Genomic DNA, 111,522 nt, shown 5'->3' on the forward strand with positions numbered 1-111,522 from the left:
TGATCGACCGGCGCTACCGGCAAGCGGTCACCGCGGCGGCCAGCGGCTGCGCGGCCGCCCTCGACGCGCTGCACTGGCTCACCCAATCACGGTCTCCGACGGCCGTGCGGCCCACTTCACCCACATCTCTTGGTGAGTGACACCGGTTGTACACGAGGGCCGTTCAGCCCAGTGCGGCAAGAAGCTCGCGACACGCTTCCTCGCAGCGCCGGCAGACAGCGGCGCAGATGCGGCAGTGCTCGTGATGCGCTGAGTGCAGTTCGCATTCGTCGCCGCAAGCCTTACATGTGACCGCGCATGCCTCCAGCACCGCGCGGGTGATGTTCGCATCGTATTCGGTATGACGGGACAGCACGCGGCTGGTCGTCGCGCACATGTCGGCACAGTCGAGGTTTGTGCGAACGCATTTCGTGAGGTGCGCGACCCGTTCTTCGCTGAGGTCGGAATCCGCGCACGCCGTGCATGCCTGAGCGCACTCGATACAGGTTTCGATGCACCGGATCAGTTTGGCCTTATCGACACGACCGAGCTCCCTGGGATAGGTATCCAGCATGCTGCTTACGGTGTCCATTGACCCGTTCTCCAATCTGTCTGAAACTGAAAGCTTGTGTGGCAAAAGCTAATGTGGTCTAGCGGGGTACTGAATCCGGTCCAGGTCGATCCTCCTCAATCCGGCTGACATACGCTTGATCCGGTCTTGGCCCCTAGTCGTCGACCACCTCGAGGCAGGTGCTTCCGTTTCACGGGTAAGTCATCGACTTCGGCGGCCTGATACCGACGTCTACTTGCTGCCGGGTCCGACGATGGCGACGACCTCGATCTCGACATGCTGGTTGAGTAGTGCGAGCGCCTCGACGCCTACGCGGTCCACACCGGCGGATTTTCGCCGAACAGCTTGCGGAACTGGTCCACCATCACCGACATGTGTTCATCACCAATGGCTTCGTCGGCGGTGGGGACGTGGTAGGAGTGGACGCTCACGACGTCGCTCTAGCCGGCGCCCGCCTCGGCTAGGGTCTTTTCGACGTTGTCGAACGCCTTGACGATCTCCTTTTCCAGGGACGTGGCCGACAAGGAGAAGTCCGCCTCCCAGCCGCCTTGGCCCGAGATCTCGATGCGATCGCCGACGCGCAACGCTTGTCTGTAGTGGTTACGGGTGCGGGCGATCTCGCCGTATCCGGGTGTGTCGAAAAATTCGGGCTTGGTCATCGGGTCTTCCTCTCGTCATAGATTCCTGAGCCGCGGAGTTGCTGCGCCAGATGTGCTGTCCGAGAAGGGCGGTTGGTCTCGGCGTTGGAGGTCGCTGACTCAGACCAACGACCACTATCGGTGCGGATGGGGCGAGATGTCGTCATCCGGCTGCGTAATTCACCCGGGTGAGCGGCCGCCGATGAATCGGGTCTGCGGTGCGTATTCTCGACCAGGGCGCACTCGAGCAAGCCGCCCCGCGGTCGATGTCCCCAATTCTTCCCGCACCGACCCCTCAGTTCTCGTTGCCTGCCGGTGTGGTTGAGGTTTCGTTTCTGATCGTGGCGATGGCTGCAGCGTCCTGCACCGCGACTTGGTTGGCGGCGCGTAGTACGGCGCGCACATCGCCGGCGGGTATGACGGCGGCGCCCGAGGAGTCGGCAAAGACGTAGTCTCCGGGACGGACCGCCACCCCGGCGACCACGACGGGGCGGTTCGCCTCGTAGGGGGTGACGGAATCGCCGCCCCACCGCGTTGTTTCGCCTCGGCAATAGATGGCGAGGTTGAAGCGTTGGAGCTCGGCGAAGTCGCGCAGCCGCCCGTCCGCGAGAATGCCGGCGAGCCGATGGTTGCTGACCCGAGATAGCTTAGTCCCACCGCCCAGTGACGCGTCCGTGTAGCCGTTGCTGGCCAGGACCAGCACGCGCCCGTCGGCGCCGCCTTTGATGGCGTCGTAGAACAACCTCTTGAAGTTGTAGCGCTCGGGCGGGAGAGCGGCCCGGCACGCCGGGAAGTAGGAGATGGTCACGGCGGGACCGAAGAGCTGGCGACCGGGAGTGGGGCTCACCAGGTCGAGGAGATGACACCGATGGCGGTGCAGACGCCCCATGGCGTCCACGATGTCGGCGGTGCGCACCCGGCCGGCGAGTGCGTCGAGGGACTCCATCAGTCCGCCGGGATCGGGACACGCCAGGACTCGGCGCCGCGGAAGTCCAGCCACACATCGGTGGGCGTTCGCACAAGCCGGGCCAGGATGTTTTCGCAGCACGGGCACCGCACCACGACGCCGGGCCCGCGGTGATAGACGTGACTTTCAGCGAAGGGCCCACTGCGACAGCATTTCCCGCAGGTCAATGTCAAAGCGGTGGCGTCGAGTCCGAGCACTTCTGCGACGGCGCCCGCGACCGCGTTACCGTCTACGTGCATTGGTTCGGTCATCACTCCTCGTTTCTTCGATCAACTGCTCGGCCCGAACCGCTCGGTCCGGATGGCGGACGGCTGATGCCCCTGTTCGATCAGCTTCGCGGTCACCGACTCCACAAATCCCGTTGGGCCGCATATGTAGACGCGCGCGACGTCGTCGCCGGGCACCCATTCCGTCGACACGAGGTCGGCGGCGCGGACCCGGCCGGGCGGCCGGGTGGTCTGCGGCGCGGCCACCCTGGTGTAGACCAATGCGATCTGCAGCCAGTCACAGTCGCGCTCGAGCCGGCGCAGCTCTTGGGCGTAATACACGTCGTCGGGACTGCGCACCGAATAAACCAACCGAAAGTCGGCGCTCCCGACCGTTACCCGCTGTCGCAGCATGGCCATCAACGGCACGATTCCCGATCCGCCACCGACGAGCAGAACCCGAGCCTCATGGTCGGGCCGCCAGACGAACCAGCCGCCGATGGGTCCTCGGAGTTCGATCTCGTCGCCGGCGACGAGCCCGTTGAGATAGGGCGAGACTTCCCCGTCTGGAATCTGCTGCACAGTGAGCTCGATGCGCTCGCCGTCGGCCGGTCTGCTCAGTGAGTAGCTGCGTTGCGCGCTGTACCCGTCCTCGGCGGTCAGCTTGATATCGATGTGCTGGCCGGCCAAGTGGCCGCTCCAGCCCGGCACGGTCAGTCCGATCGTTTGCGCAGACTCGGTCTCGGATTCAGAGTGGACCACGCGCGCGACCCGCCACTGCAACTTCCCATTGATGCGGACGTCCACAGCCGTCGTCAATCCCCGGCGTAGCGTTGTTCTCGCCACGGATCGCCGTAGTTGTGATAGCCCAGCCCCTCCCAGAACCCCGGCGTGTCGCTGTCGCGCAGCTCAATGGATCTCACCCATTTCGCGGACTTCCAGAAATACAGGTGCGGTACCAGTAGTCGTGCCGGGCCGCCGTGCACCGGGCCGAGCGGCGCGCCCTGGTACGCGTAGACAATCCAGGCCTTACCACCGAGAAGGTCGCCCAGCGGAAGGTTGGTGGTGTAGCCACCGTAGGAACCGACCAATGCGAATCCGGCAGCCGTGTCGATCGATTCGAAAAGTGTGTCCAGAGAGACGCCTTCCCACTTCGTATTCAGCTTGGACCACGTGGTGACGCAGTGGATGTCCACGTTGAGCCGCTCGCTGGGCAGGAGCTTGAGCTGGGCCCAGGTCCACGAATGTTCGGCGCCGAGCTCGTTGCGGATGGTGAATCGCCAGTCATCGAGATCGATCCGCGGAGTCGGTCCTGCTTGCAGGACAGGAAAGTCCCCGGTCAAATGCTGGCCGGGCGGCAGTTCGGGGCCCGATTCAGCACGGCGTCCACGAAATCCTTTGTTGACGAAAGTCATTGGTGCTCCGTCTCGCTGTGGTGATCAACCCGAACAAAGCGGAAATAGGGGTGCTGCTGGGATACGACCTCGGCGAATCACCTGCGGCGCCGGGGGAAAGGCAAAAACAACCGTGGTGGCGTCGAATTTCATTCTGCCCCTGCCGCCTGCGGTAGCCGGACCACTCCGCCGGCAGCGAATCCGGCGTCGACACCGGAAGCGAATCCCATCGACAACACGGTGCGGGCAAAGAAGACGTCGGTGAGATATGCGAGTGCGACCGCCCAGCGGTTGACTAACCGGGGAAGCGCGTAGAGGTGGTAGGCGCGGGTGATGAGCTTCGCGGGATAGCCCGACAGGTGCACGCCCAACGGATTGGCGACGGCGTAGCGCGGACCCAAGTCGACCACCATGCCCTTGTCGCTGTGGCGATAGTCCTTTCGCTGGCCGTAGCCGAGACTTGCTGCGACGTTGCGGGCCAACGTCTTCCCTTGTCGGGTCGCGTGCTGGGCGGTCGGCGGGGCGATCTTGCCAGGCCGGGTTAGGTCCGAAACGGCGGCGGCGTCGCCCGCGGCAAACACGTCGGGATGACCGGTTACCTGCAAATCGGTCCGCACCTTGAGCCGGCCCCGCTCGGTTTCCAATCCCAGCGTGGCGATCAGCGGTGAGGGGGTCACGCCGGCCACCCACGCAACCGTGTACGTGTCGATGCGCGAACCGTCGATGAGCACGACATGATCGGCGTGAACCTCCCTGAGGGTGGTGCCTAACCGCACGTCGATTCCGCGCGAGCGCAACACGCGCATCGCGGCGTCGCCGAGCCTCTGCCCCAGCTCGGGCATGACCCGGTTGGCCAAGTCCAGCAGCACAAACCGCACCGAGGCCCGATCGAAATGCATCTGCTTCGCCGCGGCGTCGGCGAGCGCACGCAGCTGCGCCGTCAATTCGGAGCCGGAATACGACGCACCGACAACGACAATCGTGCGTCGCGCGGCCGCGCGCTTCTCATTCTCGTCCACGCAAGCCAGTTCCAACTGCTCGATCACGCGATCACGCAGATACAGCGCCTCGGCCGTCGACTTCAGCCCGTGCGCGTATTCGGCCAAGCCGGGTATATCGAACAGCCGGGTCACCGAGCCCGGCGTCAAGACCAGCCGATCCCAGGACGGCGTCCCTACTTGGCCCTCCGGATCGGTGAACGACAGCAGATGCCGGTCGAAGTCAACGCTATCGACGTGGCCACGCACCGCCCGCACGCCCTTGAGCGTTCCGGCCAGCGGAACACAGACAAACCTCGGGTCGACGAGCCCTCCGGCGACATCCGCGAGCAATGGCGTGTACTGCAGGTAGTCGACCGGTGAAACTATGGTCACCCTCACATCGGAGGCACCCGCCCTGGCTAGCCGTCGGACCAGTCGGCGCGCGCACTCGAAACCGGCGAACCCGCTGCCGACGATCACAACCGAGGTGGTCGGTGCCGCCTTCCGCGGTCGACGGTGAACTGGGACCGCCTCCATATCTCTTCTCCTGTTTGATCTTCGGGTATCCACCGAGTGTCGGGGATCGATCGCGTGAGGTCGTGCTGTTCCTTGGCCGGCCACGGGGTCCTCGACGGCGGCGTGGCAGCCGGCTGTGGAGATCTCCAGCACGAGCATTCCCCGCCGCCGGGCCCTCTGTCATCACTCCTCAGCACGATTCACCCGGGTGATAACGGCGCAAGCCGCGGGTGAGGAATGATGTGCGACTCGAAGGTTGCGGCGACCCCTTGCAAGGGCGGAGGGAATCATCGGATCCGGGGTGTAATTGCGCCGCGCCGAAGGGGACTCTGAAGCGCTCGCACCACAGGATTACACTCCTGAGCGTGTCGGTATCGGCCCCATTGGGCACGACGTAATCGGCGTTCCCCCGGTTGGCGCGTAGGCGACCGAGGTCTATGTGAGTGCCGTGTGCAAACTTTCGCCATGGGAACCGTGCATGGTCTACGGGTGCGTCGCTGAGCCACACGCGCAGTCCTGGTCCGAAGGTGGTGTGCAGGTTCTCCAGCCGCAGAATTTGTGCCCCGTCAGCCAGGGTTACGAGGCGCGCGACACCACTGGTTCGATGGATGTGACCGGTGAATTCTCCACGGCGGGTGGTCCGCGCTCCCGGCGGCAGCCTTTCATCGGCGGTGGTCCTGACCAACAATTTCCACGGTTGCAGCCACCACAGCGCCACTGGCAGTCCGGCGATGGCGATCGCTGGTCGAGCGAGGCGATGCGGGATGAACCATGCCCGGGACCGCATGGCAGTCGGCCGATTTGGTTCGCGCATCAGTTCAGATCGTCGCGGGCTATGAGCCGGCGAGCCGCCTCGGTGATCGAGCCGGACAGCGACGGATAGATCGCCAGCGTCTGCGCCAAATCGTCGACGGTGATCCGGTTTTGAACAGCCATCGCGATCGGCAGTATCAGTTCCGAAGCGATCGGCGCGACCACCACGCCGCCGATGATCACGCCGCTGTCCTGCCGGCAGAATAGCTTGACGAAGCCCTGGCTCAGTTCCGACATTTTGGCCCGCGCATTGGTTTTCAACGGCAGCGTGATGCTGCGGGCCTGAATCGAGCCGCGGTCGATCGCGGTCTGCGAGACACCCACCGTCGCGACCTCCGGATGGGTGAACACCGTCGCCGCGACGGTGCCCAACCGGAGCGGCCCTACGGCCTCACCGAGCGCGTGATACATCGCGATTCGGCCCTGCATCGCGGCAACCGAGGCTAACGGCAGAACGCCGGTGCAGTCCCCCGCGGCGTAAATGCCCACGGCCGATGTCCGTGACACCCGGTCGACGGCGATGTGGCCGCTGGGCCCGGGTTCGATGCCCACGCGTTGTAAACCCAGCCGGCGGGTGTTGGGCACGGAACCGAGTGTCATCAACGCGTGGCTGCCCTCAACGGTGCGGCCGTCGGTCATTGTCACGACCACCTGCTCGCCGATGCGCCGCACGGATTGCGCCCGCGCGTGTTTGATCACTTTGACCCCGCGTTGGGCGAACGATTCCTCGAGCACCCGCGCGGCGTCGGCGTCCTCGTACGGCAACACCCGGTCGCGACTGGCTACCAGCGTTACACTCACGCCCAATTCGTTGTAGGCGTTGGCGAATTCGGTCCCGGTCACCCCGCATCCCACCACGATCAGGTGGTCGGGCAACGAGTCCAGGCCGTAGAGCTGGCGCCAGGTCAGGATGCGCTCGCCGTCCGGGCGCGCCGACGGCAGGACCCGGGGGCTCGCGCCGGTGGCGATCAAAACCACATCGGCATCGCGGATCGTGGTGCTGCCGTCGCGCGCGCTCACCTTGACGCGGTGACGCGCCAGACCGGGAGCCGTATCGACCAGCTCGCCGCGGCCCGCGATCAACTCGACACCCATGCTCAGCAGCTGGGCGGTGATATCCACCGATTGCTCGGCAGCGAGCATCTTGATCCGCTGGTGGATGTCCGCCAAACAGACCTTGGCGTCGTCAATGTGGATGTCGAAACCCAGGCGGGTCGCCCGTCGCAGTTCGGTGCGTAGCCCGGTGGAGGCGATAAAGGTCTTCGATGGCACGCAGTCGCACAGCACCGCAGCGCCGCCGACCCCGTCGGAATCGACGACGGTGACGCGGGCTACGGCGGGATCTCGTGCAGCCGCGACCAATGCCGCCTCGTAGCCGGCCGGGCCGCCGCCGAGGATCACGATGCGGATCATTGCGGCTCGAATCTCACCCACTACCCGAACGAGAGGTCGTCAAAGACGCCTCCCTCACCGGCGCCGGTGTCTTCGTCGACAACGATGTGCATGGCGGCTTCCTCGGCCGAGGCGGCGCCGCCGTCAATGCCGACGTCGTGGGCGAGGTAATCCGTCCCGGGGTCCGTAGGGTCGACATCGAAGGCGACAAGCCGACCTGCGCGCATGTCGCCGACCTGGTCGTCGATAGGCTCCCCGTCGCTGTCGGCGCTATCACCGATTCCGTCGCCATCCCACTGATCGGTCACGTCGGGTACCTCACGGGCCAGTCGGCGCGCCAGACTTTCATGGGTCCGCGCTTCCCTCGCGGTGAGACCCCAGGCCCGAAGTTCACGGGGCCGTTCCGGGGGTGAGTAGCCCTCGTCGAGGTCGACGCCCGTTTGTTCCGAGTCCAGGCTTTCTTCTGGTTCGAGCAGATGGGCTTGCACATCATCGAATTCAGAAATCCCCATCTGTGCCGTCTCCATTCCATATCCGCGAGGTCTTGGTTGTGCTGGCGGATGCGCTGCTGTTGAGACAACGGCACGCAGTGCGCAGCTGTAGACGTTTTGAATCATGACGTGCAGAGGGGTGAACTGTCGTCGCCCACCTTCGCCACTCACCCGGGTGATAGACGGCAAACGAACCGCCGTGAGCGCCGTCCACGAATTCGGCGATCTGTGCGCATCGACCTCAACAGTTTCGTCATCGAAGTCGCCATGAAAGTTTGCGCGGCCCCGACGATTGGGCCGATCGCGCAGGTCGAAGGCGAAGGGCCGGCCTGCGCGGTCACCCGGATGATTTGCCCCGGCGGGTGATGACCACTCACCCCGTCGCGCTAGATCCTGGCACCGGAACGACAACCGGAGGTCTTGTGGAGGCGAGAAAGGGCCGTACCCGCGGCCGGGCTGCGTGGTTCGGGATCGGCAACGGAACAAACGCAACCGACCGCCGGCGCGACGAAGTTGCCCCCGATCGGTCCGCGAACTCAGGTCGGGTTTTTCAACGGCGAATTGGCCGCGTGTGTTTGGTGGCCGAAAGAAGGTGATGCAATGACCGCTGGGTTCAGACGTTCGCGCATACGGTCCTCGTTCTCCCGTGGGGCATGGACCACAGCGCAGGGCAGGACCGTTCTCCCGCACCGCTCCCCTGCGGCCCGGTCCTGTCCGGCTCGGGCACGCGATGGCGCGCCGCCCTGCATGCCAATGCTTTTCGCGATGGCGGGGACGTAACGTGAGCCGCGGGCACGCTGATTGCACAAAGGCGCAAGACGTCACCCTGACCGCTGAATTCGAAAGCGCAGTCATCCCGCTTCTCGAGCGGCTGCATCGGCAAGCTCTTCGGATGACGTCCAATCGAGTGGATGCCGAGGATCTGGTTCAAGAAACGATGCTCAACGCGTATGCCGGATTCCGGGCATTCCAGCGGGGAACAAACGTCGAGGCGTGGCTGCGACGGATCATGACCAACACCAACATAAACAGCTACCGGAGGCAAAAGCGCCGTCCCGCGGAACATCCGAGTGGGGAGGTCTCCGATCGACAGCTGGCCGCCAGCGCCCCACGCACGCCCGGGGGCCTACGATCTGCCGAAGACCGGGCGCTCGAACTGCTGCCGAATCCCAACCTCAAGGCGGCAATGATGCGCCTGCCCGAGCAGTTCCGCACGGTCGTGTATTTCGCCGATATTGCGGGCTACTCCTACAAGGAGATCGCCGCCATGACGGACACCCAGCAAGGAACCGTGAGTTCGAGGCTGAACCGCGGTCGAAAACAATTGCGCGAATTGCTCTGCGCCGCGGCAACCCAGGACGTGCCCATAACGATCGAAGGCCTCGATTGGAGGACCCGGCAGCGGCGAATTGTCAACGACGCCAAGCCCGGATGGGCCCAGCCGGCAAGCGCTGATCGCTGAAGGTCTGGAACAGGAGGTCAACTGATTTGATCAATAAAGCGAGAGCTCGGTGCGGGCGCGTGGTTACCCCGTCGTCGCCGTGGAACATCGGCCTGATGCTGCCCGGACCGGAGCATCTGGCTTTCTATGCCGGCGTTGGCGCGATGGCCCTGTTCGGGATCATGGAATGGCCCGTCGTCACCGCGTTGGTGGTGGGTCATACGCTGGTCAACGCGCAACACAACAAGGCTCTTCAATCGCTTGGCGAGGCGTTGGAAGACGCCTAGCGGCAGTCGATTACGAGCCGGCGGCAACAATTGGCGACCGCCAGATCTCATGGTCGCAGGATCAGGACAGCGACCACACTGGTGATCAATCCGAATAGCAGGTGCAGCCCGAGCGCGATCGGTACGGGATTGACCCTCGCCACCCCCCGTGCGCCAGAATCAATCGCGCCGACGCCAACATAGTTGATGAGCCAGAGCGCCACGCCCGCCACCAGACCAGTTGAGAGGTACGCGTGCGTGAAATCCTGCGAGACAAGAACGATGACGACGCCGAACACCGCCGAGAGCGTGACGTGCAGGGCCCCGCCGACCAGGGTGGCCACACCAAACGCCCTGGTGTGTGTCCGTCTTGGGCCCAAGATGAGCCCGCCGATACTGTTGGGTAGCGTCCACAATCCCCGCCCACTCACCGCGCCGTAGGCCATGCCTAGCGCGGCTATTGCGAGTCCGCCGACAATGCCACCGATAACGCCTGCGACGTAGCCGCTCACAATTCCTCCTCATTGTTCTTCGGACCCGGACGCCTGGCGTGACGGGTGAAACCCGCAGAGCGCAAGGTATTTAGCGGTGAAGTGCCCGCGACCAGGACGCCGCGAACCTGGCCACCCCGTCGTGTTCGAGTACAGCGAATACGTCCGGCAGATCGACACCGACTGCGGTCAGTTGGTCGAACATCTCCTGCGCCTTTACCGCCTGGCCCGCCATGGTCTCACCGGCGATGACGCCGTGGTCGGCCACCGCCTCCAGCGTCGCCTCAGGGATGGTGCTGACCGTGTTTGGTGCCACAAGTTCCGTGACGTACCTCGTGTCAGGGTAAGCGGGGTTCTTTACACCGGTGGAAGCCCACAACGGCCGCTGCACGCGAGCACCCGCGGCGCGGAGCTCGGCGTAGCGTGGCTCGGCTTCGAAGGCCTGCTGGTAGGCCGCGTAGGCCAGTCGGGCGTTGGCGATGCCCGCCTGTCCTCGCAGTCTGCGCGCCTCATCGGTGCCGATCGCCTCGAGTCGCTTGTCGACTTCGGCGTCCACTCGCGACACGAACAGTGATGCCACGGAGTGGATTTGGGAGATATCAGCGTCCGCCTGCCTGGCGGCCTCGATGCCGGCCAGATAGGCGTCCATCACCGCTCGATGCCGTTGGACAGAAAAGATCAGCGTGACGTTGACCGAGACACCTTTGGCCAGCGTCGCGGTGATCGCGGGCAGCCCCGCTGTGGTCGCCGGTATCTTGATGAACACGTTGGGCCGGTCGACCACCTTGGTCAGCTCGACGGCCTGCGTGACCGTTGCCTCGGTGTCGTGCGCCAGCGAGGGATCGACCTCAATGGAGACTCTCCCGTCGACCCCGTCAGAGGCCTCCCACTGCGGTCGGAGTACATCGCACGCCGCCCGGACGTCGTCCGTGATCGCCGTGCGGACCGCGGTGTCGATGTCGGTACCTCGGCCCGTCAGCTCGGCGATCTGGCCATCGTAGGCGCGGCCGTTTGTCAGCGCACGCTCAAAGGTGGACGGGTTAGTAGTCACGCCGACAACGCTTCTCGTGTCGATCAGCTGCCGCAGCTTGCCGGACTGCAGCAGGTCGCGCGACAAGTCGTCCAACCAGACCGATACCCCTGCCGCCGATAGTGCAGCAAGATTCGGGTTCTGAGTCATCCCGTCACCGCCGCTCGCCGGTCGCCAAGCCGCGACGAAACCACTGCAGATACAGCCCGATAGAGCACCAGCGGCGCGTACGCACTCAGCAGCACCTGCCAATCGGGCGAAGCAGCCGGGCCGACGTCGTTATTGACTGGGCTCGGCATGTTCCGCCCCGACTGGCCCCCCGCCGCCGGCACCATTACCGCAATTGGGCAACGTCCACTCGGGGCGGACGTAGTGGCAGGTGTAGCCGGATGGATACCGCTGCAGATAGTTCTGGTGCTCGGGTTCGGCTTCCCAAAACTCGCCGGCCGGGCTCACTTCGGTGACGACGGGGCCGGGCCAGCGACCTGATTCTTCGACGTCGGCAATGGTCTGCACCGCGATCTGCTTTTGCTCGTCGTCGAGATAGAAGATCGCTGATCGGTAACTGGTTCCGACATCGTTGCCTTGACGGTTCTTGGTGGTCGGGTCGTGGATCTTAAAGAAGAATTCCAGCAATGCCCGGTAATCGGTCTCGCGGGGGTCGTAGGTGATTTCGATGGCCTCCGCGTGGCCGGGGTGATTGCGGTAGGTGGGATGGGTGTTACTGCCGCCGGTGTAGCCGACCCGGGTGGACACCACACCGGGACGCTCGCGAAACAGGTCCTCCATACCCCAAAAGCAGCCACCGGCAAGGACGGCGATCTTGTGGTCAGTCATGATTTCTCCTCGCCGACGCTTTGGTGCCGCTCCGATTCATCTTTGGTGAACAACCGCAGATACTGCCCATAACCCTGGGCTTCCAGCTCGTCGCGGTGGATGAATCGCAGGGACGCCGAGTTGATGCAGTAGCGCAAGCCGCCCGCTTGTGCGGGGCCGTCAGGGAATACGTGCCCCAGATGGCTGTCGGCGTGGGCGGATCGCACCTCGACCCGCTCCATGAAGTGGCTGCGGTCGCGCTTCTCGACAAGGCTGTCCGCGCCGATGGGCCGGGTGAAGCTGGGCCAACCGCTTCCGCTGTCGAATTTGTCCACCGAGGCGAAAAGCGGTTCACCAGAGACAACGTCGACGTAGATGCCGGGTTCATGGTTGTCGCAGTACTCGCCCGTGAACGGAAGCTCCGTGCCGCTCTGCTGAGTGACGCGGTACTGCTCGGGGGTTAGCGCGGCAACCGCGGCAGGGTTCTTGCTGTAGTTGTGTGACACTTGATCTCCTTCGTTCGCACAGCCCGGAAGCGCCGGCGTGCCGGATTAGTTGCGGCCCGCCATGATGCCGCCATCGACGTTGAGAATCGCGCCGGTGACCCAACTGGCCTCATCGGAGAGGAGGTACGTAACGGCGTTGGCGACGTCGGCCGGGGTGCCGACGCGCCCCAGGGGGTGAAGCGGCGCGAAAGTGGCGAGTGTGGCGTCGATCTCGCCCGTCGGGATGAAACCCTCGTAGAGCGGTGTCTTGACGACGGCGGGTGCCACAGCGTTGACGCGGATCTGATGTTCGGCGAGTTCGATCGCGAGGTTATGGGTCAGCGCATGAAGTCCGGCCTTTTGCATGGAGTACGCCGACGACGGGGTCAGACCGATCGCCTGATGCGCCCACATGCTGCCGATGTTGACGATGGAGCCACCCTCCCCGCGGGCGATCATGCCCTCGACGACGGTCTGCGTCAGGAAGAACAAGGCGTAGTTGAGCTCCATGTACGAGTCGTAGGTCAGCGCGTCGTGCTCGAGAAACGGTTTGGGAACAAAGAATCCAGCTGCGTTGACCAACAGTGTCGCGTCGCCGTGATTCTCGATGACGGCGCGCTGGACGTCGCCCACCGCGCTACGATCGGTCAACTCGGCGGTGACCCCCCAGGCTTGACCGCCCGCGCCGGTCAGTTCGGCGACCGTGTCATCAACACGGTCCTTTGACCGGCCAACGATCACCGCGCTGCCGCCGTGGCGCACGATGTCAACGGCGACCTGCCGGCCCATACCGGCGCTGCCTCCGACGACGATTACCTTCTTGGAATCGAAGTGCATGGTGAACCTTTCTGCTGCTGAATTCTCGGCGACTTCTGCTGGGCCCTTTGCCCAACAACAAGAGTTGTAGCCCTGGTGATTACGCCCGGCTTCGTGTCGACTCGAACTGCTATCAATCTGCTGTTCGGCGGGGTGATCTGTCATCACCCGCCCGTTGTTTCACCCGGGTGAGTTCTGCCGGGGCGCCCAGATCAACTGCTGACACCGCAATGCCGTGACGGTGTTCGCTCTCGATCACCGCGTGAGGGGCGAAGCTCCGCGACATCAGCCCGGGCAATCAGGGGACAAGAGCTTCGCGCTTCGGTGAGGAGCCAGCGCACAGTTGAGAACCGGTGCAGCCGGAGTCGTCTGCCGCCGATTTGACGTCGGCACTTTGCAGGCAGCCGGTGCTGGCGAGTCATGACTGGATTGACGGAAGCCGGTTGTAATCCCCAGAACAAAAGTCCGGGAAGTAAAGTGGCCGCGAGATACGTTTACCCGGCGGCAGGCGACGTCAGAACGTATGCCTAAGGCAACCACCGATGTGACGACGTGTACACGAAATGACGTCGGCCGCAGATTAATTACTCAGTGCCGTATCTATTCACAGCCTTGCGGCGGCGATGAAGGAGTGTCAACCATGTACGGCTCAGATGAAGAAGTGGTCCTGATCACTGAGGCCACGGCCTTGCCAGGCAGAGAAGACGAATTGCGGATTGCGCTTTCTGAGCTAATCCCGCAGTCGCTGGCCGAAGGAGACGTGAGCACCTTCCGGCTCCACGAAGACCGAGATCAGCCAGGACATTTCACACTTTATCAGCGATTCCGAAACCAGCACGGTGTCGATCTCCACGTCCAAACCGAACACTTCGCGCTCAGCGTGCGAGCGTTGGCCCAGTTCGCTGAGAACGGCGAGGCGCAGGTCACCTTCTACCATGTATTAAGTCGCTAAGCCCCTGAGCCTCCCGCGCTCCGGGTCATACCGCCCGTCGGAAGCGGGCCCTCCGGTCTATGGTCCAGGGTGACCCCGCGGCGACAGCTAATGGCCGGGCCTTATCCAGATTGGTCAGCGCCGGGACACGCAAGAGGCCGCACCACTGTGGCATTCGGGACTAGTGCGATCCCGGCGCCGGTGCGCAGGCCGGCTCTGGCAAATCCAAATCGGCTTTGCTCAGTCGGTAGATTTCAAGGGACAAGTTGTAGTACTTGTCGGTCTCACCGACCCATTCCATGCCCACCCGCCGCGCCGTGGCCACCCCGCGATGATTGCCTGGCCGCACGACTGCGAAGACCTCACTGACACCAACATTTGTGAATGCTTGATGAGCCACCGCATGACCGGCTTCCGCGCCATAGCCGCGACCCCACAGCGCCGGTGCGACCTGCCATCCGATCTCAAGATCGCTGCGGCCAGGTGGAAGTGGAAGCAGTGCCACTCCCCCGATCAGGTCGCCAGAGTCTCTATCGGTAATCGCCCATCGGCCCAGGGGCAGGCCGGTCGCGTCGCTTTCGGCGATCCACGCGCCCAAGAGTTGACGCATGTGCACGTCGTCGGTGATCACGGGCAGCGCCGGACACAGCCAACGCGAAACCTCCGCGGCCCCATATATCCCACAGGCGGCGGCGTCGTCGTCGAGCTGCCAAGGGCGCAACAAGAGCCGGGCCGTCAGTATGCGGCGCGTGCCAGGGTCCCATTCGACGTGACGATGCTCAGTCATTTCGCCTCCTGGGTTTGTCATACACACTTACTACGGCAAGTCACCCAATTTTAATCCCCGCCAAGAGCGAAAACTCGTGGCCGGCAACCCGCGGCGTTCCAACGTTCCCAGCCCGAAATCCTCGATGAGCACGTGCGCCTCGCGCGATGAGCTCGCGGGCCGCCGTCAGATCGCCCGGCTCGGCCAGATCGAGCGTAGCGCCGCGCTTTCCGGCGTTGAGTACTCGAACGTCCGGAGCGCTGCGGGTCGCCGACTCCGCCCGGGAACGGACCCCACCGGCGCAACGGATCTCCGGCTGGCTCAATTTTGGGTGACCTCGGCGCCGAGGTCGACGAAAAGCTCTGCGGTGTAGGAACTTCAGATCTCACTGGCGAGTGCGACGGTGTGGAGCCCGGCGCGGTGTCCCGTCACGCCGGAACTCCGATGGCCTTCACCTCCATGTACTGATGCAAGCCGCTGATCCCCCCGCTCTCCCGGCCGAACCCGCTCAGCTTGTAACCGCCGAACGGCGCGTCGCCCGGCCCGATGCCGTTGACCGCGACCTGGCCCGTGCGCATCCGCCGGGCGACCGCGAGCGCCCGGTCCACGTCGGCGCCCCACACCGCACCGGAGAGCCCGTAGCACGAGTTGTTCGCGATCGCGACGGCGTCGTCGTCGTCGCGGTAGCGCAGCACCGAGAGCACGGGGCCGAACACTTCCTCCTGCGCGATCGTCGAATCCGGTTGCACGCCGGTGAGAATCGTCGGTTCGAAGTAGTAGCCGACGTCCAGTCCGACAGGGCGACCGCCGCCGGTGGCCAGCGTCGCGCCGTCGTGGACCGCGCCGTCGACGTGCGCCTGCACCCGGTCGCGTTGCGCCGCGCTGATCAGCGGCCCCATCTGTACCGCCGGGTCGGTGGGGTCGCCTACCTTGACGTCGCGGGCCAGCGCGACGAGCCGATCGACGACTTCGTCGTGCAGCGAATCGGGAAGCAGCAGCCGGCTGTGCAGGATGCAGGCCTGCCCGGCATGCAACGAGCAGCAGTCGAACAGCATCTGCCGCAGCATGTCGTCGGTCACCTGCGTGTCGTCGAGGATGATGCTGGCCGACTTCCCGCCGCACTCCAGCAACAGCCGCTTCATGGCGTCGCCCGCCGACCGCATGACTTCGCAACCAACGGCGGAACTGCCGGTGAAGCTGATCATGTCGATGCGCGGATCCGTCGTGAGCAGCTTGGCGGCCTCGAGGCCCGACGGCGTGACGACATTGACCACACCGGGCGGGATGTCGGTCTCCTCGTCGATGATGCGCGCGAGCGCGAGCCCGGCCAGCGGCGTCAGCGGCGAGGGCTTGAGCACGACGGTGTTGCCCGCGGCCAGCGCGTTGTTCACCTTCATGACGTTGAGGCAGTGCGGGAAGTTCCACGGCGTCAGGATCGAGACGACGCCGAGCGGCTCGTGGCGCAGCAACGTCGTTCCGGCGCCGATCCCGGTGACCGGCTGGTCGATCAGCCTGGTGGCGAGTTGGGCGGCATGCATGGACATGTAGCCGGCGCCGTCGATCTGCATCATCCGCTCGTTGCTGACGCAGCCCCATTCGACCTGGGACAGCGCGAAGATCTCGTCGGCGTGCTTGAGCAGGGCCTCACCCAGCTGGTTCAGGCAGCCGGCCCGCTCGTCGGGGCCCGTCCGGCCCCAGGGCCCGGTGTCGAAGGCCGCACGCGCGGCGCCGATCGCCGCGCCGACCTGAGTGACACTCGCGTCGGGGGCGGTGCCGATGGATTCTTCGGTGGCCGGGTTGATGTCGTCGTAGCGGCCGTCCTCCGGCTCGACCCATCTGCCGTCGATGTAGAGCTGATAGGTGTCGACAAGAGATCCCGGAGTTTGCAGCTTGGTCATGCGGTTCCTCACCCCAACGTCGGTCATCTAACCACTTGGTGTACACCCGCGGTGCCGTGCGGTCAATCATCGACCACGCGAATTGCACACCGTTTCCGCGCTTCGTATCGGTGTTGACAGGGACGGCGCGCCGGGGTAAACACAAGGCCGCAAGACACATCACCCTAATATGTCGGAATGGTTATTCCGGGAGGCCGCCGTGCGGACCGCTTTTCCACCGCGATTCCTTCCCTTCCCGACGCGCAATCCTTCCCAGGTGTCGCGGGAGCCGCGACGGGCGCCGGTCTACTTGGATGACGTCATCTGAACTTTCGTTCTCGTGGCCTTCGCGCCAAAGGAAAACTAGGAGGACAGCCACAAGTGACCGACTCAGAAACCGTCAGCGCCAAGGTCAAGGCCCTGGTCGGTCAACCGACCGGCGGCACCGGAAAGCCCTCGCTGGCCCCAGATCCGGTCAACCAGCCGATGATCCGGCACTGGGCGTACGCGATGGCCGACATGAATCCCGTCTACCTCGACCCGGAGTTCGCCGAGAGATCGCGGTTCGGAGGCATCGTGTCGCCGCCGGTGATGCTGCAGACCTGGACCATGCCGTCACCGCTCCTGGAGGGCATCGGCGAGCGCGGTGGCGCTCCCGTCGAAATCAAAGGCAACCCAACGGCGTTCCTGGACGAGGCCGGTTACACCAGCACCGTGGCGACCAACTCGGAGTTCGAGATCGAGCGTTACCCGCGCCTGGGCGACATCATCAGCGCGACGACGGTGTACGAATCGGTCTCCGAGGAGAAGAAGACGGCGCTGGGCACCGGCTTCTTTTTGACCTGGCTGACGACCTACACCGACCAGAACGGAGAAGTTCTGGGAAGGCAGCGATTCCGGGTGCTGCGATTCAGGCCGGAGCGCTGATGGCGACCCGACTTGCGCCGGCCATCACCAAGGACACCGAGTTCTTCTGGAACGGGTTGCGGGACAACAAGCTGCTGATCCAGCGCTGCGGCGGATGCGGACAGCTGCGCCACCCGCCCCGCCCGATGTGCCCCCACTGCCGTTCCCTGGACTGGGACACCGTCGAGTCGTCGGGGCGCGGCACCGTCTACAGCTACGTGATGCCGCACGAACCGAAGTTCCCGTTCTTCGACTATCCCTACGTCGTCGTGCTGGTGGAACTCGAAGAGGGCGTGCGGCTGGTATCCAACCTGACCGGCATCGACCCGGCCGACGTGAGAACGGGGATGCCGGTCGAGGTGTGTTACCAAAGTTTCGACGGTCCTGGCTCCGAAGACTTGGTGCTGCACCAGTTCCGGCCGGTTGGGTAGGCGGGGGCATGGACTTCACCTTCACCGAAGAGCCTGAGACCGAATCCTGGGCCGCGGAGGCCGGCGCGCGCGTCGCCGCGACCGCTCGGCACGTCCACGGCGGCATCGGCGCGACGTATTCGGAAGGACTTTCATGACGACCACCGCGAGCCGCACCACCACCCTGCGCTGGGCGGACATCTCCATCGGCGACGAGGTCACCCCGCTCGAAGTCCCGATCACCACAACGATGATCGTCGCCGGGGCGATCGCGACCCGCGACTTCATGCCCGTGCACCACGACCGCGACTACGCCAACAAGCAGGGTTCGCCCAACCTGTTCATGAACATCCTGACCACCAACGGCTACTGCGTCCGGTTCCTCACCGACTGGGCCGGACCCGAAACGATGGTCAAGAAGCTGTCGATACGCCTTGGCGTGCCGTGCTTTCCGGACGACCCGCTGCGCTTCACCGGCAGTGTCACCGGGAAGACCGAGGGCACCGGTGGTGAGAACTTCGTCGAGGTGACGTTCAAGGGTTCGAACAGCCTGGGTGACCACGTCTCGGGCACCGCGGTCCTCAGCCTGCTCGACGAGGCGGGCGCATGAGCGGCTCGCTGCCGGGCGCCGCCGCCATCGTCGGGATCGGCCAGACCGAATTCTCCAAGGAGTCCGGCCGCAGCGAACTGCAATTGGCTTGCGAGGCGGTGAGCGCCGCACTCGACGACGCCGGACTGGCACCCAGCGACGTCGACGGCATGGTCACCTTCACCATGGATTCCAGCGATGAGATCGAGATCGCGCGCAACGTCGGCATCGGTGACCTGAGCTTCTTCTCCCGCGTGCACCACGGCGGCGGGGCCGCGGCCGGTACCGTCGTGCACGCCGCGATGGCCGTCGCGACGGGCGTCGCCGACGTGGTGGTGTGCTGGCGCGCCTTCAACGAACGCTCCGGCATGCGGTTCGGCGGCAGCGGGCGCACCGACCTCGGAACCCCTTTGTTCATGGCGCATTACGCGCCCTTTGGCTTGCTCACCCCCGCCGCGTGGGTCGCGATGCACGCCCAGCGTTACATGTCGACCTACGGCGTCACGAACGAGCTCTTCGGCCGCATCGCGGTCGTGGACCGCACACACGCGGCCCGCAATCCCGACGCCTGGTTCTACCAGCGCCCGATCACACTGGAAGACCACCAGAATTCGCGTTGGATCGTCGAACCCGTGCTGCGGCTGCTGGATTGCTGCCAGGAGAGCGACGGCGGGGTCGCGCTCGTGGTCACCAGCGCCGAACGCGCGCGCGACCTCCGGCAGCCGCCGGCAATCATCACCGCGGCCGCCCAGGGGGCGGCCGCCAACGGCGAGATGATGACCAGTTACTACCGCGACGACATCACCGGCCTGCCCGAAATGGGTGTGGTCGCCCAGCGGCTGTGGCGCGACTCGGGCCTCAAGCCGCAGGACATCCAAACCGCCTTCATCTACGACCATTTCACGCCGTTCGTGTTCACCCAGCTGGAGGAACTCGGATTCTGCGGGCGCGGCGAGGCGAAGGACTTCGCCACCGTCGAGCGGCTCTCGCTGGGCGGAGAGTTCCCGATCAACACCAACGGCGGACTGCTCGGCGAGGCCTACATCCACGGCATGAACGGCATCACCGAGGGGGTGCGCCAGGTGCGCGGCACGTCCTACAACCAGGTCGACAACGTCGAGCACGTCCTGGTCACGTCGGGCACCGGGGTGCCCACCAGCGGTTTGATCCTCGCGCCCTCGGATTAGAGGATGTCGTGATGACGGAAGCGGCACAGGCCATCGAAACCCGCGAGCTGATCGTGGAATCCGCGTACGCCTGTTTCGGCAAACAGGGACTGCAGAAGGCGACGATAGTAGACATCGCCAGGACGGCAGGCGTTTCCCGCAGCACCATCTACGAGTACTTCAGCGACAAGGCCGCGATCATCGAGGCGTGCGCCGAACACGCCTCCGAGCGGTTCTATCGGGAGATGTCAAAGGCCATGGACCGGGGCGGTTCACTCGAGGAAAAGCTCAGCCAGGCAGCGGTTTTCGTAACCCAGGCGCGGCGGTCCATCGCGTCCGAGAAGTACTTCGACGAGGACGCGGTCAGCCTGTTGCTGACCAAGGACGCGGCCGTGCTGCTGCGTGAGTGCGTCGACTTCTTCGCGCCCTACCTGTCGGCCGCGCGGCTCACCGGCGAGGTGCGCAAGGACCTCGACGTCGAGGCCGCCGCGGAATGGTTTGCGCGCATCCTCTTCTCGCTCTTCAGCACGCCGTCCTCGATGCGCGACATGGACGATCCCGAGGTGGCGGCCGAGTTCGTGCGCGCGCACGTGGTGCGTGGCTTCGCGGGCGACCGGCCGCGGCCGCGCCGCGGCTAGCGGCTCCCCAGCTTTGAGCTGTGCGTCCGGGGCGGTGACTGTCGGCGTTTCGCCACCCTGGCGACATCAACGACGCTGTTGCGGCCACACGGTTTCCGCGGCATGAACCGGTCGCCCATGGCCGGGCAAGAGATGCGCAACCGGCAACTCTTCCAAGCGCTTTCGCGTGGCGGCGGCGCTGACCGCGTCGACGATTTCCGGCGTGTGCCAAACCTTGCCGCGCACGGTCAGCACAGCGTCACCCGAGAGCAGCGTGCGCGTCGTCGGGTTCCACAGCGCGATGCTGTCGTCGGTGTGACCGCCCGCGTTGATGACGGTCCACTCTGGCGCGCCGGGCAGCGACTGGCCGTCGGTCAGTCCGCCGCGGGGCGATGCTCCCGTCCAGCGCATGCCGGCCGGGGTGCCGTACCCCGCCAGCCGGGCGCCGCCCAGGAACCCGCTGAAGCCGACGCGATCGAGCGGCTGATCGATCAGGGTGGGCCAGATGCTCGCGGCCCGGCCGAGAGTCGGCGTGCGCGGCTTCGCCCCGTCGAGATAGGTAAGCGTGCGGGCGGGCAACCAGATGGGGGCGGGATAGCGGGCGGCCAGTTCGGCGGCGCCGGCGACGTGGTCGCTGTGTCCATGCGTCGCCACCACGGCGTGCACCGTGCCGCCGAGCCGGTTCAGCATCCCCGCCAGATCGCCGGCGACCCGGGGCAATCCGGCGTCGACCACCACCGCGCCGTCGCCGCCGTGCAGGACGTAGCAGTTGAAGACCCAGCGCGAGACCCGGGTGATACCGAGATCGGGCATCTCCTCGATGACCAGGCTCATGGCCGAAAGGCTACGCCCGTTGGTGCGCTGCGGGCTTTTACCGTGCGGTCAGGGCGGCGACCGTCGGCGTGTCGTCACCCGGCCGACACGGTCGAAACCCTCGACGCGCACTCAGTGCCCGCGCTGCGCCAGAGCCCGCAGAAAGAACGTCAGGTTGGCGGGCCGCTCGGCCAGCCGGCGCATGAAGTAGCCGTACCACTGGGTGCCGAACGGCACGTACACGCGGACCTGGTTTCCCGCTTCCGAAAGGCGGCGCTGCTCGAGATCACGGATGCCGTACAGCATCTGATGCTCGAAATCGGCTGCGGAGCGGCCCGCTTCGCGCGCCAGCGCGGGCACCGCCTCGATGATGGCCGGGTCGTGGCTGGCCACCATCGGGTAGCCCGAGCCGGCCATCAACACCCGCAGGCAGCGCAGGTAGGCCTCCATCACGGCGGCGGAGTCGCGATGGGCGACCGCCGCCGGTTCGTCGTAGGCGCCCTTGCACAACCGAATCCGGGCTCCCGTCGCCGCAAATTCGGCACAGTCGGCGAGGGTGCGCCGCAGGTAGGCCTGCAAAGCCAGGCCCAGCCAGGGAAAGTCGAGCCGCAGATCGCGCACGATCGACAGCGTCGAATCCGTCGTGGTGTGGTCTTCGGCGTCCACCGTGACCCACACGCCGGCCCGCCGCGCCGCCTCGCAAATCGCGTAGGCGTTCTCCCGGGCGACCTTCTCACCGTCGCGCCCCAGCGCCTGCCCCAGCGCCGACAACTTCAGCGACACCTCGAGCGGCCGAACGGGTCCGCCGTCGTGTAACCGGGCCAGGTGGTCGATCAGATCGAGGTAGACCCGCACCGCCGCGTCGGCGTCGGCCGCGTCGGTGACGTCTTCACCCAGATAGTCGATGCTGACCAAGCGGCCCGAAGCGCGAAGCGCCGCAACGCTGTCCAGTGCGCTCCCGATCGTCTCGCCGGGCACGAAGCGATGCACCACGCGGCGGGTCACCGGCAGCCCTTCGGCGGCGCGCCGCAATCCCGATCGCCGGCTGGCGGCCATGATCGCCGGCCGCAGCGTGCTGGCGAACAGCCCCGGCATCAGTCGGCCGCCATGTGCGGATACGTGTGCTGGGTCGCCGGGACGAACGTCTCCTTGAGGGTGCGGGCCGAGGTCCACCGCAGCAGGTTCAGCACCGACCCGGCCTTGTCGTTGGTGCCCGAACCGCGCGAGCCGCCGAACGGCTGGCGCCCGACGACCGCGCCCGTGGGCTTGTCGTTGACGTAGAAGTTTCCGGCGGCGAAGCGCAGGCGCTCCTGCGCGGTCAGCACGGCGTCGCGGTCGTCGGCGATGACCGCACCGGTCAGCGCGTACCGCGAGCCGGTGTCGATGACATCGAGGATTCGTTCGTAGTCGTCGTCGGGGTATACGTGCAGCGACAGCAGCGGACCGAAGTACTCGGTGGCGAACGACTCGTCGGTGGGGTCGTCGGAGAGCAGCACCGTGGGGCGCACGAAATAGCCGACGCTGTCGTCGTATTCGCCGCCCACCGCGATGGTGACGTGGGCGGCGCTCTTCGCCCGCTCGATGGCGTCGACGTTCTTGCTGAACGCCCGCCGGTCGATCAGTGCGCCGCCGTAGTTGGTCAGGTCGGTGATGTCGCCGTAGCGCAGCGCGGCCGACTCGCCCAGGAATTCGTCGCCCATCCGCCGCCAGACCGAATGCGGGACGAACGCCCGCGACGCCGCCGAGCATTTCTGCCCCTGGTAGTCGAACGCACCGCGAATCAGCGCGGTGCGCAACACATCCGGCCGCGCCGAGGGGTGCGCCACCACGAAATCCTTGCCGCCGGTCTCGCCCACCAGTCGCGGATAGCTGTGGTAGCGGCCGATGTTGGCGCCCACTTGCTGCCACAGGTGCTGGAAGGTGGCCGTCGAACCGGTGAAGTGGATGCCGGCCAGCCGCGGGTCGGCCAGCGCGACCTCGGAGACCGCGAAGCCGTCACCGGCGACGAGGTTGATCACGCCGGGCGGCAACCCGGCCGCCTCGAGCAGCCGCATGGTCAGATAGGCCGACAGCGTCTGGGTGATCGACGGCTTCCACACCACCGTGTTGCCCATCAGCGCCGGCGCGGTCGGCAGGTTGCCGGCGATCGAGGTGAAATTGAACGGCGTGATGGCATAGACGAAGCCGTCCAGCGGGCGATAGTCGCTGCGGTTCCATTCCCCGGGTCCGCTGATCGGCTGCTGCGCCAGGATCCGGCGCGCGAAGGCCACGTTGAAGCGCCAGAAGTCGATCTGCTCGCAGGGCGAGTCGATTTCGGCCTGGTAGGCGGATTTCGACTGGCCGAGCATCGTCGCCGCGGCGATCTTCTCCCGCCACGGCCCGGCCAGCAGATCGGCGGCCCGCAAGAACACGGCCGCGCGCTCGTCGAAAGGCATTGCCGCCCAAGTGTGCTTGGCGGCGGTGGCGGCGTCGATCGCCGCTACCGCCTCGGCGTGGCCGGCGTTCGTCAGGGTGCCCAACCTGGCGGAATGACGATGTGGCGCAACGACGTCGACGCGGTCACCGTCGCCCATCCGGTGTCTGCCGCCGATGACGTGCGGGAGGTCGATGGGCTGGTCGGCGAGCGCGGCCAATTCGCCGCGCAACCGGCCGCGTTCGGGCGAGTTCGGCGCATAGTCATGGACCGGCTCGTTGGCCGGCAACGGCACCTCGGTGATCGCGTCCATGTTGCCAGGATCCTCGCCGTGCCGACTCCCCGAGTTAGCCGATCGGACAAGATAGTGCCGTTGCGGTAGTACGATCGGACAATGGCGGGTGTGGGTCTGGGGCAGCTGCTGCTGGCGCTGGACGCGACCCTGGTCAGCCTGGTGGAGGCGCCGCGGGGCTTGGACCTTGCGGTCGGCTCGGCGGCGCTGATCGACAGCGACGACGTGCGGCTGGGGTTGGCGGCGGCCGCGGGCTCGGCCGACGTGTTCTTCCTGCTGGGGGTCGCCGACGACGAGGCGCTGCGGTGGATCGCCAAGCAGGCGCGCGAGCGCGTTCCGGCGGCGATCTTCGCGAAGGAGCCGTCGACCGCGTTGGTGAGCGCGGCGGTCGGGGCGGGGGCGGCGGTGGTGGCCGTCGAGCCGCGGGCGCGCTGGGAGCGGCTCTATCAGTTGGTCAATCACGTGCTGGCGCACCACGGCGACCGCGCGGACGCGGCGGAGGACTCGGGCACCGACCTGTTCGGCTTGGCGCAGTCGCTGGCCGACCGCATCCACGGCATGGTCAGCATCGAGAATGCCCAGTCGCACGTGTTGGCGTATTCGGCCTCCAACGACGAAGCCGACGAGCTGCGCCGGCTGTCCATCCTGGGCAGGGCGGGGCCGCCCGAGCATCTCGAATGGATCGGCCAGTGGGGCATTTTCGACGCGCTGCGAGCCGGCGACGGGGTGGTCCGAGTGGCCGAGCGCCCGGAGTTGGGTCTGCGCCCCCGGCTTGCCGTCGGGATCTACCAACCCGACGCGCGGCGGCCGCCGGAGTTCGCCGGCACCATCTGGGTGCAGCAGGGCAGCCAACCCCTGGCCGACGACGCCGAGGAGATCTTGCGGGGCGCGGCGGTGCTGGCCGCGCGCATCATGGCGCGGTTGGCCGCCCGGCCGTCCACCCACGCGCGGCGGGTGCAGCAGCTGTTGGGCCTGGTCGACGGCGAACCCGACGTGGATGCGGTCGCCCGCGAACTCGGCCTCGCCGCCGACGACACCGCGGCGCTGATCGGCTGGGACGCCGGGGACGACATACCGCGGCAGGTCCGGCTCGCCGACGTGATGGCGCTGAGCGCCAGCGCTTTTCGCCAGGACGCCCAGGTGGCCTCTCGCGGGTCGCGCATCTACGTCCTGCTGCCCCAGACACAGGCCCGCGCCGTGTCCTCGTGGGTGCGCGGCACCGTCGCGGCAATGCGCACGGAGCTCGGGGTGCAGCTGCGGGCCGCCATCGCCGCACCGGTCGCCGGCCTCGCCGGAATCGCCGGCGCGCGCGCCGAGCTGGACCGCGTGCTGGACAGCGCTGCGCGCCATCCTATTTCGATTCCGCAGGTGACGTCGCTGGCCGAGGCGCGCACCACCGTCCTGCTCGACGAGATCGTCACCCTGATCGGTCGCGAGCGGCGCCTGACCGACCCGCGGATCGTCGGCCTGCGGGCCGACGATCCCGTCCTGGCCGAGACGCTGCGCGTGTATCTGGACGGTTTCGGCGATATCGCGTCCGCCGCGCGGGAGTTGCGGGTGCACCCCAACACGGTTCGCTATCGCATCCGGCGTATCGAGAAGTTGTTGGACACATCGCTGGCCGATCCCGAGGCGCGGCTGCTGTTTTCGCTGGCACTGCGAGTAGCCGAAGGCGGCTGACGTGGTTTCGCCGAGGACTTTGCCGGGGTTTGCCAACCTGCGGTCGCGACCCATGCGACAATGTCACCCGTAAGGTGATGACGATGCAGGAAGCCGGTGCGAATCCGGCGCGGTCCCGCCACTGTCATCGGGGAGCGACCCTCAAGAGCCACGGCTGAAAAGCTGGAAGGCGAGGCGAGCGGCGATCCGAGAGCCAGGACACTCGCGTCATCGCGTCCTGCGACCCGGGGCGGTGCACCCCGAGAGAGCTGTCACTCACCATGTCCCGTCTCCAGGCATGGGGTGGCCGTCGACGCCACCACCGATTCGGCGCCCCAGCGCCACGCTCACACCCGACCCGCCCGCATGATCTGCGCGGCAACGGCTTTGACCACTCCCCAAGGCGGCGGCCGATGACCGCCCCGATCTGGATGGCCTCCCCTCCCGAGGTGCACTCCGCGCTACTCAGCGGCGGACCCGGGCCGGGCCCGCTGCTGGCCGCCGCGGCGACCTGGAGCTCGCTGAGCGCCGAGTACGGCCAGGCCGCCGCCGAGCTGACCGCGCTACTGGGCGCGGTGCAGGCCGGGGCTTGGGACGGGCCGACCGCGGATGCCTACCTGGCCGCGCACACGCCGTATCTCGCGTGGCTGGCGCGCGCCGGCGCCGACGGCGCGGCCATGGCCGCCCAGCACCAAGCGGTGGCCGCCGCCTATTGCGCGGCGCTGGCCGCCATGCCGAGCCTGCCCGAGCTGGCCGCCAACCATGCCACCCACGCCGTGCTGGTGGCGACGAATTTCTTCGGCCTGAACACCGTCCCGATCGCGCTCAATGAGGCCGACTACGCCCGGATGTGGACACAGGCCGCCACCGTGATGAGCGTCTACGAGGGCACCGCCGCCGCTGCGGTAGCCGCCGCCCCGGAAACGACGCCGGCCCCCCAAGTCATGGCCGCCGACACGCCGGCGGCCGCTTCCTCCGTGTCGCCGCTGCCACCCGACCGGCAGAACGAGGTGCTCGACTGGCTGGAGCGGATCGGCTTCATCGACTTCTACAACAGGTTCATCCAGCCGTTCATCGATCTGCTGATGAACAACCCGTTCTTCAAAACGCTGTTCTCGGGGTTCGACCCGTGGCTGCCCGTCCTCGGCAATCCGCTGAGCTTCCTCAACCCGTTCAACATCGCGTTCGCCCTCGGCTATCCGATGGATTTCGGCTCGTACTTCGCCTATCTGGCGCAGACCTTCTCGTTCATCGCGGCCGACCTCGCCGCGGCGTTCGCTTCGGGCAATCCCGCGACCATCGCCTGGACCTTGTTGTTCACCGCCATCGAAGCCATCGGCACGATCATCACCGACACCATCGCGCTGATCAAGACGTTGCTCGAGCAGATGATCGTGCTGATCCCGGTCATCGTGCCGCTGCTGACCGCGTCGGTGATTCCGTTGGTGGTTCCCGCCCTGGCCGGTGGTCTCGCCGGCCTGACGGGTTTGGCTGGGCTGCATGCCATCCCGGTGCCTCCGGTCCTACCCACCCCGTCGTTCGTCCCGGCGGCGCTGGCACCGACCCCGCCGCCCGCGCCCAGCCCGGCTCCGGCGCCGGCGGCCGCGCCGGCCCCGGCGCCCGCCGCGGCACCCGCGCCGCCCACGCCCGGCCCCCCGCCACCGACGCCGTCGGCGCCGCCCGGGACGACGATGCCGGCCCTGGCGTACCTGGTCGGCCAGTTGACGGCCGATGCCCGTGGTTCGGTGAGCGCCAGGGCGCGCGCGAAGCGGGCGGCGCGGTCGGGTCTCGTCGAGGTCCCCGTGGCGGCCGAGGCCCCGAACCAGGTTTCGCAGGCGCGGCGCCGCCGGGCGGCGGTCACGCAACTCGGCCGCCGATACGAGTACCTGGACGCGGAACCGTCGTCGAGCGCCTCGGATCGGGGCGCGGAAACCCTGGGCTTCACCGGAACCGCGCCCGCCAAGGGGGCCGGCATGCCGGCAGGACTGACCGCGCTGCGCGACGATGCCTTCGACGGCGCCGCGCGCACACCGATGTTGCCGCACACCTGGGACCACGGCCCGGATGCACCTTGAACGAGGCTGGGCCACAACGGTATTCGTTGGCGCGGGACGGCCCGGCGCAGTCGGGCGCACGCGGCGGCCCGCGGCCGGGACCGTAGCGCCGGCGGGCGGAACCGGGGCCTGGCGCGACCTTCGTCCGCAAGCGGAAGAAGAGCGGTAGCCTAACCCGCATGCAGAACGCGTCGGTGGTCTCCCTGCTGCGTGAACGCGCGGGTCTGCAGCCCGACGAAATCGCGTTCCGCTATACCGACTACGAGCACGATTGGGCGGGCGTCACCGAGACGTTGACGTGGGCGCAGCTGTACCAGCGGACCCTGAACGTCGCGCACGAGGTCGAGCGGCACGGCGCCGTCGGGGACCGGGCCGTGATCCTGGCTCCGCAGGGCCTGCCCTATATCGTGGCCTTCCTGGGCGCGATGCAGGCCGGGCTGATCGCGGTGCCGCTGCCCGTCCCGGCGGTGGGCTCACACGACGAACGCGTGAGCGCCGTCCTGGCCGACACCACACCCACCGTCGTGCTCACCACGTCGGCGGTCGCCGGCACCATCACCGAGTACCTCGGGCAGCCGGGCCCGACGACCACCCCGGCGGTCGTCGAGGTCGATGCGCTCGATTTGGACGACCCCTCCGCGCCGGGCATCCGGCTCAACGGCGCCCCCGACACGGCCTACCTGCAGTACACGTCCGGCTCGACGCGACTGCCGGCCGGCGTCATGATCTCGCACCGCAACCTGCGCGTGAACTTCCAGCAGCTGATGGCCGCCTATTTCGCCGAGTTCAACGGCGTCCCGCCACGCGAAACGGCCGCCGTCTCCTGGCTGCCCTTCTACCACGACATGGGGTTGGTGCTCGGCGTCATCGCGCCGATCATGGGCGGTTATCGCGGTGACCTGACAAGCCCGGTCGCCTTCCTGCAACGACCGGCACGGTGGATCCACGCGATGTCGATCGGCACCCCGGTGATGTCGGCGGCGCCGAACTTCGCCTTCGAGCTGGCCGTCCGCAAGACGAAGGACGCAGACCTGGACGGCGTCGACCTGGGCAACGTCCTGGGCGTCGTCAGCGGCGCCGAACGCATCCACCCCGCCACGCTGGACCGGTTCGCTAAACGCTTCGCGCCGTACAACTTTGACGACCGCGCGATGCGCCCGTCCTACGGATTGGCCGAGGCCACGGTGTACGTCACCAGCCGCACCACCCGCGGGGCCCCGCGGGTGGTGCACTTCGAATCAGAGAAGTTGTCCGAGGGGTCCGCGGAACGCTGCCCGGCGGAGAGTGGCTCGCCGCTGCTGAGCTACGGCATGCCGACATCGCCGGCGGTGCGGATCGTCGACCCCGACGCCCGCCGGGAATGCCCGCCGGGAAAGGTCGGCGAGATCTGGGTCCATGGCGAAAACGTTGCCGGCGGCTACTGGCAGAAGCCCGAGGAGACCGCACGCACCTTCGCCGGCGTCCTGGTCGACCCGTCGCCGGGCACGCCGGAGGGACCGTGGCTGCGCACCGGCGACCTCGGGTTCGTCTCCGAGGGCGAGATGTTCATCGTGGGCCGGACCAAAGATCTCCTGATCGTCTACGGGCGCAACCACTATCCCGAGGACATCGAGTCGACGGTGCAGGGGATCACCGGGGGCCGCGTCGCGGCGATCTCGGTGCCGGTGGACGAGACCGAGAAGCTGGTGACCATCATCGAGATGAAGAAGCGCGGCGACTCCGACGAGGAGGTGTCGCGCCGGTTCGCCGTCGTCAAAAACGATGTCACCGCGGCGATTTCGAATTCGCACGGTCTCAAGGTCGCCGATCTCGTGCTGGTGTCGCCCGGGTCGATTCCCACCACGACGAGCGGCAAGATCCGGCGCGCGGCCTGCGTCGAGCAGTACCGCCGTCAGGAGTTCACCCGACTGGACGCCTGAGCGCCGCGCCTACGGCTGCGATTCGGCGAGGAAGCGGTCCACCACGTCGGGGCCCGTGGAGTGCAGGGCGATGGACAGCTCCAGCAGCCGGTCCTTGACCTTCTTGGGCAGCAACTCGATGGACTTCGTGGTGGCGGAGTCGTACTTTGACCCCGGAAAGCGTTGCAGCACAACGTCCTTCTGCTCTTCGGTGGTATAAATCTCCAAGAGCTTCATCCCCGCGAAGGCTTCCTTCGCCGAGTCGGCCATCCCGGCTTTAGCCAGCGCCTCGAGCCGCTCCTCGTTGATCCAGACGTTGACCTTGATCTTCTTGACGTCGCCGCTCATGATCGGGCCCCCTCCAGCGGGTTCAGCGTGAACACGGGCAGCCGGTCCGCCAGGTACTCCTCGGTGACGAACGGCGAGCCCTGGCCGTACTTGGCGGCCGCCTCGAGAACCACCTCGAACACCTCGTGCCGCATCACCTGCTGGGTGGGCTTCACCTCGTCGGTCAGGATGCTTCTGATCAGGCTTCCGCTGAAACTCTGCGCCTTGGAGTCGTGCCCGCACAGCGCCGAATTGGTCACTTCCCGGCAATCGGGGCAATACCAGTTCTCGCGCAGGAACACCGGTTTGATGCCCAGCTCCGAACGGTGTTCCTGAAGGAGGTTCTGCGAGTCGTACGGGTGGTAGAAGTCGCCGACGCCGGCGTGGTCGCGGCCGAACATGTGGTGCGTGCACCCGAGGTTGGTGCGCAGGATCGCGTGGAAGATGGCCTCCCGCGGACCCGCGTATCGCATGTCCCACAGCGTGAAGGTCACCTTGTGGACGTCCTCCCGGAAGTACCCGCTCTTCCTGAGCTCGTCCTGCGTGAGCAGGATCGCCTCGTCGATGTAGTCGCCCACCCGTTTCTGCCCGATGATCGCGTTGACCAGCACGCCCGTGCTCAGGTCGTCGACCGGCTGGTCTTCGTTGGCGGCCAACCACGCCTGCTTCATCAGCGCCTCGTGTCCGGTGTGCGGGACGTTGCGGGTCTGATGCGCGACGACGTGGGTCCAGTTCTTTTCCGCGAGCGCGTCCTGGTGCTGCCTGGGCGTGAGCCAGAAGCTCTTGAAGGGCTCGTTGAACACCGGCTCGTTGATGAGCGTGACGTCGCCGGCGACGAACCGGTTTGCGTACGCCAGCGTCTTCTTCACTCCCGGATGCCGGGGATCCGTTGTGCCGTAAGTCTTCTCAGCCAGTCGCTGCAGGTCGTACTCGTAGATCTCGGTGACGTCCAGGATCGCGATGGGAGCGTCTGAGTACTCCAGCACGACGCTGGCGCCCTCTTGGACGCCCAGCGTGTCGATGTCGTCGGAGGACAGGTCGAGCACGATCGGGATGCTCCACAGCGTCCCGTCCGGCAAGGCCAACTTGTCCAGCGTGGTGTCGACCTCCTGCCGGCCCATGAACCCGGTCAGCGGCGTGAAGAACCCGTAGGACAGGCTGATGACCTCGTGCGCCGTCGCCTTCGAGATGGGCACCCGCGCCAGGCCCTGGATCCGGCCGGCCGCGTTTTCGGTGGCCACCCGCTCCACGATCGGCTTGCCGTTGTGACCCGTATAGCTCATTCGATGCCCCTCGCTTCGCAGTGCAACACTTTCCTGGCAAACGTCTTCGGTGCCCTGCCGATTCCTAAACCCCGCCCGTCGGCTCCTGGCTGCGCGCGAGGGCGGGGATGACGCCGACCTTCTCGAGGTGCGCAATCACCTCCTCGGCCAGCGTGTCCGCGTCCTTCGCGCCGCCCTCGAGTCGCAGTTCCGGTTCCACCGGAGCCTCGTACGGGTCGTCGATGCCGGTGAATCCCTTGATCTCGCCGGCCCGGGCCTTCTTGTACAGCCCCTTGGGGTCGCGCTTTTCGCAGATCTCGATGGGGGTGTCGACGAAGATCTCCTGGAAGTCGCCCTCGAGCAGCGTTTCGCGCACCGCATCGCGGTCCCGCCGGTAGGGACTGATGAAGGCCGTCAGCGCGATGACGCCGGCCTCGCAGAACAACTTCGAGACCGCGCCGATGCGCCGGATGTTCTCCTCGCGGTCTTCGGCGGAGAAGCCCAGGCCGAACCTCTTGGCGAACGTCACGCCGTGGCGAGGCTCCAGGGTGTCGGGCCCGGCGTTGAGCCCGTAGCGGACGTTGTCCCCGTCGAGGAGATAGCTCCGGATGCCCCGCTCGTACAGCCTCTGCTCGACGGTGTTCGCCACCGTGCTCTTCCCGCTGCCGCTGAGCCCGGTGAACCAGAGGACGCAGCCTCGGTGCCCGTTGAGCTTCTCCCGGCTGTCGCGACTGATGTGGTGTTCGTGCCAGGTGATGTTGTTCGACATTTTCGGCTCCTCGACACAGATCCCGTGCAAGTCCTCCCACGACCTTCACCAGATCGCTCACCAATCAAACCGGGTTGTGGCCGGTCGGTTACTTAAGATGGCCAATTTACAGGAGATTTCCGTCTTCCCGCCACCGTGCCGCGGCGGCCGCGCCCGCCGGTCAGGACGGCGACGCCGCGGTTTCCGCGGCGGCCAACTCGTCGCACAGGTGCTCGGCCAGATCGCGAACCGTGGTGATCTTGGTGGGGCTGATGCGGATCCCGGTTTCGGTCTCGATGCGCGTTCGCAGCTCCAGGTTTCCCAGCGAATCCAGTCCGTAGTCGGAGAGTGGACGATCGGGATCGATTGTGCGGCGCAGCAACAGACTGATCTGGCCGGACACCAGCCGGCGGATGGCGGTCGGCCATTCCTCGCGGGGCAGCGCCTTGAGTTCGGCCAGGAATTTGCCGGTGTCGGGGTTGCCGGATCCCATCGACTGGAAAGCTTCGGCGAACCGGCTGCGTTGCGCGAACGAGGTCAACCAGGGCGTTCCCATGATCGGCGCGTAGCCGGTGTAGGCGCGGTCGTAGCGCAGCAGGGATTCGAAGGCGTGGTAACCCTCCGCCGGCTTGATCGCGACGCCGGCGTCTTCCGCGAGCGCCGTGGCGCGGCCGACCTCCGACCATGCGCCCCAGGCGATCGCGCTGCCCGGCAACCCCTGGCTGCGCCGCCAATGGGCGAAGGCGTCCAGCCAGCTGTTGGCCGCGGCATAGGCGCCCTGGCCCGGCGATCCGACCAGCGCGGCGGCCGAGGAGAACGAACAGAACCAGTCCAGCGGCTGGTCCGCCGTCGCGTGATGCAAGTTCCAGGCTCCGTAAACCTTTGGCGCCCAGCATCGGTCGATGAGTTCGTCGGTCACGTTGGCCAGCGTGGCGTCCTGGACCACCGCGGCCGCGTGCAGCACGCCGCGCACCGGCAGTCCGGTCTCGGTCGCGGACGCCACCAGCCGCTCGGCCGTGCCCGGCTCGGCGATGTCGCCACACTCCACCGCGATGTCGGCCCCGTCGGCGCGGAGACGCTCGATGTCTTGGCGGGCTTGCTCGTTGGGCGCCGAGCGGGAATTCAGCACGATCCGTGCGGCGCCGCGCGCCGCCATCTGACCGGCCAGGAACAAGCCCAGCCCGCCGATGCCGCCGGTGACGATGTAGGCGCCATCGGTGCGGAACGGTCGCACGTTTTCCGGCGGGACGGCGGCCACACTGCGTCCCGTGCGCGGCACGTCGAGCACCACCTTGCCGGTGTGGCCGGCGCCCGCCACCAGGCGGACCGCGGCGGCCGCGTCGTGGATCGGGAAGTGCGTGGTCCGCGGCAACGGCAGCCCGCCGTCGGCCGTGCGGCGGTACACGGTGGCCAGCAGGCGTCGGACGGTGTCGGGATGGCTGAACGTCAGCAACGCCAGGTCGACCGCGAACAGCGACAGGTTGCGGCGGAACGGGAACAGCCCGAGGTGGGTGTCGCGGTAGATGTCACGCTTGCCCAGCTCGACGAATCGGCCGCCGAACGCCAGCAACTCGACTCCCGCACGCTGCGCGGCGCCGGACAGCGAGTTGAGCACCACGTCGACGCCGTATCCGCCGGTGTCACGGCGGATCTCGTCGGCGAACGCCGCGCTGCGCGAGTCGTAGACGTGCTCGATTCCCATGTCGCGCAACAATTGCCGGCGCTGGGGGCTGCCCGCGGTCGCGAAGATTTCGCAGCCCGCGGCCCGGGCGATCGCGATGGCCGCCTGTCCCACGCCGCCGGTGCCGGAGTGGATCAGCACCTTGTCGGTCGGCGCGATGCGGGCCAGGTCATGCAGGCCGTACCAGGCGGTCGCCGAGGCGGTGGCCACGGCGGCGGCGTCTTCGGAAGCGAGGTCGGGCGGCAGGGTGACCGCGTGCCTGGCGTCGGCGATGACGAAGGTGCCCCAGCAGCCGTTGCGGGACATGCCGCCGACGCGGTCGCCCACCCGATGCTCGGTGACGTCGGGGCCGACGGCGGTGACCACGCCGGCGAAGTCCCCGCCCAATTGCTGTTGGTAGCCCTCGAAGGTGGGATAGCGGCCGAAGGCCACCAGCACGTCGGCGAAGTTGATGGTGGACGCGGCGATCGCGACCTCGATCTCCCCCGGCCCGGGCGGGACGCGGTCGAACGCGGTGAACTCCAGCGATTCGAGGTCACCGGGGGTGCGGATCTGCAGGCGCATGCCGTCCCGCTCGTGATCGACGACCGCGGTCTGCCGTTCGGCCGGGCGCAGCGGACCGGGCCGCAGCCGCGCGGTGTACCACTCCCCCTGGCGCCAGGCGGTCTCGTCCTCTCCCGAGCCGCTCTTGAGTTGCGCCGCAACGTGTTCCGGCCCGGTCGTCGCGTCGACGTCGATCTGGGTGGCGCTCAGGTGCGGGTGCTCGGAGTCGATCACCCGCAGCAGTCCACGCAGCCCGGCCTGTTCCAGGTTGGCCACATCGCCGGCGGCCACGCTGGCGGCGTTCCTGGTGACCACGAAGAGCCGGGGCGACTCGCCGGGCAGCTCGGAGAGCTCACGCGCGACGGCCACCAGGTGCGACACGTAGTCGCGGGCGCGCCGCGCCTGGTCGGGGCCGCCGCCCGGTGGCGCGGTCACCACGACGACACCCGTCGGGCCCTTGAGCGGGCCGTGCCCGTTCGAGGCGGCCGGGCCGTTGCCGGACAGCAGCGCGCGCAGCCCGGCGGTTTCCACCGGCCCGACCGGCAACGAGAGCGTGGTGCAGTGGGCGCCATCGGAATCGAGCGCCTCGCCCAGCTGGGTCGCGAGCGGATCCGTCGCCTCGCACGCGGTGAGCAGCAGCCACGATCCCGGCTCGGCCCGCGCGGCGTCCGGGAGTTCCCGCGGCTCCCATTCGATGGCCAACAACCGCTCGTTGAGCAGCCGCTCGGCTCGTTCGCGTTCGGAGACCCCACCGGCCAGCCGCAGCCCCTCGACGGTCAGGAGCACGGCGCCGGACTGGTCCAGCACGTCGATGTCCGCCTCGCACTCGCCGGGGCCCGACGACGTCACCCGGGCCAGGCAGTATTGCGCATTGCGCGCCGGGGCATGGCTGCGCAGCCGGCGCACACCGACCGGCAGCAGCAGGCCACCCGCGCCGGCCTGCTGGACCACCGGGTGAACGACCACCGACTGAAAGCATGCGTCCAGCAGGGCCGGGTGGATCGCGTAGCCCGACTGCTGCGAGCGGATGGCTCCGGGCAGCGCCACCTCGGCGAGCACCGTGGGTGTGTCCACGTCGCCGAGGAGCGCGGCGGCCAGGCCCGAGAAGGCGGGACCGTATTGAATCCCGATGGCGTCGAACGCCTTTCGCAACTCGGCGCCGTCCATGCCGGACGGACGATTGGCGATCAGCGTGGCCATGTCGTGGGTGGGCGGCTGCTGCGGCCCGTCCTCGTCCGCCCCTTCCTGCGCGCGCAGGACCGCGCGCGCCCGGCGCACGCGTTCGCCGTCCTCGTGGGTGTCCACGGTGAACTCGAGAACGCCGGGCGCGGTGACCGTCGCCGCCGACGACGCCCGCGTCCCGCCGTCCAGCAGCAGGGTCTGCTCGAACGTGATGTCGGTGACCTCGGACCGTTCGCCGAGGACCGCCCTCGCGGCGGTCAGCGCCATCTCGCAGTACGCGGCGCCGGGAAGCGCTGCCACGTGGTGGATTTGGTGATCGCCGAGCCACGGGTGCGCCTCGGTGCCGACATCGCCCTGCCAGACGTGTCGCTCCGGTTCCTCGTACAGGTGCACGTGCGCACCGAGTAGCGGATGGACGGCCTGGACCGAGGCGCCGTGCGCCTGCTCCTTCGCCTCGCGGCTGAGCATGAGCCTGCGATGGGTCCACGTCGGGATGGGCGCGTCCACCAGGCGGCCGCTCGGGTATTGGACCGAGAAGTCGACCACGGCGCCGGCGCTGTGCACGTCGGCGACGAACGCCCGCAACCCGGCCGGCAGCTCTTGTTCGCGGCGCACGGCCGCCAGCGCCGCGATGGGCATGTCCAGGCTGGCGGCATTCTGCTCGACGGCGTGCGTGAGCAGGGGGTGCGGCGAGAGTTCGCCGAACACCCGGAAACCGTCCTTGAGGGCGGCCTGCACGGCCGCCGCGAATCGCACTGTGTACCTTAGATTTTCGCCCCAGTAGTCGGCGGTGAACGACGGCCGTTCGCGGGGGTTCCACAGCGTCGCCGAGTAGTAGGGAACCTCCGGCTCCCGGGGCTCGAGGCCGGCGAGGGCCTCGACCAGTTCGTCGAGGATCGGCTCGACCTGGGGCGAGTGCGAGGCCACGTCCACCGCCACCTCGCGCGCCACCACGTCCTGCTCCTGCCAGACCGCGACCAGGTCCCGGATCGACTGCGTGTCGCCGCCGACGACCGTCGACGTGGGCGACGCGACCACCGAGAGGACCACGTCGGAGATCCCGCGAATGGACAGTTCCGACAACACCTGTTGGCCCGGCAGTTCCACCGACGCCATGGCGCCACTCCCGGCGAGCCGCGCCATCAGCCTCGAGCGCCGGCAGATGACGCGCACGCCGTCTTGCAGCGACAGGCCACCGGCGACGACCGCCGCGGCGGATTCACCGAGCGAATGGCCGATGACCGCGCCGGGACGGGCCCCGTAGGACTTCATCGTCTCGGCCAGCGCGACCTGCATCGCGAAGATCGTCGGCTGCACCCGATCGATGCCGGTCACCACCTCGGGCGCCGACATGGCCTCGGTCACCGAGAACCCCGATTCCGCGGCGATCAGCGGTTCCATCGCCGCGATCGTCGCGGCGAACACCGGTTCGGAGGCCAGCAGCCCGGCGCCCATCTGCGACCACTGCGAGCCTTGGCCGGAGAACACCCAGACCGGTCCCCGGTCGTCCTGCCCCACGGCGGGTAGATGCGGGATGTCGCCGCCGGCGACCTCGCGCAGGGCCGCGCTCAGCTGACCGAGGTCGCCGGCGGACACCACCGTGCGCACCGGCCGGTGTGCGCGGCGGCGCGCGAGTGTGTAGCCGACGTCCGACAGGCCGGCGGTGCCGGCACCGCCGGCGTCGATCCAATCCGCCAGCCGGGCGGCCGTGACGCGCAATTGTTCGGCGGACGTCGCCGACACCGGGAACAACAACGCCCCGTTGGCATTCGGGGCGGCCGGCGGCGCTTGTTCCGGCGGCGCCTCCTCCAAGACGGCATGCACGTTGGTGCCGGACATCCCGTAAGACGACACCGCGGCGCGGCGCGGGCGCCGGTCGCCGGGCCACGGCGTGTTGGCCTGCGGCACGAACAGTTCCGTCTTGATCGCGGCCATCTCGTCGGGCAGCCGGGTGAAGTGGAGGTTCTGCGGCACCGTGCCGTGCTGTAGCGCGAGGATGGCCTTCATCAGCCCCAGCGGTCCGGAGGTCGACTGCAGGTGGCCGAAATTGGTTTTGACCGAGCCCAGCGCGCAGGGCCCGCCGGTCCCGTACACGGCGGCCAGGCTCGCGTATTCGATCGGATCCCCGACCGGGGTGCCGGTCCCATGCGCCTCGACGAAGCCGACCGTGGCGGCGTCGACGCCGGCGGTCTCCAGGGCCTTGCGGTAGACGGCCACCTGGGCGGTTTCCGACGGCGCCGCGATGTTGACGGTGCGGCCGTCCTGGTTGGCCGCCGTGCCGCGCAGGACGGCCAGGATGCGGTCGGAGTCGCGTTGCGCGTCGTCGAGCCGCTTGAGCAGCAGCACGACGCAGCCCTCACCGGAGACGAAGCCGTCCGCGTTGACGTCGAAGGCGTGGCAGCGGCCGGTCGGCGACAGCATGCCCTGCAGCGACCCCGAGACGGACTTGCGCGGTTCGAGGGTCACGGCGACACCGCCGGCCAGGGCCAAATCGCTCTCGCCGCTGTTGAGGCTGCCGCAGGCCTGGTGCACGGCCATCAACCCCGACGAGCACGCGGTGTCAACGGTGACGGCCGGGCCGTGCAGCCCCAGCGTGTAGGCGACCCGCCCGGACGCGAAGCTGTTGCTGGTGCCGGTGAAGCCGTACGGGCCCTCGGCGGCGCCGCAGTCGGCGGAGAGCAGTTCGTAGTCGCCGTGCGTCAGCCCGACGAAGACGCCGGTCTGCGAGTGGGACAACCGCGCGGGATCGAGGCCCGCGTGCTCGATGGCGTCCCAGGACGTCTCCAGCAGCAAACGGTGTTGGGGGTCGATCGCGGTGGCTTCGCGCTCGGTCATGCCGAAGAAATCGCAGTCGAAGCCGCCGACGTCGTCCAGGAAGGCCCCCCACCGCGTCACCGACCGGCCGGGCACGCCGGGTTCGGGGTCGTAGTACAGGTCCGCGTCCCACCGGTCGGCGGGTATCTCGCCGACGAAATCGGCGCCGCGCAGCAACGCCTCCCACAGCCGTTGCGGGGAATCGATTCCACCGGGAAGCCGGCAGGCCATACCGATGACAGCAACGGGTGTGGCGGTTGCGGCACGCAATGTGCAGTCCTCTGTTCTCCCCCAACGGCGTTGGCCAGTCGCGCGGGTGTCAGCTTACCGACCTGAACTCCGTCAGCTTAACCGCTTGGAGAATACGGCCGGCCCGCGAATTTGCCAGGGACGGATCGCCGTGAAACCTCTGTCGCGACTGTGGCTTCCGCGGTTTCCCCGGCAGCGCAACGGCGATGGTGAACACCGACGAAGAGCGCCCGCCGGACGGGGCCGCGTGCGCGAAACGCTGTGAAGCCACAGCGTTTGGGGGCAATCCGGTAGGCGCTACGCTTTGCCGGCGTCCCCCGACTCGCTGGAATCGACCTCCTCCGCGGGGTCCTCGATCACCTGATACGTCGGGTCGACCATCGAGATGGGCCGGTTGCCCGTCTGGCGGGCCTTCCCGGTTATCCGCAACAGCTGGCCTGGCTGGATGTCGGCGCCGCCGTGGCCGGGACGGAAGGTGATGGTGATCTCCCCGCTGTTGTCCCCGACGACGACCTCGCGCAGGGTGCGGCCGCGGTCGTTGACGTCCTCGACCTCGCTGACCCGCCCCTCGACGGTGGCCCGTTGCCCGGAGATCAGGCCGGCCACCAGGATGACCGACCCCGGCCGCTCCGGGTGCTCGTAGGCGTCCACCTTCTCGTCCTCGCCCCTGGACACCCACGCCTCGAGCTTGTCGATCTCGTCGGCGATCCGTTGCTCGAACGTGTCGGGGTAGGCCTCCCGAATGCGCGATTCCACGTCGTACGGCACGATCGTCGCCGCCGCGTCGGGGATCAGGCTCACCGCGCTGGAGATCTTGTCCGCGGTGCGGTCGTGCAGCAGCCGGCCCAGCAGCCGCCCGAATGTCCGGCGCGGCAGCAGCACCGTCACGTTGGTGCGCGCTTGTTCGTCGCGGGCCTTGGCGACGAACAGCTGCGCGGCCCGGATGATCCGCCGGTCCGGGCAGTCGACGACCCGCAGCGGGGTGTCCAGATCGAAGTGGTCCCAACGCTTCCGCAGTATGGCGGCGTGGGCCGGGTCCACCATGAAGTGCACGGCGGTCAACTCGTCGGCACGCAATCCCCTGCCGTAGCGCAACGCTTCGATCACCGCCAGGTCGACGGAGTCGACGAACACGAACACCCGGTGCCGCGCGTACTTCACCAACTCCGGGCGGTCGGTGCGGAACATCTCGAGAATGGCTGCCTCGGCGCGGTATTCGCGGTTGAGCCGCGTCAGTATGAACACCAGCAGCGGGAAGACGATGACCACCAGCCACGCGCCTTCGGTGAACTTCGCCACCGCGAAGATGCCCACCACGATCGTGGACAGGACGGCCGCGGAGAGGTTGATGGCCAGGCGGCGTCGCCATCCCGGTTCGCGGTGCCTCAGATGGTGTTTGGTCATCCCGTAGCCGGCCATCGAGAACCCCGTGAACACGCCGATCGCGTAGAAGGGAACCAGCGCGTTGACCGAGCCGCCCGTCACCACCAACAGCAGCACGGACAGCGCCGTGAGCGTGATGATGCCGTTCGAGAAGACCAGGCGGTGACCGCGTTTGGTGAGTTGGCGCGGCAGGAAGCGGTCCTCGGCGACGAAGCTGGCCAGCGCCGGGAACCCGTTGAAGCTGGTGTTCGCGCCGGTGTACAGGATGGCGGCGGTGGCGGCCTGGACCAGCGTATAGAAGACGTTGCCGAGCAGGCCGTTGCCGAATACGGCGCGACCGATCTGCGACAGCACCGACGGGTACTCGGTGAGATACGGGGTGGCGTGGGTGACGTGCGCCAGATAGGCGACCCCGGCCAGCAACACGCCAAGGATGGTGGCCATGGCCGTGAGCACTCGGCGGGCGTTGCGGCCCTGCGGCTTTCGGAAGTGGTCGACCGTGTTGGAGATGGCCTCCACCCCCGTCAGGGACGAGCCTCCGTTGGCGAAGGCTCGCAGCAACACCAAGATCGTCGCCCCCAGCACCAGCCCGTTGCCCTGGTGGACGGGCACGGTTCCCGCCATGTGCGTGGGATCGTAGACCGGCAGGTTCCCCATGGCCGCGCGGATGACGCCGACCACGATGGTCAGGCCGACCATGCCGATGAAGGCATAGGTGGCCAGCGCGAACGGCAGGCCCGCTTCCTTCAAGCCGCGCAGGTTTGCGTAGCAGATGGCAAGCACCACACCGACCGTGATTTCCAGGCTGTAGGGGCCCAGCGCGGGGACGGCCGACACCACCGCGACCGTCCCGGCCGCCGACTGCACCGCAACGGTGACCACGTAGTCGATCAGCAACGCGGCGGCGGCTATCTGCGCCACCCGGGGCCCGAAATTCTCGCGGGCGACGATGTAGGAGCCGCCCGCCCGGGTGTAGGCCATGACCACCTGCCGATACGAGGCGGCCACCAGCACGAGGATGAGCAGGATGACACCGGTGATCGGAAGCAACAACAGGAAGGCGGCCAACCCCGCGTGCGGCAACAGCTCGATCAGGATCTGCTCGGGACCATAGGCGACCGATGACACGGCGTCCGGTGAAAGAGCGCCAAGCGCAACCGGATTCGACAACTTCTCGGAGGCGATGTCCTCGGTGACCAACGGCTTGCCCAGGAACACCCGCTTGGCGATGTCCCCGACCGAAAGGGGGATCCGTAGCTTGCCGGCCGAAGCGGTCACGACCACCGTCCTTACCGTGAGCGGGCGAAACACCTGCGATGCATTGTGCACGTTCGCCGCCGCCACGGTGGCAGTTGGGCGGCGCCGGTCAGGCGAGTCGCTGCACCGCGGCGGCGATCCGCTCGTCGGTGGCCGTCAACGCGACGCGCACGTGTTGCGCGCCGCGCGGGCCGTAGAAGTGGCCGGGCGCCACCAGGATGCCGCGCCCCGCCAGCCAGTCGACGGTGTCCGCGCATGGCTCGCCGCGGGTGGCCCACAGATACAGGCCGGCTTCGGAGTGGTCGACGGTGAATCCGGCCGCCCGCAGCACCGGCAGCAACGCCGCGCGCCGCCGTTCGTACCGCTCCCGCTGCGCCCGCTCGTGGGCGTCGTCGTCCAGCGCCGCGACCATGGCCGCCTGCACCGGCGTGGGCACCATCATCCCGGCGTGCTTGCGCACCGCCAGCAGCTCGGCCACCAGGTCGGGGTCACCGGCGACGAACCCGGCCCGGTAACCGGCCAACGACGAACTCTTGGACAGCGAGTGGATCGCCAGCAGCCCGCTGTGGTCGCCGTCGCACACGGACGGATGCAGGATCGACAGCGGTTGGGCGTCCCAGCCCAGGCCCAGGTAACACTCGTCGGAGGCCACCACGCTGCCCCGCTCGCGCGCCCAGCCGACCACTTTGCGCAGGTGGTCGACGCCCAGCACGCGGCCGGTCGGGTTGCTCGGGGAATTCAGGTAGACCAGCGCAGGCGATTGCGGGCCCAACTGGGTCAGCGAGTCCGCGCGCAGCACCGGCGCTCCGGCCAGCCGGGCCCCGACGTCATAGGTGGGATACGCCAGCTCGGGCACCACGATCACGTCCGCGGGTCCGAGCCCCAGCAGCGTCGGCAACCAGGCGATGAGCTCCTTGCTGCCGATCACCGGCAGGACGGCGGCCTCGCTGACCCCCGTGACGCCGAAGCGGCGGGCCAGCGCGGCGACCGCCGCTTCCCGCAGTCGCGGAGTGCCGGCGGTGGCGGGGTACCCGGACGCGGATCCGGCGGCGGCGAGCGCCTCTTGGATCACCGGCGCGACGGGGTCGACCGGTGTCCCGACGGACAGGTCGACGATCCCGTCGGGGTGGGAGCCGGCCAGCGCTTTCGCGTCGGCCAGCGTGTCCCACGGGAATTCCGGCAGGGACGCCGACACTCGCCCGCGTGCGGCGCGCGGCCTCACACCGGGCTGATCCAGCACCGGCCGGCTCAGTCGCCCTCGCCCTGCGGCGGCAGGTCTTTGACCGACTGCGGGTCGTTCTCGGTCATGCCGACCTTGGCGGCGCCGCCCGGCGATCCCAGTTCGGTGAAGAAGTCGGCGTTGATCTGGGTGTACTGGCTCCACTGCTCGGGCACGTCGTCTTCGTAGTAGATCGCTTCGACGGGGCAGACCGGCTCGCACGCCCCGCAGTCGACGCACTCGTCGGGATGGATGTACAGCATCCGCGCGCCCTCGTAGATGCAATCGACCGGGCACTCCTCGATACATGCCTTGTCTTTGATGTCGACACAGGGCTCGGCGATCGTGTAGGTCACAGACGTCTCCTCTATGTACTACTTCGGTGTGGGCTGCTCTTCGGCTCGCGCCCGGTGCTGCCGGCCGCTCCAGACAAAGCTTTCGGTTACTGATACTAGACGTTGCACATACACGTCAACCACTTGGCGCGCCCGTTAAACAGACGATTTAAGACCGCCGGTCTCGGAGGCCGCGGGCGGGGTGCGTTTCGCCAAGGGCGAACACCGGCCCCGAGCCGCCGACCTGCGCAAAGTCGCAGTCCAGCGGGGTCGTGCGATAACCATTGAAATGGAAGCACGGTCGTGGCGCCTGGTAACCTCGACCGGAAGACGGCAACCGCTGGGCAGATGTCGTCGCCTTGATAGCGGTGCATTAACGGGGAAGGTGTCCACACATGAGGCTGTCGTTGACCAAATTGACCGTCGCGATCGGTAGCGCCGCGGTGGCGTTGACCGCCGGCGCCGGGATCGCATCCGCGGACCCGACGGACGCGATCATCAACACCACGTGCAACTACGGACAGGTGATCGCGGCGCTCAACGCCACCGATCCGGCGGCCGCCGCGCAGCTGAACAGCTCGCCCGTGGCGCAGTCCTACATCCGCAGCTTCCTGGCCTCGCCGCCGCCGAAGCGCCAGCAGATGGCCCAGCAGATCCAGGCGATGCCGTCGGCGATGAAGTACTACGACGACATCAACCAGGTCGCCGTCACCTGTAACAACTTCTGAGCCCGCGGGTTCAGTAACCGCTGAGCAGGCCGCGCACGCGGCCCAGCGTCTGCGGCCCGACGCGGCTGCAAATCCGGGACGGGTCCGCGGGCCTACGCCCCCAGAGCAGCAGGACCCGCGCCGCGGCATCGGTTTCCAGCGTCGCCGGACCCTCGGGTTCGGTGAGTTCGACGGAGGTGCGGTCGGCTTCTGCGCTGACCACGACGTCGTCGGCGCCGGGGACCCGCAGCCGCGCCTCGATACGCTCGCACGGCGCTAACTGCTTGGCGCCCTTGGCCAGCAGCGGCCTTCCGACCGCCAAGACGCTGTGGGTGGTCATCCAGGGCTCGGCCAGCCGCGCCCGCGCCGCCGCGTCGTCGCCGGTGATGTCCCAGCCGTGCAGCACCAGCTCTTCGCGCATGTGCTCGGCGAACCAGGGCACCTTCATGGTGCGGCCCGTCCACGCGACGTCGGTGTCCTGCGGCACGTCGTCGGCGGCCGCCGCAACCCGGTTCAGGGTGGCCATCCGATCGAGGAACGCGTCCCACAAATCGGGGTCGTTCAAGGCGCGCAACGGTCCCTCACGCTCCTCGAAGCCCCGCGTGCCGACCGGTTCACCCTCCAGGTGAGCGGCCAGCACCCGGGCGATCTCCTCGGCGTTCCCGGCCTGATGGATGACGACGTCGCGGACCGTCCACGCCTCGCACCAGGTGCCGGCGTCGGGCCTTCGCTGCTGCACCGCGTCCACGAATGGGCGCCACTCCGGGAACCGGTCGTCGTCGATCTGTCGGTTCACGGCGTCGGGGTACCCGCCCGGTCTGGGTGCTAAGCGGCCCGCGGGGCGTAGGTGGTGGTGCGTTGACGGGCCGGGCGCCCGATCCCCTCGGCGATCTCGGTCAGCTCCTCGACCGTCTTGGCCGACCCGTGTTCCGAACCGGCCATCCGCGAGATGGTCTCCTCCATCAGCGTGCCGCCCAGATCGTTGGCGCCACCGTTGAGCATCACCTGGGTGCGCTCGACGCCCAGCTTCACCCAGCTGGTCTGAATCTGGGAGATGCGGCCGTGCAACATGATTCGCGCCAATGCGTGCACAGCGCGGTTGTCGCGATGGGTGGGCCCGGGCCGGGCCGCGCCCGCCAGGTACAACGGCGAGCTCTGGTGCACGAATGGCAGCGGCACGAACTCGGTGAACCCGCCGGTGCGGTCCTGGATCCCGCGCAGCACGTTGAGGTGGGCGACCCAGTGCCGCGGGCTGTCGACGTGCCCGTACATCATCGTCGACGACGACCGCAGGCCCACCTCGTGCGCGGTGGTCACGATGTCGATCCACTCCGAGGTCGGCAGCTTGCCCTTGGTGAGCACCCAGCGCACCTCGTCGTCCAGGATCTCGGCGGCCGTGCCCGGAATGGTGTCCAGCCCGGCCTCGCGCAGGCTGATCAGCCACTCGCGCACGCTGAGCCCGCTCTTGGTGACGCCGTTGGCGATCTCCATGGGCGAGAAGGCATGCACGTGCATCGACGGCACCCGCGCCTTGACGGCGCGGACCAGGTCGGCGTAGCCGGTGACCGGCAACTCCGGGTCGATCCCGCCCTGCATGCACACCTCGGTGGCGCCCTCGACGTGCGCCTCCCACGCGCGGTCCGCCACCTCGTCGGTGGACAGCGAATACGCGTCGGCGTCGCCCTTGCGCTGCGCGAAGGCGCAGAACCGGCAGCCGGTGTAGCAGATGTTGGTGAAGTTGATGTTGCGGTTCACCACGAACGTCACGTCGTCGCCGACCGTGTCGCGGCGTAGCGAATTTGCCAGAGCGGCAACGGCTTCCAGCGCCGGCCCATCGGCGGTAGCCAACGCCAGGTACTCGCTGTCACTGCAGCCGGCCGGATCGCGCTCGGCCGCCCGCAGCGCGGCAAGCACGTCGGTGTCGATCCGCTCGGGGGCGCGTGCGGCCAGTTCGTGCACCTGCGCGCGGATCGATTCCCAGTCGCCGAAGGCGCTGTCCAGATCGCTGCGAGCCTCGGTGGCGCGGCCCTCGGTGTCGATTGCGGCGTTGAGGTCGACCCGCCCCGCGGACGCGACGTCGTCGGGCTCCTGCCAGGGCAGTCCCACGGGATTGACGTCGCGGGCCAGTCCGGTGGCCGGGTCGGCCAGCGCCAGCACGTGCCCGCGCACCCGGGGGTCGATCCACGCCGCCCCCGCCTGGACGTACCTGGGTTGGGCGGTCAGTCGCTGAACCAGTTCGTATCCGGCACGGGCGGTGATGTCGGCGAGGTCGTCCAGCGCGGGCCACGGCCGCTCGGGGTTGACGTGATCGGGCGTGAGCGGCGAGACGCCGCCCCAGTCGTCGACCCCGGCGCCGACCAGGGCCAGGCACTCGTCGGGGGACACCAGGTTGGGCGGGGCCTGGATGCGCATGCCGGGACCGAGCACCAGCCGCGCGACCGCTACCGTCGCCAGGTAGTCGTCGATGCCCGCGTCGGGGGCGCCGGCCATCGCGGTGTGCTCCTTGGCCCGGAAGTTCTGCACGATCACTTCCTGAACGTGCCCGAACTCCTTGTGCGACTTGCGGATCGCGTGCAGAGTCTCGGCCCGTTCGGTCAGGGTCTCGCCGATGCCGACCAGCAGGCCCGTCGTGAACGGGATGGACAACCGGCCCGCGTCGGTCAGCGTGCGCAGCCGGACGGCGGGGTCCTTGTCCGGGCTGCCATAGTGCGCAAGCCCTTTCGTCTCGAACAGCCGCCGCGATGTGGTCTCGAGCATCATGCCCATCGACGGCGCCACCGGCTTGAGCCGAGCCATCTCGGACCAACTCATCACGCCGGGGTTCAGGTGTGGCAGCAGCCCGGTTTCCTCGAGCACCCGGATCGCCATGGCCCGCACATAGGACAGCGTGGAGTCGTAACCGCGTTCGCCGAGCCACTGCGCCGCCTCCGGCCACCGACCCTCGGGGCGGTCACCGAGGGTGAAAAGCGCTTCCTTGCAACCGAGTTCGGCCCCGCGGCGAGCGATGTCGAGGATCTCGTCGGGCTCGAGATACATGCCCGCGCCCTGCGCGCGCAGCTTGCCCGGGACGGTGACGAAGGTGCAGTAGTGGCAGGTGTCGCGGCACAGGTGGGTGACCGGGATGAAAACCTTGCGCGAATAGGTGATCGGGTGTCCGCCGCCGGGGCCGCGCCGGCCGGCCGATGCCAGACCCGCATCGCGCACCCGTGCCGCACTGGCGCACAGATCCGCGAGGTCGTCACCCCGCGCGGTCATCGCGACGGCCGCCTCGTCGACGTTGAGCGCGACGCCGTCTCGGGCGCGGCGCAGCACCCGCCGCAGCGCGGATGCGCTCGTCTTTGGCGGAACCACAGGATTAGGAAGAGCGGTAGGCTCCTCGCCCGGAGTCAGCGGCACCTTCGTGTAACTTCCCCACGATCGAATTTCATCCGCGTGTCCCAACATGTGAAATTTTCTTTCGGACCCGTGCGGGCCCCGTCTGCGCAACAGTCAACAGTAGCGTCAGGCCCACACCGGCAAGCGGGGAGATCCCTGCCCGCGACCGCACGAACGTCAGCCCCCGTGGCCGCGCCGCCACAGCACCCAGAACGGCGGCGCCGCCCCCAACAGGATCAGCAGCAACGCCCCGTAGGCCAGCACGCCGCGGCCACCCAGGATGACGTCGTCGGCCGGGCCGCCCATGCTGATCGCGGCCACGGTGAGCAGCCACGTCCACAGCGGCAGCGCGGCCAGCCGTGACGACGTGGTCCACCGACCGGCGGCCCAGACCAAGGCGGCGTTGACCAATCCAGAGATCAATCCGCTGATGGGGAACGGGATCGACCCGAGGTAGGAAGGCAGCAGCAAGGCCCCGGCCAGTGCGGAGAGGACCCCGTCGACGGCCAGCAGCGTCAGGACAACGAAACGGATCGCGGGGTCTGTCGCGCCGCCGTCTTCGACGGGTACGGCGCGCGGCTTCGTTTCGGTCAGGTCGGAACGCTGTCGATGTTGGAGAGTATCGAGCCGATAACCCACTGCAGGCTGTCGAGCCGGTCCTGCCAATGCTGCTGATTAGGGTCCAGGTCGGGGTCCATGCGAAATCCTTCCGTGGCTGCCTGATTGGCAAGCCTACCGCGTGACGACCGCGCCGAAATCAAGCCCGGCGAGCAGGTCCGTCTCCCAGCCGCGCTCGTCGCGCTCCCCCGCCGTGCCGGCGACCAGCACGTAGTGTTCGTCCGCCATGATCGGCAGCGCCATGTTGTTCGACAGGGCGCAGGCCCGGCCCGTCGGCCCGACGATCACCTGGGTGGCATGCGCGGCCAGCGCGGCCCGCTTCGCCGCCCACGCCGCAACGGCGGGCTCGACGACGGCGTCGATGTCGGCGTCCGCGTACCCGAAGCCGAACTCCTCCTCCGGGGGGATGGTCCACCCGGGCCGCAGATCCTCGGGTTCGAGCGCGCGCATACCCGCCACGAAGGCGTCGGTGGCGAGCACCGACCAGTAGAACTTCGGCACGGTCCACGGCTCGCCGGGGAAGTCGTCGGAGCCCGCGGCGGCGACGGCGCGCGTCGTGACGGTGTGAGTGTGGACGTGATCGGGGTGGCCGTAACCGCCGCCCGGGTCGTAGGTCACCACCACGTGCGGCCGGTATTCGCGAATGATGGCAACCAGCGCGCCGACGGCCTCCCGTTCGTCGGCGTCGATGAACCGCTCGCGCCGCCGGCCGGGCGTGCCCCGCATGCCCGAGTCGCGCCAGCGTCCGGCGCCGCCTAGGTAGCGCGGTTCGCCGACGCCCAGCTCACGCAGCGCGGCGGTAAGCTCGCCGATCCGGAAGCCGCCCAACTGATCCGCGCGATCGACGGCCAACTCGGCCCACCGCTCGCCGATGACCTCGCCCTCCTCGCCGAGCGTGCAGGTGACGACGCGCACGTCCGCCCCGCGGGCGGTGTAGTGGGCGATAGTGGCGCCGTTGCTGAGGCTCTCGTCATCGGGATGCGCGTGGACGAACAGCAGCCGTGGAGTCTCAGGCATGGACGCACCCTACCCGTCCCCGGCCGGCGGTAGCGGTCTCGTCGCAGCCGATAGGAACGCGTGCGGCTACTATCGAGGGATGCCGCAGCTCACCAAGACCGCCCCGGCCGGCGGCAGGAGCCGCCGACGGGGCGAGGTCCTCGAACGCGCGCTGTACGAGGCCACTCTGGCCGAGCTGGCCGAAGTCGGGTACGGGGGGTTGACGATGGAGGGCATCGCGGCGCGCGCCCACACCGGAAAGGCCGCCCTGTACCGGCGCTGGACCACCAAGTGCGAGCTGGTGCACGCCGCCCTGGTCCATACGTTGCCGCCGTTGCCCGAGGCGCGGGCCGGCCGGTCGGCCCGGGACAACCTGCTGACGGTCTTCACCGCGCACCGCGACGTCTGCGCCGGCAAGACCGCGTTCCCCGGCATGGCCACCGTCAACCAGCTGCTGCACGAGCCCGAGATGCGGGCCATCTTCGCCGACGCGGTGGTGGCTCCCCGCCTGCAGATCATCGAATCGATCCTGCAGGCCGCCGTCGCGGAGGGCGACCTCGATCCGGAGATGACCACCCCGCTCACCGCGCGCATCGGCCCGGCTCTGATCAACCAGCACTTCCTGCTGACCGGATCGCCGCCCAACCGCAGGGAGCTGGCGCTGATCGTCGATACCGTGATCCCGCCGCGGACCAGACGGGACTGAACGGGCCGATCAGGGCCCGGTCTTGATCCATTGGCCGGCATCGCCGACGATGCCGACCGGCACCGCTCCCGTCAGGCTGACGTTCTGCACGCTCGGGCCGGCGGCGACGATCGTGGTGTCCTGCAGGATCGGCAACACCGTGGACATGTTCCACAACCGCGGCTCGACCGCGGTGATCACGTCGTTGATGTTCTTGGTGCCGTTGAGCGCGGCGTCGATGTTCGACTGGACGCTGCGGTCGCAGATTCCGGTGAGGTTCGACGGCGCCTGCACCAGGGCGTTGGGGTCCGGCGGCCGGCTGGGCGCGGACGAGGTCGGCGTGGTGGAGGAGGCGCTTGACCCGGTCGACGGCGGCGCGCTCGACGAGGGCGGATTCGTGGTCGGCCCCGTGGATGTCGGCACCTGCGTCGCCTCCAGCGCCGGACAGCCGTACCGCGAGGCCAGCCGCGTCGCCAGGTTCCCGCCGGCCTGATGCCAGCCGACGATCGCGTCCACCTGGTTGTTGTTCAGCGCGTCGCGATACAGCGTGACCGGGTCCAGCGCCAGCACGCTGGCGGCGATGCCCACGTTGCGCAACTGGTCGGCGGCGGTGTTGGCCACCGCGACGGAGGTCGGGTCGTTGGCCGCCACGCCGATGACCAGCGACAGCTGTTGGCCGTCCTTGCTGATCCGGCCGCGGATGACCTCGGGCGGCCCGGTGTTCGCCGGCGTCGGGGCCGGTGAACCCGCTGAAGCCGAAGCGTTGCCCTCGACCTTGTAGCCGGCCCCCTCCAGCAGCGCCAGCGCCGCCGGCGTCGTCATCGCGGGCGGCGCGGTCGGCTCGTAGCCGGGATCGCTGGGCGCGCGGATCTGGGCCTGGTCCAGCGTGACGGTGTTGTCGCTGCCCGCGCCCACCGCCGCGAGCAGGTCGACGTCGAGCAGCCCGAGGATCGCCTTGCGCACCTGGGCGTCGGACAGCTTGGGCTCGGTGGCGCGCAGCGTCAGCTGCATGACGCGCGGCGTCACGATCCGGGCGGTGCGCACGTCAGGGATGGCGGACAGCTGCGCGAAGGCCGCCGATCCGCCGTGCACCTGGGCCACCTGGGTGTCGCCGTTGCGCACCGAATCGGCCAGCGCGGCCGGCGCCCCGGCGCGCCGGAACAGGATGACGGCGGGCTTGGCCGGTGATCCCCAATAGCGGTCGTTGCGGGCCACCAGGATCTCGTCGCGCTGCGGATCGATGCTCTCGACCCGGAACTGGCCGCCGGTCACCGGGAGCGCCCGGGCCAGCCCGGCCGCGAACCCGCCCGGCACGTCCTTGACGATGTGCGCCGGAAGGATGTTGCTGAACAGCTCTTTCCATGATGGATACGGCTGGGCGAAGGTGACCACCGCCTGCTTGCCGCCCTCCAGCGACTGCACGCCGGTGATGAGATCGTAGCCGGCGGGGTCGACGACGCCGGGCTGGCTGACCATCTGCCGCCACAGGTACCAGAAGTCATCGGCGGCGATCGGGGCGTTGTCGGTCCACTGCGCCTCCGGCCGGATCTTGTAGGTCACCGTGAACGGGTTCTGGTTGGTGACTTCGGCGGACTCCAGCAGCGTCGGGTCCATCTCCCAGCGCGAGCCGGTGGGCGTCGCGGGGTCTGGCACGGGCCGGAACGCGCTCGGCAGCACCAGCGCGCTGATCGCCGCGTTCACCGGCGACAGGTCGGACAGCAGGTGCGGGTTGAAGCCGGCGCCGATCGAATCGATGCCCATGATGATCTGGGTGGGCCGCGGCGGGGGCGGTGGCGAGTTGTGCGGCGTGTCGGTGCTCTGCGGCGCCGGCGGCGGGTTGACCGTGCACGCCGCCAGCGCCAATCCAGACAGCGAGAGGAGCACGCCGACCGTCACGAAGAAACGGCGGACTCGTCTCGGCATGCCGATCAGGGTAACGACCAGCTGCCCGGCAGCCCGCCCAAGCACGCGCGATTAACCCCGGGCCTTGGCCCGCGCCCGGCTGCGGGCCCGGGTCGTGGCGTCCAGTTCGACCTTGCGGACCCGGACGATCTCCGGAGTCACCTCGACGCATTCGTCCTGCGCGCAGAACTCCATGGCCTGCTCCAGGTCGAGCTCAAGCGGCTTGGCCAGGGTCTCGATCACGTCCGCGGTCGACGAGCGCATGTTGGTGAGCTTCTTCTCCCTGGTGACGTTGATGTCGAGATCCTCTGCGCGCGGGTTGATTCCGACGACCATGCCCTCGTAGGTGTCCTGGCCCGGCTCGACGAAGAACTGCCCGCGGTCGGCGAGCTGGATCATCGCGAACGGCGTGATGACTCCGGACCGATCGGACACCAGCGAGCCGGTGTGGCGGGCCCGGATCTCCCCCGCCCACGGCCGGTAGCCGTCGAACACCGCGTTGGCGATGCCGGTGCCGCGGGTGATGGTGAGGAAGTCGGTGCGGAAGCCGATCAGGCCGCGGCTGGGCACGACGAAGTCCATCCGGACCCAGCCGGCCGCGTGGTTGGCCATCTCCTCCATGCGGCCCTTGCGGGCGGCCATCAACTGGGTGATGGCGCCGACGAATTCCTCGGGGCAGTCGATCGTCATCGCCTCGAACGGCTCGTGCAGCTTGCCGTCGATCGTCTTCGTCACCACCTGCGGCTTGCCCACGGTCAGCTCGAAGCCTTCCCGTCGCATTTGTTCGACCAGCACGGCCAGGGCCAGCTCGCCGCGCCCCTGCACCTCCCAGGCGTCCGGCCGGCCGATGTCCACCACCCGGATCGACACGTTGCCGACCAGCTCGGTGTCCAGGCGGTTGCGGACCATCCGCGCGGTCAGCTTGTGGCCCGACACCTTGCCCGCCAGGGGCGAGGTATTGGTGCCGATGGTCACCGAGATCGCCGGTTCGTCGACGGTGATGCGCGGCAGCGCGTGGGCGTGATCGGGATCGGCCAGGGTGTCCCCGATCATGATCTCGGGCAGCCCGGCGACCGCGACGATGTCACCGGCGATCGCCTCGTCGGTGGGGCTGCGCTCGACGCCCTCGGTGGCGAGCAGCTCGGTGATCTTGGCGCTGGTGATCACGGGCAGGCCGTCGACCTCCCGCATCCAGGCGACCTGCTGGCCCTTGCGCAGCTTGCCGTTGTAGATGCGGATGAGGGCGAGCCGGCCGAGGAAGGCGGACGCGTCGAGGTTGGTGACCAGCGCCTGCAGCGGCGCCTCGGGGTCCCCCGACGGCGGCGGGATGTGCTCCATCAGGACGTCGAACAGCGGGTCCAGGTTGTCGCCGGCGGGCACCTCGCCGTCGGCCGGCTGGGTGGTGCTTGCGATGCCCGCGCGGCCGGAGGCGTAGAGCGTGGGCAGGCCCAGCGCGTGCTCGGCGGCCTTGGCGGCTTCGTCGTCCAGGTCGGACGCGACGTCCAGCAGCAGGTCGTGGCTGGCGTCGACGACCTCGGCGATGCGGGCGTCGGGCCGGTCGGTCTTGTTGACGACGAGGATCACCGGGAGGTGCGCCGCCAGCGCCTTGCGCAGCACGAACCGCGTCTGCGGCAGCGGCCCCTCCGACGCGTCGACCAGCAGCAGGACACCGTCGACCATGGACAGGCCGCGCTCCACCTCACCACCGAAGTCGGCGTGCCCGGGGGTGTCGATCACGTTGATGACCGTGACGGTCCCGTCCGGGTTGCGGCGGTGCACCGCGGTGTTCTTGGCCAGGATGGTGATGCCCTTTTCCTTCTCCAGGTCACCGCTGTCCATGATGCGTTCCTGGGTGTCGTCGCCGCGGTGGGTCAGGGCGCCCGACTGCCGCAGCATCGCGTCCACCAGGGTCGTTTTGCCGTGGTCGACGTGGGCGACGATGGCGACGTTACGGAATGGCACGTCGGTGATTGTGGCAGCGCGAGGCGGTCAAAGGCGAACTGGCAGGTGCGCCCCGCCGGTCGCCCGGTGTGCGTCCAGGGCGGCCCGGCACGGCGTGTCGCCGGCCTGGACGCACACGGAAAGCCCAGGACGCACACGCATTGCTGGGTGCCCGAACACCTACCAGCCCCGCCGGCGCGGGGCCGTGCCGACCAATTCGCCCTTGGTCACCTCGTCGCGGCTGCGGTAGACGATGTAGGGCCGGAACAGGTAGGCGATCGGCGCGCTGAAGATGTGCACCAGCCGGGTGAACGGCAACAGCGTGAACAGCACCATGCCGATCAGGGCGTGCAGCTGGTAGTCCAGCGGGGCGTTGATCATCACCTCACCGTGCGGCTGGAACAGCCAGATCCGGCGGAACCACATGCCGACCGTGTAGCGGTAGTGGAACTCGCCGCCGTGCGGGCCGGTGCCGATCAGGTCGCAGTACAGGCCCACCACGATGGCCAGCACCAGCACCACGTACATCACCTTGTCGCTGCGGGTGGTGGCCATGGTCACCGCGGGCCGGGTGAACCGCCGGTAGATCAACAGCCCGATTCCGGCCAACGTGGCGAAGCCGGCCAATGACCCGGCGATCACGGCCTGCAGGTGGTAGGCATGGTCGCTCATCTTCAGCATCTGCGTCACCCGCGGCGGGATGAACAGGCCCATCACGTGTCCGGCGAAGACCGCCAGGATGCCGAAGTGGAACATCGGGCTGGCCACCCGCAACAACTTCGACTCGTAGATCTGCGAGGAGCGCGAGGTCCAGCCGAACTTGTCGTAGCGGTACCGCCACCAGGTGCCGACGATCAAGACCGACAACGTGACGTAGGGCGAGATGTCCCAGAACAGTACGCTGTCAAACACCTGGCGCTCCTTCGCGTCGGGGCGGCACCGTCAAGTTAAAGGGTTGCAGCCCAACGGCTTCCGCGGGCGGACCGGCTTTCGCCAGGCGCTCAGCGCGGCGCACGTCGGAGTCGGTCGCGGCCGGCAGCGTCGCGCACACCGCCGCCACGGTCGGCTCGTACGGCGACTCCGCGCCGGCGAGGGCGCCCCGCAACACGTCGATCGGAACGCGGTGCTCGCTCAGCAGCCGGCGCCCCGCCGCGGGGTCCACGGTGGCGGCGAATTCGAGCACGACCGGAAGGTGGTCGGGCGCCTCGGCGCGCGGCGGCCGCACGCCCGCTTCGCGGTAGGCGGTGGCGAACTCGACCATCTCGCGGCCACGGTTGCGGGTGTCCCCGGCGGTCCAGTACGTCAAGTACATGGTGCAGTGGCGCCGCATGTCGAAGGTCGCCACGTAATCCATCGCAGCGGCCATCGGCTCGCGGGCCCGCAGCGCGGCGAGCGTCTGCCCGAGCAGCGCCGCCGCGGGCCCGGTGATGTGGCCGAGCAACTCGTCGACGGTGTCCAGGCGCCCCGGCAGGTCGTCGTCCGGGTAGGCCAGCAGCAGCGACGCCGCCTGCCAGACGAGTCGGTCCTGCAGGATGTCGGCGCGCCCGCGGCGCCCGGCCAGCAGCCTCATTGCTGCCGCCCGTCGGGAAACATGCCTGCGGGCACCTGGCGCCCGTCCCAGTTCAGCAGGTTCACCCGCGGCCGCCCGTTGGCGGCCGCCTCCCCGCCGGGGTGCTTGAGCGCATGGAACGTCTCCACGGCGACGGGCACCGGCTCACCCGACTCGTACATCCCCGGGCCCCCGTCACCGGTCAGCGAGCAGCCCATCTGCTCGAGGTCGCGGGCCTGCGGGCTGAACGCCGTCGGAATGACATACCGGTCTTCGTATTTCGCGATGGCCAGCAGCCGGTACATCTCGTAGATCTGTTTCTCGGTCATGCCGACCGAATGCGGTATGTGCGGCTGGGTTTCGCGGCCGAGGTTGATGTCGCGCATGTAGGAACGCATCGCCGCCAGCCGCCGCAGCACGCCCTCCACCACGGCGGTGTCCCCGGCGGTGAACAGCTCGGCCAGGTACTGCATCGGAATGCGCAGCGCGTCCAGCGCACCGAACAGGTTGCCCAGCTCCTCACCGTCGTGGCCGTCACGGCTGACCGCGTCGACCACCGGGGACAGCGGCGGGATGTACCAAACCATCGGCATGGTGCGGTATTCGGGGTGCAGCGGCAGGGCCACCCGGTAGTCGTTGATCAGCGCGTAGACCGGCGAGCGCTGGGCGGCCTCGATCCACTCGTCCGAGATGCCCTCGGCGCGTGCGGCCGCGATCACCTCGGGGTCGTTCGGGTCCAACAGGATTCGGCGCTGCGCCTCGTATAGGTCGGTCTCGTTCTCCACCGACGCCGCCTGAAGCACCCGGTCGACGTCGTAGAGCACCAGGCCCAGATACCGCAGCCGCCCCACGCACGTCTCCGAGCAGATGGTGGGCAACCCGACCTCCATCCGCGGATAGCACAGGGTGCACTTCTCGGCCTTGCCGGTCTTGTGGTTGAAATAGACCTTCTTGTAAGGACATCCGGAGACGCACATCCGCCAGCCGCGGCAGCGGTCCTGGTCGACCAGCACGATGCCGTCTTCGCTGCGCTTGTACATCGCGCCCGACGGGCACGACGCCACGCAGGAGGGGTTGAGACAGTGCTCGCAGATCCGGGGCAGGTAGAACATGAAGGTCTCTTCGAGCGCGAGCTTGACGTCCTCGCTGACCTTCTTCAGGATCGGGTCGCCGGCCAGGATCTCCGGCGAGCCACCCAGGTTGTCGTCCCAGTTCGGCCCCCAGGAGATCTTCATCGGTTCGCCGCTGATCTGGCTCTTCGGTGCGGCCGTGGGGAACGTGTCGCCCGCGGGTGCGGTGGTCAGGTTCTCGTAGTCGTAGGTCCATGGCTCGTAGTAGTCGTCGATGACCGGCAGCCTGGGGTTGGCGAAGATGCGCAACAGCTTCTGGATGCGGCCGCCGTCACGCAACCGCAGCCGCCCCTTCTTGTCGCGTATCCAGCCGCCCCGCCACCGCTCCTGATCCTCGTAGGTGCGCGGATAGCCCTGTCCCGGACGGGTTTCGACGTTGTTGAACCACACGTATTCGGTGCCGGACCGGTTGGTCCATGCCTGCTTGCAGGTGACCGAGCAGGTGTGGCAGCCGATGCACTTGTCGAGGTTCATCACCATCGCCAGTTGCGCCATTACTTTCATTGTCTCGCTCCGCAAGCTTCGCTCGGACGTTTCATGTCAGTACGTCACCTCCTGGCTGCGGCGACGTACCACGGTGACCTCGTCACGCTGGTTGCCGGTCGGCCCCATGTAGTTGAAGGCGAACGCGTGCTGGCCGTAGCCCCCGGCGAGGTGGCTGGGCTTGATGCGGACGCGGGTCAGCGCGTTGTGGTTGCCACCGCGCTTGTTGTTGGTTTCGGTGCGGGGCGTGTCGACCGTGCGCTCCTGCACGTGGTAGACGAACACCACGCCGTCGGGCATGCGGTGGCTGACGATGGCGCGGCAGACGTAGATGCCGTTGGCGTTGACCGCTTCGACCCAATCATTGTCCCGCACTTCAAGTTTGGCCGCGTCGCCGGGGCTCATCCACATCGTCGGTCCGCCGCGGGACAACGAGAGCATGTACAGGTTGTCCTGGTAGGTGGAGTGGAAGGACCACTTCGAGTGCGGGGTCAAATACCGCACGGTGAGCCCGATCCCGTCCGGGGTGGGGCCGAGCTCGGGCTGGCCGAACAGCCGCGTCATGTCGAGCGGCGGGCGGAACACCGGCAGGTGCTCGCCGAGTTCCTCGACCCAGTCGTGGGCCAGGTAGAAATGCATTCGGCCGGTCAGCGTGTGGAACGGCTTGAGGTTTTCGATGTTGATGGTGAACGGCGCGTAGCGGCGCCCGCCGGTTTCGCTGCCCGACCATTCCGGGCTGGTGATCACCGGCACCGGACGCGCCTGCGTGTCGGCGTAGCAGATGCGGCGCTCCTCACTGCCCTCGGCCAGATGCGCGAGCCGCTGACCCGTCCGCTTTTCCAGCTCGCGGAAGCCCTCGACGGCGAGCCGGCCATTGGTCGTGCCGGACAACAGCAGCAGCACGTCGGCCATCCGCGCCGCGGTGGTGATGGCCGGGCGGCCCGCTCCCGCACCGGAATTCATCACGCCGAACTTGGCGGACAACTCCTCGACCTCCCGGAACGGATGCACCGTGATGCCCTTGGTGGTCACCCCGAAGGTCTCGACGAGCGGTCCCAGGGTCTGCCACTTGTCGTAGACGGCGCCGTAATCGCGTTCCACCACGGTGAGCCGGGCCATGCTGCGTCCGGGCACCGGCGTCGCGCCGGTGTGCAACCAGTCCTCCTCCGTGCCGTCGGGATAGGCCATCGCGTCGGGGGTGTCGTGCTGCAGCGCGGTGAGGACCACGTCGCCCCGGGTGCCCAGGTGCCGCTTGGCCAGCGCGCTGAAGGCGCGCGCGATCGCGCCGAAAGCGTCGAAGTCCGAACGGGTTTCCCACGGCGGATCGGTCGCCGCGCTGAACGCGTGCACGTAGGGGTGCATGTCCGTGCTGGAGATGTCGGCCTTTTCGTACCACGTCGCCGCGGGCAGCACGACGTCCGAGACCAGCGTCGTCGAGGTCATCCGGAAGTCGATCGACATCATCAGGTCGAGCTTGCCCTCGGGGATGTCCCCCTCGCACACCACGTCGACGGGCGATATCCCGTCGGCCGGCGGCTCGGCCTGCACGTTGGAATCGGTGCCCAGCAGGTGACGCAGGAAGTATTCGCCGCCCTTGCCCGACGATCCGATCAGGTTGGCCCGCCACACCGTAAGCACCCGGGGCCAGTTGACCGGGTTGTCGGGATCGGTGACGGACAGCTTGAGTTTGCGGTCGCGGAGCTGCTCGGCGACGTAGTCGGCGACGTCGCGACCGGCGGCGCGCGCCTCGTCGGCGACGTCCAGGCTGGAGCGGTCGAACTGCGGATAGAACGGGCTCCAGCCCATCGCCGTCGCGGAGGCCAGCAGGTCCATCGTGTGCTTGCCCGCGAACCGGCCGCGGCCAAGCGGGCTGGCCAACTTGTCGGCCGCGTAACCGTCGTAGCGCCACTGGTCGGTATGCGCGTACCAATAGGAGGCTCCCGGCACCTGCCGCGGCGGACGCACCCAGTCCGTGGCCATCGCCATGGTCTGAAAACCGGTGAGCGGACGCACCTTTTCCTGTCCGACGTAATGGGCCCAGCCCCCGCCGTTGCGCCCCATCGAGCCGGTGAGCATCAGCAGCGCGAGCACCGCCCGGTAGATGGCGTCACCGTGAAACCACTGACAGATCCCGCTGCCCATGATGATCATCGACCGGCCGCCGGATTCCTCTGCGCTGCGGGCGAATTCCTTGGCGACGCGGATGGCCTGCGCGGCCGAGACACCGGTGATTCCCTCCTGCCAGGCGGGGGTGTTCTGCTGGGTCGGGTCGTCGTAACCGGTGGGCCAGTCGCCGGGCAATCCCGGTCGGGCCACCCCGTACTGGGCCAGCATCAGGTCGAAAACGGTGCACACCAGGTGCTTGCCGACGCGGCGCACCGGGACGCCGCGCGCCACCGTGGCGCCTTCACCGTTGAGCGTGTCGAAGCTGGCCAGGTGCACCAGCGCGGTGTCGCCGTGCGCGTTTCGCACGCTGAGCGCCGGCATCAGGCCGCCGAGGTCGAGGTTCCACTTGCCGACACCGTCCTCGCCGTAGCGGAATCCCAGCGAGCCGTGGGGCACCACCACCGAATCGGTGGCCTCGTCCAGCACCGCCGGTTTGAGCGCCGCGTTCTCGACGCCCCTGCCCAGGTCCGCCGCCGTGAGGTTCTTTCCCGGCACCAGCATGTCGCCGCGGGATTCCAGCTTGATCAGGAACGGCAGATCGGTGTAGCGGCGCGCGAAGTCGGTGAAGAACGGAACCTCTTTCCGCACATAACATTCCGTCAGAATGACGTGGCCCATCGCCATCGCCAGCGCCCCGTCGGTGCCGGCGGCGCACGGCATCCACTCGTCGGCGAACTTGGTGTTGTCGGCGTAGTCGGGGCTGACGGTCACCACCTTGGTGCCGCGGTAGCGCGCCTCGGCCATCCAGTGCGCGTCGGGGGTCCGGGTGATCGGGACGTTGGAGCCCCACATCATCAAATACGCTGCGTCCCACCAGTCGCCGGACTCGGGCACGTCGGTCTGATCGCCGAACACCTGCGGCGACGCGACCGGAAGGTCGGCGTACCAGTCATAAAACGACGTCATGGGGGCGCCGATCAGCTCGAAGAACCGCGACCCGGCCGCGTAGGACACCATCGACATCGCCGGGATGGGCGAAAATCCCGCGACGCGGTCGGGCCCGTAGGTCTTGATGGTGTGCACGTGGGCGGCGGCGATCAACTCGGTGGCCTCGGCCCAGGTGACCCGGACCAGTCCCCCTTTGCCACGGGCGCGCTGATAGCGGCGACGGCGCTCGGGGTCGGCCTGAATGTCGGCCCAGGCCAATACCGGATCGCCCAGTCGCGCCTTGGCTTCCCGGTACATCTCGACCAGCACGCCCCGCGCGTAGGGGTAGCGCACCCGGGTGGGCGAGTAGCTGTACCAGGAGAACGACGCGCCGCGGGGACACCCGCGCGGCTCGTATTCCGGCCGGTCCGGGCCCACCGAGGGATAGTCGGTCTGCTGGGTCTCCCAGGTGATGATCCCGTCCTTGACGTAGATCTTCCAGGAGCAGGAACCGGTGCAGTTGACCCCGTGGGTGGAGCGCACCACCTTGTCGTGGCTCCACCTGTCGCGGTAGAACACGTCGGCCTCGCGGCCGCCCTTGCGCGTCACGGTGCGCAGGTCGGCCGAGAATTCACCGGGGGTGAAGAACCGCCCGCTGCGCTCCAGCAACTCCTCGAGCGCTCCACCGACGTGTGGTGTGACAGTCAACAGGTATCCCTTCCACTCCGTAGCGCCGCGCGTGCCGGGCCGGCCGGCGTTTCGGCCCGGGTGCGTCGTACCGGGCATCGGCCCATCGATTCATCGGCCGGCACGAACCATGGCCGACGGCCTTTGGCCTGGGGAACGATCGCGCACCGGCGCGGGGCGCGGAGAACGCGCCCAACACCTCCGCGACGGGCGGCCCGATATCGAAATCGATTGGTCAACATGGGTTTTAGCGACTTAGAGACATCCGGCCGGGACCCTGTCACCGCGCCGTACAGACGTGGGATCGCTTCCGGTACACGCTTCCAGGTCAAGTAGTTCTTACAAGTACACGTTGGGTTTATATCTCAAGTTCACCCTCGCGACCTTCTACGAGGCTGGGCGTCGGCTGCGGAACAGCTGTGGGCTTGTTATGAGGCCGCTGCGGACAGCGCCCGCACCAGGTCAGCGACCCAGCCGCGGTCGGCGGGCACCCAGTCGACATCGGGCAGCTCGTCCGCGGTCACCCAGCGCACCGCCCCATGGTCACGCGCATGCGGCTCTCCGCTGAGCAATCCCACGCGGTACGCCCGCAGGGTCATGCCCTCCAGCGCGATGTCGTCGCCCAGCCGGCCCCCCACCTCGACGTCGCCGACCTCGAGGCCCAGCTCCTCGGCCAGCTCGCGGGCCAGCGCATCCCGCTCCGTTTCACCCGGTGCGACCTTACCGCCGGGCAGTTCCCAGCGGCCGGCCAGCTCGGGCGGCCGGAGGCGTTGCGCCACCAGCACCGTGGCGCGGCGGATGACCGCGCCCGCGACGACGATCTGGGTCGGCATGGCCAGACGGTATACGGTCGAAATATGGCTGTGTTAACGGATGAGCAGGTGGACGCCGCACTGCCCGATCTCAACGGATGGGAGCGCGCCGACGGTGCGCTGCGCCGGTCGATCAAGTTTCCGAGCTTTCTCGCCGGCATCGACGCGGTGCGCCGGGTGGGCGAGCACGCGGAGAGCAAGGATCATCACCCGGATATCGATATTCGTTGGCGAACGGTGACTTTCGCCCTGGTGACGCATTCCGAGGGCGGCATCACCGAGAAGGACGTCGCCATGGCGCACGACATCGACGGGATCGTCGGCGGCTAGTCCTTGGACTCGGCGCCGGCCATCTCGCCGGTGCGGCGCGCGCCGGTGGCGGCGATCCAGACCAAGGTCGCCACGGCCGCCACGATGTAGACGAGGCCGGCCCAGGCCAGGTACCAGGGCCGGCTGATCTGCCAGATGGTCGGCTGCGCGAAGCTCAGCAGCCACGGCACGCCGACGATGGTGAGCGCCAGCCAGCCCCAGCCCACGATCCGCGCGCCGGGGCGCTCGCGGGGTGGCCCGTGAATCGCCCAGATCATCAGCGGCACCAGCCACACCCAGTGGTGGGTCCAGGAGATCGGCGACAGCAGCAGCCCGAACAGCTCGACCACCAGTAACTTGCCCAGCCGGTCGGCCGGGTCCAGCGCCCGCCAGGCCAGCACGGCCGCCACCGCGGTCGCGCCGATGGCGATCAACACCGGCGGGCCGAAGCCGGCGTCGTGACCCAGGATCCGGGAGATGCCGCCGCGCCAGGACTGGTTGAAGGAGGTGGCGACGGGCCCCACTCGTTGCGCATCGCCCAGCAGCTTCGTGAAGTAGTAGGCGGTCTGATCGCCGACCACAATCGCCGACACGCCGACGGTGGCGAGGAAGACCACGGCGGAGAAGGCCGCCGCGGCCCACCGCCGCACCCCGACCAGGTAGACGCCCGAGATCGCGGGCGTCAGCTTGATGCCGGCCGCCACGCCGACCAGCAGCCCCGACAGCCACCACCGCGTCGTCAACACCGCCCACAGCACCAAGAGCATCAGCAACACGTTGACCTGCCCGTAGTCGAAGGTGCTGCGCAGCGGCTCGATCCAGATGGTGATCGCCGTCCACGCCATGGCCAGGCGGCGACCGTCGGCGCCGGGCGCCACGCCGATCAGGCGCTGGCTGATCCGGATCGCGCCGTACAACGCGGCCATGGTCGCGATCTGCCACGCGAGGGCGACCAGGCCGAACGGCAACAGGCTCAGCGGGTAGAACACGACCGCGGCGAAGGGCGGATAGGTGAACGGCAGCGGGAAGTCCGGCGTCTGGTCGGCGTAGACGTAGCTGTACAGCGTGCCGGGGTGGTCGATGGCCGCGGCCCCGCCGAGGTAGACGTGCAGGTCGACGAAGTTGGCGCCGTGCGGCGCCAGGTAGGTCCAGGCGAGCCGCGCGGTGACGCTGGCGAGCAGCAGGGCCGGTGCGGCCGCCCGCAGCAGACTCGCGAACCGCCGGCGATCCGATGCCGCCGGGGCGGCCGAGGTGGTGTCGATGAGCCGACTTTAGCGATCGCGGCGGCCCGAGCGGACGCCGTCGCGCCCAACGGCCTGGTCGGCGGGCGTTCGGTCACCGCCGTCACTCGTATCAATAACGATCAAATAAATGCCACACGTGTCACTTGAGTCCCACCAGTATCAACGTAACTTCGGCGCTGGACCCCGTAATCCACAACCAGGGAGAGTCATGCCAACCATCTGGACTTACTTGCGTGCAGCCGCCGTCGTAGTCGGTTCGTCCGCAGCCCTACTCACGGGCGGTATCGCCCACGCCGACCCCGTGCCGGCTCCGCCGATCCCGAACATTCCGCAGCAGCTGATCAGTTCGGCGGCCAACGCGCCCCAAATCCTGCAGAACCTCGCCACCGCGCTCGGCGCGACCCCGCCGGCCGCGCCGGCCGCCCCGGGCATCACCTTCCCGGGTGTCCCGTCGGCCGCCGCGCCGTCACCGGCGACCAACGCGGCGATCCCGTCGATCCCCGGACTGGCGCAGGCACCGACGCCTTCCGCCCCGTCGGCGGCGCAGGGCCTGCAGGGGCTGATCCCCGGCCTGACGCAGCCGGCACCCGCGGCGCCCGCCGCCCCGGCCACGTCGTCCATTCCCGGACTGCCGGCCATCCCGGGGCTGTCGACGCCGGCCGCCCCCGCCACCCCGCCGACCCCGCAGATTCCGCAGGCGAAGGTCGACATGCCGGCGTTCCTGCCCAACATGCCGGTCAACCTGCCCGCGCAGATGACCCTGCCGCAGGACCTGCCGGCGCTCGCCGGCGCTCCCGCGGCGCCGGCCGCTCCGGCGGCGCCGGCCGCGCCGGCCACCGGGGCCAACCCGGTTGCCCCGCTGCTCGCAGGGCTGCCCTGAGTAATTAGCCAGACAGCAACGCCAACCCCCTACTGACCGGAGGACACACCGTGGCGACCACTTGGAATCTGTCCAAAGGATTGGCCGCTGTCGTGACGGCATCGGCTGCCGCGTTCGGGTTCTGCCCGAGCGCGGCAGCCGACCCGGCGACACCGCAACCGAATTCGACTCAAGAACTCCCGGGCCTGCCCGCGCTGTCGCAGCTGAGCCCGATCATTCAGCAAGCCGCCACCAACCCCGGGCAGGCCACCCAGCTGCTCATGGCCGCGGCGCAGGCCTTCAGCCACAACCAAAGCGCGCCCGGCGAGTCCCGCAACGTGGCCCAGTCGGTGAACCAGTTCCTGGCGATGCCGGGCGCGCCGGCCGAGCCCGGCGCGGCGCTGCCCGACGGCGCACCGGTGCCACACGTGCCCGCCGCGGGCGTCGAACCGGGCGCGCAGTCGCACCTGCCGACCGGCATCGATCCCGCGCACGCGGCGGGTCCCGGGCCGGCCGCGGCCCCACCGGCGGGCGTGGAGGCCGGTCCCCAGGCGCACCTGCCGGCCGGGATCGACCCGGCCCACGCGGCCGGCCCCGGCCCGGTGGCCGCCCCACCGGCCGCCGCCCCGTCGATCGCGGCCCCGCCGGCTTCCGCACCGGCTCCCGGCACCGTGGCACCCGTCGCGGCGCCCGTACCGGCGCCTCCCGCACCGGCCGCTCCGGCGCCGGACGCGGCTCCCGCGCCGGCCGCCGCACCCGCGGCGGCTCCCGGGTTCGGCCCCGACGCCCCGCCCACGCAGGACTTCATGTACCCCTCGATCGGCACCAACTGCCTGGCGGACGGCACCAGCGCGATCGCCACGGCGCTGTCGGTGGCGGGTCCGGCGAAGATCCCGACGCCGGGCCCGGGCCCCGGGCAGACCGCCTACGTGTTCACCGCGGTCGGCACGCCCGGGCCCGCCGAGGTGCAGAAGCTGCCGTTGAACGTCACCTGGGTGAACCTGACCACGGGTAAGTCGGGGACGGTTGCGCTCAAGCCGCGCACCGACATCAACGCCGACGGGCCGACGACGCTGACCGCGATCGCCGACACCGGGTCCGGCAGCATCATGTCGACCATTTTCGGGCAGGTCACCACGAAGGAAAAGCAGTGCCAGTTCATGCCCACCATCGGCTCCACGGTGGTGCCGTAGGCCGGCACTGTCCCCCGCCATGGCGCGCGTGCTCCCCTCGGGGACACGCGCGCTCCGGTCTGGCGGGCGGCTAGTACGCCATGAACAGGATCGCGTCGCGGTCGTACTCGAGACCCGGATGATCGCTGGCGAGATGAGCCTGGGTCAGCTCGACCAACTCGTCCTCATCCTTGCCGACGATGGCTTCCCCGCACGGACACGTCAGGTGAGTCTTCACGTTGCCGCCCTTCCCTTCTGGTCACCAACTACTTCGCCGCCTTGGCAGCTGCCTTCATCTGCTTCTTGTACGAACGGACCTTGCCCATCGACTTGGCGTCGACGATGTCGGCGACGGAGATGTGGGTGCCGGCCTTGCCGAACTGCCCGGCCGCCTCGCGCCAGCCTTTCGGGGTGACGCCGTACTGCTTGCCCAGCAACGCCACAAAGATCTGCGCCTTGACATCGCCGAAACCGGGCAGCCCCTTGATCCGCCGCAGCAGCTCCGCGCCGTCGGGGTCCCCGGCGGTCCACAAACCCGCCGCGTCACCGTCGTAACGGTCCACGATGATCTGGGCCAGGGTCTGGATACGTTTGGCCATCGATCCCGGAAAGCGGTGTATCGCAGGCCTTTCCGAGCACAGCGCGGCGAACTTGTCGGGGTCGTAGTCGGCGATCTCGGCGGCGCTGAAGCCGCCCATCCGGTCCGCGATCTTCTTCGGCCCGGAGAAGGCGGTCTCGAAGGGCACCTGCTGGTCAAGGACCATCCCGATGAGCAGCGCCAGCGGATCCTCGTCCAGCAGCGCGTCGGCCTCGGGATCCTGAGCGAGCCAAAGTTTCACCGTCAACGACCAACCTTTCCGCTGAACACCCTAAGACCGATGAGCCGTAGTTGGCAGACTACTCACCCAACCACCGCGTTATCGTGGCGTGGTGGTGGATGAGGCCCGACTGGCGCTGATGCTGGCCCGCGACGAACTGCACGCCCTCGTCACCGCCTATTGCCGGGCCGTCGACCGCGCCGACTACGAAGCGCTGCGCGACCTCTACCACCCCGACGCGACCGACTCGCACGGCTCGTTCTCGGCGGGCGGCGTCGAACAGTTCATCGCGCAGCTGCAGGCGTCCGAACCGTATGTGCGGGTGTCCCAACACAACGTCACCACAACCAACTTCGTCGTCGAGGGCGACACCGCCCGCGGCGAGGTCTACTGCCTCGTTTTCCACACCTTCGCCGGCCCCGAACGCGACGTCGACGTCGTCATCGGCGGTAGGTACCTGGACGCCTACACGCGACACGAGGGCCGCTGGAAGTTCGGCCAACGCACCATCGTGGCGGATTGGTCGTACCAGAACGACCCGTCCCGGGTGGACTTCTCCCACCCCAGCACCCGCGGCAGCCTGCGCGGCAAGCCGGGCCGTGACGACCCCTCGATCGGCCTGTTCACGCCGCCCGCGGGCTGAAAACCGTTGGGAGGCAACGGCTAACCGCCGATCCTCACCCGCTCTTACGGCGGAACTCGCGGCGGTTCTCAACCGGCCCGTGCGCCCGCGACTGCTTGCCCCCGCTGTCCTTGTGGTCGGACCCACCCGACGACTTGGCCAGCTTGCGGTCCAGGGCCTCGCGGAACTTGCGCTTGGTGTCGTCGTCCGATTCCGGCGCCTCGGAGGACTTCGATTCAGCCATACCGGCAGCCTAGCGCCGCGCGGCCGGAATCGGGCGGCTACCGCACCCCCGGCGGCATGCCGTAGACGTGCGAGATCGGCAGGGTCAGCAGCACCCGCCGATCGGTGACCATCGCGCGGCGGTACTCGTCCCAATCCGGGTGTTCGCCGGCGATGTTGCGGTACAAGGCAATCAGCGCCTCGACGGTGTCGTCGCCGGGGTCGGACGCCGGCGGCGTCAGCGTGGCCGTGCCCTCGGCCACCGCATACGACCACCCGTCGTCGGCGTCGACCAGGATCGACGCCCGGGGGTCGCGGCGAAGGTTGCGGGTCTTGGCCCGGGGCTCGGTGATCGACACCCGCACGGCCAAGTCACGCGGGTCGAAGTGGTAACTGACGTTCGACAGCTGGGGCCGCCCGTCGCGCTTGATGGTCGCCAGCACCCCGAGAGAGTTCCCACTGATCACGGCCAGCAGCTTGTCGTCGAAGACTTGGCGTCCCATCCCAGCAGCCTACGTCGCGCGTCCAGCGACCGGTCCCGGATCGCGCCGGCCCGCACCGACCTGGTGAAATCGGACCATGACCAAGTACGCGGCCTTCCTGCGCGGAGTCAACGTCGGCGGCGTCAACCTCAAGATGGCCGAGGTGGCACGCGCGCTGACCGATGCGGGTTGCAAGAACGTGCGCACCATCCTGGCCAGCGGCAACATCGTGCTGGAGTCGTCCGCCCGCGCCGCGGGGGTGCGGAAGAAGGCCGAAGCCGCGCTGCGCGACGGTTTCGGCTACGACGCGTGGGTGCTGGTCTATGACCTCGAAACGGTGCGCGCCGTCGTGGACGCCTATCCCTTCGAGCCCGAGGTCGACGGCTACCAGTCCTACGTCACGTTCGTGGCGGACGACGCGGTGCTCGACGAACTCGCCGCCCTGGGCGACAAAGCCGGCGCCGACGAGAAGATCAGCCCCGGCGCCGGCGTGATCTATTGGCAGGTGCCCAAGGGCGCCACCCTGGACAGCGCGATCGGCAAGACGATGGGCAAGCCCCGCTACAAGTCGTCGACGACGACGCGCAACCTGCGCACGCTGGCCAAGGTCTTGCGCTAAAGCGCTTCGCGCCAAGCTGATTGGGCTCAGTCGTCCGGCACGTTGGTCAGGTAGCGCATCGCGTCGGACTTGGTCAGCCCCAGCGCGCGGGCAACCTCGACGTACTCCTTGGCGGCGGCCGCCATCGCCGCGTCGGTCGGGTCGAAACGGGAAATGAAAGTCCCGAAGCGCCCGCGCGTTTCGACGATCGCGGCGGACTCGAGTTCCCGATAGGCGCGGGCCACGGTGTTCGCCGCGACCCCCAGCTGCCCGGCCAGGTCGCGCACGGTCGGAAGCCGGGTCCCGGGCGGTAGCGCGCCGGCGCGGACGCCGTCGATGACTTGCGTTCTGAGCTGGTCGAACAGCGGCTTGCCCGCCTTCACGTCGACCTTCAGCAAATCCCGCAGCTCCACGTCTTCAGTATGTCCCACGCACGGCTATCTTTGTGGGATGCGAGTAACGGTGCTGAGCGGCGCGGGAATCTCCGCGGAGAGCGGGGTGCCGACCTTCCGCGACGACAAGAACGGGTTGTGGGCGCGCTTCGACCCGTACGAGCTGTCCAGCACTCAAGGGTGGCGTGACAATCCCGAACGGGTGTGGGGCTGGTACCTGTGGCGTCACTATCTGGTCGCCGACGTCGCGCCCAACACCGGACACCGCGCCATCGCCGCCTGGCAGGACGGCGCCGAGGTCAGCGTCATCACCCAGAATGTCGATGACCTACACGAGCGCGCCGGCAGCACACCGGTTCACCACCTGCACGGCAGCCTGTTCGAATTCCGTTGCGACCGTTGCGGTATGCCGTACACCGGCGCGCTGCCCAAGATGGCCGAACCGACGCTCGAGGTGGAGCCCCCGGTCTGTCATTGCGGCGGCCTGATCCGCCCGGACATCGTGTGGTTCGGTGAGCCGTTGCCCGACGGACCGTGGCAATCGGCCGTCGAGGCGACCGAGGCCGCAGACGTGATGGTGGTGGTCGGAACGTCGGCGATCGTCTACCCGGCCGCCGGGCTCGCCGAGCTGGCGCTGTCCCGCGGCACGGCCGTAATCGAGGTCAACCCCGAGGTGACCCCGCTGTCGCGGCACGCGACGATAAGCATCCGCGAGACCGCCAGCCAGGCCTTGCCCGGGTTGCTGCAGCGGCTGCCCGCCCTGCTGAAATAGCCCCGCCGCGATTACGGCCGGCGGGCGCGGCCCAGCAGGAGCTCCGAGACCGGCATCGGCGCCCACGCCGGCAACGTGAACTCGCGCCGGGAAACGTCGACCTCGAACCCGGCGTCGATGATCTCGCGCTCGGTGTCGCGGTGGGTGTGGCAGTTACCGAAGAGCCGGGGCCACAGCGTCGCGTCGGCGAACCGTTGCAGGCGGCCACGCGCGCCGGCGCTCGCCACGTGCTCGAGGTACCGCAGTTCCCCGCCCGGACGCAGCACCGAGTACAGCCGCCGCAGCACACCGCCGGGGTCGCGCACCGAGCACAACACCAGCGAGCACACCACCGCGTCGAACGGCTCCTCGCCGCTGAAGCCCTCGGCCGTCTCGCCCAGCACCACGACGCGGGCCGGCACCACGTCCGCCGCCGCGCGGGCCTGGGCCGCCAGCCGCGGCTCGGGCTCCACCGCGACCACCTCGTGGACCGACTCCGGGTAGTGCGGAAAGTTCGTCCCGATGCCCGCACCGACTTCCAGCACCCGCCCCGACAACCCGGCCAGATTCTCGCGGCGCATGGCGCGTATCGCCTCGGTTTCGTGGCTGGCGACGACGGGCCAGATGCGTGCGAAGAACGGGTTGTCCACCGCCGTTGTCATACACGTCAACCTTCCGACTCTGGGCCAAAGAATAGGGACTTGCCGACGGGCCGGCCGGCGCGTCAGCCGATATTCGGCACCGGCTCCCCCAGCGGTTTGCCGTCGACCTGGACCGGCTCGGGGTATGCGGTCTCGACCGCGCCGCCCTCGTCGATGCCGAACCGGTCGTGCAGCCACGCCAGGGGCCTGGGCGCCCACCAATTCCACCGGCCCATCACATGCATGAAGGCCGGCACGACAACCATCCGCACCAGTGTGGCGTCGGCGAAGACGGCGAGCACCAGGCCGAGGCCGAACATCCGCATGAACGACACGTGGGCGGCGATCAGCGCGGCGAACGACATCGACATCACCAGCGCGGCCGCCGTGATGACCCGGCCGGTGCGGGCGACGCCGAGCGCGACGCTCTCGTCGTTGGCGGCGTGCGCCTCCTTCGCGGTCGGCCGCGCCGGCCGGGCCGCGCCGGACGCGAGCCAGTACTCGCGGATGCGCGAGAGCAGGAACACCTCGTAGTCCATCGACAGCCCGAAGGCGATGCAGAACAGCAGCACCGGCATGTTGGCCACCAGCGTCCCGCTCGGGGTCGTCCCGAGCGCGCCCAGGTGCCCGTCCTGGAAGATCCAGACCAGCGCGCCGAACGCCGCGGTCAGCGACAGGAAGTTGCAGGCCAGCGCCTTGGCCGGCAACAGCACGCTGCCGGTGAGCAGGAACAGCAGCACGAAGGTGACCGCCGCCATCAGCCCGAGGACCAGCGGGAGGAGGTCCGTGACCGCGTCCACGCTGTCGCGGTTGACCTGCGCGACGCCGCCCATCACGACGGACCGGCCCGCCGGCCCGGGCACCTCGTGCAGCCGCTTGAGTTGCGCGTCGTTCGCCGGGGAGAACAGTGGGGCCGTGCTGCTGACGGTCAAAAATGCGCTGCCGTCGGCCAGCCCGGTGGCCCCCGCCGGGGGTCCGGTCCGGTTCCCGCCGACGAACGTCCCGCCGGGGGCCGACACCGCCGACACGTCGGGCACCCGCGACAAGTCGGCGGCGTAGCGGTCGAGGTCCGCCGGGTTCAGCCCGCGCGCGTCGGGGACGACGACGGGCACGGACGTGGCGGAGTCGTGCGCGAAGTCGTTGCGCAGTTGGTCACCGACCTGATGGGACGACGCCGAACGGGGCAGCACCCGGTCGTCCGGGAAGCCCCATTTCACGCCCATGAACGGAGACCCGAGCAGGAGCAGCAGCGCGACGACGGTCAGCCCGATCGGCGCCCAGCGGCGCATCACCAGCTTGGTCGACCGGTACCAGAACAGCTGCTCGACGGGCTTGTGCACCGGCTCGGGCCGCCGAAATGCCCGGCGCATCAGCCGGCGCACGTCGAACGCGTCCAGCCGAGGGCCCAGCAGCACGATCGCGGCCGGGGTGATGACGATCGAGGCGGTCGCGACGAAGGCCACGGTCGCCACGCCGGCGTAGGCGAACGACTTGAGGAAGTACATCGGGAACGCCACGGTCGCCGACATCGACAACGCCACGGTGACGGCTGAGAACAAGACGGTGCGCCCGGAGGTGGCCATCGTGCGGATCAGCGCTTGCTCCCTGTCGCTGCCCTCTGCCAACTCGTCGCGGTAGCGGCTGACGATCAGCAGGGTGTAGTCGATCGCCAGCGCCAGGCCCAACGCCGTGCTCAGGTTCAGCGCGAAGATCGACACCTCGGTGGTGAAGGTGATCAGCCGCAGCACCGTCATCGACCCGACGACGGCCAGCGCGCCCAGCGCCATCGGCAACGCCGCCGCCAGCAGTCCGCCGAACACCCAGATCAGGATCAGGAAGCTCAGCGGCAGCGCGATCATCTCCATCACCAGCAGGTCGGCCTGGTTCTGTGTGTTGATCTGGGCGTACTGCATCGCGGCGCCGCCGGCGCGGACGGTGACGCCGTCCCGGTCATGGATGAATTGGTCCGCGACGGTTTGGGCGTTGCTCTGCGCGTAGTTCTCGCCGCCCTTGAGGTTGACCACGAGCAGGCCGGTCTTGCCGTCGCGGCTGACCAGGTCGGCGGCCGCCTGCGGCGGGACGGTCCACGGTGACGAGACGTTATAGACGAGCGGGGACTTCTGTAGCTGGTTGACGAGGTCGCTGCCCACGTTGCGGGCCTGCTCGCTGCCGGTGCCGCCGGGCGCGGTGACCAGGATCAGCATCTGCTGACCGCTCTGCCCGAACTTGTCGGTCAGCACCTGGATCGCGCGGGCGGACTCCGAGTCCGGGTCCTGAAAACCTCCGGGCGACAGGCTCTTGGCGACGGGGATGCCGAAGACCGCGGCGGCGATGAAGACCAGGACACCGATTGCGATGATGCGGCGCGGCGCCGCGATGGCCACCCGGGCGATCCCCTGCAGCATTTCGAGCCCTTCCGCCGCCGGTGCTGATCGCGCTGGCCGCTGGCGTTTCCGCGTCAACGTAACAAACGCTAGTTTTCACGCGTCAAACAGATTCGCTACTAAGCACGGAGCGCACCGGAAGGACGGTTCAACGCGGCGGTCTAAACCGCGGCGACGGTAAGAGTCCGGCCAGAAAATTGGCCGGCAAGTAAGCAGGTCACGGGCCTGAATGCCGCGATAGACCGCCGACAACCTACCGGCCGGTAAATTGCCACCATTTTCCGAATCGTGACTCAAAGATTCCTTAATGGTGGCCCATACGCTCAGTGTCATGTGGATCGACGACACAAGTGCCGACGTCATCAAGGTTGACTTCGAAGCCCTCTACCACGGCGACGTGCTGGTGGAAGGCGAAACCTCGGAGCAGTTCGACGAACTGCAAGCGGCGAGCTGAGCAACGCCATGAGCATGCTCGCACGGCTGTTGATGGCCGAACCCGCAGTCAGTCGATGGTTCCGTCGATAAGTTCTCTCTCCTTTACGAAAGCCCCCCGCGACGAGCGGGGGGCTTTCGTGTTCAGGGGTCTCAGCGGGGCGCCATGCGGATGGCCCCGTCCAAGCGGATGACCTCGCCGTTGAGCATCGGGTTCTCGACGATGTGCACGGCCAGCGCGCCGTACTCGTCGGGGTCGCCGAGCCGGGCCGGGTGCGGCACCTGCTTGCCGAGCGAGGCCTGCGCCTCCTCGGGCAGCGAGCCCAGCAGCGGCGTCTTGAACAGCCCGGGCGCGATGGTCACCACGCGGATCAGTTCGCGCGACAGGTCGCGGGCGATCGGCAGCGTCATGCCGACCACGCCGCCCTTGGACGCCGAGTAGGCGGCCTGGCCGATCTGGCCCTCGAACGCCGCCACCGAGGCGGTGTTGATGATCACGCCCCGCTCCTCACCGATCGGCTCGGTCTTGGCGATGCGCTCGGCGGCCAGCCGCAGCACGTTGAACGTGCCGATCAGGTTGACGCCGACCACCTTCTTGAAGGCGTCCAGCGGGAACGGGCCGTCCTTGGACAGCGTCTTGATGGCGTTGCCGATGCCCGCGCAGTTGACGTTGATGCGCAGCGGACCCATCGACTCGGCGGTGTCCAGCGCGTTGCCGACGGCGGCCTCATCGGTGACGTCGGCCTGCACAAAACGCGCGCGTTCGCCGAGCTCCTGGACCGCCTCTTCGCCGCGCAGGTCGATCACCACGACCTGCGCCCCGGCGTCGAGCAGCCGCTTGGTGGTGGCCAGGCCCAGTCCTGAGGCGCCTCCGGTGACGACGGCGACGGCGTCCTTGATCTTCATGCGAGTCCTTTCCCTACGAGTCCAGCCAACCAGTTGGTTGGCGACTATACCCAGTCGGCCAGCACCGCTTGGACGTCGGGCAGCGGGGCCGCCGGCGGGCGGGGCACGTCCGGGGTGGAGCGGGAAAACCGCGGTGCGGGCAACGGCTGCGGGCTGCCGTCCACCTCGTAGAAGGTGTTCCGCTCGGTGATGTGCGGCTCGGTGTGCACCTCCCCGAACGCCAGCACCGGGGTCACGCAGGCGTCGGAATCGGCGAACACCTTGGCCCAGTGGTCGCGGTCGTGGCCGGCGAACGCCGCCGTCAGCGCCGCGCGCAGCTCGGGCCAGCGGCTGACGTCGTTCTGCGCCGGCAGGTTCGCCGCGTCCAGGCCCAGCCCCGCCAGCATGGCGGCGTAGAACTGCGGCTCGATGGCGCCGACGGCGACGTAGCGTCCGTCGGCGCACTCGTAGGTGTCGTAGTAGGGCGCGCCGCCGTCGAGCATGTTGGTGCCGCGCACGTCGGACCACATGCCCAGCGAGCGCATTGACCACATCATCTGGATCAGCATGCTCGAGCCGTCGACCATCGCGGCGTCGACGACCTGACCCTTGCCGGACTTCTGCCGCTCCCACAACGCGGACAAGATCCCGACCAACAGGAACATCGAGCCGCCGCCGAAGTCGCCGACCAGGTTCAGCGGTGGCACCGGCCGCTCGTCCGCCCGGCCGATGGCATGCAGGATCCCGTTGAGCGAGATGTAGTTGATGTCGTGGCCCGCCTGCTGGCTGCGCGGGCCGGATTGTCCCCAGCCGGTCATCCGGGCGTAGATCAGCCGCTCGTTGACCTCGGCGCACTGCTCGGGGCCGAGCCCCAACCGCTCGGTGACGCCGGGCCGGAAGCCCTCGATCAACACGTCGGCCTTGGCGACGAGCTTCAGCACGACGGCGCGTCCCTCGTCGGACTTCAGGTCGACGGCCACCACGCGCCGGTTGCGCAGCATGGCGTCCTTGGCCACACCACCGGGACCGGTTGACGGCCGATCGATGCGCACCACGTCGGCGCCCAGATCCCCCAGGATCATCGCCGCGTGCGGGCCCGGCCCGATCCCGGCCAACTCGACGACCCGAAGCCCCTTCAGCGGTCCAGCCACGATCTACCGACCTTTCGTCTGCTCTGACGCCCGTTGTTGTTGGCATCTTCGCAGCCGCGTTCGACGGGCACGCAGCCCGGTCACTTAGGGTGAGCCCATGCCCCAATCCGCGATCGACACACTGGCGCCCGTCGCAGGCCTTTCCGTCACGCTGTCCGACGGCGTGCTGTCGGTGACCATCGACCGGCCGGACAGCCTCAATTCCCTGACCGTGCCGGTGATTACCGGCATCGCCGACGCGATGGAGCGCGCGGCGACCGACCCCGAAGTCAGGGTCGTGCGCCTGGGCGGTGCCGGCCGGGGGTTTTGTTCCGGGGCCGGCATCAGCGCCGACGACGTGTCCGAGACCGGGGTCCAGCCGGACGAGATCGTGCTGGAGATCAACCGCCTGATCCGGGCGATCGCGGCCGTGCCGCACCCCGTGGTGGCCGCGGTCCAGGGACCGGCGGCCGGCGTGGGTGTTTCCCTGGCGCTCGCCTGTGACGTCGTATTGGCTTCGGAGAGCGCGTTTTTCATGCTCGCCTTCACCAAGATCGGGCTGATGCCGGATGGTGGCGCGTCCGCGCTGATCGCCGCCGCCGTAGGGCGCATCCGGGCGATGCACATGGCGTTGCTGCCCGAACGCCTACCGGCCGCCGAGGCGCTGTCCTGGGGCCTGGTCAGCGCGGTCTATTCGGCCGACGAGTTCGAGGCGGAGGTGGACAAGGTGATCGCGCGGCTGTTGGCGGGCCCCGCGGTGGCGTTCGGCAAGACGAAGCTCGCCATCAACGCGGCCACGCTCGCCCAGCTGGATCCGGCCCTGCAGCGCGAATACGAGGGGCAGGCCGTGCTGCTGCGCTCGCATGACTTCGTCGAGGGCGCAACCGCTTTCCAGCAGCGCCGCACGCCGGACTTCACCGATCGCTGACGCCATCGCGCTTACGGGTGGCCCAAGCCGGTAATCCTCCCCCGCGTCGGGTCCGAATAATTGGAAGACGACGAACGGAGATCCCATGGCTGGACAGCTGCGCTGTCTCGTGACCGGGGCGACCGGCTACATCGGCGCCCGGCTGGCGCCGCGACTGCTGGACGAAGGTCACCAGGTGCGCGCCTTGGCCCGCAACCCGGCCAAGTTGGAGGACGTGCCGTGGCGGCAACAGGCCGAGGTCGCGCGCGGCGATCTGGGTGACGTCGATTCCCTCGTCGCGGCGTTCGACGGGATCGACGTCGTCTACTACCTGGTCCACTCGATGGGCACGTCGAAGGATTTCGCCGACGAGGAAGCCCGGGCGGTCGGCAACGTGGTGACGGCGGCGCGGCGCGCCGGGGTGCGGCGCGTCGTCTACCTGAGCGGGCTGCATCCCGAGGGCGGCAAGCTCTCGCCGCATCTCGAGTCGCGGGCGGCGGTGGGCGAGGCGCTGATCGCCTCGGGCATCGAAACCGTCGTGCTGCAGGCGGGGGTCGTGGTCGGCTCGGGATCGGCTTCGTTCGAGATGATTCGGCACCTCACCGACCGGTTGCCGGTGATGACCACCCCGAAATGGGTGCACAACAAGATTCAGCCGATCGCGGTGCGCGACGTGCTCTACTACCTGGTCGCCGCGGCCACGGCGCCGGTCCCGTCATCGCGCACCTGGGACATCGGCGGACCCGACGTGCTCGAGTACGGCGACATGATGCGCGTCTACGCCGACGTGGCGGGGCTGGGCAAGCGCTATCTGATCGTGTTGCCGTTCCTGACACCGACGATCGCCAGCCTCTGGGTGGGGACCGTGACACCGATCCCGCCGGGGCTGGCGCGGCCGCTGATCGAATCGCTGGAGTGCGACGCCGTCATGCGCAACCACGACGTCGACGGCATCATCGAACCGCCGCCCGGCGGCCTGACCGGCTATCGCCGGTCCGTCGAACTGGCGCTCGAGCGGGCCGCGCGGGGCGTCCCGGAACCCTCGTGGTCGTCGCTGCGGTCCGAACCGGCCGAGGCGCTGCCCAGCGACCCGGACTGGGCGGGCGAGATCGTCTACACCGATCTGCGCACCGCCGAAACCGCCACCGAACCCGCCGACGTCTGGCGGGCGGCGGAGGCCGCCGTGAATTCACGGGCGGGCGGTTGGCGGGTGGAGGAGCGCGCGGCGGGGGCCCTGCTACGGCTGCGCTCCACCAAGCGGGCGCCGGGACGGGAGTGGCTCGAGATCGCGGTCACGCGGCGGGACGGCCGCGGCAGTCGCTACACCCAGCGATCCATCTTTTTGCCACGGGGCATCCCGGGGCGGGTGTACTGGTTCTTCGCGCGGCCCGCGCACAACGCCGCGATGCGGGCGCTGGCCCGCGAGGTCGCCGGCTCGGCTGGCTCCTAGACGCCGAACATCGGGGGCAGCACAAGAACCATGATCAGGCCCCACACCAGGTGGGTGAGCACCGGCGCGAGGACCCCGCCGGTCGCCCTGCGTTCGAACGCGCACACCGTCCCCAGGATCACGGCGGCGAACCCGAGCATCGGGTTGCCACTGGCCAGCGTCGCGATCGTGTAGAGGATCGTCGAGATCAACACGGGGTGATACCGGCCCAGGGCCGTGTAGAGCGCGCCGCGAAAGAAGACTTCCTCCGCGACGCCGTTGACGAGCGTGATCGCCACGATCACCGGATACCACCCGTGATGGGCGTATTCCAGCACCCGGGTGATCAGCTCGGCCACGGGCGTGATCTCCCGGGCGATCAGCCCGCCCACCACGAAGATCGCGCCGAGCAGCAGGCCGATCCCCGTCCCGGTGATGACCGGCCGCTGGTTGCGGCCGCGCCAGCAGATGCCACCCAGGTGCAGCGGGCCGGAGGCGAACGCGCCGGCGACCCACACCCCCGCCAGCGCCAACGTCAGCCAGTAGAAGCTGGAGTCGCCCGGATGGCGCCGCAACGAAAACCCGAGCACCACGGCACCGAGGACCACGGTGATGGCCACGATGACCCGCCGACGCCGCACGACTACGGGCGACTCATGATGCGGCACGGCGACTTTGGTGAGAGCCCGGCGCAGCTCGGACAGCGTGCCGGTGGCGGGCGAGGCGGTTGACTGGCTCATGCGGGACGCACCTTCGGGGTCAAGGCGATCAGGAGGTCGAGTCCGGTTCGAACCGCTCCGGCCAGCGGACCCGGGACCATGTTGACAAGCCCCAGAGCCGGCCGCGCGACCGGTGGGGTGAGCCGCCGCGCGACGTGGCGGATGCGCCGCGCGTCACCGCCGGCCCACACGGGGTCGGTGTTGGCCAGGTGATGGGGGTCGGCCAGGGCGTTGACCGGGGACGGGCGATGGGGCTGATCGGCCAAGGCTAGGGCAATGGCGTCCTCGACGCCGAGCAACCCACCGGGCGGGTCGGGCACTCGGTCGCGAAGGTCGGTCTCGGACGCCGTCATCGGGTGGTCCAGCGACTCGACCAGATCGCCGGCCAGCCCCGGTGGCACCGGCAGCGCGACGCCGGTGACCAGCGACGCCAGCCCGGTGTCGACCCTGCCAACCGGCAACCCGGCATGCCATCTCCCCGAGATCCGCGCGTACGTTTTGAGCAGCTCACGGTAGGACGTGGTGTCCGGGCCGGCGATGTCGTACGCGCCCGCCGGCAACAGGCCGGGATCGGCCGCGGCGACCAGGTAATGCAGCACGTCGCGGATGGAAATCGGGTCTATCGGGTTGTCCATCCAGCTCGGGACGGGCAGCAGCGGGAATCGGTCCCCGACGTAGCGCATCATCTCGAACGAGGTCGAGCCCGCGCCGATGATCATCGCGGCGCCCAGCCAGACCAGCTCCGCGCCGTCCGGCACCGTCAGGGCCTCGGCCACCTCGGCCCGGCTGGTCAGGTGCTCGGACAGCACCTCGTCGGCGGGCACGAATCCGCCCAGGTAGACGATGCGACGCACACCGGCGTCCCTGGCCGCGGCGGCGAGGTTGGCCGCGGCGGCGTTGTCGGCATCGCGGAAGCCGGGCTGCCCGATGGCGTGCACCAGGTAATACACCACGTCAACGTGCCCGGCGTCGGCGAAGGCCGCCCGCGTGGACGCGGGATCGGCGGCGTCGAGGGTCACCGGGGTGACGTCGTCGAACCATCCGAACCGTCTGAGTCGCTCGGGCTTCCGGGTGGCGGCCACGACGTGGTGCCGGTCCGCCAGCAGCGCCGTGACCAGCCGCGATCCGACATATCCGGTGGCACCGGTGACGAGGACCCGCATACCTTTCAACCTAACCCGGCGACGGTCGACGCAAACCTGGCGGCTGCGGGCCGCCGATCGCGAACGTGACGCCACGGCGCTCTCCCGGCCCGATTTTCGCCATGCCGTTACGCTCGCGGCGGTGAACCCGCGCGGCGGCGGCATCGTGAGCCGGTAGAAGAAGTCCTCTTCGAAGAGATAGTGGAGACATGTATTACCTACTGGTTCTGGCGGTCGCCATCGAACGCGTCGTGGAGCTGGTGGTCTCCAACCGCAACGCGCGATGGTCTTTTGCCCAGGGCGCCAAGGAGTTTGGGCGGGCACACTATCCGGTGATGGTGGTGCTGCACACGGCGCTGCTGGTTGGCTGCATCCTCGAGCCGTGGGCACTGCACCGGCCGTTCATCGGATGGCTGGGCTGGCCGATGCTGGCGGTGGTGGCACTCAGCCAGGTGCTGCGCTGGTGGTGCATCGCCACGCTCGGCCCGCGGTGGAACACCCGGGTCATCGTGCTGCCGCAGGCCCCGCTGGTGCGCCAGGGTCCCTACCGGTGGCTGCACCATCCGAACTATGTTGCAGTGGTGGCTGAGGGGTTGGCGCTGCCGTTGGTGCACACGGCGTGGCTGACGGCCGCCATTTTCACGCTCGCCAACGCGGCGTTGCTCAAGGTGCGATTGCGGGTCGAGAACTCCGCTCTGGGATACACGTGAGCGACTACGACACCGACCTGTTGATCGTCGGCGGCGGGCCGGGCGGTTTGGCAACGGCGTTACACGCTCGGCGGCAGGGACTTTCGGTGATCGTCGCCGACCCGCGGGAGGGACCCATCGACAAGGCGTGCGGTGAAGGCCTGATGCCCGGCGGGCTGGCCGAGCTGACGTCCCTCGGCGTCGACCCGGTCGGCATGCCCTTTCACGGAATCGCCTACGTGAGCGAACACCGCCGTGCCCAGGCCCGGTTTCGTAACGGCCCGGGTCGCGGCGTGCGACGCACCACGCTGCACGCGGCGCTGGCCGCGCGCGCCAAAGAGCAAGACACGGAATGGCTTCGGGCGCGGGTGACCACCGTGCACCAGGACGCGCACGGGGTGACGGCCGCCGGCGTGCGCGCGAAATGGTTGGTGGCGGCCGACGGACTGCACTCACAGGTCAGGCGGGCCGTCGGGATCACGGCGACGGCCGGAACGCCGCGGCGCTACGGCGTGCGCTGGCATTTCCGGGTGCCGCCGTGGTCGGAGTTCGTCGAGGTGCATTGGTCGCGCTGGGGTGAGGCATATGTGACGCCGGTCGAGCCGGATCTGGTGGGCGTGGCGATCCTGTCGCGCGGCCGGCCCGACCTCGCGTGGTTCCCCGGGCTGGCCCGCCGGCTCGGCAGCGCCACCCGCGGTGACGCGCGCGGCTGCGGCCCGTTACGCCAGGTGGTCTCTCGCCGGGTCGCGGGGCGCGTGCTGTTGGTGGGCGACGCGGCGGGCTACGAGGACGCGCTGACGGGCGAGGGCATCAGCCTGGCGGTCAAGCAAGCGGCCGCTGTGGTCGCCGCCATCGTCGACGAGGCGCCGCAGTCGTATGAGTTTGCGTGGCAACGGATTACCCGCAACTACCGGCTGCTCACCCGCGCGCTGGTGTTGGCCAGCGCCCCGCCGATCGCGCGCCGCGCCATCGTGCCGGCGTGCACGCTGTTGCCCGGCGCGTTCCAGCGCGGGGTGAACGTGCTGGCGGGCTAGCGGGCCTTCCAGACCGGCTCGCGCTTCTCGGCGAACGCCAGCGGGCCCTCCTTGGCGTCCTCCGACCTGATCAGGCCGCGCATCTCGGTCATGGTGCGCGCCCAGCCCACCTCTTCGTCGGTGATGACGCCGTCGTCGACGCCGTAGGCGATGCGCTTGCTGGCCTGCACGGACAGCGGCGCGTTCACCGTCACCCGCGCGGCCAGCGCGAGCGCGGCCTCCAGCACCGTGCCCTCCTTGACCACCTGATTGATCAGGCCCCATTCGAGGGCGTCGGCGGCGGTGATCGGCTCGCCGGTCAGCAGCAGCTCCATCGCCACCTTGCGCGGCAGCTGCTGCACGATCCGGAAGACGCCCCCCGCGGCGGCGATGAGCCCCCGCTTGACCTCCGGCAGCCCGAACTGGGCGCGCTCGTCGGCCACCACCAGGTCGCTGGCCAACGCCAGCTCGGTGCCGCCGCCCAGCGCGGTGCCGTTGACCGCCGCGATCGTGGGTTTGTCGATGAAGTGGTGCACGTAACCGGCGAAGCCCCACTCGGGATGGTCGGGGTGATAGATGTTCTCCCGACGTGAGATCGCCTTGAGGTCGGCCCCGGCGCAGAACGACTTGTCGCCCGCGCCGGTGATCACCACGGCCCGGATCTCGCGATCCTGCTGGGCCTCCTCCAGCGCGTCCCCGACGCCGATGCTGACGGCACCGTTGACCGCGTTGCGGGCTTCCGGCCGGTTGATGGTGATCACCATGACGTTGCCGCGGCGCTCGGTCAGCGCGCCGGGCGCCGCGGTGTCAACGTCCGTCACAACAATTCCACGATGGTGGCGTTGGCCTGGCCGCCACCCTCGCACATGGTCTGCAGACCGTAACGAATTCCCTTGTCCCGCATGTGGTACAGCAGCGTCGTCATGATCCGGGCGCCGGAGCCGCCCAGCGGGTGCCCCAGCGCGATCGCACCGCCGTTGGGGTTGAGCTTCTTCTCGTCGGCGCCAATGTCTTTCAGCCACGCCAGCGGCACCGGCGCGAACGCCTCGTTGACCTCGTAGGCCCCGATGTCGTCGATGGACAGGCCGGAACGCTTCAGCACCTTCTGGGTGGCGGGGATCGGCGCGGTCAGCATGATCACCGGGTCGGCTCCGGCCAGCGTCGCGGTGTGCACCTTCGCGATCGGCTTCAGGCCGAGCTCCTTGGCCTTCTCGGCCGACATGAACAGGATCGCGGCCGAGCCATCGGAGATCTGCGACGAGTTGCCCGCGTGGATCACCCCGTCTTCCTTGAACGCCGGCTTCAGCGACGCCATCTTCTCCATCGGGGTGCCGCGGCGGATGCCCTCGTCCTTGAGCACCACGTTTCCGTCCTGGTCCTTGATACCGACGATCTGGTCGTCAAAAGCGCCGGAATCCTGTGCCGCAGCGGCCTTTTCGTGTGAGCCCAGCGAGAACTCGTCGAGCGCGGTGCGGTCGAATCCCCACCGCTCGGCGATCATCTCGGCGCCGATGCCCTGGTTGGGGATCTGGCCCTCGTAGCGGTCCAGGAAGGTCTTCGGGTAGGGGCGGCCGCCGTTGGCCAACGACGAACCCATCGGAGTGCGCGACATCGACTCCACCCCACCGGCCACGACGACGTCGTAGTGCCCGGCCACCACGCCGGCCGCCGCGAAGTGGATCGACTGCTGGCTCGAACCACACTGACGGTCGACGGTCACACCGGGGACGGATTCCGGCCAGCCGGCGGCCAGCAGGGCGGTGCGGCCGATGTCGAGGGCCTGCTCACCGGCCTGCATCACACAGCCCCAGATGACGTCGTCGACGAGGCCGGGGTCGATACCCGCCTTGTCCACCAACCCGTTGAGCACCTGCGCCGACAGGTCCGCCGGGTGCACCCCGGACAATCCGCCGTTGCGCTTCCCGACCGGTGAGCGCACTGCCTCGACGATGACGGCTTCAGCCATGGTGGTGTCTCCTTTGACGTTAGGACCCTAATCGGTGAAAGTGAGTCTCGCCGTCGATTGTCAACCAACGCGTTGGGCGGGCGCGGGCCGGGGTGGTTTTGGGTGGCAGATGGCCTTCCGATTGCCAGCTTTTCGGCACCCCGTCATGTGCAGTCCATTTTTCCGCGAGGCTCGGCGACGTAGGGTGCCCCGATGTGAGCACCCCTTCACCGGGCCCCGGCTGGTGGCTGGCATCCGATGGCAAGTGGTATCCCCAGCAATGGGAGAGCACCTTCGTCTCGTACACGAACGAATCTCTGCAGGCCGTGCTGGACGAAGCGAACCGTCTGACGCAGTCCTACGGACAACAGGGCTGGGAGATCGTCGGGTCGTCGGTGCAGCGCACCCAGGTCGCCCACCGCTTCAAGGACTACGACAAGGGCGGCGACCACTACTTCGAGTGGAGCATCGTCTGCACGCTGAAACGACCGGTCGCGCCCGCCTGACCCACGCCGAGATTGCCGCCACGGTCGCGGGTGAGCCCAAACCCGCAGCCGTGACGGCGATCTCGACGGGCCTTAGACGGCGGGATAGGCCACCGATTTGATCTCGGTGTACTGGTCGAACCCGGCGACACCGTTCTGGCGGCCCACCCCGCTGTACTTGTACCCGCCGAACGGGGTGTCGGCGCCATACGGCGCGCCGCCGTTGACGCCCATGAAGCCGGCCCGAATCCTTCGGGCCACCGCCAGCGACCGCTCCAGCGAGCCGGACATCACGTTGCCCGCCAGGCCGTACTTGCTGTCGTTGGCGATCCGGATCGCGTCCTCCTCGTCGTCGAACGGGATCACGGCGAGCACCGGACCGAAGATTTCCTCCTGGGCGATCGTCATGGAGTTGTCGACATCGGTGAAAAGCGTTGGCCTGACGTAGAAACCCTTGTCGAAGCCGGTGGGCGCGTCGGGGCCGCCGACGAGCGCCGTGGCGCCCTCTTCGACACCTTTGCGGATGTAGCCCATCACGCGATTTCGCTGCACCTCCGAGATCACCGGGCCGCACAGGGTTCCCGGGTCCTGCGGGTCACCACACGTGACGTTCTCGTAGATGCCCTTGAGGATTTCCACGCCCTCGTCGTAGCGCGACCGCGGCAACAACATCCGGGTCGGGTTGGCGCAGCCTTGGCCGGCGTGCATGCACGGCGCGATGCCGACCATGCAAGCCGTCGGGAAGTCGGCGTCCTCCAGCACGATGGTGGCCGACTTGCCGCCCAGCTCGAGGAAGAGCCGCTTCATGGTGGCGGCCCCCTTTTCCATGATCCGCTGCCCGACCACGGTCGAGCCGGTGAACGAGATCAGGTCGACCTTGGGCGAGAGCGTAAGTTCCTCGCCCACAAAGTGATCCGAGGCGGTCACGACGTTGACGACGCCGGCGGGGATGTCGGTCTTCTCGGCGATCAGCCGGCCCAGCCGGGTCGCGTTGAACGGGGTGTTCGGCGCCGGCTTGAGCACCACGGTGTTGCCGGTGCCGAGCGCCTGGCCGAGCTTGTTGAGGGTGACCTCGAACGGAAAGTTCCACGGCACGATCGCGCCGACGACGCCCACCGGCTCGCGCCACACCTTGCGGGTGGTCAGCGTGCCGGTCAGGCTGATCACCTTGTCACCCAGGTCGGTCTCCCACGCGTACTCGTCGATCAGCCTGGCGGGGTAGCGCAGCCCGTCCTCCAGCGGCGCGTCCAGCTGGGGACCGAAGGTGATGGCCCGCGGCGATCCCACCTCGAGGATGAGCTCCTCGCGCAGCTCCTCCTTCTCCGACTCGATCGCCTCGTGCAGCTGCAAGAGGCAGCGCTTGCGCAACTCCCGGTTGGTTGACCAGTCGCTCTCGTCGAAGGCGCGCCGGGCGGCGTCGATCGCCCGGTGCATGTCCTCCTTGGACGCGTCGGCGACCTCCCCGAGCGGCTCCTCGGTCGCCGGGTTGATGTTGGTGAAGGTGCCGGACTGCCCGTCGACGAGCTTCCCGTCGATCATCATCTTCGGCTCGAACCGCACCTTTACAGCCTCGGTCATGTTTGTCACTCTCTTCTGAGTCGTTGAGGGGCTACAGAGAGCCTTACCGGAAACTAGCCGATTGGCAAGCGACAACCCCTACGGGCCTGGTCATTGTGGGTCGAACAGCACGGGCACCGACGTCGGCGAACGAAAAATCTGCCCGCGGACGTGCGGATCGTCCGCGTCGGGGTCCAGCCGCAGGTTGGGCAAGCGGTCGAGCAAAAGGTTGATGGCGGTGCGCATCTCCAGCCGCGCCAGGTGCATGCCGAGACAGACGTGCACGCCGTGCCCCCAGCCCAGGTGGGCCCTGGGTGTGCGGAAGATGTCGAACCTGTCGGGATCGGGGTAACGGTCCTCCTGCCGGTTGGCGGAGCCCAGCATCGGCATCACCGTGGACCCTTCCGGTATCGCCACCCCGCCGAGTTCGGTGTCGCGAGTCGCCACCCGGGTGATGGTCAGCAGGGGCGGTTCCCAGCGCACACCCTCCTCGATGGCCTGTGGTAGCAGCGACCGGTCCGCGCGGATGGCATCCAGCTGCGCGGGATCCGACAGCAGCGCGAGCAGCAGGCTGCCCAGGGACCGGTACGTCGTCTCCACCCCGGCGGGCAGCAGCAGCCGCAGGAACGAGTAGATCTCCTCGTCCTCGAGCTTCTCCCCGTCGATCTCGGCCTGGGCCAGCGCGCTGATCAGATCTTCCTTCGGCTCGGCGCGGCGGGCCGCCAGGATGGGTGCGAAGTAGGTGCAGAGCGCGGCCGAGGCGGCAAGGCCGCGTTCGGGATTCAGGATCCAACTCAGCAACGAGATCGACCACCGCTGGAACTGCGGATAGTCCTCCTCCGGCAGCCCCAGCAGGCCCGCGATGATCTGGCTGGGGTAATCGAAGGTGAATTCCTTGACCAGGTCGGCCTTTCCGTTCGCCGCGAACTTGTCGATCAGGCTGTTGCCCACCCGCCCGACGAGTTCGTCTTCCCAGCGGGCCAACGCCTTCTGCGAGAAGGCCTTTGACACCAGTGACCGCAGCCGCCCGTGCACCGGTTCGTCCATGCCGAGCATGACGCGCTCCCCCAGCACCGGCCCGAACGCGGCGATGACGGCCGCCGACGAGAACGTCTCGTTGTCGCGCAGCATCCGCTGGGCTTCCTCGTGGCGGTAGACGATGAAGACGGGTTTGGATTCCTCATGCGGCATCCCGGAAACGTCGAGGCGCTGAATGGGTTCCTCGCGGCGCAGCCGCGCCAGTTCCGTGTACGGGTCGCGCACGTCCCCGGAGACCGCGTCGTCGAAGGCGCCGAAGTCCTCCAGGTCGTCGAATAGCTGTTCCATACTTTCCCCTCAGCCCCCTTGGGTTCCCTTGCGCTTCGCCGCCAGCGCGGCCAAGCGTTGCAGCACCGGCTGCGGCAGCACGCGGGCCGCGAATACCATCGCCCGTTGACTTAGCGTCAGCGGCCACGCCCCGTCGCGCATCGTGCCCTGTCTGGGTATGCCCAGCACGACCCGCGACATGTGGTGCATGCCTGAAGCCGGCAGGATCCTGTTGGCCGCCAACAGCATCGATGCATCCGGTCCGACGCCGCGGCGGCGGAACGGCACCCGGTCGTCCAGCGCACTGACCAGGCCGTCGGTGAACTTCTCGGGTGGCCTGGCGAGTTTCATCGCGGCCCTGCCGCGGGTGTTCATGGTGTTGTGCAGCCGGGCGTACGGGCCGCCCAAGTCGCGGTTGTCGGTGGTGCCCGCGTCGGTGATGATCTCGGTGTCGTACGTGCCGGCGACCAACACGGTGACGCCCAACCCGAAGGGCGCGATCTCGCACGCCATGGCTTCGCCCCACCGCTCCAGCGCCCCCTTGGCCGCGGAGTACGGGGCGGTGGCCGGTTGGCCGCGCACCCCGGCCGCACTGGACACCAGGACGATGCGTCCCTCGCCGGCCGCCCGCATCGATGGCAGCAACGCCTGGGTGAGCGCAACCGGGCCCATTACGTTCGTTTCGAACATCCTGTGCCACAACGCCATATCGGTCTCCTCCACCATTCCGGCGGCGGAGATTCCGGCGTTGTGCACCAGCGCGTAGGGTGCGCCGGCGGCTTCCTCGATGGCCTTGGCCGCCGCCGCGATCGACGCCGGGTCCAACAGGTCGAGCTGCACGCCGACCAGCCGATCGTCGTCTTGACCGGCGCCCGTCGCCGCCCGCAGCGGCGGCAGGCCGACGTCGGGCGTCCGCATCGCCGCGATAACCCGCCAGCCTTCGCGGTACAGCCGCACCGCCGACGCGAAGCCCAGACCTCGCGACGCGCCGGTGATGACGACGGTGCGCGGCTCAGCCATGCGCGCCCGGGGTCGCGCAGGCACCCACACCGGGCGGTGGGGAATCGACATGGGGCCGCCCGTTGGGCTCCCCGCTGGCCCAGGTCGACCAGATGCCGACCGAGTATGGGCCCTGCGCCCCAGCCTTTTCGTAATAGCCTTGGGGGTCGTACACTTTCGCCTCCGGATACGGCCAGGGGCACGCGACGGAGGTCGCCGCGTGGCTGACCTTGATGACCCAGAACCACGCCCCGTAGGCGAAGTAGGACACGTTGATGATGGCGAACATCACCAGGAACGTGCCGAGCACCGGACGGGTCGGGAAGATCTTGGCCTTCGCGGCCAGCTTCTCGGCCACCGACTTGCCGGTGTCGTCGCGGTAGCAGAGTATCGCCGCCGGAACCATCACGAAGGTCACCGAGAACGACTCCCAGATCAGCGGGAACTGGAATGTCGTGCCGGTGAACACCGAGCCCCACGGGATCACCTGGGAGTAGATGTACATGCCCCAGTGGATCAACGTGTTCTCCAGGAAGGCATCGATGACGAACCCGATCACCAGGACTATCGCCCCCAGGCAAATCAGTGGGTGCCGCGAAACGAAGGCCTCTGGCCCTTTGCGGGCCTGCAGCTTGCGCAGGATCCATATCCCTGGGAAGTACGGCCCGAAGTAGAACATCACGTAACCGAAGACCACGAAGGGTTCGACCGTAGGCGAAATCGACACCAGCGGCCAGGATTCCGGCCAATGCACCAAATCCGGGTTGTAGACCGCGAACGGTGACCAGTTCATGATCGGGTCCTGCCACACGATCAGCGTGGTGCACAGGAACATGAGCATCACCGGACTACCGGGATTGCGGCGCCAGCCTCTGATGAAGACGATCAGCAGCACGACCAGCGCCACGACCGTGGCCCAGTCCAGGAACCCGATGTAGTCGAGCCCGAACGTGAATTTCACCGGGCGGGGCCGACCCTGCACATTCGGGTTGGCGACGCGGGGGTCCAACGCAACGCGGCAGTTCGCGATGAAGAAGAGCGTGAACGCGGCGAGGGCGGCGCCGGCGACCCAGCCGCCCCAGCCCCGCTTGTCCGTCCGCCGCGGGGGCGCCGGATTTTCCTGCGCCGCAAGCGGTGCGGATTGATCGGTGCTCATGTCTTTGCCAGCCTCACTCTCCGAAGCGATCGACCAGGTGCGAGTTGGTGCCGTCGGCGTCCAGCGTGCGGGCCACCAGATAGCCGGCGCCCATCCACGCGCGCCGCGTCCACTTCCCGAAGGAGACGCGCGTGCCGGGGGCACCCGACGCGGCGGGCATCATCTTCACCCGCTCCAGCGCCTCCTTGACCCCGCGCGGGCTGAGCGGGTGGGCATCGGCGAACGCGCGGACGAGGGTGGCGGCAACGTCGTGGTTGACCACCGACACGCAGTACTCGGGCCGGCTGCCCTCGTACCTCTTCGCGTAACGGTCGAGGAAGTCCTGGCCCAGCCGGTTCTCCTCGTCGTACTGGTCGACGCCGACCCAGCCCATGAACGCGTCCCACATGATCGGGTTCACCCAGGCGTTCTGGAATGCGGTGGTGGTGAATCGCGGCGGATCCCAATCCACGGCCTGCAGCGCGGGGTTGATGAAGACGATGCCGAAGCCGAACCCCAGATGCACGATCGCCTCGGCCTTGGCCTCGTGCAGCGTGCGGACGGCGTCGTTGATGTCTTGCGCGGTCTGGGCGATTGCCGCCTCCGCGACGATGCGAATGCCCTTGCGGCGGCACGCACTTCGAAGATTCTTCAGGTAGCTCTCGCCGATCAGATTCTGCTCCACGAGGACACCGATTTCCGAGAGTCCGCGTTTGGCGACGAGGTCGGCGATGAAGATCGGCTCATCGGTCATCGAGCCCTGCGGGAACGCGAAGGTCCATTCGCCCAGCCAGTCGTCGGTGCCGGTGACGCTGATCGCCGGCACCTTGAACCGCTCCTCGATCGCCTCGCGGGTCGGCACGCAGTTGTCGGTGATGTGCGGCCCGAACACCACCAGGCAGCCCTCGTCGACGAGCTCGCCGAACGCATCGATAACCGCCTTGACCGATCCCTTGGGCAGGCCCTCCACCTCGCGATAGATCATCTGCACGGGGCGATCGAGAAGGCCCTGCCCAACGGCTTCTTCGAAGACGAGGTCGAAGCACCGCGTGAAACTCGCCATCAGTTCCTCGGGGAAACCCGGCGGCAGCGTGAAGTCCATCAGGTAGCCGACTTTGATCGGCTCAGCGCTGCTTTCGTAGGACATCGAACCTCCCGAACCTCACGCACGCCGAACCACGGCAAACCTAATATTTGTTCAGACCCTAGCGGCGGCCGTATGCAGCGTCAATCATTCGCCCGCGCCGCCCAGATAGATCCCGATCAGCTCGGCCAGGGCCCTCCCCACGGCCACGTCGTCGGTGAGCGGCCCCGCGATCGCGGCGCGAGCCGCCTCTCGCATGGTGAGCCCCTCCGCCACCAGCCTGCCCGCGGCGATCAGCACGCGGGTCGACGCGACCTCACGCAGGCCGCCGGTTTCCAGCCGGCGAATGGCCTGTCCCAACCGGACCAGCTCCGCGGCGGTGGCGTCGTCCACGCCGGCCTCGTGTGCGACGATCCCCTCTTCGATATCGGCTGCGGGGAAATCGAATTCGATGGCGACCATTCGCTGCCGGGTCGAATCCTTGAGGTCTTTCAGCACGCTCTGATAGCCCGGGTTGTAGGACACCACCAGGCCGAACCCGGGCGCCGCATCGAGCGTGACGCCGAGACGTTCGATCGGCAGCTGCCGCCGGTGATCCGCGAGCGGGTGCAGGACCACCGTGGTGTCCTGCCGGGCTTCCACCACCTCGTCGAGATAGCAGATCGCCCCTTCACGCACCGCCCGTGTCAGCGGGCCGTCCACCCAGACGGTTTCGTCGCCCTGCAGCAGGTACCGGCCGACGAGGTCGGCCGTGGTGAGGTCGTCATGGCAGGCGACGGTGATCAGCGGCCGGCCGAGATCGTGGGCCATCGCCTCGACGAACCGGGTCTTGCCACAGCCCGTGGGCCCCTTCAGGACAAGGGCCAGACCCTGGCGGTACGCCGCCTTGAATACGGCCTCCTCGCCGCCGATCGCCTTGTAATAGGGGCGCGACGTCTCGGCCTCGGGCATCGCGCCGTTCCGGTGCACCAGCCCGGACTCGTTGGCCATACCTTCCCCTCCGCTACCCACGGTCAATCGAGCCTATCGCGGAACAGATGTTTGTTTCAAGCTCCCTGACGAGCGCGTTTAGGCTCGGCCATCGGTTGTCGTGGCGCGTCATGACACCCGGCGCCGGACTTCGGCCGAGCGCAGGGCGGACCGGAACAACGGGCCGATCACACCCGCGAGTTGGTCCGGGCGCGCGATCGTGGCGTGTGCGGCGGTACCGAACACGCGGCGCAGCGACTGCACGTCGGTACCCGCGCCGATGGTCAGGCACACGCAGCCGATGCCGCGGCGGCGGGCCTCGGCCAAGGCGCGGCGCGCATCGGCGGCGCCGTAGGCCCGCTCGTAGCCGTGGTCGTAGGCCAGTCCGTCGGAGAGCACCACCAGCAGCCGCCGCGACGTCCCGCCGCGCGCCTCCAGCACCGCCGATCCGTGCCGGATCGCCGCGCCGAGGCGCGAATACGCGCCCGGCTCAAGGCTGTTGAGCCGGCGCATGACTCGGGCGTCGAGATGGTCGTCGAATCGCTTGACCGGCACCACGTTCACCGCGCGCCGGCCCTGCGAGTAGTAGGCGTAGAGCGCGACCCGGTCGCCCAGGTCGTGCAGCGCGACGGTGAGGTTGGCGACCGCCGTGCGCTGCTGCTCGTGCACCGTGCGCCCGACCGTGCCGGCCTCGGCGGCCGAGCCCGACACATCGAGGAGAAGGAGCACCGACAGATCCCGCCGGCGCCGCAGGCTGTCGAGGTACACGGCCTCGTCGGGCACCGACCCCGCCAGCACCTCGACGCGGGCCTCGACCGCCGCGTCGATGTCGATGTCGTCGCCCTGCGCCTGGCGATGGCGGCGGTGCAGACCCATCCCGAGCCGGGACAGCGGGCGCCGCACGCCGATGGCGGCCTCGATCGCGTGTGTCGCCGACGGTTTGATCTCGGCGTCGACTTCGCGCACGGTGCACCACGCCGGCCGGTACATCCTGCGCCCGGCGTCCCATTCCGGGTAGGTGAAGCCGCCCGTGCACGTGGGCTGGTCCGCGCCGTCGACGCTCGACGCGGGGGCCAGCGAGGTCACCGCGTGCAATCCGCGCTTGGCGGAGTCGGTCCGGTGCGTCGGGGTGTCCGCGCCGGGCGGTCCCCCGCCGCTGCCGGTCTTGCGCGCCGACGAAAGCATCTTCTTCAGCCACCTGCCGATGAAACCGCCGCCGCCCACCGGGCTGGTGAACATGTCGGGATCGTCGGAGTCGTCGGTCTCGTCGTCGGCGAGTTCTTTCAGATCGTCGGTGCCGCCGCTCCTCGGGACATGCCCGGGTTGTTCCTTGCCTCGCCGTTCGGGCGCCCGGGCCGACGCGGCCAGCACCTTCCCAGCGCGAATGATGCCGAATTCCGGTGCGGGGTTACCGATCGGCTCCCGCCCGTCGGCGATCCGCAGCGAAGTGGCGGGCGAATCGCTTCGCCCCGCGGCGTCGGGGTCGGCGAGGGAGGCCAGAACGCCCGGCAACAGGTCGGCGTTGGCGGCGAGCGCGCGGTGCCCCTCCACCGCCAGATAGCGCTTGGCCACCCGAGGGCGGCGCAGCAGGTGGCGCATCACGTCCGGTTCCAGGCTGCCGGCCGCGATCATCGACGCCTGCACGGCAACGGCTTCGAGCTGCCGGCGGGCGCTCGCACCCGCGTCGACGTGGATGGTCTGGCCGTCGGTCCATGACGGTTCGCCCGGACGCAGTTCGGCCACCGCTACGGCCCGGCCGGCGAGCGCGGATGCGAGCATGCCGAGACCCGGCAGCCGGTCACCGCGAACGTCGGTGGACACGCTCAATCTCCGAACCGCCTGGACTCCGTTGACCAAATATCTGTTCCACCGTAGAGTCCGGTGCCACCGCAGTCAATCAGGGCAAGGAGCACACGGTGCGCGGGGGAGCTGATGCTGCGCGCCGTCGCCGTTGTTGACCGGCTATCCGCTCAACCGTAAAGTCCGGCTAAGGTCGCAGATTCACCAGGGAACAAGGAAAAGTGGACTTTTCATACCCGGCGGAAGTGGAGCAGTTCCGCGTCGAGCTGCGCGACTGGCTATCGAAGAACCTGACCGACGAGCTGGTGGCCGCCCGTCGGCCCGCCGGACGAGACGACGCCGCCTTCGAAGTGCTGCGCGCCTGGAACGCCACGATGGCCGACGCCGGCTGGGCGGCGGTCTCGTGGCCTCGCGAGTACGGCGGCCGCGGCGCGACGGTTCTCGAGCAACTCGTCTACACCGAGGAAACCACGCGGGCGCGAGCCCCCATGCCGCTCAACGTCATTGGCCTAAACAACATCGCGCCGGCCATCATGCAATACGGCACCGAGTCACAGAAGCTCACGCTGCTCCCCCGCATGATGCGGGCCGACGACATCTGGTGCCAAGGGATGTCGGAACCTGAAGCGGGGTCCGACCTCGCCGCGCTGCGCACCCGCGCGGCGCGCGACGGTGACGACTTCGTCGTCAACGGCCAGAAAATCTGGACGTCGCTGGGGCATCGCGCGGACTGGTGCCAGCTCTACGTGCGCACCGACCCCGAAGCGCCCAAGCACAAGGGCATCTCCTGCCTGATCGTCGACATGAGACTGCCGGGCATCGAAGTCCGTCCGCTGGTAACGCTCAACGGCGAAGCCGATTTCGCCGAGGTGTTCTTTCACGACGTGCGCGTGCCTGCGGACGCGTTGCTCGGTCCGCTGAACGGGGGATGGCAGGTGGCCACCACCACGCTCAGCCACGAGCGGGCCGGGGCCGCCCGGCTGTACGCCGAGATGCAGGTGCGGCTCGAAGAATTGACCGACGACATCGCCGCGCACAGCGACGCGCTCGAAGACCCCGTGACGCTGCGGCGCCTCGGCGAGATCGCGCTGCGCATCAAGTATCTGGAAGTGCTGTGCCAGCGGTCGATCTCGGCCACGCTGCATGGCGGTGACGCCTTCGGATCGGCGAGCCTCGCCAAGACCGTGTGGGGTGAGATCGGACAGGACATGGCCGCGTTGGCCTTTGACGTGCTGGGCACGAGCGGCGCCGGCGCGCCGTGGGCGAACTACCGCCTGACGTCGCGCTCGCTGACCATCGCGGGCGGTACCAGCCAGATCAACAAGAACATCACCGCCCAGCGGGTACTCGGGTTGCCCCGCAAATGAACCTCGAACTCTCCGACGAGCAGGTCGCGCTGCGCGACACCACCCGACGCTATCTCGCCGAAAAGGCTTCCATCGCCGACCATGTGCGCCCGCTGCTCGACGACCCGACCGGCGTCACCGAGCCCGTGTGGCGCGGCCTGGCCGGCCTCGGGACCACCGGTCTGCTGATGCCGGAGGCCCACGGCGGCGCCGGCATGACGATGATCGAGGCCGGCATCGTTGCCGAAGAGCTCGGTGCCGCCCTGCACCCGGGGCCATGGTTGTCGACCGCGGTCGCTGCCGCCCGGGCGCTGACGCGGCTCGGGCCAACCGACGCCGCGGCCGAGCTGCTCAGCGGGATCTCCGACGGCACCACGGTCGCCACCGTCGGCTTCCTCGATGCCGAAAGCGCACCGGTGGCCGCGAGCCGGCAGGGCGATGACGTCGTCTTGCGGGGCGACATGACCGCCGTCCCCGACGTCGCCGCCGCGGACGTGCTGCTGGCGCTCGCCGGGGAAGGCGGCGGTCGAGGGCTTTTCGCGATCCGCACCGACTCGCCGGGTGTTTCGGTCGAGCCGGAGCGCGGCATCGACCAGACCCGCAAGCGCTTCCGGGTCACGCTCGACTCAGCGCCCGCGCGGCGGCTGGCCGCGGCCGCCCCGGGGGACGTCGCCGCGGTGATCGACGATGTGCTGATCGCGACGGCCGCCGACGCACTCGGCGCCGCGCGAGCCGTCATGACCGCGGCCATCGAATACGCCAAGACCAGAACGCAATTCGGGCAGCCGATCGGCTCGTTCCAGGCGGTCCAGCATCTGTGCGTCGACATGTTCGAAACCGTGGAGTTGGCCCGCAGCGGCGTGATCCACGCGCTGTGGGCCGCCGACAACGCCGACGCCGACGAACGGCACCAATCCGCAATCCGGACGAAGGCGTTCGCCGGGCGGCTTGCCACGGTTGGCGACACGGCGATCCAGGTGTTCGGCGGGATCGGCTACACCTGGGAGCACGACGCGCATCTCTACCTCAAGCGCCTGCTCAGCTGGAGCGCGTTCCTGGCCGGGCCCGATCGATACCTCACCGAACTCGGTGCGCGCCTTGCCAACAGGGGGAACCGGTGATGGACATCGAGTACTTGCTCACCGCTACCCGCTCGGCACGCAAGACGCTTGACCTGGACGCGCCGGTCGACCTCGCGGACATCCGGGAGTGCCTGCGCATCGGCTTGCAGGCGGCCAACGGCTCCAATCAGCAGTCCTGGCGCTGGCTGGTGGTCGCCGACCCGGCGTTGCGCGCCGAGATCGCCGAGCTGTACCGCGCGGCCTATCTGCTGCGGGTCGGCGGCCAACTGATCGCCGACCTGATGCCGGCCGGAACGCCGGAGAACCGGATCATGTCATCGACGGAGTGGCTGGTCGAGAACATGTCGAGGGTTCCGCTGCTGGTGATCCCCTGCTATCAGCCCTACCTGCCCCGCATCGAGGGCGATGAATCGTTTCACCAGGCCACGCTGTACGGCTCGATCTACCCGGCGGTCTGGAACTTTCAGCTGGCGCTGCACACCCGCGGATACGGAACCTGCATCACCACCCTGCACCTGCATCGCGAGGCGGAGGTGCGGCGGCTGCTGGGGATTCCCGAAAGCTATGTCCAGGGATGCCTGCTTCCGGTGGGCCGGTTGCGCGCCGGGCACACGTTCCGGCCCGCCCGGCGACGACCCGTCGACGAGGTGGTCGCGTGTGACGGTTGGGACGGACCCGCGCTTTAGAATGGTCCCCGGCACCGCCGTTATGCAGCGCATTCGTCATTCCGGGTCTGATAGCCTTTAACAAAGATTTGGTTCGGTGAGAGGGACGAATGCGAATGGATGCCAGTCCGCAGTCGTCCGGACGTGCGCACGGCTGATCATGCCGAGAGCGGAGTCATTGGGAGCCGGCGCCGCAGCCGATTTGGGGACGCGCCGGACCGAGATCCTGACCACCGCGGCGTCGTTGATCGCGCAGTCAGGATTGCGGACCTCCTTGCAGGAGATCGCCGACGCCGCAGGCATTCTTCCGGGCAGCCTCTATCACCATTTCGAGTCCAAAGAGGCGATCCTCATCGAGTTGATCCACCGCTATCAGGAGGATCTGGACCGGATCGGGCAAGCCGCGCAAGCGAAGTTGGACAAAGCGGACCCGCGGCCGGTCCCCGAGCAGATCGTCGAGCTGGGCTCGGCCATCGCCAACTGCGCCGTGCAGCATCGCGCCGCGCTACAGATGTCCTTCTACGAGGGTCCGAGCACGGACCCGGAGTTGATGAAGCTGACGCAGCAGCGGCCCGTGGCGATCCAGGAGGCGATGCTGCAGACGCTGCGCGCGGGCAGGTGGAGCGGCTACATCAAACCCGACATCGATCTGCCCACGTTGGCCGATCGCATCTGCCAAACCATGCTGCAGGTCGGCCTCGACGTCATGCGGCATAAGTCGCCCCCTGACCAGGTCGCCGCCCTGCTTTGCGAAATCATCTTGCAGGGATTGGCATCCCGGCCACCGACCGACTCGGCGCTGGACCGGTCCACAGCCTTCGCGGCCGCCACGGACGTCATCGAAACCTGGTCGGACGACAGCGAGGCCGATCCCAGCGACAAAGCGGCTCACGTCCGTGCCGTGGCGCGAACGGAATTCGGTCGCAAGGGCTACGAGGCCACCACCATCCGGGACATCGCCTCCGCGGCCGGCCTGGGGACGGGAACCGTTTACCGGGTCATCGGCTCGAAGGACGAACTTCTCGCCTCGATCATGGAATCGTTCGGCCGCAAGGTCGAGGCCGGCTGGGTCAGCGTGCTGCGCTCGGATGCCACGCCCATCGAGAAGCTCGACGCCCTGAGCTGGGTCAACGTCAACGCGCTGGATCGGTTCTCCGACGAATTCCGCATCCAGCTGGCCTGGATGCGTCAATCACCGCCGGACACCCCCAACCCGGGCTGGCTATATGCGACCCGACTCCGGCAGATGAAAACGCTTCTGTCCGAAGGCATCCGATCGGGGGAAATCAGCGTGGACGCGGCGTCCACCGCAATGCTGGCACGCTGCGTCATCGGCCTGCAGTGGATACCGGAGAACATCCTCGCCGAGATCGGCAAGCGCGCGGCGCTGGTGCACGTCCGCGACACCGTTCTGCGCGGCGTCGCGGTTCGCACCGGGTAGGTGTTGAACCAAAAAACTGTTACCCATACAGTTGGGCAATTAGAACCGCGTTGGCAGTGAACGAGAAGGGGATTTCCATGACTATTGTCGATCGGCTGCGCTACGACGGCAAGCGGGCCCTCGTCGTAGGCGGCGCCACCGGCATGGGTGCAGCCGCGGCCAAGTCAGCGGCCGAACTCGGCGCCGAAGTGATCGTGATGGACTACGCGCCGGTGAACTACGACGTCGCCAAATCCATCCAGGTGGACCTGCGCGATCCCGCGTCGATCGACTCCGCGATCGAGCAGCTGGACGGTCCGATCCACGCCCTGTTCTCGGCCGCCGGCATCGCCGACGGGACAACCGACCTGATGGCGATCAACTTCATCGGCCACCGCCATCTCATCGATCGGCTCCTCGAGAAGAACCAGCTGCCCTCGGGCTCGGCGATCTGCTTCATCTCCTCGGTTGCGGGCATGGGCTGGGAGAACGACCTGGACCTGCTCACGGAGTTCCTCGCCACGCCGGACTTCGCCTCGGCCCAGGAGTGGGTCAAGGCGCACGAAGCCGAAGGCATCATCCACTACGGCTTCTCCAAGAAGGTCGTGAACGCCTACGTCGCGACCCAGGGCTACCCGCTGCTCAAGAAGGGCATCCGGATCAACGCGATCTGCCCCGGCCCCACCGACACCCCCCTGGCCCAGGCCAACGCCGACCTCTGGCTCACCTTCGCGCAGGACTACCGCGAAGAGACCGGTTCGAAGGTGCACACCCCGGAGCAGATGGGCGACGTGATGGCGTTTCTCAACAGCGCCGCCGCCTTCGGCATCAGCGGCATCACGTTGCTGGTGGACTACGGCCACACGATGGCCTCGCTCACCAACGCTTACCCGCCGGGCAAGCCGATCATCGACATCATCATGGGGCGCGTGAAGCTCTAGAAGCGAGCGCCCGTTTCGGCGCCGGTACCGTCGAGGGCATGGCACGAGTCATCGTCATCGGCGGGCACGGCAAGGTCGCACTGCAGCTGGCCCGCATCCTGACCGAACGCGGTGACGAGGTCAGCTCCGTCTTCCGCAACCCCGAACATTCGGGCGACGTCGCGGCCACCGGCGCAAAGCCGGTGGTCGCCGATATCGAGCGCCTCGACACCGGCGCCCTGGCCGGCCTGCTCAAAGGGCACGACGCGGTCGTCTTCTCGGCCGGCGCCGGTGGGGGCGACCCGGCACGCACGTACGCCGTCGACCGCGACGCCGCCATCCGGGTGATCGACGCCGCGGCCCAGGCGCGGGTCAAGCGATTCGTCATGGTCTCCTATTTCGGCGCGGGGCCGGATCACGGTGTACCGCAGGACAACTCGTTCTTCGCCTACGCGGAAGCCAAAGCGGCCGCCGACGCCCACCTACGCGCGAGCGGCCTGGACTGGACGGTGCTTGGACCGGGGCGACTCACCCTGGATCCGCCCACCGGCCGCATCACGCTGGGGCAGGGCACGGGGGAAGTGTCGCGGGCCGATGTCGCGCTCGTGGCGGCCACCGCGCTGGCGGACGACGAGACCGTCGGCCGAACGATCGACTTCAACAACGGCGACACCCCCATCGCCGAGGCGCTGGCGAGCTGAACCGCAAGGCGGGCGTAAACTCCGCTACGCAGCTGGTCTGCCGTCGCCGCACACCGCGACTTCGGCATCGAGCGAGGCGGGTTGGTGACGCTTCGCGAGAGGGAACCCGGTGAGAACCCGGGACTGTCCCGCAGCGGTATGCAGGAACGACCGCCGTCACCCAAGCACTGGTCGCAAGACTGGGAAGCGACGGCCAGTAGGAACTGCCCGTCTCCTCGGCGCCCCTTCCGGGCCGCATCGTCGAGCGGGCGTGGGAGCACCAGCCGGTGCGCGCCTGCGAGTCCGAAGACCTGCCAGCTGTGCCGGGCGCGCCGCGCCCGGCGGTTCATCGCCTCGTGGAATGGGCGTTTGGCTGCGCCGGTTGCGGTTTATGTACCACAGGTGCCACCGCAACCGAATTGGCTTACGTCCGTTGGCGGTGACCACCCCGTCGATTGAAGGACGAAAGATATCGTGACCGCTCAACCATTTACCGCAACTGTCGTCGGCTCCCCGCGCATCGGCCCGAAGCGCGAACTCAAACGCGCCACCGAGGGCTACTGGGCCGGCCGCACCAGCCGAGCCGAACTCGAAGACGTCGCCGCCACATTGCGCCGCGGCATGTGGGCCGGCCTCGCCGCAGCCGGGCTGGATTCCGTCCCGGTGAACACCTTCTCCTATTACGACCAGATGCTGGACACGGCGGTGATGCTCGGCGCCCTGCCGGCGCGGGCCGCGCAAGTGTCCGACGACCTGGATCGCTACTTCGCCGCCGCCCGTGGCAACGCCGAGCTGGCGCCCCTGGAGATGACCAAGTGGTTTGACACCAACTACCACTACCTGGTCCCCGAGATCGAGCCCTCGACCACCTTCTCGCTCAACCCGGACAAGGTGCTCGCCGAACTGAAAGAGGCTCTCGCGCAGGGGATTCCCGCACGGCCCGTCGTCATCGGGCCGATCACCTTCCTGCTGTTGAGCAAGGCGGTCAACGGCGGTGGCGCGCCGATCGAGCGGCTCGAGGAGCTGGTGGGCATCTACGCGGAGCTGTTGGGCTTGCTCTCCGCCAACGGCGCGCAGTGGGTGCAGTTCGACGAGCCGGCGCTGGTGACCGACATCTCCCCCGATGCTCCGGCGCTGGCCGAGGCTGCGTACAACGCGCTGGGCAAAGTGAGTAACCGCCCGGCAATCTACGTCGCCACCTACTTCGGCGATCCCGGCGCCTCCCTGGCCGGTCTGGCCCGCACCCCGGTCGAGGCGATCGGCGTCGACCTGGTCTACGGAGCCGACGCGGCGGTGGCCGGTGTGCCGGAGTTGTCGGGCAAGACCCTGGTGGCCGGCGTCGTCGACGGGCGCAACATCTGGCGCACCGACCTGGAGGCGGCGCTCGGCAAACTGGCCGCGTTGGCGGGTTCGGCTGGCGCCCTTGCGGTTTCGACCTCATGCTCCACGATGCACGTGCCCTACTCGCTGGAGCCCGAAACCGATCTGGACGACGCGCTGCGCAGCTGGCTGGCGTTCGGGCAGGAGAAGGTGGCCGAGGTGGTGACGCTCGCGCGCGCATTGCGCGACGGGCGCGAGGCCGTCGCCGGCGAGATCGCGGCGTCCAATGCCGCGGTGTCGTCCCGCACGAGCGATCCCCGGCTGCACAACGACGAGTTGCGGGCCCGCATCGACTCGATCGTCGCCACCGGCACCCACCGCGGCGACGCGGCGCAGCGCCGCGCCAGCCAGGAAGCGCGGCTGCACCTGCCGCCCCTGCCGACGACGACCATCGGCTCCTACCCGCAGACCTCCGCGATCCGCAAGGCGCGCGCCGCGCTGCGGGCCGGCGAGATCGATCAGGCGGAGTACGAGAAGCGGATGCGCAAGGAGATCGCCGACGTCATCAAGCTGCAGGAGGAGCTGGGTCTCGACGTGCTGGTGCACGGCGAGCCGGAGCGCAACGACATGGTGCAGTACTTCGCCGAGCAGCTCGAGGGCTTCTTCGCGACGTCCAACGGATGGGTCCAGTCGTACGGCAGCCGCTGCGTGCGTCCGCCGATCCTCTACGGCGACGTCATCCGTACGCACCCGATGACCGTCGAGTGGATCTCCTACGCGCAATCGCTGACCGACAAGCCGGTGAAGGGCATGCTGACCGGCCCGGTCACGATCCTCGCCTGGTCGTTCGTCCGTGACGATCAGCCGCTGGCCGACACCGCCAATCAGGTGGCGCTGGCCATCCGCGACGAGACCGTGGACCTGCAATCCGCGGGCATCGCCGTCATCCAGGTCGACGAACCCGCGCTGCGGGAGCTGCTGCCGCTGCGCCGCGCCGATCAGGAGGACTACTTGCGTTGGGCCGTAGGGTCTTTCCGCTTGGCCACCTCCGGCGTCGCCGACACCACGCAGATCCACACCCACCTGTGCTATTCGGAGTTCGGCGAGGTGATCGGGGCCATCGCCGACCTGGACGCCGACGTGACGTCCATCGAGGCGGCGCGATCACACATGGAGGTGCTCGACGACCTCAACGCGGTCGGCTTCTCCAACAGCGTCGGACCGGGCGTCTACGACATCCACTCGCCGAGGGTGCCGAGCACCGCCGAGATGGCGGAGTCGTTGCGCGCGGCGCTGAGAGCTGTTCCCGCGCAACGGCTCTGGGTCAACCCCGATTGCGGCCTGAAGACCCGCAACTCCGACGAGGTCACCGCGTCGCTGAAGAACATGGTCGCCGCGGCCCGGGAAGTCCGCGCGGGGGCTTAGCCCCGACGAGCAGACGCAAAATCGCACGTTTCCGGCTCGGAACGTGCGATTTTGCGTCTGTTCGCGCGGTCTACTCCGACAACACCTCGACGGGAACGTCGTCGGCCCACGGCTGCCGGGTCACCATGTCCGCGACCCGGACGATGCCGCGCTCGAACTCGCCGGTCGCCGCGTCCACCAGCCGGTACGCCTGCACCTGCTTGTGGATGGGCTGCGCGTCGAGCAGCACCACTCGCACCTCGCCCGGCTCGAAGTGGCACCGCTCCTGCAGCGCGGCGATCAGCTGCTCGTTGTGCATGTGGCCGTCGCCGAAGTTCCAGCCGATGGCGGTGCTGCAGATGCGTTCGCCGTCGGTCAGCACGTAGTCGTCCTCGTTCTGGCCCGCCATCGCGCGATGCGCCAGGGTGAACAGCGCACGCCCGTGAGTGTTGAACCCGCGGAACGCATATCCCATGTAGAGCGGGATCTGCGCGGCCTCGGGGCTGCCGTAGAACCGCTCCAGCTGCGCCTGCGGCATGCTGGCGATCGCGACGATGCCCCTGGCGATCTTGTCGCTCGCCGATCCCTTGATGCACCACAGCGTGGTGTCCCAGTTCCCGGCGTAGTACCGCATCCCCGGCAGAAACGAGATCTTGCGGGGAAACATGTTGCCGAGCAGGACGATTCCCGCGATGACGACGAACAGGATCGCCACCACCACCGGGTGTCGCAGGTCGCGCAGCCCCAGGCGGGCGTGCGCGACGAACAACGACAGCACCCCGAAGATCATGAAGACGTTCCACTCCAGCGGCACGCCCATCGGGATCGACACCAGGATCCCCAGGTGGAAGCAGACCATGACGATGGCGGCCACGGTGATGGGCCAGCCGCTGTGGCAGAAGAACAACGGCAACGGCACCAGCATCTCGATGGCGGTGCTGAGGTGCGCCAGCCATCGCGACAGCCGGCCGGGCCGCAGGTCGTCCGGAAACCTCTCGAAGAATTGCCGCTTCAGCCAGCGGGGCCGCACCAGCGGGTTGTTGGACATCATCGTGGAGATCACGAACGGGAAGTGCTTGTTGAGCTTCGACGTGGCGGCGCCCATCCAGATCACCAGGAACACCACCTTGGACCCGACGATCATGTCCACCCCGCCGAAGAGGAACGTCACCGCCATGGTCGCGTAGACCTCACCGCGCGCGGCCAAAAAGATCACCTTGTCGCGCAGGCCCAGCACGCCGAGCAGCAGCAGGATCAGCACGATCTTCCAGGCCGGCAGCAGCCCGATCGTCGTGCCGAGCTCCGGCATCGGTCCGGTGCCGTCGGCGAACAGCGCCGCGAACGTCACCAGCAGGAACAGCGCGTACAGCGCGACGTCAATCGGCTTGCGCTTGGTGCCCTCGGTCAGCGGGACCCGGTTCGGCCACGGTGGCAGCCGGATGGTGCCGAACCGCATCCAGTACAGGATCGAGCCCATGGGCGGGAAGAACCGGTTGTTCAGCGGGCCGAAGCCGCAACCCAGCCCGATCACCTCGAACAACATCGTGTAGAGCACGACCTTCTCGAACACGATCGGCTCCGACCACCACGACGCGACGTGGGTGAACCCGCCGAGTCCCCTGGTGGCCGACGCGAACACCCACGCGCCAAGGATGTAGAGCAGGATTTTGGCGACGTAGAACAGGTGCAGCACGACCGGCGTGCCGAAGCCGACCTCGGCCCAGTGCTTGGCCATCGGCCGGATCTTCTCGCTACGGGTGCCCTTGTTCCACTCGGCCATGTCGAGCTGCGGCAGCTCAGGCTTGAGAAATCCCATGGTGGTCAGATTAGAACGTGTTCTAGCTCAGCGGCACTCGAGCCGCGCAAGAATTCTTTGCCTGCGACTCGGCCGCCGGATACCGTGAAACCGGATCGGCGCGGCCCTTAGGAGGCGTCCATCATGAGCAGGTTTCGAATCGTCATATCGGCCGCGGCGCTGGCGACGGTCGCCGCCGGCTCACCCGTCGCCATCGCCGGTGCCGACACCCCGGGGCCCGGCGATTCCTGCACGGTGTTGCACGCGACCACCCAGGACGGCAACGGCAGGACGATGTGGTGCAACCCGACGATGACCGGCGCCCACAACCTGGTGTGGCAGTACGGCGGACCGGCCGCTAACCCCTAAGCGCCCCGACCGAGTGTGCGCCGAGGGCATTGAGTGTGAACTGAGGGCGAGAAATCCGCGAAAATTGCGCCCTGGGCGCACACGCAATGCCCTGAGCGCACACGCGATTCACTCACCGAATATTCCCGGCGCGATCGTCGGCGCCCGCTGGAGCGCTCGCGGGTCAACGGTCAGATTCAGCGCGCCGAGTTCTCCCGCCCGCAGATCGGCCAGCGCGGTCACCGCGGCCAAAAACCTCTCCCGCTCAGCCGGTTCGACGACGACGCCGGCGAGCTCGGTGAACTTCTGGACGTATTGCGGGCGCCGGAACGGTCGCGCGCCCAACGGGTGGGCGTCGGCGACGGCCAGCTCGTCGACGATCACTTCCCCGCTTTTCAGCGTGACCACGGCCCGCGCCCCGAACGCCTTGTCCGCCGGATCCGCCGAGTGATAGCGGCGGGTCCACTCCGGATCCTCGACCGTCGAAATCTTGCGCCACAACTCGACCGTGTCGGGCCGGTGGGCCCGCTCGGCGGCGTAGGACCGCTCGTGGTGCCAGCTCCCGTCCTGCAGCGCGACGGCGAAGATGTAGGGCAGCGAGTGGTCGAGCGTCTCCCGCGACGCGTCCGGGTCGAACTTCTGCGGATCCCGCGAACCCGTTCCGATTACGACGTGGGTGTGGTGGCTGGTGTGCAGCACGACGGTGGCGATCTGGCCGGGGTCGTCGATCCGCTCGCGGAGCCGCCGCGCCAGGTCGATCGGGGCCTGGCTCTGGTATTCCGCCGAGTGTTCCTTGGTGTAGCTGTCCAGGATGGCGCGCTTGGGCTCGCCGGGAGCGGGCAGCGGCACCCGGTATTCGCGGTCGGGTCCGCCCAGCAGCCACGCGATCACCCCATCCTCGCCCTCCCAGATGGGGGCCGGCGACCCCTCGCCGCGCATCGCGCGATCCACCGCCTCGATGGCGACCTTGCCCGCGTGCGCGGGGGCGAACGCCTTCCAGCTGGAGATCAGCCCCTTGCGGGACTGGCGGGTGCTGGTGGTCAGGTGCAGGGCCTGCCCGACCGCCTGATAGATCGTCTCGGTGTCCAGTCGCAGCATGGTCCCCAGGCCGGCGGCCACCGACGGGCCCAGATGCGCGACATGGTCAATCTTGTGCTCGTGCAGGCAGATTCCGCGGGCCAGGTCGATCTGGATTTCGTAGGCGGTGACCACACCACGGAGCAGGTCGGCGCCGGGCAGTCCCAGCTGCTGGGCCACCGCGACCAGCGGGGGAATGTTGTCGCCGGGGTGGGAGTATTCGGCGGCCAAAAACGTGTCGTGGAAGTCGAGTTCGCGCACGGCGACGCTGTTGGCCCAGGCCGCCCACTCCACCGAATAGGTCCCGTCGACGCCGAAAACCCCGGCCCCGCGCCGCGCCGGGTGGGCCAGCGCCTGCCGCCGCGCCACGGTGACCGGCCGGCGCAGCACGGCGGCCGCGCTGACCGCCGCGTTGTCGATGATCCGGTTCACCACCATCTCCGCGGTTTCCGGCTCGACGGCAACCGGGTCGGCGGCGACTTCGGCGATCTTTGCCGCCAGGTGCTCTTCGCGGGGGAATCGGTCGGAGCTGCGCCGCACGCGAACCGTATGCGTCAACACACCCGAACCCTATGACCGGCGAGAACGCGCGCAGAAATCTGTGTTAACCCCCCACCACCGGCGCCGCCCGCGGTGTAGTTTGCTGCTGGGGCGGGACCAAGGTTGAGGAGCCAGCCGTGTCAGAGGTCGATTACTGCGTGGTCGGAGCGGGATTCGCGGGTCTGGCGGCCGCCCTGCGGCTGAAACAGGCCGGTCTTTCGGTGGCCTTGCTGGAGGCGCGCGACAGGGTTGGCGGCCGCACCTACACGCAGTACCGTCCCGACGGCACGTGGATCGACCGTGGCGGCGCGTGGATCGGACCCGGCCAGGATCGGATCTACGCGCTGATGGACGAGTTCGGGGTGGCCGAGTACAAGCAGCACAACGACGGCGACGCCATGATGATCGTCGACGGCAAGAGACACCGCTACGGCGGCACCATTCCCTGGACGATGAGCCCGTGGGCGGTCGCCAACCTCGGGGTCGGATTGTTGTCGATCGAGAAGATGGCCAAATCGCTTCCGCGCGAAGCCCCCTGGGACGCCAAACACGCCGACGAGTGGGACCGCATCAGCCTGGGTGAATGGATCGAACAGAACACCATGTCCAAGCAGGCCCGCGAGATGCTGGACATGGCCTTCGCCGGGCTCTACACCTCGGCGGCGTCGGAGACGTCGCTGCTGTGGGGGTTGTTGCAGACGGCGTCGGCAGGCGGGCTGACGTTCGCGATTTCCGGCAAAGGCGGCTCCCAGGACGCCCGCCCGGTCGGCGGGATGGGCGCCATCTACGGTCCCATCGCGGCCGAACTGGGCGACGCGCTGCACCTTTCGCAACCGGTCCGCCAAATCGCCCAGGACGCCGACGGCGTGACGGTGACGGCCTCCGACCTGACCGTGCGCGCCCGACGGGTCATCGTCGCGATCCCGCTGGCGGTCGCCACGTCGATCGTCTACGAGCCGATGCTGCCGGTGGATAGGGCGATGCTGCACCAGCGCATGCCGAGCGGCGCGGTCATCAAGACGTCGGTGATTTACGACGAGCCGTTCTGGCGTGCCGACGGGCTGTCGGGTCAGTCGGCCGCACCGGGATCCCCGGCCACCCTGACGATCGACGCCTGCACCGACAGCGGCGACCCCGGGGTCATGTGCGTCATCACCGAAGGGCCCGCGGCGCGGCGGTTGACCAAGCTCAATGAGGCCGAGCGGAGAGCGGCGCTCATCGGCGAGTTGGTCGACCGGTTCGGCGAGAAGGCGAGAACGCCGCAGGAGTACCACGAGCAGAACTGGACCGTTGACCGTTACTCCGGCGGCGGGATGATCGGTCACGCACCGACCGGCGTGCTGACCGAATTCGGCTATACCCTGCGCGAGCCGTGCGGCCGCATCCACTGGGCCGGCACCGAGAGTTCGGCCGTGATGTGCGGGTGGATCGACGGCGCGATCCGTTCCGGTGAGCGTGCGGCCGCCGAGGTCCGGGAGGCCGAGACCGCCGCGGTCGCCTAGGACGAGGAGGCCCCTGGCTAACCCGCCTGCTTAGCGGGCGGGCGGTAGAAGATCACCAGCTGACCGACCGCGCCGGCGAGGCCCAGCACCACCGAGATCAGCAGGCCGCGCCAGCCGTCCATCCAGTTGTGCCCGAACACCACGTAGTCCAGGCTGAGCTTGCCGGCGCCCAGGGTGGCCACGGCTATGGCGCTGACCGCCAGCACCAGGTTGTATTCCCAGCCCTCCTTGACGATGAAGAAGCCGTTGGCCCGGTGCACCGTCCAGGCCGCCACCAGCATCAACGACACGAAGCCCGCCGCCGGGATCGGTGTCAGCAGCCCCGCGGCCAGGCCCAGCCCCGCGGCCATCTCGGTCGTGGCGGCCACGGTGGCGTGAAACTTGCCCGGCTTCATGCCGATGCTTTCGAACCACCGCGCGGTGCCGGGGATGCGTCCGCCACCGAAGAACTTGTTGTAGCCGTGCGCGGCCAACGTCACGCCCAGTACCAGCCGCAGGATCAGTAACCCGACGTCGTAGGGAGTCATACCTGCAAACCTAGATCATGGCGCCGACCGGATAACAGGACCGCCGAGCAGCTAACTCCGTCGACCCATGTGGGAACATTGCGGGCGTTCCGACGTTCGCCTTTCGACGGCCACCACGAGGGGGTGCACCACGGCTCGTATCGCACGCGGTGCCCGCCGTGACACGCTTGGGGCCGCTTCTGGCGGGCAATCCGTGGTGTTACTGGACGGCACAGCGAGTCACCCGCGGGAGCTGTTGGGTAACAAGGGCCACGGCATCGAGGCGATGCGCCGGCATGGTCTGCCGGTGCCGCCCGCGTTCTGCATCACCACGGAGGTCGGCCTGCGGTACCTCGCCGACCCCCGGGCGGCGATGGACGCCATCTGGGACGACGTGCTCGACCGGATGAGTTGGCTGGAGGCGCAGACCTCGCGGGTGTTCGGGCGCGGCCCGCATCCCCTGCTGGTCAGCGTGCGCTCCGGGGCCACCCAGTCGATGCCGGGCATGATGGACACCATCCTCGACCTCGGCCTGAACGATGAGGTCGAGCAGGCGCTGGCCACCGGCGCCCCGGCATTCGCCCGAGACACCCGCCGTCGGTTCGAGCGGATGTACCGGCGCATCGTCGGCATCGGCGAGCACGAGCCGGTGCCCGCCGACCCCTACGCGCAGCTGCGCGCAGGCATCGAGGCGGTGTTCGCCTCGTGGAACTCACCCCGCGCGGTCGCCTACCGCGCCCATTCCGGCGTCGACGACCAGAGCGGCACGGCGGTCGTCGTCCAGGCGATGGTGTTCGGCAACCATGGTCCCGATTCCGGTGCGGGGGTGCTGATTTCACGCAACCCGATCACCGGGGACAACGAGCCGTTGGGCGAGTGGCTGCCCGGGGGTCAGGGCGATGACGTGGTGTCAGGCTCGGTCGACGTGGAACCCATCAGCGCCCTGTGTGACGAGCAGCCGGCCGTCTACGGCGAGTTGATCGACGCCGCAAGAAGATTGGAGCGACTCGAGTTCGACGTCCAAGAGATCGAGTTCACCGTCGAGGACGGCAAGCTGTGGCTGCTGCAGACCCGCGGCGCGGAGCGCTCGGCGCAGGCCGCCGTGCGCCTGGCGCTGCAGCTGCGGCACGAGGGGCTGATCGACGATGCCGAGACGCTGCGGCGCGTGACGCCGGCGCACGTGCAGACCCTGTTGATGCCCGCCTTGCAACCGGAAACGCGCTTGGCGGCAAAGCTTTTGGTCAGGGGGTTGCCGGCCTGCCCGGGCGTGGCGTCGGGCAAGGCCTATACCGACGTCGACGAGGCGCTCGATGCCGCCGAACGGGGCGAGTCGGTGATCCTGGTACGCGACCACACCAGGCCCGAAGACGTTTCGGGCATGCTGGCCGCGCAGGGCATCGTCACCGAGGTCGGCGGCGCGGCCAGCCACGCGGCGGTGGTCAGCCGGGAACTCGGGCGGGTGGCCGTGGTGGGTTGCGGCCCCGGAGTGGCCGCCTCGCTGGCCGGTAAATCGATCACCGTCGACGGCGCGAAAGGCGAAGTGCGCGAGGGCAACCTGAGCCTATCCGCATGGTCGGAGAACGACACGCCCGAATTGCGCGAGCTCGCCGACATCGCTCGTCGGATCAGCCCGCTGCGCGCCCACACCGCCGGGGATTACCTGCGGCTGGAGGACAACAGCGAGGCCGCGGTGGCCGCGGCGCTGAAGAGCGGGCAGACCGACGTCGTTTCGGCCACCCCGCTGGTCGTCATGCTTACCGCGCTGCGCCTGGCCGGAGAGGCCGACTCATGAGCGAATTGGCGGTGCTGCAAGCGGTTCGGCTGAAAGGGCGGGTGCGCCCCGACGACCTGGCCGCCACCTTGGACGCCGACCCAGTTGAGGTCACCACGATCGTCGAACGGCTGACCGCGGCGGGCCTACTCGCCGACGGTGCGACGGTGCGCATCACGACCGTCGGCCGCGACAAGCTGGCGGCGCTGCTCGACGAAGAGCGCGGGGGCGCCGACCGGGCCGCGATCGCGGCCGCTTACGACGACTTTCGGTCGGTCAACGCCGACTTCAAAGCCCTGGTGACCGATTGGCAGCTCAAGGACGGCCCCGGCGGCACCCCCAACGCCCACGACGACGCGGAATACGACGCCGCGGTGCTGGCCCGCCTCGACGATGTGCACGCACGCGTGCAGCCGATCATCGCGACGGCCGCGGCGCAGCTGCCCCGGCTGAACGCCTACGGCACGAAACTTGCTGCGGCACTGGGCAAGGTTCGGGACGGGGACACCGCCTGGCTGACCAGACCGCTCATCGACTCCTACCACACCGTGTGGTTCGAGCTGCACGAGGAGCTGATCTCCGCCGTCGGCCTGACCCGCGAGGAAGCCGCGCGGTCCGGCGACGCGCAGTGATCACAGCGCCGCGTCGAGCAACTCCAGATACGCGTCGATGTCGGGAACGGCCGTCTCGGCCGCGTGCACGCTGATCGCGATGGTGTCGCCGATGCCGTGCACGCCGTGCGTCAGCCCCATCGCCGGTGACAGCGCCGGGTAGCCAGCCGTCAAGACCACCCGGGCGCCGCCGAAGCTCAGGTCGGCCGCCCCGCGGTTGACGCTGGAGACGACGGTGTTGCCCGACACCTGCGTCGGACGAATGTCGGGGTCGAATTGGGCTACGCCCCAACGCAATAGGGGCGCAGGCACCGCGGCGAAAGCCCGGTCGGCGTAGCGCGTCGCCGGGTGCGCGAAGCGGCGCCGGCCATCGGCCAGCTCCGTCGCGATTCGCTCGGCGCGGGCCTCGAGCCCCAGCCTCGGATGCAGGCCCACCACGACATTCCCGAAGTGATTGTGCGCGTGCGCCACACCGGGTTTGGCCATCGGAACTTCGGCGCCCAACGTATCGGCGGCATCGCCCAAAAGGTGGGACAGCGCCGTGGAGATCGCCGACAGCGCGCCCACGGTGACGGTGGGACCCCGCAACTGCTTGCGGTGCCGCACCAGCGTGCGCACCGAGCGGACCGCACCGGGGCGCGCATTCGTCGGCAGCGGGGGCCGCGGACCGGGCCGGGGGGCCAGCAGCCCGGCGCGGATCTCAGCCGCCAACCGACCGTGCGCCCGAGCCGCCTGGGCGGCCCGCCACGGCAGGAACCCGGCCCGCAGGCGTCGCACCCGAGGCACCGGATCCGGCCTGCCGAACAGCCAGCCCGCCATGGCCGCTGCCCGCGCCCCGTCCGCCAGCGCGTGCGGGACCTGTAGTACCGCCACGGAGCCCGCCCCGGTCACGCCCGGGACGCCCAGCACCGGGGTGAAGACGTGCAGCCGCCACGGGGCCCGGCGCACGTCGAGTTGCTCACCGGCCAGGCCGACGATCGCCGCGAGGCAGCCGGCCCAGGTCTGGTCGTCGAGGTGGTGGCGGACCACCCACTCTGGGGTGACGGCCGTCGGCACCCACCGCGGGTAGGTCAGCGGGCTGCCGTCCCGGACAAGCAGCGTCAGCGCCGGCTCGGCGCGGGCCCTCCTGCGCACCTGCTCAACGGCCGCCGGGTAATCCGCGGGCTCGCCGTCGAACGCGTACAGCAGGAACTCGTCGCTGGGGATCTTGGCCGACATCCAATAGAACTGCGCATCGACGGCGGCCATCCGCTGCGCGGCCATTCAGCCGGGTGAGCCGATGAACCCGAGCACCAGGTCGGCGACCTTGTCCGGCTGTTCGAGCTGCAGGAAGTGCCCCGCGTGTTCGACGATGGCCACCTCGCTGCCCGGCGGCAACACCTTCTCCGCCCAGCGGGCGAAAGCCGGTGTCATGCAGCCGTCGTCGCGACCATGCAGGTACAGGCACGGCCATACGGGCTCTTCGGTCCACAGCTCGTTCAGCCCGGCATACCGCGCGGGCGGGCGGGTGTTGCGGATCGTGGCGCGGTAGGGCCCCAGCGCCGCGCGCCAGCTTTCCGGCGTTCCGATTGCCGCGTCGACGTGACGCAAATCCTCGTCAGCGCGGTATCCCGGCGACCATCGACGCCACAGCAGCGGCAGCACCCAAGACTCGGAACGCTCTGGCAGCCATGGCAATTGGAAGTACATGATGTACCAGCTGCGCAACAGCTGGCGCGCCAGGTGTGCGACCAGCCGGGCACGCTCGCCGGCGCCGGCCTTGCGGCGGAAGGCCGCCGACGGCGGCACGGACATGATCACGGCCTTGGCGAAGGGGCTGTCGGGCATGGCGGCCAGCCCGGTGGTGGCGATCGCGCCCCAATCGTGGCCGATCACCACGTCGGCGTCGGTGCCGCCGGCGGCCGCGCGGGCCCGCAGGGCGTCGTCCATCATCGCGCCCACGTGATAGCTGCCGTCGGCCGGGATCGAGGACGGGGCGTACCCGCGCATGAACGGTGCCACCACCCGCCAGCCCGCCTCCACGAGCCGGGGAGCGACCTTGCGAAATCCGTAGGGCGTGTCGGGGAAACCATGCAGGCACAACGCGAGGGGGGCGTCACGGGGCCCCCAGGTGAGTGCCTTCAGGTTCCCGGCGGGGGTCGGCACGTCGATCCAGCCAGGTTCACCCATGTTCACTCCCTGCTCGGCGCGTCCGCACGGACCAACCTAACGCGTGTGGGTCCACGCCGCACCGACCGCATGCCCGAAGCGGTCAAATTGCAGCTGCGACAGGGATTTTGGCTATACCTCCGCGGCGGCTCGGTCCAAATCGGCGATGACGATCTTGCGCATGCCATACATCGCCTGCGTGGCCGCCGCCGCGCGCGCCCGGTCGGGACCACCGATCAACTCATAAAGCCGGTCCGGCACGATCTGCCAGCTCAGGCCGAAGCGGTCTTTGCACCAGCCGCATTGCGACTCCTCGCCGCCGTCGGTCAGCCGTTCCCAGTAGTAGTCGACCTCGTCCTGGTCCTTGCAGTGAATCGTGAAGGACACCGCCTCGCTGAACCGGAAGTGCGGGCCGCCGTTGATCCCGATGAAGCGGGTGCCGTCCAGCACGAAGCTGCCGGACAGGACGGTGCCCGGCTCGCCGGGTCCGGCCTCGGTGGTCCGATTGAAGCCCTCGATGTGGGAGTTCGGGAAGACCGAGGTGTAGAACCTGGCCGCGTCCTCCAAGTTGTGGTCGAACCACAGCGACGGGGTGATCGATGGCATGGGCGGCGCCCTCCTTGTTGGCTCGTTGGTGTCTTCCTGATAGACCCCGGCCGGTGCGGAAACTCATCGCGCCGTCGACCCGGCGAACGGTGCATATACGCGCTATGTAACGTCAGGTCGCATGAGCACCGTCACCAGCACCCCCGAGACGGTCGAGTTTTCCGGTGCCGGCGGGATCACCCTGGTCGCCGACGAATGGAATCGCGGGACCGACGGCGCGGGCCGGCCCAGCGTCCTGATGCTGCACGGTGGCGGCCAGAACCGGCATTCGTGGAAAAACACCGGTCAAATCCTGGCCGACGAGGGCCTGCACGTCGTGGCGCTCGACAGCCGGGGACACGGTGACAGTGATCGCGCGCCCAACGCCGACTACGACGTCGACACCCTGACCGCCGACGTCCTCCGGGTGATCGAGGCGATCGGCCGGCCGGTGATGATCATCGGGGCGAGCATGGGCGGGCTGACCGGCATCCTCGCCGCCCACCGGGCCGGGCCGGCAAACGTGACCCGACTGGTCCTCGTCGACGTGGTGCCGCGATTCGAGAAGGGCGGCAGCGCCCGCATTCGCGATTTCATGATCAGCGGCCTCGACGGTTTCGACTCGCTGGAGGAGGCCGCCGACGCCGTCGCCGCCTACCTGCCGTATCGGGACAAGCCCCGCAGCCCCGAGGGGTTGAAGAAGAACCTGCGCCTCCGCGACGGCCGCTGGTACTGGCACTGGGATCCGGCGTTCATGACCAAGCCGGGCGACGATCCCGAGTTGCGCACGGAGAAGTTCGAGCAGGCCGCGAAGAGCCTGTCGATTCCGGTGCTGCTGATCCGCGGGAAGCTGTCCGACGTCGTGAGCCCCGAGGGCGTTCGGCACTTTCTGGCCACGGTGCCCCGCGCGGAGTTCGTCGAGCTGCCCAAAGCCGGGCACACCGCGGCCGGTGACGACAACGATGCGTTCAGCGACGCCGTGGTGAAGTTCGTCAAACGCCACTAAATCCGACGGTGGCGACCCGCATCGCCCGGCGACGCCGCCCTCGCGATCGCCACTGAATCCGACGGTGGCGACCCGC

The 111,522-nt window shown here is 68.5% G+C and carries 105 protein-coding genes, 1 pseudogene and 2 riboswitches; of the genes and pseudogenes, 40 read left to right on the top strand and 66 right to left on the bottom strand.

Going from position 1 to position 111,522, the window contains the following annotated elements:
* Positions 1–140: pseudogene (locus A5701_RS28975) on the top strand (thioredoxin-disulfide reductase); the annotation flags it as partial.
* Positions 141–163: 23 nt separating this feature from the next.
* On the opposite strand, the gene A5701_RS16395 reads toward A5701_RS28975, so the two are convergent.
* The 11 genes from A5701_RS16395 to A5701_RS16435 form a co-directional block, all read right to left on the bottom strand.
* On the bottom strand, positions 164–571 hold the full coding sequence (locus tag A5701_RS16395) for a four-helix bundle copper-binding protein (protein WP_067755680.1): 408 nt from the start codon (positions 569–571) through the stop codon (positions 164–166).
* Positions 572–858: 287 nt separating this feature from the next.
* Positions 859–981 carry a hypothetical protein gene (locus A5701_RS29160; protein WP_255396797.1) on the bottom strand — a complete coding sequence of 41 codons (123 nt, stop codon included), beginning with the start codon at positions 979–981 and terminating at the stop codon, positions 859–861.
* Positions 982–990: 9 nt separating this feature from the next.
* Complete coding sequence (locus tag A5701_RS28980; RefSeq protein ID WP_231972838.1) at positions 991–1,209, bottom strand: Rid family hydrolase; 219 nt, start codon at positions 1,207–1,209, stop codon at positions 991–993.
* A 274-nt stretch (positions 1,210–1,483) separates the two neighbouring features.
* Positions 1,484–2,134, bottom strand: coding sequence for an RraA family protein (locus A5701_RS16405; RefSeq protein WP_067755684.1), 651 nt, complete (start codon positions 2,132–2,134; stop codon positions 1,484–1,486).
* Entirely contained in the window at positions 2,134–2,406 is a 273-nt protein-coding gene (locus tag A5701_RS16410) for a DUF6510 family protein (protein ID WP_197504997.1), read from the bottom strand. Before A5701_RS16410 ends, A5701_RS16405 begins: the two co-directional genes overlap by 1 nt.
* An 18-nt stretch (positions 2,407–2,424) precedes the next feature.
* The gene (locus tag A5701_RS16415; RefSeq protein ID WP_369807426.1) at positions 2,425–3,180 is read right to left on the bottom strand and encodes a ferredoxin reductase; all 756 of its coding nucleotides are present in this window, start codon (positions 3,178–3,180) and stop codon (positions 2,425–2,427) included.
* Complete coding sequence (locus tag A5701_RS16420; protein ID WP_067755693.1) at positions 3,177–3,776, bottom strand: sulfite oxidase-like oxidoreductase; 600 nt, start codon at positions 3,774–3,776, stop codon at positions 3,177–3,179. Before A5701_RS16420 ends, A5701_RS16415 begins: the two co-directional genes overlap by 4 nt.
* A gap of 128 nt (positions 3,777–3,904) precedes the next feature.
* Positions 3,905–5,272: an NAD(P)/FAD-dependent oxidoreductase gene (locus tag A5701_RS16425; protein WP_067755696.1), complete on the bottom strand. Its 1,368-nt coding sequence runs from the start codon at positions 5,270–5,272 to the stop codon at positions 3,905–3,907.
* Positions 5,273–5,441: 169 nt separating this feature from the next.
* The gene (locus A5701_RS29360) at positions 5,442–6,065 is read right to left on the bottom strand and encodes a DM13 domain-containing protein (RefSeq protein WP_197504998.1); all 624 of its coding nucleotides are present in this window, start codon (positions 6,063–6,065) and stop codon (positions 5,442–5,444) included.
* Positions 6,065–7,477 (bottom strand): NAD(P)H-quinone dehydrogenase, encoded by a 1,413-nt coding sequence (locus tag A5701_RS16430; protein ID WP_067755699.1) that lies wholly within the window; start codon positions 7,475–7,477, stop codon positions 6,065–6,067. The genes A5701_RS29360 and A5701_RS16430 overlap by 1 nt, the downstream gene beginning before the upstream one ends.
* A 20-nt stretch (positions 7,478–7,497) precedes the next feature.
* Complete coding sequence (locus A5701_RS16435; RefSeq protein WP_067755702.1) at positions 7,498–7,983, bottom strand: DUF5709 domain-containing protein; 486 nt, start codon at positions 7,981–7,983, stop codon at positions 7,498–7,500.
* 192 nt (positions 7,984–8,175) lie between these two features.
* Here A5701_RS16435 and A5701_RS28240 point away from each other — a divergent pair, with 192 nt between their 5' ends.
* The 3 genes from A5701_RS28240 (at position 8,176) to A5701_RS16445 (ending at position 9,675) form a co-directional block, all read left to right on the top strand.
* Positions 8,176–8,313 (top strand): hypothetical protein, encoded by a 138-nt coding sequence (locus A5701_RS28240; protein WP_156670124.1) that lies wholly within the window; start codon positions 8,176–8,178, stop codon positions 8,311–8,313.
* A gap of 415 nt (positions 8,314–8,728) precedes the next feature.
* Positions 8,729–9,409, top strand: coding sequence for a sigma-70 family RNA polymerase sigma factor (locus tag A5701_RS16440; protein ID WP_231972839.1), 681 nt, complete (start codon positions 8,729–8,731; stop codon positions 9,407–9,409).
* A 59-nt stretch (positions 9,410–9,468) separates the two neighbouring features.
* Complete coding sequence (locus A5701_RS16445) at positions 9,469–9,675, top strand: hypothetical protein (protein WP_067755708.1); 207 nt, start codon at positions 9,469–9,471, stop codon at positions 9,673–9,675.
* 47 nt (positions 9,676–9,722) lie between these two features.
* On the opposite strand, the gene A5701_RS16450 is transcribed toward A5701_RS16445, so the two are convergent.
* From A5701_RS16450 to A5701_RS16470, 5 genes are all read right to left on the bottom strand, one after another.
* Positions 9,723–9,998 carry a hypothetical protein gene (locus tag A5701_RS16450; protein WP_067755711.1) on the bottom strand — a complete coding sequence of 92 codons (276 nt, stop codon included), beginning with the start codon at positions 9,996–9,998 and terminating at the stop codon, positions 9,723–9,725.
* A gap of 238 nt (positions 9,999–10,236) precedes the next feature.
* Complete coding sequence (gene tal / locus A5701_RS16455) at positions 10,237–11,325, bottom strand: transaldolase (protein ID WP_067755714.1); 1,089 nt, start codon at positions 11,323–11,325, stop codon at positions 10,237–10,239.
* Positions 11,326–11,454: 129 nt separating this feature from the next.
* Positions 11,455–12,012, bottom strand: coding sequence for a peptide-methionine (S)-S-oxide reductase MsrA (gene msrA, locus A5701_RS16460; protein ID WP_082969773.1), 558 nt, complete (start codon positions 12,010–12,012; stop codon positions 11,455–11,457).
* Positions 12,009–12,497 (bottom strand): peptide-methionine (R)-S-oxide reductase MsrB, encoded by a 489-nt coding sequence (msrB, locus tag A5701_RS16465; protein ID WP_067755716.1) that lies wholly within the window; start codon positions 12,495–12,497, stop codon positions 12,009–12,011. The genes msrA and msrB overlap by 4 nt, the downstream gene beginning before the upstream one ends.
* A 45-nt stretch (positions 12,498–12,542) precedes the next feature.
* The gene (locus tag A5701_RS16470) at positions 12,543–13,313 is read right to left on the bottom strand and encodes an SDR family NAD(P)-dependent oxidoreductase (RefSeq protein ID WP_067755718.1); all 771 of its coding nucleotides are present in this window, start codon (positions 13,311–13,313) and stop codon (positions 12,543–12,545) included.
* Between the two features lie 619 nt (positions 13,314–13,932).
* On the opposite strand from A5701_RS16470, the gene A5701_RS27560 reads away from it, so the two are divergent.
* Positions 13,933–14,244 (top strand): putative quinol monooxygenase, encoded by a 312-nt coding sequence (locus tag A5701_RS27560; protein WP_197504999.1) that lies wholly within the window; start codon positions 13,933–13,935, stop codon positions 14,242–14,244.
* Positions 14,245–14,404: 160 nt separating this feature from the next.
* Here A5701_RS27560 and A5701_RS16480 read toward each other — a convergent pair whose 3' ends face one another.
* Together A5701_RS16480 and A5701_RS16485 are read right to left on the bottom strand one after the other, a co-directional pair.
* Positions 14,405–15,010, bottom strand: coding sequence for a GNAT family N-acetyltransferase (locus A5701_RS16480; protein WP_067755724.1), 606 nt, complete (start codon positions 15,008–15,010; stop codon positions 14,405–14,407).
* A gap of 407 nt (positions 15,011–15,417) precedes the next feature.
* Complete coding sequence (locus A5701_RS16485; RefSeq protein WP_067755960.1) at positions 15,418–16,887, bottom strand: aldehyde dehydrogenase family protein; 1,470 nt, start codon at positions 16,885–16,887, stop codon at positions 15,418–15,420.
* Positions 16,888–17,247: 360 nt separating this feature from the next.
* Between A5701_RS16485 and A5701_RS16490 the strand changes: the two genes are divergently transcribed.
* The 6 genes from A5701_RS16490 to A5701_RS16510 are packed head-to-tail and all read left to right on the top strand — an operon-like array spanning position 17,248 to position 20,575.
* Complete coding sequence (locus A5701_RS16490) at positions 17,248–17,793, top strand: MaoC family dehydratase N-terminal domain-containing protein (protein ID WP_067755727.1); 546 nt, start codon at positions 17,248–17,250, stop codon at positions 17,791–17,793.
* On the top strand, positions 17,793–18,203 hold the full coding sequence (locus A5701_RS16495) for a Zn-ribbon domain-containing OB-fold protein (protein WP_067755730.1): 411 nt from the start codon (positions 17,793–17,795) through the stop codon (positions 18,201–18,203). The genes A5701_RS16490 and A5701_RS16495 overlap by 1 nt, the downstream gene beginning before the upstream one ends.
* A gap of 8 nt (positions 18,204–18,211) precedes the next feature.
* Positions 18,212–18,340, top strand: coding sequence for a hypothetical protein (locus A5701_RS29165; protein WP_255369330.1), 129 nt, complete (start codon positions 18,212–18,214; stop codon positions 18,338–18,340).
* Positions 18,337–18,792, top strand: a complete 456-nt coding sequence (locus A5701_RS16500) for a MaoC family dehydratase (RefSeq protein ID WP_067755733.1) — start codon at positions 18,337–18,339, stop codon at positions 18,790–18,792. Before A5701_RS29165 ends, A5701_RS16500 begins: the two co-directional genes overlap by 4 nt.
* Positions 18,789–19,958 (top strand): lipid-transfer protein, encoded by a 1,170-nt coding sequence (locus A5701_RS16505; protein ID WP_067755736.1) that lies wholly within the window; start codon positions 18,789–18,791, stop codon positions 19,956–19,958. The genes A5701_RS16500 and A5701_RS16505 overlap by 4 nt, the downstream gene beginning before the upstream one ends.
* Positions 19,959–19,969: 11 nt before the next feature.
* Positions 19,970–20,575, top strand: coding sequence for a TetR/AcrR family transcriptional regulator (locus A5701_RS16510; RefSeq protein WP_369807427.1), 606 nt, complete (start codon positions 19,970–19,972; stop codon positions 20,573–20,575).
* 66 nt (positions 20,576–20,641) lie between these two features.
* Here A5701_RS16510 and A5701_RS16515 read toward each other — a convergent pair whose 3' ends face one another.
* The 3 genes from A5701_RS16515 to pruA all read right to left on the bottom strand — a co-directional run bounded on the left by A5701_RS16515 (position 20,642) and on the right by pruA (position 24,093).
* A complete protein-coding gene (locus tag A5701_RS16515) occupies positions 20,642–21,388 on the bottom strand; it encodes an MBL fold metallo-hydrolase (RefSeq protein WP_067755742.1) in 747 nt (248 codons plus the stop codon).
* A 111-nt stretch (positions 21,389–21,499) separates the two neighbouring features.
* The gene (locus tag A5701_RS16520; RefSeq protein ID WP_067755745.1) at positions 21,500–22,462 is read right to left on the bottom strand and encodes a proline dehydrogenase family protein; all 963 of its coding nucleotides are present in this window, start codon (positions 22,460–22,462) and stop codon (positions 21,500–21,502) included.
* Positions 22,462–24,093 carry an L-glutamate gamma-semialdehyde dehydrogenase gene (pruA, locus tag A5701_RS16525; protein WP_067755748.1) on the bottom strand — a complete coding sequence of 544 codons (1,632 nt, stop codon included), beginning with the start codon at positions 24,091–24,093 and terminating at the stop codon, positions 22,462–22,464. Before pruA ends, A5701_RS16520 begins: the two co-directional genes overlap by 1 nt.
* Positions 24,094–24,174: 81 nt before the next feature.
* On the opposite strand from pruA, the gene A5701_RS16530 reads away from it, so the two are divergent.
* The 3 genes from A5701_RS16530 to fadD21 all read left to right on the top strand — a co-directional run bounded on the left by A5701_RS16530 (position 24,175) and on the right by fadD21 (position 29,704).
* Entirely contained in the window at positions 24,175–25,752 is a 1,578-nt protein-coding gene (locus A5701_RS16530) for a CdaR family transcriptional regulator (RefSeq protein ID WP_067755751.1), read from the top strand.
* Between the two features lie 41 nt (positions 25,753–25,793).
* A riboswitch (cobalamin riboswitch) is annotated at positions 25,794–25,976 on the top strand.
* Between the two features lie 168 nt (positions 25,977–26,144).
* Positions 26,145–27,806 (top strand): PPE family protein, encoded by a 1,662-nt coding sequence (locus tag A5701_RS16535; RefSeq protein WP_067755754.1) that lies wholly within the window; start codon positions 26,145–26,147, stop codon positions 27,804–27,806.
* Positions 27,807–27,964: 158 nt separating this feature from the next.
* Complete coding sequence (gene fadD21, locus A5701_RS16540; RefSeq protein WP_067755758.1) at positions 27,965–29,704, top strand: fatty-acid--AMP ligase FAAL21/FadD21; 1,740 nt, start codon at positions 27,965–27,967, stop codon at positions 29,702–29,704.
* 9 nt (positions 29,705–29,713) lie between these two features.
* Here the strand turns inward: fadD21 and A5701_RS16545 are convergent, their stop codons facing one another.
* The 7 genes from A5701_RS16545 to fdxA all read right to left on the bottom strand — a co-directional run bounded on the left by A5701_RS16545 (position 29,714) and on the right by fdxA (position 42,704).
* Entirely contained in the window at positions 29,714–30,031 is a 318-nt protein-coding gene (locus A5701_RS16545) for a hypothetical protein (RefSeq protein WP_067755762.1), read from the bottom strand.
* On the bottom strand, positions 30,028–31,293 hold the full coding sequence (gene sat, locus A5701_RS16550) for a sulfate adenylyltransferase (RefSeq protein ID WP_067755765.1): 1,266 nt from the start codon (positions 31,291–31,293) through the stop codon (positions 30,028–30,030). The genes A5701_RS16545 and sat overlap by 4 nt, the downstream gene beginning before the upstream one ends.
* A 64-nt stretch (positions 31,294–31,357) precedes the next feature.
* Complete coding sequence (gene cysC / locus A5701_RS16555) at positions 31,358–32,041, bottom strand: adenylyl-sulfate kinase (RefSeq protein WP_067755963.1); 684 nt, start codon at positions 32,039–32,041, stop codon at positions 31,358–31,360.
* A 160-nt stretch (positions 32,042–32,201) separates the two neighbouring features.
* Positions 32,202–38,510: a type I polyketide synthase gene (gene pks2 / locus A5701_RS16560; protein WP_067755768.1), complete on the bottom strand. Its 6,309-nt coding sequence runs from the start codon at positions 38,508–38,510 to the stop codon at positions 32,202–32,204.
* Between the two features lie 276 nt (positions 38,511–38,786).
* Positions 38,787–41,150 (bottom strand): APC family permease, encoded by a 2,364-nt coding sequence (locus tag A5701_RS16565; protein ID WP_067755966.1) that lies wholly within the window; start codon positions 41,148–41,150, stop codon positions 38,787–38,789.
* 88 nt (positions 41,151–41,238) lie between these two features.
* Complete coding sequence (gene dapC, locus A5701_RS16570; RefSeq protein WP_067755771.1) at positions 41,239–42,324, bottom strand: succinyldiaminopimelate transaminase; 1,086 nt, start codon at positions 42,322–42,324, stop codon at positions 41,239–41,241.
* A gap of 53 nt (positions 42,325–42,377) precedes the next feature.
* Entirely contained in the window at positions 42,378–42,704 is a 327-nt protein-coding gene (gene fdxA / locus A5701_RS16575) for a ferredoxin (RefSeq protein WP_067755774.1), read from the bottom strand.
* 374 nt (positions 42,705–43,078) lie between these two features.
* Here fdxA and A5701_RS16580 point away from each other — a divergent pair, with 374 nt between their 5' ends.
* Positions 43,079–43,411, top strand: coding sequence for a hemophore-related protein (locus A5701_RS16580; RefSeq protein WP_067755777.1), 333 nt, complete (start codon positions 43,079–43,081; stop codon positions 43,409–43,411).
* Between the two features lie 10 nt (positions 43,412–43,421).
* On the opposite strand, the gene A5701_RS16585 is transcribed toward A5701_RS16580, so the two are convergent.
* From A5701_RS16585 to mshB, 4 genes are all read right to left on the bottom strand, one after another.
* Complete coding sequence (locus tag A5701_RS16585; protein ID WP_067755782.1) at positions 43,422–44,186, bottom strand: maleylpyruvate isomerase N-terminal domain-containing protein; 765 nt, start codon at positions 44,184–44,186, stop codon at positions 43,422–43,424.
* A gap of 29 nt (positions 44,187–44,215) precedes the next feature.
* Positions 44,216–46,834: a bifunctional FO biosynthesis protein CofGH gene (locus A5701_RS16590; protein ID WP_082950368.1), complete on the bottom strand. Its 2,619-nt coding sequence runs from the start codon at positions 46,832–46,834 to the stop codon at positions 44,216–44,218.
* Between the two features lie 108 nt (positions 46,835–46,942).
* Complete coding sequence (locus tag A5701_RS16595; protein WP_067755788.1) at positions 46,943–47,404, bottom strand: hypothetical protein; 462 nt, start codon at positions 47,402–47,404, stop codon at positions 46,943–46,945.
* 93 nt (positions 47,405–47,497) lie between these two features.
* Positions 47,498–48,400, bottom strand: coding sequence for an N-acetyl-1-D-myo-inositol-2-amino-2-deoxy-alpha-D-glucopyranoside deacetylase (gene mshB, locus A5701_RS16600; protein WP_067755791.1), 903 nt, complete (start codon positions 48,398–48,400; stop codon positions 47,498–47,500).
* Between the two features lie 79 nt (positions 48,401–48,479).
* On the opposite strand from mshB, the gene A5701_RS16605 reads away from it, so the two are divergent.
* Positions 48,480–49,085 carry a TetR/AcrR family transcriptional regulator gene (locus tag A5701_RS16605; RefSeq protein ID WP_067755794.1) on the top strand — a complete coding sequence of 202 codons (606 nt, stop codon included), beginning with the start codon at positions 48,480–48,482 and terminating at the stop codon, positions 49,083–49,085.
* Positions 49,086–49,094: 9 nt separating this feature from the next.
* On the opposite strand, the gene A5701_RS16610 is transcribed toward A5701_RS16605, so the two are convergent.
* The 7 genes from A5701_RS16610 to A5701_RS16640 all read right to left on the bottom strand — a co-directional run bounded on the left by A5701_RS16610 (position 49,095) and on the right by A5701_RS16640 (position 60,622).
* A complete protein-coding gene (locus A5701_RS16610) occupies positions 49,095–50,993 on the bottom strand; it encodes an ABC transporter family substrate-binding protein (RefSeq protein ID WP_197505001.1) in 1,899 nt (632 codons plus the stop codon).
* A 45-nt stretch (positions 50,994–51,038) separates the two neighbouring features.
* Positions 51,039–52,928, bottom strand: coding sequence for a translational GTPase TypA (gene typA, locus A5701_RS16615; RefSeq protein WP_067755801.1), 1,890 nt, complete (start codon positions 52,926–52,928; stop codon positions 51,039–51,041).
* 159 nt (positions 52,929–53,087) lie between these two features.
* Entirely contained in the window at positions 53,088–53,819 is a 732-nt protein-coding gene (gene narI / locus A5701_RS16620) for a respiratory nitrate reductase subunit gamma (protein WP_067755804.1), read from the bottom strand.
* Complete coding sequence (narJ, locus tag A5701_RS16625; protein WP_067755807.1) at positions 53,812–54,477, bottom strand: nitrate reductase molybdenum cofactor assembly chaperone; 666 nt, start codon at positions 54,475–54,477, stop codon at positions 53,812–53,814. The genes narI and narJ overlap by 8 nt, the downstream gene beginning before the upstream one ends.
* Entirely contained in the window at positions 54,474–56,090 is a 1,617-nt protein-coding gene (gene narH, locus A5701_RS16630) for a nitrate reductase subunit beta (RefSeq protein ID WP_067755810.1), read from the bottom strand. The genes narJ and narH overlap by 4 nt, the downstream gene beginning before the upstream one ends.
* A gap of 36 nt (positions 56,091–56,126) precedes the next feature.
* Complete coding sequence (locus A5701_RS16635; RefSeq protein ID WP_067755970.1) at positions 56,127–59,810, bottom strand: nitrate reductase subunit alpha; 3,684 nt, start codon at positions 59,808–59,810, stop codon at positions 56,127–56,129.
* A gap of 407 nt (positions 59,811–60,217) precedes the next feature.
* Positions 60,218–60,622 (bottom strand): (deoxy)nucleoside triphosphate pyrophosphohydrolase, encoded by a 405-nt coding sequence (locus tag A5701_RS16640; protein WP_067755813.1) that lies wholly within the window; start codon positions 60,620–60,622, stop codon positions 60,218–60,220.
* 24 nt (positions 60,623–60,646) lie between these two features.
* Between A5701_RS16640 and A5701_RS16645 the strand changes: the two genes are divergently transcribed.
* Entirely contained in the window at positions 60,647–60,931 is a 285-nt protein-coding gene (locus A5701_RS16645) for a 4a-hydroxytetrahydrobiopterin dehydratase (protein WP_067755816.1), read from the top strand.
* On the opposite strand, the gene A5701_RS16650 is transcribed toward A5701_RS16645, so the two are convergent.
* Complete coding sequence (locus A5701_RS16650) at positions 60,928–62,172, bottom strand: mannosyltransferase (protein ID WP_067755820.1); 1,245 nt, start codon at positions 62,170–62,172, stop codon at positions 60,928–60,930. The two genes, A5701_RS16645 and A5701_RS16650, sit on opposite strands and share 4 nt — an antisense overlap.
* A gap of 190 nt (positions 62,173–62,362) precedes the next feature.
* Between A5701_RS16650 and A5701_RS16655 the strand changes: the two genes are divergently transcribed.
* A complete protein-coding gene (locus A5701_RS16655) occupies positions 62,363–63,034 on the top strand; it encodes a hypothetical protein (protein WP_067755823.1) in 672 nt (223 codons plus the stop codon).
* A gap of 32 nt (positions 63,035–63,066) precedes the next feature.
* Positions 63,067–64,206, top strand: a complete 1,140-nt coding sequence (locus A5701_RS16660) for a hypothetical protein (RefSeq protein ID WP_197505002.1) — start codon at positions 63,067–63,069, stop codon at positions 64,204–64,206.
* A gap of 70 nt (positions 64,207–64,276) precedes the next feature.
* Here the strand turns inward: A5701_RS16660 and A5701_RS16665 are convergent, their stop codons facing one another.
* Both A5701_RS16665 and A5701_RS16670 read right to left on the bottom strand, forming a co-directional pair.
* Positions 64,277–64,423 (bottom strand): DUF1059 domain-containing protein, encoded by a 147-nt coding sequence (locus tag A5701_RS16665; RefSeq protein ID WP_067277197.1) that lies wholly within the window; start codon positions 64,421–64,423, stop codon positions 64,277–64,279.
* Between the two features lie 28 nt (positions 64,424–64,451).
* Positions 64,452–65,024, bottom strand: a complete 573-nt coding sequence (locus A5701_RS16670) for an HhH-GPD-type base excision DNA repair protein (RefSeq protein ID WP_067755974.1) — start codon at positions 65,022–65,024, stop codon at positions 64,452–64,454.
* A gap of 88 nt (positions 65,025–65,112) precedes the next feature.
* Between A5701_RS16670 and A5701_RS16675 the strand changes: the two genes are divergently transcribed.
* A complete protein-coding gene (locus A5701_RS16675; RefSeq protein ID WP_067755828.1) occupies positions 65,113–65,646 on the top strand; it encodes a nuclear transport factor 2 family protein in 534 nt (177 codons plus the stop codon).
* Positions 65,647–65,680: 34 nt separating this feature from the next.
* Here the strand turns inward: A5701_RS16675 and A5701_RS16680 are convergent, their stop codons facing one another.
* Both A5701_RS16680 and A5701_RS16685 read right to left on the bottom strand, forming a co-directional pair.
* Positions 65,681–65,869, bottom strand: coding sequence for a DUF5302 domain-containing protein (locus A5701_RS16680; protein WP_067755834.1), 189 nt, complete (start codon positions 65,867–65,869; stop codon positions 65,681–65,683).
* A gap of 37 nt (positions 65,870–65,906) precedes the next feature.
* Positions 65,907–66,350: a PPOX class F420-dependent oxidoreductase gene (locus A5701_RS16685; protein WP_067755837.1), complete on the bottom strand. Its 444-nt coding sequence runs from the start codon at positions 66,348–66,350 to the stop codon at positions 65,907–65,909.
* 76 nt (positions 66,351–66,426) lie between these two features.
* Here A5701_RS16685 and A5701_RS16690 point away from each other — a divergent pair, with 76 nt between their 5' ends.
* The gene (locus tag A5701_RS16690) at positions 66,427–66,948 is read left to right on the top strand and encodes a DUF1697 domain-containing protein (RefSeq protein WP_067755840.1); all 522 of its coding nucleotides are present in this window, start codon (positions 66,427–66,429) and stop codon (positions 66,946–66,948) included.
* Positions 66,949–66,974: 26 nt separating this feature from the next.
* Here the strand turns inward: A5701_RS16690 and A5701_RS16695 are convergent, their stop codons facing one another.
* Positions 66,975–67,340 carry a GntR family transcriptional regulator gene (locus A5701_RS16695; RefSeq protein ID WP_067277218.1) on the bottom strand — a complete coding sequence of 122 codons (366 nt, stop codon included), beginning with the start codon at positions 67,338–67,340 and terminating at the stop codon, positions 66,975–66,977.
* Between the two features lie 37 nt (positions 67,341–67,377).
* On the opposite strand from A5701_RS16695, the gene A5701_RS16700 reads away from it, so the two are divergent.
* Positions 67,378–68,091, top strand: a complete 714-nt coding sequence (locus A5701_RS16700; protein ID WP_067755844.1) for an NAD-dependent deacylase — start codon at positions 67,378–67,380, stop codon at positions 68,089–68,091.
* A gap of 11 nt (positions 68,092–68,102) precedes the next feature.
* Here the strand turns inward: A5701_RS16700 and A5701_RS16705 are convergent, their stop codons facing one another.
* Both A5701_RS16705 and A5701_RS16710 read right to left on the bottom strand, forming a co-directional pair.
* Positions 68,103–68,732 carry a bifunctional 2-polyprenyl-6-hydroxyphenol methylase/3-demethylubiquinol 3-O-methyltransferase UbiG gene (locus tag A5701_RS16705; protein ID WP_067755847.1) on the bottom strand — a complete coding sequence of 210 codons (630 nt, stop codon included), beginning with the start codon at positions 68,730–68,732 and terminating at the stop codon, positions 68,103–68,105.
* A 62-nt stretch (positions 68,733–68,794) separates the two neighbouring features.
* Positions 68,795–71,116 carry an MMPL family transporter gene (locus tag A5701_RS16710; protein ID WP_067755850.1) on the bottom strand — a complete coding sequence of 774 codons (2,322 nt, stop codon included), beginning with the start codon at positions 71,114–71,116 and terminating at the stop codon, positions 68,795–68,797.
* A 310-nt stretch (positions 71,117–71,426) separates the two neighbouring features.
* Between A5701_RS16710 and A5701_RS29170 the strand changes: the two genes are divergently transcribed.
* Entirely contained in the window at positions 71,427–71,549 is a 123-nt protein-coding gene (locus tag A5701_RS29170; RefSeq protein WP_003878506.1) for a hypothetical protein, read from the top strand.
* Between the two features lie 131 nt (positions 71,550–71,680).
* On the opposite strand, the gene A5701_RS16715 is transcribed toward A5701_RS29170, so the two are convergent.
* Positions 71,681–72,433 (bottom strand): 3-hydroxyacyl-CoA dehydrogenase, encoded by a 753-nt coding sequence (locus tag A5701_RS16715; protein ID WP_067755853.1) that lies wholly within the window; start codon positions 72,431–72,433, stop codon positions 71,681–71,683.
* 44 nt (positions 72,434–72,477) lie between these two features.
* The gene (locus A5701_RS16720) at positions 72,478–73,563 is read right to left on the bottom strand and encodes a CaiB/BaiF CoA-transferase family protein (RefSeq protein WP_067755856.1); all 1,086 of its coding nucleotides are present in this window, start codon (positions 73,561–73,563) and stop codon (positions 72,478–72,480) included.
* Between the two features lie 97 nt (positions 73,564–73,660).
* Here A5701_RS16720 and A5701_RS16725 point away from each other — a divergent pair, with 97 nt between their 5' ends.
* Together A5701_RS16725 and A5701_RS16730 are read left to right on the top strand one after the other, a co-directional pair.
* Positions 73,661–74,470, top strand: a complete 810-nt coding sequence (locus A5701_RS16725; protein WP_067755859.1) for an enoyl-CoA hydratase — start codon at positions 73,661–73,663, stop codon at positions 74,468–74,470.
* Between the two features lie 85 nt (positions 74,471–74,555).
* Positions 74,556–75,899 carry a DUF2867 domain-containing protein gene (locus A5701_RS16730; RefSeq protein ID WP_067755862.1) on the top strand — a complete coding sequence of 448 codons (1,344 nt, stop codon included), beginning with the start codon at positions 74,556–74,558 and terminating at the stop codon, positions 75,897–75,899.
* On the opposite strand, the gene A5701_RS16735 is transcribed toward A5701_RS16730, so the two are convergent.
* Positions 75,896–76,618, bottom strand: a complete 723-nt coding sequence (locus tag A5701_RS16735) for a CPBP family intramembrane glutamic endopeptidase (protein ID WP_067755865.1) — start codon at positions 76,616–76,618, stop codon at positions 75,896–75,898. The two genes, A5701_RS16730 and A5701_RS16735, sit on opposite strands and share 4 nt — an antisense overlap.
* A complete protein-coding gene (locus A5701_RS16740) occupies positions 76,615–77,760 on the bottom strand; it encodes an NAD(P)H-binding protein (RefSeq protein WP_067755867.1) in 1,146 nt (381 codons plus the stop codon). The genes A5701_RS16735 and A5701_RS16740 overlap by 4 nt, the downstream gene beginning before the upstream one ends.
* A 188-nt stretch (positions 77,761–77,948) precedes the next feature.
* Here A5701_RS16740 and A5701_RS16745 point away from each other — a divergent pair, with 188 nt between their 5' ends.
* Both A5701_RS16745 and A5701_RS16750 read left to right on the top strand, forming a co-directional pair.
* Complete coding sequence (locus A5701_RS16745; RefSeq protein ID WP_067755870.1) at positions 77,949–78,449, top strand: isoprenylcysteine carboxyl methyltransferase family protein; 501 nt, start codon at positions 77,949–77,951, stop codon at positions 78,447–78,449.
* On the top strand, positions 78,446–79,462 hold the full coding sequence (locus A5701_RS16750; RefSeq protein ID WP_067755874.1) for an NAD(P)/FAD-dependent oxidoreductase: 1,017 nt from the start codon (positions 78,446–78,448) through the stop codon (positions 79,460–79,462). The genes A5701_RS16745 and A5701_RS16750 overlap by 4 nt, the downstream gene beginning before the upstream one ends.
* Here the strand turns inward: A5701_RS16750 and A5701_RS16755 are convergent.
* Together A5701_RS16755 and A5701_RS16760 are read right to left on the bottom strand one after the other, a co-directional pair.
* Positions 79,459–80,262, bottom strand: a complete 804-nt coding sequence (locus tag A5701_RS16755) for a crotonase/enoyl-CoA hydratase family protein (protein ID WP_082950272.1) — start codon at positions 80,260–80,262, stop codon at positions 79,459–79,461. The genes A5701_RS16750 and A5701_RS16755 overlap by 4 nt on opposite strands.
* On the bottom strand, positions 80,259–81,407 hold the full coding sequence (locus A5701_RS16760; RefSeq protein ID WP_067755877.1) for a thiolase family protein: 1,149 nt from the start codon (positions 81,405–81,407) through the stop codon (positions 80,259–80,261). The genes A5701_RS16755 and A5701_RS16760 overlap by 4 nt, the downstream gene beginning before the upstream one ends.
* 194 nt (positions 81,408–81,601) lie before the next feature.
* On the opposite strand from A5701_RS16760, the gene A5701_RS16765 reads away from it, so the two are divergent.
* Positions 81,602–81,892, top strand: coding sequence for a hypothetical protein (locus A5701_RS16765; protein ID WP_067755880.1), 291 nt, complete (start codon positions 81,602–81,604; stop codon positions 81,890–81,892).
* A gap of 72 nt (positions 81,893–81,964) precedes the next feature.
* On the opposite strand, the gene A5701_RS16770 is transcribed toward A5701_RS16765, so the two are convergent.
* From A5701_RS16770 to A5701_RS16800, 7 genes are all read right to left on the bottom strand, one after another.
* Positions 81,965–83,449, bottom strand: coding sequence for an aldehyde dehydrogenase family protein (locus tag A5701_RS16770; RefSeq protein WP_067755883.1), 1,485 nt, complete (start codon positions 83,447–83,449; stop codon positions 81,965–81,967).
* Positions 83,450–83,539: 90 nt separating this feature from the next.
* Positions 83,540–84,754, bottom strand: a complete 1,215-nt coding sequence (locus A5701_RS16775) for a cytochrome P450 (protein WP_067755885.1) — start codon at positions 84,752–84,754, stop codon at positions 83,540–83,542.
* A 9-nt stretch (positions 84,755–84,763) separates the two neighbouring features.
* Positions 84,764–85,753, bottom strand: a complete 990-nt coding sequence (locus A5701_RS16780) for an SDR family oxidoreductase (protein ID WP_067755985.1) — start codon at positions 85,751–85,753, stop codon at positions 84,764–84,766.
* A complete protein-coding gene (locus tag A5701_RS16785) occupies positions 85,746–86,888 on the bottom strand; it encodes a spirocyclase AveC family protein (RefSeq protein ID WP_067755890.1) in 1,143 nt (380 codons plus the stop codon). The genes A5701_RS16780 and A5701_RS16785 overlap by 8 nt, the downstream gene beginning before the upstream one ends.
* Positions 86,889–86,901: 13 nt before the next feature.
* Positions 86,902–88,014, bottom strand: a complete 1,113-nt coding sequence (locus A5701_RS16790; protein WP_067755901.1) for an ABC transporter substrate-binding protein — start codon at positions 88,012–88,014, stop codon at positions 86,902–86,904.
* An 84-nt stretch (positions 88,015–88,098) separates the two neighbouring features.
* Positions 88,099–88,941: a CbbQ/NirQ/NorQ/GpvN family protein gene (locus A5701_RS16795; protein WP_067755904.1), complete on the bottom strand. Its 843-nt coding sequence runs from the start codon at positions 88,939–88,941 to the stop codon at positions 88,099–88,101.
* 108 nt (positions 88,942–89,049) lie between these two features.
* The gene (locus A5701_RS16800) at positions 89,050–90,699 is read right to left on the bottom strand and encodes a nitric oxide reductase activation protein NorD (protein ID WP_082969774.1); all 1,650 of its coding nucleotides are present in this window, start codon (positions 90,697–90,699) and stop codon (positions 89,050–89,052) included.
* 242 nt (positions 90,700–90,941) lie between these two features.
* Between A5701_RS16800 and A5701_RS16805 the strand changes: the two genes are divergently transcribed.
* From A5701_RS16805 to metE, 7 genes are all read left to right on the top strand, one after another.
* Positions 90,942–92,087, top strand: coding sequence for an acyl-CoA dehydrogenase family protein (locus A5701_RS16805; protein WP_067755911.1), 1,146 nt, complete (start codon positions 90,942–90,944; stop codon positions 92,085–92,087).
* Positions 92,084–93,187, top strand: coding sequence for an acyl-CoA dehydrogenase family protein (locus A5701_RS16810; RefSeq protein WP_067755914.1), 1,104 nt, complete (start codon positions 92,084–92,086; stop codon positions 93,185–93,187). Before A5701_RS16805 ends, A5701_RS16810 begins: the two co-directional genes overlap by 4 nt.
* The gene (locus A5701_RS16815; RefSeq protein WP_067755989.1) at positions 93,187–93,834 is read left to right on the top strand and encodes a nitroreductase family protein; all 648 of its coding nucleotides are present in this window, start codon (positions 93,187–93,189) and stop codon (positions 93,832–93,834) included. The genes A5701_RS16810 and A5701_RS16815 overlap by 1 nt, the downstream gene beginning before the upstream one ends.
* 139 nt (positions 93,835–93,973) lie before the next feature.
* Positions 93,974–95,254: a TetR/AcrR family transcriptional regulator gene (locus A5701_RS16820; RefSeq protein ID WP_067755917.1), complete on the top strand. Its 1,281-nt coding sequence runs from the start codon at positions 93,974–93,976 to the stop codon at positions 95,252–95,254.
* 77 nt (positions 95,255–95,331) lie between these two features.
* Entirely contained in the window at positions 95,332–96,174 is an 843-nt protein-coding gene (locus A5701_RS16825; RefSeq protein WP_067755992.1) for an SDR family oxidoreductase, read from the top strand.
* Positions 96,175–96,212: 38 nt separating this feature from the next.
* Positions 96,213–96,854, top strand: a complete 642-nt coding sequence (locus A5701_RS16830; protein WP_067755920.1) for an SDR family oxidoreductase — start codon at positions 96,213–96,215, stop codon at positions 96,852–96,854.
* Positions 96,855–96,919: 65 nt separating this feature from the next.
* A riboswitch (cobalamin riboswitch) is annotated at positions 96,920–97,167 on the top strand.
* Positions 97,168–97,307: 140 nt separating this feature from the next.
* Positions 97,308–99,578: a 5-methyltetrahydropteroyltriglutamate--homocysteine S-methyltransferase gene (gene metE, locus A5701_RS16835; RefSeq protein ID WP_067755923.1), complete on the top strand. Its 2,271-nt coding sequence runs from the start codon at positions 97,308–97,310 to the stop codon at positions 99,576–99,578.
* Between the two features lie 70 nt (positions 99,579–99,648).
* On the opposite strand, the gene A5701_RS16840 is transcribed toward metE, so the two are convergent.
* Positions 99,649–101,373, bottom strand: a complete 1,725-nt coding sequence (locus tag A5701_RS16840; RefSeq protein ID WP_067755926.1) for a DUF3556 domain-containing protein — start codon at positions 101,371–101,373, stop codon at positions 99,649–99,651.
* Positions 101,374–101,496: 123 nt separating this feature from the next.
* Between A5701_RS16840 and A5701_RS16845 the strand changes: the two genes are divergently transcribed.
* Positions 101,497–101,721 carry a hypothetical protein gene (locus A5701_RS16845; protein ID WP_067755930.1) on the top strand — a complete coding sequence of 75 codons (225 nt, stop codon included), beginning with the start codon at positions 101,497–101,499 and terminating at the stop codon, positions 101,719–101,721.
* Between the two features lie 108 nt (positions 101,722–101,829).
* Here A5701_RS16845 and prpD read toward each other — a convergent pair whose 3' ends face one another.
* Entirely contained in the window at positions 101,830–103,338 is a 1,509-nt protein-coding gene (prpD, locus tag A5701_RS16850; protein WP_067755934.1) for a 2-methylcitrate dehydratase PrpD, read from the bottom strand.
* Between the two features lie 116 nt (positions 103,339–103,454).
* Here prpD and A5701_RS16855 point away from each other — a divergent pair, with 116 nt between their 5' ends.
* On the top strand, positions 103,455–104,819 hold the full coding sequence (locus A5701_RS16855) for an FAD-dependent oxidoreductase (RefSeq protein WP_067755937.1): 1,365 nt from the start codon (positions 103,455–103,457) through the stop codon (positions 104,817–104,819).
* A 17-nt stretch (positions 104,820–104,836) separates the two neighbouring features.
* Here the strand turns inward: A5701_RS16855 and A5701_RS16860 are convergent, their stop codons facing one another.
* Positions 104,837–105,346: a DoxX family protein gene (locus A5701_RS16860; protein WP_067755940.1), complete on the bottom strand. Its 510-nt coding sequence runs from the start codon at positions 105,344–105,346 to the stop codon at positions 104,837–104,839.
* Between the two features lie 139 nt (positions 105,347–105,485).
* Here A5701_RS16860 and A5701_RS16865 point away from each other — a divergent pair, with 139 nt between their 5' ends.
* Positions 105,486–107,117, top strand: coding sequence for a pyruvate, phosphate dikinase (locus A5701_RS16865; RefSeq protein WP_369807428.1), 1,632 nt, complete (start codon positions 105,486–105,488; stop codon positions 107,115–107,117).
* Complete coding sequence (locus A5701_RS16870; protein WP_067755946.1) at positions 107,114–107,728, top strand: hypothetical protein; 615 nt, start codon at positions 107,114–107,116, stop codon at positions 107,726–107,728. The genes A5701_RS16865 and A5701_RS16870 overlap by 4 nt, the downstream gene beginning before the upstream one ends.
* Here the strand turns inward: A5701_RS16870 and A5701_RS16875 are convergent, their stop codons facing one another.
* The 3 genes from A5701_RS16875 to A5701_RS16885 form a co-directional block, all read right to left on the bottom strand.
* The gene (locus tag A5701_RS16875; protein ID WP_067755949.1) at positions 107,729–108,970 is read right to left on the bottom strand and encodes a WS/DGAT domain-containing protein; all 1,242 of its coding nucleotides are present in this window, start codon (positions 108,968–108,970) and stop codon (positions 107,729–107,731) included.
* On the bottom strand, positions 108,971–109,876 hold the full coding sequence (locus tag A5701_RS16880; RefSeq protein ID WP_067755952.1) for an alpha/beta fold hydrolase: 906 nt from the start codon (positions 109,874–109,876) through the stop codon (positions 108,971–108,973).
* A gap of 111 nt (positions 109,877–109,987) precedes the next feature.
* Complete coding sequence (locus A5701_RS16885) at positions 109,988–110,461, bottom strand: VOC family protein (RefSeq protein WP_067755955.1); 474 nt, start codon at positions 110,459–110,461, stop codon at positions 109,988–109,990.
* Positions 110,462–110,582: 121 nt separating this feature from the next.
* Here A5701_RS16885 and A5701_RS16890 point away from each other — a divergent pair, with 121 nt between their 5' ends.
* The gene (locus tag A5701_RS16890; protein ID WP_067755958.1) at positions 110,583–111,446 is read left to right on the top strand and encodes an alpha/beta fold hydrolase; all 864 of its coding nucleotides are present in this window, start codon (positions 110,583–110,585) and stop codon (positions 111,444–111,446) included.
* Positions 111,447–111,522 lie beyond the last annotated feature (76 nt).

This window comes from Mycobacterium sp. E3305 (assembly GCF_001666785.1).
In the GTDB taxonomy this organism is placed as follows: Bacteria; Actinomycetota; Actinomycetes; order Mycobacteriales; family Mycobacteriaceae; genus Mycobacterium.

Coding starts and splice junctions, on each gene's coding strand:
- A5701_RS16685 (WP_067755837.1), bottom strand. CDS start 66,350: ATGGGACGCCAAGTCTTCGACGACAAGCTGCTGGCCGTGATCAGTGGG.
- A5701_RS16875 (WP_067755949.1), bottom strand. CDS start 108,970: ATGGCCGCGCAGCGGATGGCCGCCGTCGATGCGCAGTTCTATTGGATG.
- A5701_RS16705 (WP_067755847.1), bottom strand. CDS start 68,732: ATGACAACGGCGGTGGACAACCCGTTCTTCGCACGCATCTGGCCCGTC.
- A5701_RS16590 (WP_082950368.1), bottom strand. CDS start 46,834: ATGTTGGGACACGCGGATGAAATTCGATCGTGGGGAAGTTACACGAAG.
- A5701_RS16480 (WP_067755724.1), bottom strand. CDS start 15,010: ATGACTGAGCATCGTCACGTCGAATGGGACCCTGGCACGCGCCGCATA.
- sat (WP_067755765.1), bottom strand. CDS start 31,293: ATGAGCTATACGGGTCACAACGGCAAGCCGATCGTGGAGCGGGTGGCC.
- narH (WP_067755810.1), bottom strand. CDS start 56,090: ATGAAAGTAATGGCGCAACTGGCGATGGTGATGAACCTCGACAAGTGC.
- pruA (WP_067755748.1), bottom strand. CDS start 24,093: ATGGACGCGATCACCGAGGTGCCGTTGCCGGCCAACGAGCCGGTCCAT.
- A5701_RS16545 (WP_067755762.1), bottom strand. CDS start 30,031: ATGAGCGGCGACGTCAAGAAGATCAAGGTCAACGTCTGGATCAACGAG.
- A5701_RS16425 (WP_067755696.1), bottom strand. CDS start 5,272: ATGGAGGCGGTCCCAGTTCACCGTCGACCGCGGAAGGCGGCACCGACC.
- A5701_RS16820 (WP_067755917.1), top strand. CDS start 93,974: ATGCCGAGAGCGGAGTCATTGGGAGCCGGCGCCGCAGCCGATTTGGGG.
- A5701_RS16535 (WP_067755754.1), top strand. CDS start 26,145: ATGACCGCCCCGATCTGGATGGCCTCCCCTCCCGAGGTGCACTCCGCG.
- A5701_RS16760 (WP_067755877.1), bottom strand. CDS start 81,407: ATGGCTGAAGCCGTCATCGTCGAGGCAGTGCGCTCACCGGTCGGGAAG.
- A5701_RS16690 (WP_067755840.1), top strand. CDS start 66,427: ATGACCAAGTACGCGGCCTTCCTGCGCGGAGTCAACGTCGGCGGCGTC.
- A5701_RS16655 (WP_067755823.1), top strand. CDS start 62,363: ATGCCAACCATCTGGACTTACTTGCGTGCAGCCGCCGTCGTAGTCGGT.
- A5701_RS16420 (WP_067755693.1), bottom strand. CDS start 3,776: ATGACTTTCGTCAACAAAGGATTTCGTGGACGCCGTGCTGAATCGGGC.
- A5701_RS16815 (WP_067755989.1), top strand. CDS start 93,187: ATGGACATCGAGTACTTGCTCACCGCTACCCGCTCGGCACGCAAGACG.
- A5701_RS16680 (WP_067755834.1), bottom strand. CDS start 65,869: ATGGCTGAATCGAAGTCCTCCGAGGCGCCGGAATCGGACGACGACACC.
- A5701_RS16430 (WP_067755699.1), bottom strand. CDS start 7,477: ATGATCCGCATCGTGATCCTCGGCGGCGGCCCGGCCGGCTACGAGGCG.
- A5701_RS16500 (WP_067755733.1), top strand. CDS start 18,337: ATGACGACCACCGCGAGCCGCACCACCACCCTGCGCTGGGCGGACATC.
- A5701_RS16780 (WP_067755985.1), bottom strand. CDS start 85,753: ATGGCTGAGCCGCGCACCGTCGTCATCACCGGCGCGTCGCGAGGTCTG.
- A5701_RS16825 (WP_067755992.1), top strand. CDS start 95,332: ATGACTATTGTCGATCGGCTGCGCTACGACGGCAAGCGGGCCCTCGTC.
- tal (WP_067755714.1), bottom strand. CDS start 11,325: ATGACTCAGAACCCGAATCTTGCTGCACTATCGGCGGCAGGGGTATCG.
- A5701_RS16785 (WP_067755890.1), bottom strand. CDS start 86,888: ATGAGCACCGATCAATCCGCACCGCTTGCGGCGCAGGAAAATCCGGCG.
- A5701_RS16710 (WP_067755850.1), bottom strand. CDS start 71,116: ATGCTGCAGGGGATCGCCCGGGTGGCCATCGCGGCGCCGCGCCGCATC.
- cysC (WP_067755963.1), bottom strand. CDS start 32,041: ATGTCGAACAACATCACCTGGCACGAACACCACATCAGTCGCGACAGC.
- A5701_RS16530 (WP_067755751.1), top strand. CDS start 24,175: ATGGCGGGTGTGGGTCTGGGGCAGCTGCTGCTGGCGCTGGACGCGACC.
- A5701_RS16870 (WP_067755946.1), top strand. CDS start 107,114: ATGAGCGAATTGGCGGTGCTGCAAGCGGTTCGGCTGAAAGGGCGGGTG.
- A5701_RS28980 (WP_231972838.1), bottom strand. CDS start 1,209: ATGACCAAGCCCGAATTTTTCGACACACCCGGATACGGCGAGATCGCC.
- A5701_RS16745 (WP_067755870.1), top strand. CDS start 77,949: ATGTATTACCTACTGGTTCTGGCGGTCGCCATCGAACGCGTCGTGGAG.
- A5701_RS29165 (WP_255369330.1), top strand. CDS start 18,212: ATGGACTTCACCTTCACCGAAGAGCCTGAGACCGAATCCTGGGCCGCG.
- A5701_RS16495 (WP_067755730.1), top strand. CDS start 17,793: ATGGCGACCCGACTTGCGCCGGCCATCACCAAGGACACCGAGTTCTTC.
- A5701_RS16470 (WP_067755718.1), bottom strand. CDS start 13,313: ATGCACTTCGATTCCAAGAAGGTAATCGTCGTCGGAGGCAGCGCCGGT.
- A5701_RS16730 (WP_067755862.1), top strand. CDS start 74,556: ATGGCTGGACAGCTGCGCTGTCTCGTGACCGGGGCGACCGGCTACATC.
- A5701_RS16840 (WP_067755926.1), bottom strand. CDS start 101,373: ATGGGATTTCTCAAGCCTGAGCTGCCGCAGCTCGACATGGCCGAGTGG.
- A5701_RS16485 (WP_067755960.1), bottom strand. CDS start 16,887: ATGACCAAGCTGCAAACTCCGGGATCTCTTGTCGACACCTATCAGCTC.
- A5701_RS29360 (WP_197504998.1), bottom strand. CDS start 6,065: ATGCGCGAACCAAATCGGCCGACTGCCATGCGGTCCCGGGCATGGTTC.
- mshB (WP_067755791.1), bottom strand. CDS start 48,400: ATGCCTGAGACTCCACGGCTGCTGTTCGTCCACGCGCATCCCGATGAC.
- A5701_RS16505 (WP_067755736.1), top strand. CDS start 18,789: ATGAGCGGCTCGCTGCCGGGCGCCGCCGCCATCGTCGGGATCGGCCAG.
- fadD21 (WP_067755758.1), top strand. CDS start 27,965: ATGCAGAACGCGTCGGTGGTCTCCCTGCTGCGTGAACGCGCGGGTCTG.
- A5701_RS16735 (WP_067755865.1), bottom strand. CDS start 76,618: ATGAGCCAGTCAACCGCCTCGCCCGCCACCGGCACGCTGTCCGAGCTG.
- A5701_RS16890 (WP_067755958.1), top strand. CDS start 110,583: ATGAGCACCGTCACCAGCACCCCCGAGACGGTCGAGTTTTCCGGTGCC.
- A5701_RS16830 (WP_067755920.1), top strand. CDS start 96,213: ATGGCACGAGTCATCGTCATCGGCGGGCACGGCAAGGTCGCACTGCAG.
- A5701_RS16405 (WP_067755684.1), bottom strand. CDS start 2,134: ATGGAGTCCCTCGACGCACTCGCCGGCCGGGTGCGCACCGCCGACATC.
- A5701_RS16410 (WP_197504997.1), bottom strand. CDS start 2,406: ATGACCGAACCAATGCACGTAGACGGTAACGCGGTCGCGGGCGCCGTC.
- A5701_RS16810 (WP_067755914.1), top strand. CDS start 92,084: ATGAACCTCGAACTCTCCGACGAGCAGGTCGCGCTGCGCGACACCACC.
- A5701_RS16645 (WP_067755816.1), top strand. CDS start 60,647: ATGGCTGTGTTAACGGATGAGCAGGTGGACGCCGCACTGCCCGATCTC.
- A5701_RS16800 (WP_082969774.1), bottom strand. CDS start 90,699: ATGCTCGCATCCGCGCTCGCCGGCCGGGCCGTAGCGGTGGCCGAACTG.
- A5701_RS16580 (WP_067755777.1), top strand. CDS start 43,079: ATGAGGCTGTCGTTGACCAAATTGACCGTCGCGATCGGTAGCGCCGCG.
- A5701_RS16605 (WP_067755794.1), top strand. CDS start 48,480: ATGCCGCAGCTCACCAAGACCGCCCCGGCCGGCGGCAGGAGCCGCCGA.
- A5701_RS16885 (WP_067755955.1), bottom strand. CDS start 110,461: ATGCCATCGATCACCCCGTCGCTGTGGTTCGACCACAACTTGGAGGAC.
- A5701_RS16770 (WP_067755883.1), bottom strand. CDS start 83,449: ATGACCGAGGCTGTAAAGGTGCGGTTCGAGCCGAAGATGATGATCGAC.
- A5701_RS16880 (WP_067755952.1), bottom strand. CDS start 109,876: ATGGGTGAACCTGGCTGGATCGACGTGCCGACCCCCGCCGGGAACCTG.
- A5701_RS16510 (WP_369807427.1), top strand. CDS start 19,970: ATGACGGAAGCGGCACAGGCCATCGAAACCCGCGAGCTGATCGTGGAA.
- A5701_RS16515 (WP_067755742.1), bottom strand. CDS start 21,388: ATGAGCCTGGTCATCGAGGAGATGCCCGATCTCGGTATCACCCGGGTC.
- A5701_RS16395 (WP_067755680.1), bottom strand. CDS start 571: ATGGACACCGTAAGCAGCATGCTGGATACCTATCCCAGGGAGCTCGGT.
- A5701_RS16715 (WP_067755853.1), bottom strand. CDS start 72,433: ATGAAGATCAAGGACGCCGTCGCCGTCGTCACCGGAGGCGCCTCAGGA.
- A5701_RS27560 (WP_197504999.1), top strand. CDS start 13,933: ATGTACGGCTCAGATGAAGAAGTGGTCCTGATCACTGAGGCCACGGCC.
- A5701_RS16725 (WP_067755859.1), top strand. CDS start 73,661: ATGCCCCAATCCGCGATCGACACACTGGCGCCCGTCGCAGGCCTTTCC.
- A5701_RS16700 (WP_067755844.1), top strand. CDS start 67,378: ATGCGAGTAACGGTGCTGAGCGGCGCGGGAATCTCCGCGGAGAGCGGG.
- A5701_RS16435 (WP_067755702.1), bottom strand. CDS start 7,983: ATGGAGACGGCACAGATGGGGATTTCTGAATTCGATGATGTGCAAGCC.
- A5701_RS16845 (WP_067755930.1), top strand. CDS start 101,497: ATGAGCAGGTTTCGAATCGTCATATCGGCCGCGGCGCTGGCGACGGTC.
- A5701_RS16640 (WP_067755813.1), bottom strand. CDS start 60,622: ATGCCGACCCAGATCGTCGTCGCGGGCGCGGTCATCCGCCGCGCCACG.
- A5701_RS29170 (WP_003878506.1), top strand. CDS start 71,427: ATGTGGATCGACGACACAAGTGCCGACGTCATCAAGGTTGACTTCGAA.
- A5701_RS16795 (WP_067755904.1), bottom strand. CDS start 88,941: ATGGCCAACGAGTCCGGGCTGGTGCACCGGAACGGCGCGATGCCCGAG.
- narJ (WP_067755807.1), bottom strand. CDS start 54,477: ATGAGGCTGCTGGCCGGGCGCCGCGGGCGCGCCGACATCCTGCAGGAC.
- msrA (WP_082969773.1), bottom strand. CDS start 12,012: ATGACTGACCACAAGATCGCCGTCCTTGCCGGTGGCTGCTTTTGGGGT.
- A5701_RS16520 (WP_067755745.1), bottom strand. CDS start 22,462: ATGCCGGGGCTGTTCGCCAGCACGCTGCGGCCGGCGATCATGGCCGCC.
- A5701_RS16790 (WP_067755901.1), bottom strand. CDS start 88,014: ATGTCCTACGAAAGCAGCGCTGAGCCGATCAAAGTCGGCTACCTGATG.
- A5701_RS16740 (WP_067755867.1), bottom strand. CDS start 77,760: ATGCGGGTCCTCGTCACCGGTGCCACCGGATATGTCGGATCGCGGCTG.
- A5701_RS16775 (WP_067755885.1), bottom strand. CDS start 84,754: ATGGAACAGCTATTCGACGACCTGGAGGACTTCGGCGCCTTCGACGAC.
- A5701_RS16860 (WP_067755940.1), bottom strand. CDS start 105,346: ATGACTCCCTACGACGTCGGGTTACTGATCCTGCGGCTGGTACTGGGC.